The 114852-nt window shown below is 66.5% G+C and carries 100 protein-coding genes (2 of these 100 only partly in view); 53 read left to right on the plus strand and 47 right to left on the minus strand.

Annotation, left to right across the window (positions count from 1 at the left end; translation table 11 throughout):
• Positions 1–24 carry the 3' portion of a glutamine--fructose-6-phosphate transaminase (isomerizing) gene (gene glmS / locus FHR20_RS02575; protein ID WP_167298081.1) on the plus strand. The gene continues 1800 nt to the left of window position 1, outside the view, so the window shows 24 of its 1824 coding nt (coding positions 1801–1824); the start codon falls outside the window, past its left edge; it ends in the stop codon at positions 22–24.
• A 6-nt stretch (positions 25–30) separates the two neighbouring features.
• Here glmS and FHR20_RS02580 read toward each other — a convergent pair whose 3' ends face one another.
• Positions 31–567 carry a GNAT family N-acetyltransferase gene (locus FHR20_RS02580; RefSeq protein WP_167298082.1) on the minus strand — a complete coding sequence of 179 codons (537 nt, stop codon included), beginning with the start codon at positions 565–567 and terminating at the stop codon, positions 31–33.
• A gap of 124 nt (positions 568–691) precedes the next feature.
• Between FHR20_RS02580 and FHR20_RS02585 the strand changes: the two genes are divergently transcribed.
• A complete protein-coding gene (locus FHR20_RS02585) occupies positions 692–982 on the plus strand; it encodes a DUF6916 family protein (protein WP_167298083.1) in 291 nt (96 codons plus the stop codon).
• 92 nt (positions 983–1074) lie between these two features.
• Here FHR20_RS02585 and FHR20_RS02590 read toward each other — a convergent pair whose 3' ends face one another.
• Positions 1075–1704, minus strand: coding sequence for a phage tail protein (locus FHR20_RS02590; RefSeq protein ID WP_167298084.1), 630 nt, complete (start codon positions 1702–1704; stop codon positions 1075–1077).
• Between the two features lie 417 nt (positions 1705–2121).
• On the opposite strand from FHR20_RS02590, the gene FHR20_RS02595 reads away from it, so the two are divergent.
• A complete protein-coding gene (locus FHR20_RS02595; RefSeq protein ID WP_167298085.1) occupies positions 2122–10413 on the plus strand; it encodes an Ig-like domain-containing protein in 8292 nt (2763 codons plus the stop codon).
• A gap of 75 nt (positions 10414–10488) precedes the next feature.
• Here the strand turns inward: FHR20_RS02595 and FHR20_RS02600 are convergent, their stop codons facing one another.
• The 3 genes from FHR20_RS02600 to FHR20_RS02610 form a co-directional block, all read right to left on the minus strand.
• Positions 10489–10845, minus strand: coding sequence for a response regulator (locus FHR20_RS02600; protein ID WP_167298086.1), 357 nt, complete (start codon positions 10843–10845; stop codon positions 10489–10491).
• Positions 10842–12983 (minus strand): PAS domain-containing sensor histidine kinase, encoded by a 2142-nt coding sequence (locus tag FHR20_RS02605; protein WP_167298087.1) that lies wholly within the window; start codon positions 12981–12983, stop codon positions 10842–10844. Before FHR20_RS02605 ends, FHR20_RS02600 begins: the two co-directional genes overlap by 4 nt.
• Before the next feature lie 61 nt (positions 12984–13044).
• Positions 13045–13914 carry an HpcH/HpaI aldolase/citrate lyase family protein gene (locus FHR20_RS02610; RefSeq protein ID WP_167298088.1) on the minus strand — a complete coding sequence of 290 codons (870 nt, stop codon included), beginning with the start codon at positions 13912–13914 and terminating at the stop codon, positions 13045–13047.
• Positions 13915–14081: 167 nt separating this feature from the next.
• Between FHR20_RS02610 and FHR20_RS02615 the strand changes: the two genes are divergently transcribed.
• Positions 14082–15953 carry a putative bifunctional diguanylate cyclase/phosphodiesterase gene (locus FHR20_RS02615; RefSeq protein WP_425057372.1) on the plus strand — a complete coding sequence of 624 codons (1872 nt, stop codon included), beginning with the start codon at positions 14082–14084 and terminating at the stop codon, positions 15951–15953.
• Positions 15953–17803 (plus strand): sensor histidine kinase, encoded by a 1851-nt coding sequence (locus tag FHR20_RS02620; RefSeq protein WP_167298090.1) that lies wholly within the window; start codon positions 15953–15955, stop codon positions 17801–17803. The genes FHR20_RS02615 and FHR20_RS02620 overlap by 1 nt, the downstream gene beginning before the upstream one ends.
• 70 nt (positions 17804–17873) lie before the next feature.
• Here the strand turns inward: FHR20_RS02620 and FHR20_RS02625 are convergent, their stop codons facing one another.
• The 4 genes from FHR20_RS02625 to cysD all read right to left on the minus strand — a co-directional run bounded on the left by FHR20_RS02625 (position 17874) and on the right by cysD (position 22828).
• A complete protein-coding gene (locus FHR20_RS02625; RefSeq protein WP_167298091.1) occupies positions 17874–19025 on the minus strand; it encodes an SET domain-containing protein in 1152 nt (383 codons plus the stop codon).
• Positions 19026–19180: 155 nt separating this feature from the next.
• Positions 19181–19900, minus strand: a complete 720-nt coding sequence (locus FHR20_RS02630) for a 3'(2'),5'-bisphosphate nucleotidase CysQ (RefSeq protein ID WP_167298092.1) — start codon at positions 19898–19900, stop codon at positions 19181–19183.
• A complete protein-coding gene (cysN, locus tag FHR20_RS02635; RefSeq protein ID WP_167298093.1) occupies positions 19897–21810 on the minus strand; it encodes a sulfate adenylyltransferase subunit CysN in 1914 nt (637 codons plus the stop codon). The genes FHR20_RS02630 and cysN overlap by 4 nt, the downstream gene beginning before the upstream one ends.
• A gap of 76 nt (positions 21811–21886) precedes the next feature.
• Positions 21887–22828, minus strand: a complete 942-nt coding sequence (cysD, locus tag FHR20_RS02640) for a sulfate adenylyltransferase subunit CysD (protein ID WP_167298094.1) — start codon at positions 22826–22828, stop codon at positions 21887–21889.
• 171 nt (positions 22829–22999) lie between these two features.
• Between cysD and rfbA the strand changes: the two genes are divergently transcribed.
• Together rfbA and rfbB are read left to right on the plus strand one after the other, a co-directional pair.
• Entirely contained in the window at positions 23000–23899 is a 900-nt protein-coding gene (gene rfbA, locus FHR20_RS02645; RefSeq protein WP_167298095.1) for a glucose-1-phosphate thymidylyltransferase RfbA, read from the plus strand.
• Positions 23896–24981 carry a dTDP-glucose 4,6-dehydratase gene (gene rfbB / locus FHR20_RS02650; RefSeq protein WP_167298096.1) on the plus strand — a complete coding sequence of 362 codons (1086 nt, stop codon included), beginning with the start codon at positions 23896–23898 and terminating at the stop codon, positions 24979–24981. The genes rfbA and rfbB overlap by 4 nt, the downstream gene beginning before the upstream one ends.
• Before the next feature lie 8 nt (positions 24982–24989).
• Here the strand turns inward: rfbB and nagA are convergent, their stop codons facing one another.
• From nagA to FHR20_RS02670, 4 genes are all read right to left on the minus strand, one after another.
• Entirely contained in the window at positions 24990–26117 is a 1128-nt protein-coding gene (gene nagA / locus FHR20_RS02655) for an N-acetylglucosamine-6-phosphate deacetylase (protein WP_286711422.1), read from the minus strand.
• A complete protein-coding gene (locus FHR20_RS02660; RefSeq protein ID WP_167298097.1) occupies positions 26114–26995 on the minus strand; it encodes an N-acetylmuramic acid 6-phosphate etherase in 882 nt (293 codons plus the stop codon). The genes nagA and FHR20_RS02660 overlap by 4 nt, the downstream gene beginning before the upstream one ends.
• Positions 26985–27878, minus strand: a complete 894-nt coding sequence (locus tag FHR20_RS02665) for a glucosamine kinase nucleotide-binding domain-containing protein (RefSeq protein ID WP_167298098.1) — start codon at positions 27876–27878, stop codon at positions 26985–26987. Before FHR20_RS02665 ends, FHR20_RS02660 begins: the two co-directional genes overlap by 11 nt.
• A gap of 84 nt (positions 27879–27962) precedes the next feature.
• Positions 27963–28643: a helix-turn-helix transcriptional regulator gene (locus tag FHR20_RS02670; protein WP_167298099.1), complete on the minus strand. Its 681-nt coding sequence runs from the start codon at positions 28641–28643 to the stop codon at positions 27963–27965.
• A gap of 199 nt (positions 28644–28842) precedes the next feature.
• Here FHR20_RS02670 and FHR20_RS02675 point away from each other — a divergent pair, with 199 nt between their 5' ends.
• A complete protein-coding gene (locus FHR20_RS02675) occupies positions 28843–29082 on the plus strand; it encodes a hypothetical protein (RefSeq protein ID WP_086128815.1) in 240 nt (79 codons plus the stop codon).
• 46 nt (positions 29083–29128) lie between these two features.
• Here FHR20_RS02675 and FHR20_RS02680 read toward each other — a convergent pair whose 3' ends face one another.
• The 3 genes from FHR20_RS02680 to FHR20_RS02690 are packed head-to-tail and all read right to left on the minus strand — an operon-like array spanning position 29129 to position 32665.
• Positions 29129–30502 carry a glutamate--cysteine ligase gene (locus FHR20_RS02680; RefSeq protein ID WP_167298100.1) on the minus strand — a complete coding sequence of 458 codons (1374 nt, stop codon included), beginning with the start codon at positions 30500–30502 and terminating at the stop codon, positions 29129–29131.
• A complete protein-coding gene (locus tag FHR20_RS02685; protein WP_167298101.1) occupies positions 30499–31323 on the minus strand; it encodes a carbon-nitrogen hydrolase family protein in 825 nt (274 codons plus the stop codon). The genes FHR20_RS02680 and FHR20_RS02685 overlap by 4 nt, the downstream gene beginning before the upstream one ends.
• A gap of 25 nt (positions 31324–31348) precedes the next feature.
• On the minus strand, positions 31349–32665 hold the full coding sequence (locus FHR20_RS02690; protein WP_167298102.1) for a UDP-glucose dehydrogenase family protein: 1317 nt from the start codon (positions 32663–32665) through the stop codon (positions 31349–31351).
• Between the two features lie 68 nt (positions 32666–32733).
• Here FHR20_RS02690 and FHR20_RS02695 point away from each other — a divergent pair, with 68 nt between their 5' ends.
• The 4 genes from FHR20_RS02695 to FHR20_RS02710 all read left to right on the plus strand — a co-directional run bounded on the left by FHR20_RS02695 (position 32734) and on the right by FHR20_RS02710 (position 37475).
• Positions 32734–32958: a hypothetical protein gene (locus tag FHR20_RS02695; RefSeq protein ID WP_167298103.1), complete on the plus strand. Its 225-nt coding sequence runs from the start codon at positions 32734–32736 to the stop codon at positions 32956–32958.
• 175 nt (positions 32959–33133) lie between these two features.
• Positions 33134–34552, plus strand: a complete 1419-nt coding sequence (locus FHR20_RS02700; RefSeq protein ID WP_243857102.1) for a putative bifunctional diguanylate cyclase/phosphodiesterase — start codon at positions 33134–33136, stop codon at positions 34550–34552.
• On the plus strand, positions 34552–37011 hold the full coding sequence (locus tag FHR20_RS02705; protein WP_167298104.1) for an ATP-binding protein: 2460 nt from the start codon (positions 34552–34554) through the stop codon (positions 37009–37011). Before FHR20_RS02700 ends, FHR20_RS02705 begins: the two co-directional genes overlap by 1 nt.
• Positions 37012–37085: 74 nt before the next feature.
• The gene (locus tag FHR20_RS02710; protein WP_086128821.1) at positions 37086–37475 is read left to right on the plus strand and encodes a response regulator; all 390 of its coding nucleotides are present in this window, start codon (positions 37086–37088) and stop codon (positions 37473–37475) included.
• A gap of 52 nt (positions 37476–37527) precedes the next feature.
• Here the strand turns inward: FHR20_RS02710 and FHR20_RS02715 are convergent, their stop codons facing one another.
• The 4 genes from FHR20_RS02715 to FHR20_RS02730 all read right to left on the minus strand — a co-directional run bounded on the left by FHR20_RS02715 (position 37528) and on the right by FHR20_RS02730 (position 42001).
• Complete coding sequence (locus FHR20_RS02715) at positions 37528–38439, minus strand: dioxygenase family protein (protein ID WP_167298105.1); 912 nt, start codon at positions 38437–38439, stop codon at positions 37528–37530.
• An 88-nt stretch (positions 38440–38527) separates the two neighbouring features.
• Positions 38528–39790 carry an ATP-binding protein gene (locus FHR20_RS02720; protein ID WP_341786395.1) on the minus strand — a complete coding sequence of 421 codons (1263 nt, stop codon included), beginning with the start codon at positions 39788–39790 and terminating at the stop codon, positions 38528–38530.
• Positions 39791–39794: 4 nt separating this feature from the next.
• On the minus strand, positions 39795–40535 hold the full coding sequence (locus FHR20_RS02725; protein ID WP_167298106.1) for a response regulator: 741 nt from the start codon (positions 40533–40535) through the stop codon (positions 39795–39797).
• A 179-nt stretch (positions 40536–40714) separates the two neighbouring features.
• Positions 40715–42001 carry an MFS transporter gene (locus FHR20_RS02730; protein ID WP_167298107.1) on the minus strand — a complete coding sequence of 429 codons (1287 nt, stop codon included), beginning with the start codon at positions 41999–42001 and terminating at the stop codon, positions 40715–40717.
• An 89-nt stretch (positions 42002–42090) separates the two neighbouring features.
• On the opposite strand from FHR20_RS02730, the gene FHR20_RS02735 reads away from it, so the two are divergent.
• From FHR20_RS02735 to FHR20_RS02770, 8 genes are all read left to right on the plus strand, one after another.
• On the plus strand, positions 42091–42657 hold the full coding sequence (locus tag FHR20_RS02735) for a DUF3617 domain-containing protein (RefSeq protein WP_167298108.1): 567 nt from the start codon (positions 42091–42093) through the stop codon (positions 42655–42657).
• A gap of 146 nt (positions 42658–42803) precedes the next feature.
• Positions 42804–43010 carry a 30S ribosomal protein S21 gene (rpsU, locus tag FHR20_RS02740; RefSeq protein ID WP_010545388.1) on the plus strand — a complete coding sequence of 69 codons (207 nt, stop codon included), beginning with the start codon at positions 42804–42806 and terminating at the stop codon, positions 43008–43010.
• 93 nt (positions 43011–43103) lie between these two features.
• Complete coding sequence (locus FHR20_RS02745) at positions 43104–43709, plus strand: FKBP-type peptidyl-prolyl cis-trans isomerase (protein WP_167298109.1); 606 nt, start codon at positions 43104–43106, stop codon at positions 43707–43709.
• 122 nt (positions 43710–43831) lie between these two features.
• A complete protein-coding gene (locus FHR20_RS02750; protein ID WP_167298110.1) occupies positions 43832–45169 on the plus strand; it encodes a hypothetical protein in 1338 nt (445 codons plus the stop codon).
• A 99-nt stretch (positions 45170–45268) separates the two neighbouring features.
• Positions 45269–46666 (plus strand): O-antigen ligase family protein, encoded by a 1398-nt coding sequence (locus FHR20_RS02755; RefSeq protein ID WP_167298111.1) that lies wholly within the window; start codon positions 45269–45271, stop codon positions 46664–46666.
• Positions 46667–46787: 121 nt separating this feature from the next.
• A complete protein-coding gene (locus tag FHR20_RS02760; RefSeq protein WP_243857103.1) occupies positions 46788–47474 on the plus strand; it encodes a polysaccharide biosynthesis/export family protein in 687 nt (228 codons plus the stop codon).
• A 41-nt stretch (positions 47475–47515) separates the two neighbouring features.
• Positions 47516–49714 (plus strand): GumC family protein, encoded by a 2199-nt coding sequence (locus FHR20_RS02765; RefSeq protein WP_167298113.1) that lies wholly within the window; start codon positions 47516–47518, stop codon positions 49712–49714.
• A gap of 80 nt (positions 49715–49794) precedes the next feature.
• Positions 49795–50946: a hypothetical protein gene (locus tag FHR20_RS02770; RefSeq protein WP_167298114.1), complete on the plus strand. Its 1152-nt coding sequence runs from the start codon at positions 49795–49797 to the stop codon at positions 50944–50946.
• Here the strand turns inward: FHR20_RS02770 and FHR20_RS02775 are convergent, their stop codons facing one another.
• Positions 50947–51981 carry an acyltransferase family protein gene (locus tag FHR20_RS02775; RefSeq protein WP_167298115.1) on the minus strand — a complete coding sequence of 345 codons (1035 nt, stop codon included), beginning with the start codon at positions 51979–51981 and terminating at the stop codon, positions 50947–50949. It abuts the gene before it with no gap.
• Positions 51974–53143, minus strand: a complete 1170-nt coding sequence (locus tag FHR20_RS02780; RefSeq protein ID WP_167298116.1) for a hypothetical protein — start codon at positions 53141–53143, stop codon at positions 51974–51976. Before FHR20_RS02780 ends, FHR20_RS02775 begins: the two co-directional genes overlap by 8 nt.
• 239 nt (positions 53144–53382) lie before the next feature.
• On the opposite strand from FHR20_RS02780, the gene FHR20_RS02785 reads away from it, so the two are divergent.
• The 14 genes from FHR20_RS02785 to pseG all read left to right on the plus strand — a co-directional run bounded on the left by FHR20_RS02785 (position 53383) and on the right by pseG (position 68393).
• Positions 53383–54516 carry an N-acetyl sugar amidotransferase gene (locus FHR20_RS02785; RefSeq protein WP_167299337.1) on the plus strand — a complete coding sequence of 378 codons (1134 nt, stop codon included), beginning with the start codon at positions 53383–53385 and terminating at the stop codon, positions 54514–54516.
• Positions 54513–55124: an imidazole glycerol phosphate synthase subunit HisH gene (gene hisH / locus FHR20_RS02790; protein WP_167298117.1), complete on the plus strand. Its 612-nt coding sequence runs from the start codon at positions 54513–54515 to the stop codon at positions 55122–55124. Before FHR20_RS02785 ends, hisH begins: the two co-directional genes overlap by 4 nt.
• A 3-nt stretch (positions 55125–55127) precedes the next feature.
• Positions 55128–55901 carry an AglZ/HisF2 family acetamidino modification protein gene (locus FHR20_RS02795; protein WP_167298118.1) on the plus strand — a complete coding sequence of 258 codons (774 nt, stop codon included), beginning with the start codon at positions 55128–55130 and terminating at the stop codon, positions 55899–55901.
• Between the two features lie 71 nt (positions 55902–55972).
• On the plus strand, positions 55973–58135 hold the full coding sequence (locus FHR20_RS02800) for a bi-domain-containing oxidoreductase (protein ID WP_167299338.1): 2163 nt from the start codon (positions 55973–55975) through the stop codon (positions 58133–58135).
• 104 nt (positions 58136–58239) lie between these two features.
• Positions 58240–59409, plus strand: coding sequence for a non-hydrolyzing UDP-N-acetylglucosamine 2-epimerase (gene wecB, locus FHR20_RS02805; RefSeq protein ID WP_167298119.1), 1170 nt, complete (start codon positions 58240–58242; stop codon positions 59407–59409).
• Positions 59406–60656 (plus strand): UDP-N-acetyl-D-mannosamine dehydrogenase, encoded by a 1251-nt coding sequence (gene wecC, locus FHR20_RS02810; protein ID WP_167298120.1) that lies wholly within the window; start codon positions 59406–59408, stop codon positions 60654–60656. The genes wecB and wecC overlap by 4 nt, the downstream gene beginning before the upstream one ends.
• Positions 60657–60713: 57 nt before the next feature.
• A complete protein-coding gene (pseB, locus tag FHR20_RS02815; protein WP_243857105.1) occupies positions 60714–61715 on the plus strand; it encodes a UDP-N-acetylglucosamine 4,6-dehydratase (inverting) in 1002 nt (333 codons plus the stop codon).
• Positions 61715–62881, plus strand: coding sequence for a UDP-4-amino-4,6-dideoxy-N-acetyl-beta-L-altrosamine transaminase (gene pseC / locus FHR20_RS02820; protein ID WP_167298121.1), 1167 nt, complete (start codon positions 61715–61717; stop codon positions 62879–62881). The genes pseB and pseC overlap by 1 nt, the downstream gene beginning before the upstream one ends.
• Positions 62878–63735: an aldo/keto reductase gene (locus tag FHR20_RS02825; RefSeq protein WP_167298122.1), complete on the plus strand. Its 858-nt coding sequence runs from the start codon at positions 62878–62880 to the stop codon at positions 63733–63735. The genes pseC and FHR20_RS02825 overlap by 4 nt, the downstream gene beginning before the upstream one ends.
• A 44-nt stretch (positions 63736–63779) precedes the next feature.
• The gene (locus FHR20_RS02830; protein ID WP_167298123.1) at positions 63780–64646 is read left to right on the plus strand and encodes a Gfo/Idh/MocA family oxidoreductase; all 867 of its coding nucleotides are present in this window, start codon (positions 63780–63782) and stop codon (positions 64644–64646) included.
• Between the two features lie 3 nt (positions 64647–64649).
• On the plus strand, positions 64650–65978 hold the full coding sequence (locus FHR20_RS02835; protein ID WP_167298124.1) for a glutamate-1-semialdehyde 2,1-aminomutase: 1329 nt from the start codon (positions 64650–64652) through the stop codon (positions 65976–65978).
• Between the two features lie 24 nt (positions 65979–66002).
• Positions 66003–66719 (plus strand): cytidylyltransferase domain-containing protein, encoded by a 717-nt coding sequence (locus tag FHR20_RS02840; protein ID WP_167298125.1) that lies wholly within the window; start codon positions 66003–66005, stop codon positions 66717–66719.
• A gap of 20 nt (positions 66720–66739) precedes the next feature.
• A complete protein-coding gene (gene pseH, locus FHR20_RS02845; protein WP_208413375.1) occupies positions 66740–67261 on the plus strand; it encodes a UDP-4-amino-4,6-dideoxy-N-acetyl-beta-L-altrosamine N-acetyltransferase in 522 nt (173 codons plus the stop codon).
• On the plus strand, positions 67161–68393 hold the full coding sequence (pseG, locus tag FHR20_RS02850) for a UDP-2,4-diacetamido-2,4,6-trideoxy-beta-L-altropyranose hydrolase (RefSeq protein WP_167299341.1): 1233 nt from the start codon (positions 67161–67163) through the stop codon (positions 68391–68393). Before pseH ends, pseG begins: the two co-directional genes overlap by 101 nt.
• Before the next feature lie 8 nt (positions 68394–68401).
• On the opposite strand, the gene pseI is transcribed toward pseG, so the two are convergent.
• On the minus strand, positions 68402–69448 hold the full coding sequence (pseI, locus tag FHR20_RS02855) for a pseudaminic acid synthase (RefSeq protein ID WP_167298126.1): 1047 nt from the start codon (positions 69446–69448) through the stop codon (positions 68402–68404).
• Positions 69449–69764: 316 nt separating this feature from the next.
• Here pseI and FHR20_RS02860 point away from each other — a divergent pair, with 316 nt between their 5' ends.
• From FHR20_RS02860 to FHR20_RS02875, 4 genes are all read left to right on the plus strand, one after another.
• On the plus strand, positions 69765–71102 hold the full coding sequence (locus FHR20_RS02860; RefSeq protein ID WP_167298127.1) for a lipopolysaccharide biosynthesis protein: 1338 nt from the start codon (positions 69765–69767) through the stop codon (positions 71100–71102).
• 167 nt (positions 71103–71269) lie between these two features.
• Positions 71270–72562, plus strand: a complete 1293-nt coding sequence (locus FHR20_RS02865; protein ID WP_167298128.1) for a sugar transferase — start codon at positions 71270–71272, stop codon at positions 72560–72562.
• A 28-nt stretch (positions 72563–72590) separates the two neighbouring features.
• Positions 72591–74231, plus strand: coding sequence for a heparinase II/III family protein (locus FHR20_RS02870; protein WP_167298129.1), 1641 nt, complete (start codon positions 72591–72593; stop codon positions 74229–74231).
• Positions 74231–75481 (plus strand): glycosyltransferase family 4 protein, encoded by a 1251-nt coding sequence (locus tag FHR20_RS02875; RefSeq protein WP_167298130.1) that lies wholly within the window; start codon positions 74231–74233, stop codon positions 75479–75481. The genes FHR20_RS02870 and FHR20_RS02875 overlap by 1 nt, the downstream gene beginning before the upstream one ends.
• On the opposite strand, the gene FHR20_RS02880 is transcribed toward FHR20_RS02875, so the two are convergent.
• The gene (locus FHR20_RS02880) at positions 75478–76863 is read right to left on the minus strand and encodes a hypothetical protein (protein WP_167298131.1); all 1386 of its coding nucleotides are present in this window, start codon (positions 76861–76863) and stop codon (positions 75478–75480) included. The two genes, FHR20_RS02875 and FHR20_RS02880, sit on opposite strands and share 4 nt — an antisense overlap.
• A 141-nt stretch (positions 76864–77004) precedes the next feature.
• On the opposite strand from FHR20_RS02880, the gene FHR20_RS02885 reads away from it, so the two are divergent.
• Positions 77005–78579 carry a PQQ-dependent sugar dehydrogenase gene (locus FHR20_RS02885; protein ID WP_167298132.1) on the plus strand — a complete coding sequence of 525 codons (1575 nt, stop codon included), beginning with the start codon at positions 77005–77007 and terminating at the stop codon, positions 78577–78579.
• Between the two features lie 22 nt (positions 78580–78601).
• Here FHR20_RS02885 and FHR20_RS02890 read toward each other — a convergent pair whose 3' ends face one another.
• Together FHR20_RS02890 and FHR20_RS02895 are read right to left on the minus strand one after the other, a co-directional pair.
• Entirely contained in the window at positions 78602–79360 is a 759-nt protein-coding gene (locus FHR20_RS02890; protein WP_167299342.1) for a metallophosphoesterase, read from the minus strand.
• Between the two features lie 138 nt (positions 79361–79498).
• The gene (locus FHR20_RS02895; RefSeq protein WP_167298133.1) at positions 79499–79732 is read right to left on the minus strand and encodes a hypothetical protein; all 234 of its coding nucleotides are present in this window, start codon (positions 79730–79732) and stop codon (positions 79499–79501) included.
• 430 nt (positions 79733–80162) lie between these two features.
• Between FHR20_RS02895 and FHR20_RS02900 the strand changes: the two genes are divergently transcribed.
• Both FHR20_RS02900 and galU read left to right on the plus strand, forming a co-directional pair.
• Positions 80163–81209, plus strand: a complete 1047-nt coding sequence (locus FHR20_RS02900; protein WP_167298134.1) for a M48 family metallopeptidase — start codon at positions 80163–80165, stop codon at positions 81207–81209.
• Positions 81210–81294: 85 nt separating this feature from the next.
• Entirely contained in the window at positions 81295–82167 is an 873-nt protein-coding gene (galU, locus tag FHR20_RS02905; protein ID WP_167298135.1) for a UTP--glucose-1-phosphate uridylyltransferase GalU, read from the plus strand.
• An 88-nt stretch (positions 82168–82255) separates the two neighbouring features.
• Here galU and FHR20_RS02910 read toward each other — a convergent pair whose 3' ends face one another.
• The 10 genes from FHR20_RS02910 to FHR20_RS02955 all read right to left on the minus strand — a co-directional run bounded on the left by FHR20_RS02910 (position 82256) and on the right by FHR20_RS02955 (position 91713).
• A complete protein-coding gene (locus FHR20_RS02910; protein ID WP_167298136.1) occupies positions 82256–83602 on the minus strand; it encodes a nucleotide sugar dehydrogenase in 1347 nt (448 codons plus the stop codon).
• Between the two features lie 58 nt (positions 83603–83660).
• Positions 83661–84659 (minus strand): NAD-dependent epimerase/dehydratase family protein, encoded by a 999-nt coding sequence (locus FHR20_RS02915; protein WP_167298137.1) that lies wholly within the window; start codon positions 84657–84659, stop codon positions 83661–83663.
• A gap of 67 nt (positions 84660–84726) precedes the next feature.
• On the minus strand, positions 84727–85482 hold the full coding sequence (locus tag FHR20_RS02920; RefSeq protein WP_167298138.1) for a HesA/MoeB/ThiF family protein: 756 nt from the start codon (positions 85480–85482) through the stop codon (positions 84727–84729).
• Complete coding sequence (locus FHR20_RS02925; protein ID WP_167298139.1) at positions 85479–85844, minus strand: hypothetical protein; 366 nt, start codon at positions 85842–85844, stop codon at positions 85479–85481. The genes FHR20_RS02920 and FHR20_RS02925 overlap by 4 nt, the downstream gene beginning before the upstream one ends.
• Positions 85841–86287, minus strand: coding sequence for a dUTP diphosphatase (gene dut / locus FHR20_RS02930; protein WP_167298140.1), 447 nt, complete (start codon positions 86285–86287; stop codon positions 85841–85843). The genes FHR20_RS02925 and dut overlap by 4 nt, the downstream gene beginning before the upstream one ends.
• Positions 86287–87099: an alpha/beta hydrolase gene (locus FHR20_RS02935; RefSeq protein ID WP_208413377.1), complete on the minus strand. Its 813-nt coding sequence runs from the start codon at positions 87097–87099 to the stop codon at positions 86287–86289. Before FHR20_RS02935 ends, dut begins: the two co-directional genes overlap by 1 nt.
• Positions 87089–88270 (minus strand): bifunctional phosphopantothenoylcysteine decarboxylase/phosphopantothenate--cysteine ligase CoaBC, encoded by a 1182-nt coding sequence (coaBC, locus tag FHR20_RS02940; RefSeq protein WP_167298141.1) that lies wholly within the window; start codon positions 88268–88270, stop codon positions 87089–87091. The genes FHR20_RS02935 and coaBC overlap by 11 nt, the downstream gene beginning before the upstream one ends.
• The gene (locus FHR20_RS02945) at positions 88267–89382 is read right to left on the minus strand and encodes a hypothetical protein (RefSeq protein WP_167298142.1); all 1116 of its coding nucleotides are present in this window, start codon (positions 89380–89382) and stop codon (positions 88267–88269) included. The genes coaBC and FHR20_RS02945 overlap by 4 nt, the downstream gene beginning before the upstream one ends.
• Positions 89379–90914 (minus strand): 2-polyprenylphenol 6-hydroxylase, encoded by a 1536-nt coding sequence (gene ubiB, locus FHR20_RS02950; RefSeq protein WP_167298143.1) that lies wholly within the window; start codon positions 90912–90914, stop codon positions 89379–89381. Before ubiB ends, FHR20_RS02945 begins: the two co-directional genes overlap by 4 nt.
• Positions 90915–90957: 43 nt before the next feature.
• Positions 90958–91713 carry a class I SAM-dependent methyltransferase gene (locus FHR20_RS02955; protein ID WP_167298144.1) on the minus strand — a complete coding sequence of 252 codons (756 nt, stop codon included), beginning with the start codon at positions 91711–91713 and terminating at the stop codon, positions 90958–90960.
• A 90-nt stretch (positions 91714–91803) separates the two neighbouring features.
• Here FHR20_RS02955 and mutM point away from each other — a divergent pair, with 90 nt between their 5' ends.
• The 3 genes from mutM to dnaA all read left to right on the plus strand — a co-directional run bounded on the left by mutM (position 91804) and on the right by dnaA (position 94800).
• Positions 91804–92613, plus strand: a complete 810-nt coding sequence (mutM, locus tag FHR20_RS02960; protein ID WP_167298145.1) for a bifunctional DNA-formamidopyrimidine glycosylase/DNA-(apurinic or apyrimidinic site) lyase — start codon at positions 91804–91806, stop codon at positions 92611–92613.
• Positions 92614–92713: 100 nt separating this feature from the next.
• Positions 92714–92977, plus strand: a complete 264-nt coding sequence (rpsT, locus tag FHR20_RS02965; RefSeq protein ID WP_086128864.1) for a 30S ribosomal protein S20 — start codon at positions 92714–92716, stop codon at positions 92975–92977.
• A 458-nt stretch (positions 92978–93435) separates the two neighbouring features.
• Positions 93436–94800: a chromosomal replication initiator protein DnaA gene (gene dnaA, locus FHR20_RS02970; RefSeq protein WP_208413378.1), complete on the plus strand. Its 1365-nt coding sequence runs from the start codon at positions 93436–93438 to the stop codon at positions 94798–94800.
• Between the two features lie 141 nt (positions 94801–94941).
• Here dnaA and FHR20_RS02975 read toward each other — a convergent pair whose 3' ends face one another.
• The 5 genes from FHR20_RS02975 to secB form a co-directional block, all read right to left on the minus strand.
• A complete protein-coding gene (locus FHR20_RS02975) occupies positions 94942–95202 on the minus strand; it encodes a hypothetical protein (protein ID WP_167298147.1) in 261 nt (86 codons plus the stop codon).
• An 89-nt stretch (positions 95203–95291) separates the two neighbouring features.
• A complete protein-coding gene (locus FHR20_RS02980) occupies positions 95292–96329 on the minus strand; it encodes a CAP domain-containing protein (RefSeq protein ID WP_167298148.1) in 1038 nt (345 codons plus the stop codon).
• A 231-nt stretch (positions 96330–96560) separates the two neighbouring features.
• Positions 96561–97550 carry a tryptophan--tRNA ligase gene (trpS, locus tag FHR20_RS02985; RefSeq protein WP_167298149.1) on the minus strand — a complete coding sequence of 330 codons (990 nt, stop codon included), beginning with the start codon at positions 97548–97550 and terminating at the stop codon, positions 96561–96563.
• Between the two features lie 105 nt (positions 97551–97655).
• Positions 97656–99218, minus strand: a complete 1563-nt coding sequence (gene murJ / locus FHR20_RS02990; RefSeq protein WP_167298150.1) for a murein biosynthesis integral membrane protein MurJ — start codon at positions 99216–99218, stop codon at positions 97656–97658.
• 64 nt (positions 99219–99282) lie between these two features.
• Entirely contained in the window at positions 99283–99795 is a 513-nt protein-coding gene (secB, locus tag FHR20_RS02995) for a protein-export chaperone SecB (RefSeq protein WP_086128871.1), read from the minus strand.
• 174 nt (positions 99796–99969) lie between these two features.
• On the opposite strand from secB, the gene FHR20_RS03000 reads away from it, so the two are divergent.
• From FHR20_RS03000 to FHR20_RS03015, 4 genes are all read left to right on the plus strand, one after another.
• Positions 99970–100614, plus strand: a complete 645-nt coding sequence (locus FHR20_RS03000; RefSeq protein WP_167298151.1) for a Tim44/TimA family putative adaptor protein — start codon at positions 99970–99972, stop codon at positions 100612–100614.
• Positions 100615–100624: 10 nt separating this feature from the next.
• Entirely contained in the window at positions 100625–101959 is a 1335-nt protein-coding gene (mltA, locus tag FHR20_RS03005) for a murein transglycosylase A (protein ID WP_167298152.1), read from the plus strand.
• Positions 101956–102516 carry a Smr/MutS family protein gene (locus FHR20_RS03010; RefSeq protein ID WP_167298153.1) on the plus strand — a complete coding sequence of 187 codons (561 nt, stop codon included), beginning with the start codon at positions 101956–101958 and terminating at the stop codon, positions 102514–102516. The genes mltA and FHR20_RS03010 overlap by 4 nt, the downstream gene beginning before the upstream one ends.
• An 81-nt stretch (positions 102517–102597) precedes the next feature.
• Positions 102598–104274: a putative bifunctional diguanylate cyclase/phosphodiesterase gene (locus tag FHR20_RS03015; protein WP_167298154.1), complete on the plus strand. Its 1677-nt coding sequence runs from the start codon at positions 102598–102600 to the stop codon at positions 104272–104274.
• 93 nt (positions 104275–104367) lie between these two features.
• On the opposite strand, the gene dapE is transcribed toward FHR20_RS03015, so the two are convergent.
• Positions 104368–105513, minus strand: a complete 1146-nt coding sequence (dapE, locus tag FHR20_RS03020; RefSeq protein ID WP_167298155.1) for a succinyl-diaminopimelate desuccinylase — start codon at positions 105511–105513, stop codon at positions 104368–104370.
• Here dapE and FHR20_RS03025 point away from each other — a divergent pair.
• Positions 105513–105962: a cupin domain-containing protein gene (locus FHR20_RS03025; protein WP_167298156.1), complete on the plus strand. Its 450-nt coding sequence runs from the start codon at positions 105513–105515 to the stop codon at positions 105960–105962. The two genes, dapE and FHR20_RS03025, sit on opposite strands and share 1 nt — an antisense overlap.
• 26 nt (positions 105963–105988) lie before the next feature.
• On the opposite strand, the gene FHR20_RS03030 is transcribed toward FHR20_RS03025, so the two are convergent.
• Both FHR20_RS03030 and FHR20_RS03035 read right to left on the minus strand, forming a co-directional pair.
• On the minus strand, positions 105989–106603 hold the full coding sequence (locus FHR20_RS03030) for a glycoside hydrolase family 19 protein (protein WP_167298157.1): 615 nt from the start codon (positions 106601–106603) through the stop codon (positions 105989–105991).
• Between the two features lie 34 nt (positions 106604–106637).
• On the minus strand, positions 106638–107300 hold the full coding sequence (locus FHR20_RS03035; protein WP_167298158.1) for a glutathione S-transferase family protein: 663 nt from the start codon (positions 107298–107300) through the stop codon (positions 106638–106640).
• Between the two features lie 246 nt (positions 107301–107546).
• Here FHR20_RS03035 and FHR20_RS03040 point away from each other — a divergent pair, with 246 nt between their 5' ends.
• From FHR20_RS03040 to FHR20_RS03050, 3 genes are read left to right on the plus strand one after another with little or no spacing between them, the layout of a single operon-like run.
• Positions 107547–109154: a hypothetical protein gene (locus FHR20_RS03040; RefSeq protein WP_167298159.1), complete on the plus strand. Its 1608-nt coding sequence runs from the start codon at positions 107547–107549 to the stop codon at positions 109152–109154.
• 35 nt (positions 109155–109189) lie between these two features.
• Positions 109190–109639, plus strand: a complete 450-nt coding sequence (locus FHR20_RS03045) for a MarR family winged helix-turn-helix transcriptional regulator (protein ID WP_167298160.1) — start codon at positions 109190–109192, stop codon at positions 109637–109639.
• Positions 109636–110916, plus strand: coding sequence for an MFS transporter (locus tag FHR20_RS03050; protein WP_167298161.1), 1281 nt, complete (start codon positions 109636–109638; stop codon positions 110914–110916). Before FHR20_RS03045 ends, FHR20_RS03050 begins: the two co-directional genes overlap by 4 nt.
• On the opposite strand, the gene FHR20_RS03055 is transcribed toward FHR20_RS03050, so the two are convergent.
• Together FHR20_RS03055 and FHR20_RS03060 are read right to left on the minus strand one after the other, a co-directional pair.
• A complete protein-coding gene (locus tag FHR20_RS03055) occupies positions 110913–112505 on the minus strand; it encodes a methyl-accepting chemotaxis protein (protein ID WP_167298162.1) in 1593 nt (530 codons plus the stop codon). The two genes, FHR20_RS03050 and FHR20_RS03055, sit on opposite strands and share 4 nt — an antisense overlap.
• A gap of 36 nt (positions 112506–112541) precedes the next feature.
• On the minus strand, positions 112542–113678 hold the full coding sequence (locus FHR20_RS03060) for an acyltransferase family protein (protein WP_243857107.1): 1137 nt from the start codon (positions 113676–113678) through the stop codon (positions 112542–112544).
• Positions 113679–113790: 112 nt separating this feature from the next.
• On the opposite strand from FHR20_RS03060, the gene FHR20_RS03065 reads away from it, so the two are divergent.
• The gene (locus FHR20_RS03065; protein WP_167298163.1) at positions 113791–114564 is read left to right on the plus strand and encodes a DUF3108 domain-containing protein; all 774 of its coding nucleotides are present in this window, start codon (positions 113791–113793) and stop codon (positions 114562–114564) included.
• 10 nt (positions 114565–114574) lie between these two features.
• On the opposite strand, the gene FHR20_RS03070 is transcribed toward FHR20_RS03065, so the two are convergent.
• On the minus strand, positions 114575–114852 hold the 3' portion of the coding sequence (locus FHR20_RS03070; RefSeq protein ID WP_167298164.1) for a gamma-glutamylcyclotransferase family protein. It continues 61 nt past the right edge of the window; 278 of the gene's 339 nt are visible here — the last part of the coding sequence; the start codon falls outside the window, past its right edge; it ends in the stop codon at positions 114575–114577.

Consider the following 114852-nt stretch of genomic DNA (forward strand, 5'->3'; position numbering starts at 1 on the left):
GCGAAGTCGGTCACCGTCGAATAACCGGCCTCAGGGGCGCCAGAACATGGCGTGGTGAGTCCCTGTCAGGCTCACCCGATCGACGAAGCCGAGCCGGTGGTACAGCGCGCGGGCGCGGGGATTGCCGGTCTCGACGCTGAGCGCGACGCCCTTGGCTCCGGCCTTGCCGGCCTGTGCCTGGATCCAGCGCAGCAGCGCGGTGCCGGTGCCGCTTCCCTGTGCCCCGGAGGCCAGCAGCACGTCGATGATCCGCCATTCGGGCCCGCTCCGATCGAGATAGAGCCGGCCCAGCGCGCCTCGCTTCGCATGGCCGAGCGCCCAGAAGTCCGCCCCGGCAAAGGCGCGGACATAGTGGAGGTGCTGGAGGCGGAACTGCTCCTGCAGGAAGGCTAGCTTCTGCGCCGCGGGCCAGGGCAACGGGGCGATATCCGCTGCCCGCGTTTCCGCATGGATCTGCGCGAAGAAGGGCAGGTCCGCCGGAGACGCGGGGCGCAGCGTCAGCCCGGCGGGCGGCCTAGCCGGCGGCGCGGCGGCAGGGGCGGGGAAGGGCGGCAGCGAATCGAACATGGCGTCATTCAAGCCGGAATGGCTCCGATCGTCGATGGAGGCGCTTCCCCTGGGCCGGCGGGCCGGGCAAGCTGCCAGTCGGCCGCGCCGGCATTCGTTCCGGGCGCGGGAGAGGGAGGATGGCATGCGTCTGGCGACGGCGGAAGATTTCGAACCCTGGGTGGGGCGCAAGGTCCGCCTCAACACCCTGCCCGATCCGGTGGAGATCACGCTGGTCCGTATCGAGCGCCGGCCGGGGCTGATCGGCATCGATACGCGGCCGCCCTTTTCGCTCTTCTTCGAAGCGCCGCGCGACGTCTATCTGATGGATGCGTCGTACGAGATGGATTGCGGCCGGGGCGGTCCCCACGAGATCCTGATCAGCCAGCTCGTCCCCACGGACGCGGCGCGCCACTATCAGGCGGTCTTCTCCTGATCGGCCGGCGGCCGCCGCCGGGGCCATGAAAAAGCCCGGCCGCGCCGCTGCCGGAGCAGCGTGCGCGGCCGGGCGCATTTCCGCGTTCCGGCTCAGTTCCGCGACGGGAAGACGCCTTCCAGCGCGATGTTGGTCTGGATGCCGAGATAGGGCTGCATGACCGGAACCGGCTGGCTGCCGCCGCTATTGGCGACGGTCACCGTGCCGCCGCCGCCGCTGCCGGTGATGTTCAGGCCGCCCAGGTTGATCGGGGTGGTGCCCGACTGGCCGGCCGGCACGTAGAAGGTCGGCGTGACGCTGCCCGAGGAATCATTGGCGACGCCGAGGAATGAGCCGTTGGCCGGGGCCGCAGTCTCCGCGGCGAGCGCGCCGGTCATTGCCTGGAGCGTGCCGGACACCCCGCCGCCGGACGGCGTGAAGGTGGCGAGGTGATTGTGGATCGGCATCTGCAGGATGCTCAGGACCTCGCTGTTCACGCCGCCGATCTGACCGAGGACGATGGGCGTGAGGCCCGGACCAGTGCCCTGGCCGACAAAGACGCGGCCGCGCGAGTCGGGAATACCGAACGTACTCACGCCGTTCCCGCCATAGACGGTGCCGAGCAGCGAGAACAGCGCCTGGTTCTGGTTGATCGACATGATCTGGCCCTGGCAAGGTGCCCAGCCGCGCGGTGCGAAGTTGAAGCCGACCTGCATGATCTGGCCAATATAAGGTTCAGACATTTTGCCCCTCCCGATTTGAAGCGGGGCGGACGGTAACTCAAAAAATGGCGCTCGTCCCACCCCGACTGCCGAATCGGACCAAAATCATTTAAGGAACCGAATTGGTGTAATTTATTGGGTGCGTATTCCTGTCCAATCTAAAGTCGGGACACTGGTGCGCGATTGCATGTCCCTGAATATACATGCATAACATCGGGAAAATTTCCGATGCGGTCGCCTGTATTGTTGTGTGCGTAATCGGAATGTCACGGCGGTTGGGATGCTGCCGTTTCGCCGGGCGAAGCTCCGGCGCGGGGATGTCGGGGGTCGGGGGATATGAAGCAGCTTTTCGCGCCGGTGGCGGCCCTTTCGGGGAGCATTGGGCGTAACCCGCGCATGGTGGCGCGGGCCTCGAGGCAGTCGTCACGGGCCGCGCCGATGACCTGGCTTCCCGATCTCGCTTCGCTGTGGGGCAAGGTCCGGCACAAGGCGCATGCCGTGGTGCTCGCGCTGTCGGCGGCCCTGTTCCTTCTCTCGCCGATCGCCGCCCGGGCCGCCGATGGCGATGGCTGCAACTATCTCCGGAACAATCCCAGCTTCTACGACAATGCCGACTATAGCGTCAGCAGTTCGGGCACGAGCACCATCGCCAATCAGGCGCCGGCCGGGCCGCAGACCGGCATCGTCAATTTCGCCGCCGGAACCATGTTGTACTACGAGTACACGGTTTCCAACTCGGCAGTGAATGCCAGGCTGAATCGCGCGCCGCTCACCGGTATCGCCACCGTCTTCGTCGATACGAACACCAGCGGCAGCGGCTCCCTGGCGTTGCCCGTGGACACGCGCTCCATTGCGGCTTCGGCCTATGTGCCGGCCGCCGGATCCGGCACCGTGACCTGGACGATCTATTGCGGCGTCCGCGCGACCCAGGCCGTCGCCTCGGCCAGCGGCACGGTGGGCTCGCCGATGAGCTTCACGCCGGTCACGGCGTCGTTCGGCCGCGGAAGCTACAGCTATGCGCTGAGCGGCGGCACGCTGCCGACCGGCCTTTCGTTCAATACCAGCACCGGCGCGATCACCGGCACGCCGACGACCGCGCTCGCCGCCACCACCTTCACCGTCACGGTGACGCACCAGGGAACGGGGTCCGCGTCCCAGACCTTCCTGCTCACCGTCAGCGCGCCGGTGCCCACGGTCAGTGCCGTCTCCCCGGTCTCCGGCCCCGTCGGGGGCGGCAACTCCGTGACGATCACGGGTACGGGCTTCTCCACGGCGAGCAATACCGGCGCGGTGCTCTTCGGCGCGACGCCCGCCGGGCCCTATTCGATCGACAGCAATACCCAGATCACCGCGACGGCGCCCGCCGGCACCGCGGGCACGATCGACATCACCGTCACCACGCCCGGCGGCACCAGCACGACCAGCGCGGCCGATCGCTATACCTATGTCGCGGCACCCACGGTGACGGCAGTGTCGCCGATAGCGGGCCCGACGACCGGCGGCACGTCGGTGACGATCACCGGCACCGGCTTCCTGGCGGCCGCATCGACGGGGGCGGTCAAGTTCGGCGCCGGTGTCGCGACCTATTCGATCGTCAACGACACCCAGATCACCGCCACCTCGCCCAGCGGCACCGCGGGCTTGGTCAACGTCACCGTCACCACGCCCGGCGGCACCAGCGCGATCAGCGCGGCGGACCAGTTCACCTATGTCGCGGCACCCACGGTGACGGCAGTGTCGCCGATAGCGGGCCCGACGGCCGGCGGCACGTCGGTGACGATCACCGGCACCGGCTTCCTGGCGGCCGCATCGACGGGGGCGGTCAAGTTCGGCGCCGGTGTCGCGACCTATTCGATCGTCAGCGACACCCAGATCACCGCCACCTCGCCCAGCGGCACCGCGGGCCCGGCCGACGTCACCGTCACCACGCCCGGCGGCACCAGCGCGATCAGCGCGGCGGACCGGTTCACCTATGTCGCGGTGCCCACGGTGACGGGGCTGTCGCCGATAGCGGGCCCGACGGCCGGCGGCACGTCGGTGACGATCACCGGCACTGGCTTCCTGGCGGCCGCATCGACGGGGGCGGTCAAATTCGGCGCGAATGTCGCGACCTATTCGATCGTCAACGATACGCAGATCAACGCTACGTCCCCCAGCGGCGTGGCGGGTCCGTTCGACGTCACCGTCACCACGCCCGGCGGCACCAGCGCGATCAGCGCGGCGGACCAGTTCACCTATGTCGCGGCGCCGACGATCGGCGCGCCTTCGCCGGCGAGCGGCCCGGCGGCGGGCGGCACCGCGGTGACGCTGACCGGCACCAATCTGACCGGCGCGACGCTGACGGTGGACGGCGCATCCGTGACGCCGACCGGCAGCACCGCGACGACGCTGACCTTCACGACGCCGGCGCATGCCGGAGGCGCGGTCAATGTGGTCGTCGCCACCGCGGGCGGCTCGGCCTCGACCAGCTTCACTTATGTCGCGGCACCGGTCGCCAGCAGCTTCACGGCATCCGCGGTCGCGTACAATGCCGCGGGCGTGACCTTCAGCGCCGCCGGCCATGCGACGAACAGCCCCACCAGCTTCGCGGTGGGCTCGGCCACGACGGCCAATGGCGGCACGGTCTCGATCGATTCGGCCGGGCTCGTCACCTATGGCGCGCCCACCGGGTTCCGCGGCAACGACAGCTTCACGTTCACGGCGACCAACCTGGGCGGCACGTCCTCCCCGGCGACGGTCACGGTGCCGGTGAGCAACCCCACGCTCTCGTCGTCGCTCACCGGCAGCGGCACGCGCGGCATCGCGCTCTCGGGCGTGCAGATCAACACCAGCGGCGGCAGGGCAACCTATAGCTGCGCGCCGACGCCGGCCTCGGGTGCGCTGCCCGCGGGCACGCAGATCAACCCCGATTGCTCCGTCAGCGGCACGCCGGCGGCGAGCGGCAACTTCACCTTCGCCGCCACCGTGACGGACAGCTCGTTCGGCACCGGCCCCTTCACCCAGACGACCGGCTCGCTCTCGCTCAGCATCGCCGTGCCGACGATCGGCCTGTCGCCGGCCGCCGGCCCGCTGCCGGGCGGCACCGTCGGCACCGGCTATTCGCAGAGCTTCACGGCGAGCGGCGGCACGTCGGGCTATAGCTATGCGCGCAGCAGCGGCACGCTGCCCCCGGGGCTGACCGTGGCGGGCAACACGCTTTCGGGCACGCCGACCACCGTGGGCACGTTCAATTTCGACATCACCGCGACCGACAGCTCGACCGTGGGCAGCGGCGGACCCTATTCCAAGACCCTGGCCTATAGCATCGTGGTGGGCTCGGGCAGCCAGACGATCAGCTTCGGCGCCCTGTCCAACATCTCGCTGTCCTCGTCTCCGCCGCCGCTCTCGGCCACTGCCAGCTCGGGCCTGACGGTCAGCTTCGCCTCGACCACGCCGAGCGTCTGCACGGTCTCTGGCACCACGGTGACGCTGGTCGACAGGGGCCTTTGTTCGATCACCGCCAGCCAGGCAGGCGACGGCAACTGGAGCGCGGCGAGCAACGTCGTGCAGAGCTTCACGGTGACCCCGGCCACGCTGGTGATAACGCCGGCGGCCGCGACCGGCCTCCAGGTGGGCGTGTCCTATTCCCAGGCCAACACGGCCACGGGCGGCGTCACTCCCTATACCTATTCGCTCAACGCCGGCGCGTTCGTGCCGGGCACGAGCCTCAATTCGATGACGGGCACCGTCTCGGGCACGCCGACGGTGGCGGGCAGCTTCAGCTATATCGTCCAGGTCTCCGACAGCCAGGGACCGGCGGTGACCGCGACAACTCCGGTCACCACGGTCACGATCGCCAAGGGCAACCAGACGATCAGCTTCACCTCGACCGCGCCGGCCGGCGCGACGGTGGGCAGTCCGGCCTATGCCGTGACCGCGAGCGCCAGCTCGCTGCTGGGCGTGAGCCTGAGCTCGACCACGACCGGCGTCTGCACCCTGACGGGCAACACGGTGACCTTCATCGCCACCGGCACGTGCATCATCAACGCCAACCAGGCCGGCGACACCAATTGGAACCCGGCGCCCCAGGTGCAGCAGAGCATCACGGTCGGCGCGGCGCAGACCGTCACGGCCTCGCTCAGCTTCTCGCCGACCTCGCTCGGCGTCGGGGCGAACGGCACGCTGACCATCACCTTCGCCAATCCCAATGCCTCGGCCACACCGGACGTCGCGCCGCTGCTTACCGGTTCCGCGCTGCTGAGCCGCGTGAGCGGCGCGCCGGGCGGCAGCTGCGGGGCCACCGGATCGGATGCGGGGGCGAACTATCAGTTCGGCAACTTCGCCATCCCGTCGAGCGGCTGCACGATCACGCTCACCTATGCCGGCGTGACAGCGGGCTCGTCCTCGGGCCTGGTGCTCGGCGCCTTCACGCCCAGCGGCTATCCGACCACGCCGGCAGCGCCGAGCAATGCCTTTGCAGTGGTACCGACGGTCACGGGGCTCTCGCCCAATTCGGGCCCGGTCAGCCAGGTGGTGACCGTCTCGGGCACCGGCTTCAGCACGACGCCGGGCAACAACATAGTGACCTTCGGGACGGCGGGGACCGGCACGGTCACCGCGGCGAGCGCGACGTCGCTCACCGTCACTGCGCCGGCCGCCGGCACGGGCGCGCAGCCCGTCACGGTCGGCGTCAACGGCCAGACCAGCGCGAGCCCGTACAGCTACACCTTCATCGCGCGGCCGAGCGCGGCGGACGTCAGCGCGACGGTACCCTATAACACCGCTACCCCGATCGACCTGTCGAGCGCAGTCTCCGCGGGCGGCCCGCACACCAGCATCGCGATCGCCGTCAATGTGCAGCACGGCACGACCAGCATCGCCGGCGACACGGTGACCTATACCCCGACGGCGGGCTATATCGGGCCGGACAGCTTCACCTACACCGCAAGCGGTGCGGGCGGCACTTCGGACGTGAAGCAAGTCAGCATCACGGTGGTGGCCCCCGCGGCGCCGGTGGCGAATCCCAAGAGCGGCGTCGCGATCCCGTATAACGGCACCGGCACCCCGATCGACCTGTCGGGCTCGATCACCGGCGTGCATGGCAGCATCGCGGTCGTCACGGTGCCGCAGCATGGCGCCTATGTCGTCACGGGCGACACGGTGACCTACACGCCCAATGCCGGCTATTACGGCGCGGACAGCTTCACCTATACCGCGACCGGCCCGGGCGGGACCTCGGCCCCGGCCAGGGTGGACGTGACGGTGGCCACGCCTCCGGCGCCGACCGTAGCCAACAAGAGCGTGGCGGTGCCCTATGCGAGCACCGGCACGGCGATCGACCTGTCGACCTCGATCACCGGCGTCCATGCGAGCATCGCGGTCACCAGCGGTCCCGCGCACGGCACGGTGACGATCGCGGGCGACGTGGTGACCTATACTCCGGCCGCCACGCACTATGGGGCGGACAGCTTCACCTATACCGCGACCGGCCCGGGCGGCACTTCCGCCGCGGCGACGGTCACGCTGACGGTAGCGAACCCGCCGGCGCCGACCGTGGTGGACAAGCCCGGCGTGGGCGTGCCCTATGCGAGCACCGGCACGGCGATCGACCTGTCGGGCTCGATCACCGGCGTCCATGCGAGCATCGCGATCGGCACCAATCCGGCGCATGGCACGGTCACGATCGCGGGTGATGTGGTGACCTATACCCCGGCGGCGACCTATTATGGCGCGGACAGCTTCACCTATACCGCGACCGGCCCGGGCGGCACTTCGGCGCCCGCGACGGTGAGCCTGACCGTGGCAACCCCCGCGGCGCCGGTAGCGGCCAACAAGCCTGGCGTGGGCGTGCCCTATGCAAGCACCGGTACGGCGATCGACCTGTCGGGCTCGATCACCGGCGTTCATTCGAGCATCGCGATCGGCACCAATCCGGCGCATGGCACGGTCACGATCGCGGGTGATGTGGTGACCTATACCCCGGCGGCGACCTATTATGGCGCGGACAGCTTCACCTATACGGCGACGGGACCCGGCGGCACCTCGGCTCCGGCGACGGTGAGCCTGACGGTGGCGACGCCCGCGGCACCGGTCGCAGCGAACAAGAGTGGCGTGGCGGTGCCCTATGCGAGCACCGGCACGGCGATCGACCTGTCGGGCTCGATCACCGGCGTCCATGCGAGCATCGCGATCGGCACGGCGCCGGCGCACGGCACGGTGACGATCGCGGGCGATGTCGTGACCTACACCCCGGCTGCGACCTATTATGGCGCGGACAGCTTCACCTTCACGGCGACCGGCCCTGGCGGCACCTCGGCCCCGGCGACGGTGAGCCTGACCGTGGCGACGCCGCCGGCGCCGATCGTTGCGGACAAGAGCGGCGTGGCGGTGCCCTATGCGAGCGCCGGTACGGCGATCGACCTGTCGGGATCGATCACCGGCGTGCGCGGCAGCATCGCGATCGGCACGGCGCCGGCGCACGGCACGGTGACGATCGCAGGCGAGGTCGTTACCTATACGCCGGCCGCGACCTATTATGGCGCGGACAGCTTCACCTATACCGCGACCGGCCCGGGCGGCACTTCGGCTCCCGCGACGGTGAGCCTCACCGTGGCGACGCCGGCGGCGCCGACCGCGGCCAACAAGAGCGGCGTGGCCGTCGGCTATAACAGCGGCGGCACGCCCATCGACCTGGCGCCTTCGGTCACCGGGGTGCACAGCACGCTCACGGTCGTCACGGCGCCGGCGCACGGCACCGCCACGGTCAATGGCGATGTGGTCACCTATACCCCCACCAGCGGCTATTTCGGCGCGGACAGCTTCGCCTATACCGTCACCGGCCCGGGCGGCACGTCCGCGGCGGCGACGGTGAGCCTCACCGTGGCGACGCCGCCGCCGCCGAACGCGGCGCCGGGCACCTCCACGGTCGCGGGCAGCACCACGCCGGCAGGGACGAGCGTCCAGATCAACCTCTCGGCACTGGTCACTGGCGTCTATGACTCGATCCAGATCGCCAGCCAGCCCGCGCACGGCACGGTCACGCTGAGCGGCGGCGCCGGGCCGAGCCTGACGCCGGTCGCCGTGGCGCCGGCCTCGCCGACCATCGCGACCTACACGCCGGCCGCCAATTATTCGGGCACCGACAGCTTCACTTATGTGGCGGTCGGTCCGGGCGGCACCTCGGCGCCGGGCACGGTGACGATCACCGTGGTCGGCCAGGTGCCGGTCGCCGCGCCCAAGACGGCGACGGCGGGCGATGGCCAGATGGTCTCCGTGATGCTCACCGACGGGGCGGTGCGCGGGCCGTTCACCGGTGCGAATGTCGTGAGCGTGTCGCCGGCCAGCTCGGCCACGACCGCGATCGTGGCGGCCGGCAACGGCGCCTATCGCCTCGACGTGACGCCGAACAACCGCTTCGGCGGGCAGATCGTGGTCACCTATACGCTGAGCAACGTCTTCGGCGCTTCGGCCCCGTCGACGGTCACGCTCACCGTCCAGGCGCGCCCGGATCCGCGCAACGATCCGGATATCGCCGCGATCAGCGATGCGCAGGCCGAGACGGCCCGCCGCTTCGCCCGGGCACAGGTGTCCAACTTCATGCGGCGCACCGAGCAGCTCCATAACGGCGGCGGCAGCACCGGCCTTGCGATGGGCGTGACGCTGGCCTCGCGCGACGGCTCGGCGCCGATGCAGCGGCCCGACGACAAGAACTGGGGGCTGGCCATCACCGAGCGGATGCGCGTCTCGGGCGAGGATCCGGCGATCGGCCAGTTCGCCAACAATCCGCAATCGCCGCTCTCGCGTGCCGACCAGCTCGGCTATGGCCGGACGGTCGCCGGCACGGGCGCGGCGAGCGGTGCGGCCGGCAGCCCGGGCGCACCGGGCAAGGGCGCGGTGGACGAGGACGGCAATCGCCGGGTCGGCTCGCTGGCCACCTGGGCGGGCGGCGCGATCGATATCGGCACCCGGGACAAGCGGACCGATCGCAGCAAGATCACCGCCACCACAGCGGGCCTCAGCGCCGGTGCCGACATCAAGCTCTCGGAGGGCGTGTTGGTCGGCCTGGGCGGCGGCTATGGCAATGATCTGAGCCGGATCGGCACCGCGGCGCAGGTGCGCGGCACCAGCACGATCTATGCGGCCTATGCGAGCATCCAGCCCGCCAGCGGCACCTTCATCGACGGCATGATCGGTCGCGGGCAGCTCGATTTCACCACCCGGCGCATCGCCCAGGCAGTGAACGCGACGGCGCGCGGCAGCCGTGACGGCAGCTACACCATCGCCGCGATCTCGCTGGGGATCGATCGGGCGGGCGGGCCGCTGCAATGGTCGGTCTATGGCCGCGGCGAGTATATGGACGCGGATCTCGATGCCTATGCGGAGAGCGGCGCCGGGCGCTACAATCTGCGCTTCGACGCCCGCCAGGTGCGCTCGATCACCGGCACGATCGGCGGCCGCCTGCAATATCGGCAGAAGACGGGCTTCGGTTCGATCACGCCGCGCCTGCGCGCCGAGTGGAACCATGAGTTCGCCAATGTCGATGCGCAGTGGCTCGACTATGCCGATATCCCGGGCGCGGCGATCTATGCGCTGGCGGGCAATGGCTGGAAGCGCGAGCAGTTGCAGCTGAGCTTCGGCACGCGCTTCGACATCCTGAGCAGCGGCTGGTCGTTCGACTTCGAGACCGGGTTGCGCGCGGCCCAGGGCGAGAAGGCCGGCACGCTGCAGCTCCGCCTGTCGAAGCGCTGGTAGGGGAAGGGGCCCGGACCGGTTTCGCGGGGCTTTACCGCCGCGGCGGCGGGCACCGGGGTCCGGCCCGGGGCTCGCCTAGGGCCGCAATCGCGCGAGCGCGTCGGCCAGCTGGGCCTCGCGATAGGGTTTCTCGATCATCGGCACGTTCTTGCCGAACCCTTCCGGCGGAGCGCCATAGCCGCTGGCGAAGGCGAAGGGCAGGCCGCGCGCCCGCAACGCCTCCGCGATCGGGGTGCTGCGTTCTCCGCTCAGGTTTATGTCGAGGATCGCCACGTCGAAGCCGCCGCCTTCGGCCAGCGCCAGCCCGTCGGCCAGCCTGCTCGCCGGGCCGATCGTTTCGCAACCCAGCGCTTCGAGCAGGTCCTCGAGATACATGGCGACCACCGGCTCGTCCTCGACGACGAGCACGCGCAAGCCGCGGAGCCCGCTCACGCGGCCCCCTCGGGCAGCGGGGCGTCGACGATGCAGACCAGCCCGTCCGGGCGGAATTCGATGCGCACCGTGCCGCCCAGTTCGGCGGCGAGGCCGCGTTCGATCATGCGCGTGCCGAAGCCGCGCCGCGTCGGCGCCACGACCGGCGGGCCGCCCGCTTCCTCCCAGCGCAGCGCGAGCCTGGCGACGCCGCCGACGTGCGCGCGCCGCCAATGGACCGCGATTCGCCCCTCGGGCCGTGACAGGGCGCCATGCTTCACGGCGTTGGTCGCCAGCTCGTGGATGGCCAGCGCCAGGCTGATTGCGGTCTTGGGCTGGATCGACAGGTCCGGCCCGTCCAGCGCGAAGCGGCTCGGCTCGCCGTGCGGGCGCAGGGCATCCTCGATGATCCGGCGCATCGAGACCAGGCCCCAATGCTCGCGCGTCAGCAGATTGTGCGCCTCGGAGAGCGCGGCCAGCCGGCCTTCGAACGCGGCACGGGCCCGGGGCGGGGGCACATCGTCCTTGAAGCTCTGCCGGGCGATGCCCTGCACGATCGCCAGCGTGTTCTTCACCCGGTGGTTCAGCTCGTCGATCAGCAGGCGGAGATGCGCTTCCGCGCGCTTCGCCTCGGTCATGTCGCGCCCGATGGCGTGCAGCGCCACCGGCCGGCCCTGCGCATCGAGGTTCAGCCGCGAATTGACTTCCCAGATCAACTCGCGGCCATCCTTGGCGCGCAGTTTCAGGGTCAGCCGGGTCGAGCCGCCATGCTGCAGCTTGCGGTTGAACGCATCCATGCCGATCGCGAACTGGTCCTCGTCCATGAAGTCGCGGATCGAGCGGCCGAGGATCTCGTCCTCGCGATAGCCTATCGCCTCCACCACCGCCGGATTCACCGAGGTGACCCGATTGTCGAGCGTCGTGGTGATCAGGAAGTCGTTGGCCTGTTCGAAGATGGTGCGGAAGCGCGCCTCGCTCTCGCGCAGTTCCTGTTCGGCGCGCTTGCGGTCGGTAACGTCGAACGAGACGCCGACGAAGCGGCTCGGCCGGCCGTCGCCATAGTCGATCCGGCTGCCATGGCTCTGCAGCCAGCGCTCGGCACCATCCTCGGCACGCACTATGCGATAGGTGATCGCATAGGGCTCGCCCGCCGTGAAGCAGCGCATCGCCGCCTCCCGCACCATTGCCCGGTCGTCGGGATGCGCGCGCGCGATCCACTCGTCGAAGCTGCCGCGCGGATCGGGCCGGTGCGGCATGCCGAGCAGGTCGAAGCGGTTGGGCGACCAGGCGCCCTCCATCGTGTCGAGGTCCAGCTCCCAGGTGGCCATGCCGGCCGCCTCGGTGGCAAGGCGCAGCGTCTCCTCGCTCTTGCGCAGCGCATCCTCGTCCGCGCGGCGCTGGGTGACGTCCAGCGTCACCGACAGCACGCCGAAGGGTTCGCCGGTGGGCCGGCGGATCACCGCGACCGAATTGTTCACCCAGACCACGCCGCCGTCCTTGCGGACATAGCGTTTCTCATGGGTATAGGGCGTGCCGTCCCGCACCACCTTCTCGAACAGCGGCAAGTTGCGGGCGAGATCGTCCGGATGGGTGATCTGCTGCATCGTCATGCCGCCCATCAGCGCATCGCGGCTCCAGCCGGCTATCTCGCAGAAGCGATCGTTGACCAGCGTGAAGCGGCCCTCGATGTCCACCTGGGCGAAGCCGGCCGTGGTCTGGCTGATGAACGCCGAAAGCTGCGCCTCGCGCTCGCGCAGCGCGAGTTCGGCGGTCTTGGCCTCGGTTACGTCATGGGCGACGCCGATGAAGCCGATATGATGCCCCTGCGCATCCCGGCGCGGCTGCGAGGTGGAGTGGAGCCAGCGCCACTCGCCATGGACGTTGCGATAGCGCCCCTCGAGCTCGAAGGTGCCGAGGCTCGCCTCGCCGGCCACCGATTGCGCAAGGACCTGGGCGGCATCGTCCGGATGGATGATCCGCCGCCAGTCGAAGTCGAGCGCCTCTTGATAGGAGACGCCGAGGAACGCGACATAGGCGCGATTGACGAAGCTGCGCTTGCGATCCAGCCGAGTCACCCAGACGGCGACGGGGGCGCTGTCCGCGATCATGCGGAACTCGTCCTCGCCCACCGGAAGCGGTTCGGCCGGTGCGTCGGTCATCGGGGCCCGATGGAAAGCATCGTCAAGTTCCCAGCCTTGCGCCAAGGTGGATCAATGTTCGTCACCGGCGCATCGCAAGCACTGCCCGTGCGCGTTTCAGGTGCGGCATGTCGAGCATTTCGCCGTCCAGGCCGATCGTGCCGGCACCGGGTGCCGCGGTGAAGGCCGCGACGATCCGCTCGGCGCGATCGATCTCCATGGGAGAGGGCGAGAAGGCGCGGTTGATCACGGGCACCTGATCGGGATGAATGGCGAGCATCCCGCGGAAACCCGCGCGACGCGCCTTGGTTGCAACCTTCTCCAGCCCCTCGAGGTCGCGGAAGTCGCCATGGATCGTCTCGATCGGCGTCACCGCGGCGGCGGCGGCCCCGGCAAGGGCGAGGGCGCGGAAGACCTGATAGGGAAAGTCGTATTCGCCGGTCTCGTCGCGGTTATGGGTGGCGCCCAGCGCGGTGGCGCTGTCCTCCGCCCCCCAGGTGAGCGCGGCGAGGCGCGGGCAGCCCGCATAATCGCCCAGGCCGAAGATGGCCGGCGCGGTTTCCGTCGCCACCACGATCGTGCGGATCCCGCCCTGGGGCAGGCCGTGCGCGGCCTCCAGCGCAGTGAGGTAATGGTGGAGCAGATCGGCCTCGGCCCGGGTCGCCTTGGGCAGCATGATGCCATCGGGCGCCCCGGGCACGATGGCGGCGAGGTCGGGCAGCGCGTGGGGCGTGTCGAGCGGGTTGATCCGCACCCATTGCGGCTGGACGCGCGCGGCGGTCTTCAGGTGCCCGGCGACGAGCGCGCGGGCGGCGGGCTTGTTGGCCTCGGCCACGGCGTCCTCGAGGTCGAGCAGCACCAGGTCGGCTTCGCTCGCGCCTGCCTTGGCGAGCTTGCGCTCGGAATCGCCCGGCGCGAACAACAGCGATCGGGCGGCCAGCGGGTCGGTCATGCATCCTCCTATCGTGGAGGACTTGCTATCGCGCGGGGACCGGCGGGTAAACCGCGTGCCGTTCTTAACCCTGGCCGGTGGTTTTCGCTCTGTGCGGCTGCCGGATTTTACCCCTCCTTAACGCTGTCCGCTTACCTCGTTTGGGAATGAGCGAGGGGATTTCGAACGTGCGCATTCTGATCGTGGACGACGAACCGGCGATGCACGAATCATATCGCCAGGTGTTCGGGGGCCGCAGCGGAGGCAATGCCAGCGCGCTGAACGCGATGGCGGCCGAGCTGTTCGGCGACGACGACGGGGCACCCGAGCCGGCCAATGACGCGATCGATTTCCAGTGCGCGCACTTCAATCAGGGCCTCGACGCGGTCGAGGCGATCAAGGACTCGCTCGAGACCGGTCAACGTTTCTCCGTCGCCTTTATCGACGTGCGCATGCCGCCGGGGATCGACGGCAAGGAGACCGCGCGCCGCATCCGCGCGCTCGATCCCGACATCAACCTCGTCATCGTCACCGGCTATTCGGATTTCTCGCCTCTCGACATCAGCCGCGCCGCCGGCCCGGCCGACAAGATCTTCTACATCGCCAAGCCCTTCCAGGCCGAAGAGGTGATCCAGACCGCCACGGCGCTCGCGCATCGCTGGGAGGCGGATGCCAAGCTGCGCAATGCGATCGCCCTGCTCGAGGAGCAGAAGCTCGAGCTCGCCGCCAATGAATCGCGCGCCGTGCACATGGCGAACCATGATTCGCTTACCGACGCGCCCAACCGGCTCGCCTTCCTCCACATGCTCGGCAAGGCGGTGAAGGGCGAGCAATGCTTCGCCATGGCGATGATGGACCTCGACCGGTTCAAGATCGTCAACGACACGCTGGGCCATCTCGCCGGCGACGAGCTGATCCGCATGGTCTGCGAGATCCTGCGCCAGCAGGTGCCCGACCAGGGTTTCGTCGCGCGCCTGGGCGGCGACGAGTTCGCGATGCTCTATCCGGTAACCGGTGAGGATGAGGCGACGATGATCGCCGAGCGGATGCTCAAGGCCGTATCGATCAGCTTCAAGGTATTCGGGCATTCGGTCCAGGGCGGCGCCTCGGTCGGCCTGATGGTCGTCCAGCCGCGCACGATCCACGATCCGATCGACGTGATGCGCCGTGCCGATCTCGCGCTCAACGAGGCCAAGCACAATGGCCGCGGCATCGTCCGCCTGTTCGACGAAGTGATGGACGAATCGATCCGCTTCCGCCGCCAGATCGAAGGCGGGCTCTCCGAGGCGATCGCCAAGGGCGAACTCAAGCTGGTCTTCCAGCCCATCGTCGGGCGCGACGAGCTGGAGATCACCGGCTTCGAAGCGCTGATCCGCTGGTGCAGCCCGGAATATGGCATGGTCTCGCCGGGCATGTTCATCCCGATCGCCGAGGAATCGAACCTGATCCACGAACTGGGCGACTGGGTGATCGACCAGGCAGTGGAGACGCTCAAGACCTGGCCGGGCCAATATGTCTCGGTCAACTTCTCTCCGCGCCAGTTCCGCCGCCACAATTTCGTCGGCCATGTGATGGAGCGCGTGGCCAATGCCGGCGTCGAGCCGGGCCGCTTCCAGATCGAGATCACCGAGACTGCGATCTTCGACGATGTCGAGCGCGCCGCCGAGACGTTGTTCAAGCTCCGCCAGATGGGCTTCCGCATCGCGCTCGACGATTTCGGCACCGGCTATTCGAGCCTCTACAACATCCGCCGCTTCGCGCTCGACTGCCTGAAGATCGACCGCAGCTTCGTCGACGGCATGGGCCGGGAGCGCGAAAGCGCGGCGATCGTCCATTCGATCATCCATCTCGGCCGGGCGCTGGGCATGGAAGTGGTCGCCGAAGGCGTCGAGACCGAGACGCAGCTCCAGGCGCTCCGCCTCGCCGGCTGCAGCCATCTCCAGGGCTATTATCTTGCGCGCCCGATGGATGCCGAGGACGCGCTGGCGCTCGCACGGAGGGGATATATCGGCGATGCGGAGCCCGCCGAGGTCGAGCTGGGCAACGGGACGCACGGCTGATGCCTCGCGCAAGGCGCCTCAAGGCGCCGGCGTCGCTCGGCGCGAAACTGGTCCTGATCCTCACCGGCGTCGGCGTCATCGGCGCCGCCGCGCTGACGCTGATGCTCGCCACCGTCATCACGCCGAGCTTCAACCAGCTCGAACGCGACGCGGTCGACGCGCATGTCGCGCGGACCCAGGCGGTCGTCCACGACGTCTCGGCCAAGGTCGAGAATGCCGTACGCGACTATGGCGACTGGAATTCGTCCTACGACTATATGGCGCATCCGACCAAGGCGTTCGAGGACGAGAGCTTCTCGACGCTGGCCATGGTCAATCTCGACGTCAACGGCATGGCCTATGTCCGGCCCGATCGCGGGATCGTGATCGCGCGCTGGCTCGATCTCGAGAAACGGGCCGATGTGCCCGCGATGCGCGCGCGCCTCGCCGATGCCATCGCACGGTTCGATTTCGCGCGGATGCTGCACGGGCAGAGCTCGGCCGGCTTCTTCATTCGCCTGGGAGACCGGCTCGCCGCGGTCGGTATCGCGCAGGTCCGCAGGAGCGACGGCAGCGGCGAACCGCGCGGCTATGTGCTGATGGCGCGCGCCGTCACCGCCGCGCAGCTCAGCACCTTGCTCCAGCTCGAGGCGAGCCTGGCGCTCGACCATCCCGTCGCCGCGGTGACCAAGACCCCCGGCGCCACCCGTACCCGCATCGCGGTGCCGATCCCGGGCCCGGACGGCCGCCCCGTCGCCACCGCCACCTATACCGTGCCGCGCGACCTCTCGATGCTCGGCACGCGGATGCTCGTCCTCGCCGTGGTCGGATCGTCGATCCTGTTGGCGATCGTGCTGCTGGTGCTGCGCCGGATGATCGCGCGCCTGGTCCTCGCCCCCTTAAAGCGTGTCGAGCGCCATATGGGCGTGGTCCGTGCCTCGGGCACGCTCGGCCTGCTCACCGACAAGCCGCGCGACGACGAGATCGGCAGCCTTGTCACCAGCTTCAATTCGATGCTCCGGCAGCTCAAGGACCTGCGCGAGCAGCTGGAGGTGCAGAGTTTCACCCTGGGCCGCAGCGAGAGTGCCGTCGCGGTGATGCACAATGTCCGCAATGCGCTGAACTCGATCAGCACCGTGCTGAGCCAGGGGCTGGGCACCGGCGCACCGATGGACCGCATGTTGCTCGACCGCGCGCTCGGCGAGCTGGCGAGCGAGACGATTCCCGCGGTGCGCCGCCAGAAGCTCGCCGCCTTCCTTGCCGCCGCGATCGAGAGCGTCGAACAGGAACGCGCCGACCGCCGCGCGCAGATCGCGATCGGTCGCGAGGCGCTGCACCATGTGCTGGAGATCATCGGCCAGCAGCAGGAAGCCGCCCATGAGCGCCCGCCGCTCGACGCATGCGACATCACCGACATCGTGGCCCAGAACGCCACCATCGCGCGCTATTCGGGCGAGAATTCGATTGCCTTCAGCTTCCCGTCCAAACCGCATTGGGTGATGGCCAACCGGGTGATCCTCAGCCAGGTCGTCGGCAATCTCTTCGCCAACGCGGCCGAGGCGATCGCAGCGACCGGGCGCGGCAGCGGCTCGATTTCGGTGACGATCCGGGACAAGGGCGACAGCACCGAGATCCATATCCGCGATGACGGCGAGGGCTTCGACCCGGCGACGGCGCCGACGCTCTTCCAGCGCGGCTACTCCACCCGGGCGCACAAGTCGGGCGGCCTGGGGCTCCATTGGTGCGCCAATTCGATGCTGACGATGGAGGGCAGGCTCGACCTCGTCAGCGACGGCAAGGGGACGGGCGCGAAGGCGATCCTGACGCTGGGCACCGCCCGGCTCGCGCAGCCGAGCGGAATGGCGGCCTGAGTTTGGGAGGAGGGAGCCTACCCGTCTTCTTCGCCGTTTCGGCCCGGACCGACCTCCAATTCGGACGGGCCTATCCCCGTCCCACGGCCTTCCGCTTGCCCGCCACCTCGTCCTTGCGCCGCAGATAGGGCGCGACCAGGTTCCTCGCCCGGAACCATTCCTGCCGGTCCGGATCGAGGCTGTCGAAATTGCCGATCACCCGGCGGCATTCGGGAGCGCGGCACTGGCAGATCATGTGCCAGTTCGATTCCCTGAGCGTCGTCGAATAGTCCCAGGCGATCTCCTCGCCGGGCTGGATCGCGCGCACCGCGACCAGAAACACGCCCGCATCGGTGAAACGCAGGCCGGCATTGGGCGCGCAGCTGTGATTGACCAGGTCGTCGATCCGGCCGGAGGGGCCCATATAGTGGTCCGGCGTCACCTGCACGAAGCGGTCGCCGCGGCCGCGCATCAGGCTGGGAATCTGGTCGGCGCGGAAACGGCGGCCGGTGAACTCGATCAGCACATCGCCCTCGGCAAAGGCGCCCGTGGCGAACACGGCCTTGCCCAGATGGTTGTCGCCCACCTTGAACAGGTTGTTCGAGGGGCGGTAGCGATCGAACCAGAGCAGCCTGCCGCGGCGGGTGCCGAAGGAACGCAGCGGGTTGATCGTCGCCAGGCCGATCAGGAACCATATGCTGGCATGGCAGAGGAACTCGACGATGACATAGGCGAGCTCGGCCACGCCCGGCTGGGTCGCGCGCACCGCGACCAGCAGCGTGGCGAGGTCGCCGAAGGTCCACAGCCCCCAGGCCGGCGAGCGCTCGCGGCTGCGATCGGTCCATACGCTCGCCCAGGTCGGCCAGAAGCTTATCGGGACGGCGAGCACCACCAGCATATGTGCCCAGAATGCCTCGCGGAAGACGAGCCAGAGCATCAGCGCGCTCAGGCTGGCCGCGATGCAGAAGGTCTCGGTGGGCGAGGGCGGGGCCCAGGAGGAACGCCGCCAGATGCCGATCGTCACCACGATGCAGGCGATCGAGGAGAGGGCGAACACCCAACCCTGCGGCGCGCCGGGGTTCACCGCGGCATAGGTCAGCGCCTCCAGCGACGTCGCCGCGCTCCAGATCAGCCATGACGCGCGGTTCGGCTCCACCAGCTCGCGGCGCAACCCGATCAGGTAGGTCGCATAGCCTGCAAAGCTGAATCCGATCGCCAGCAGGAACCAGATATCGGCGGTCAAAATGCGCTCCCTCCCAAACGGAGCGTTTACCATGTCCGGGATTCGTCGTCTACGCGCGACTCGCGGTGAATCCGCGAGTCGCGGGGAGTCATAGGGAGTCGCTTACGGGGCGAATCTCACATTTCCCGTCCTCCCCGGCGGATGCCGGGACCATGCTATTGGCCGCAATCCTTGACGGCTTCGAGCACGATCGGCGCCCATTCCCGGCGGCAGATCAGCAGGTCGGGGATGCTCGTGCTGGCCCGGTTGTAGACGATCGGCGAGCCGTCGATCCGCGAAGCATGGAGCCCTGCGGCCAGCGCGACTGCCACCGGCGCGCAATTGTCCCACTGATGCTGGCCGCCCGAATGGAGATAGATCTCGGCCTCGCCGCGCACCACCGCCATCGCCTTGGCGCCGGCCGAGCCCATGCCGATATGCACCGCGCCGATCCGTTCGCCCACGCCCGCGCAGAGCTGGCTCGGTCGGCTGCGGCTCACCAGCATGCGTGGCGGCAATTCGCCCTCGGGCAACAGGGGCGGCCGGTCGCTGGAAAGCGTGCAGCCGAGCCGGGGCAGGGCGACCGCGCCCAATGCGGCACGGCCGTCGATGGCCAGGGCGACATGCACCGCCCAGTCCTCGCGCCGCTCGGCGAACTCGCGCGTGCCGTCGAGCGGATCGACGATCCATACCCGCCGCGCCGACAGCCGGGCCGGATCGTCGGCGGATTCCTCCGAGAGGATCGCGTCGTCGGGCCTGGCCGCGCGCAGCCGGTCGAGGATGAGGTCGTTGGCTTCGCGGTCGCCGCGGTCGCCGCCCGCGCATTCGTCCTGAATGCGCAGCAGCAGCGCGCCCGCTTCCTCCGCGATTGCCCGGGCCAGTTGCGCGTCGGTCAAATCACCGGACTCCAGGTGCCCATGATCGCCTCCACGATCCGCTCGGCCGCGGCTTCGGGCGTCTCCCGGGTCGTGTCCACGCGGATCTCCGGATCCTGCGGCGCCTCATAGGGGCTGGAGATGCCGGTGAAGTTGGCGATCTGGCCGGCCCGCGCCTTCTTGTAGAGGCCCTTCACGTCGCGCGCCTCGGCAACCTCCAGCGGCGTATCGACGAAGATCTCGAAGAACTCGCCTTCGGGCAGCAGCTTGCGCACCAGCTCGCGCTCGGCGCGGAAGGGCGAGATGAAGGCGGTGAGCACGATCAACCCCGCATCGGTCATCAGCCGGGCAACTTCGCCCACACGGCGGATATTCTCGATCCGGTCGGCATCGGTGAAGCCCAGATCCCTGTTGAGCCCGTGGCGGATATTGTCGCCGTCGAGCAGGAAGCTGTGCTTGCCGAGCGCATGCAGCCGCTTCTCGACCAGGTTGGCGATGGTCGACTTGCCCGAGCCCGAGAGCCCCGTGAACCAGAGCAGCCGCGGCGCCTGGTGCTTCTGCCGGGCATGCGCCTCGCGGTTGATCTCCACGGCCTGCCAATGGACGTTCTGCGCCCGACGCAGCGCGAAGTTGAGCATGCCGGCGGCAACGGTGGCGTTGGTCGCCTTGTCGATCAGGATGAAGCCGCCCAGGTCCTTGCCGTCGGCATAGGGCTCGAAGACCACGCCGCGATCGGTATAGACTTCGGCCACGCCGATATCGTTGAGCCCGAGCGTCTTCACGCTCAGCTCGGCCATGGTGTTGACGCACACGGCATGGCGCGGCGGCTGCACCGTGGCGCTCACCGTCTGGGTACCGAGCTTGAGCCAATAGGCGCGGCCGGGAAGCATCTCCGCCTGGTCCATCCACACGATCGTCGCCTGGAACTGGTCGGCGACCTGGGGTGGCGCGTCGGCGGCGGCGATCACGTCGCCGCGCGAGCAATCGACTTCGTCGGCCAGCGTGATCGTCACGCTCTCCCCCGCCACTGCTTCGGCCTTGTCGCCGCCGAACGCGACGATACGCGCCACCTCGGTGGTCTGGCCCGAGGGCAGGATGCGCACTTTGTCGCCGGGCCTGATCGTGCCGGCCGCGATCATGCCGGCGAAGCCGCGGAAATCCAGGTTGGGGCGATTCACCCATTGTACCGGAAGGCGGAAGGGGCGGACGGCATCGGCGTCCGCGTCGATCTCGACCGCCTCCAGATGCTCGAGCAGGGCCGGGCCCTCGTACCAGGGCGTGTTTGCGCTCGGCCCGGTGATGTTGTCGCCCCTGAAGCCCGAGATCGGAATCGGAGCGAAGCCCGCGATCCCGATGCTCTCGGCAAAGGCGCGATAATCGGCCACGATCGCGTCATAGGTGGCCCGATCATAGCCGATCAGGTCCATCTTGTTCACTGCCAGCACGATGTGGCGGATGCCGAGCAAGTGGCAGAGATACGAGTGCCGCCGCGTCTGGGTGAGCACGCCCTTGCGCGCGTCGATCAGGATGACGGCGAGATCGGCGGTCGAGGCGCCCGTCGCCATGTTGCGGGTATATTGCTCGTGGCCGGGCGTATCGGCGACGATGAACTTGCGCTTCTCGGTCGCGAAGAAGCGATAGGCGACGTCGATGGTGATGCCCTGCTCGCGCTCGGCGGCGAGGCCGTCTACCAGCAGCGCGAAGTCGATCTCCTGCCCCTGGGTGCCCAGGCGCTTGCTGTCGGACTCGAGGCTGGCGAGCTGGTCCTCGAAGATCATCTTCGAATCATAGAGCAGCCGCCCGATCAGGGTGGACTTGCCGTCGTCCACGCTGCCGCAGGTGATGAAGCGCAGCAGCGACTTGTTCTGGTGCAGTTGGAGATAGGCGGAGATGTCGGACGCGATCAGCGCGTCGGGGCGATAGGAGGTCATGCGCTTGCCCCCACGGCGAACAGGGCGAGGACGCTGGAAGGGGAGGCTGGAACGCCCGGGACGGAGGGGCGGGCCATCAGAAATATCCCTCCTGCTTCTTCTTCTCCATGCTCGCCGCCTGGTCGTGGTCGATCGCGCGGCCCTGGCGTTCGCTGGTGGTGGTGAGCAGCATCTCCTGGATCACCGCCTCCAGCGTATCCGCCCTGCTCTCCACCGCGCCGGTCAGCGGGTAGCAGCCGAGCGTGCGGAAGCGCACCGATCGCTCCACCGGCACTTCGCCCGGATGCAGCCGGAAGCGATCGTCGTCGACCATCAGGATCAGCCCGTCGCGCTCCACGGTCGGGCGCGGCGCGGCGAAATAGAGCGGCACGATCTCGATCGCCTCGGCGAGGATATATTGCCAGATGTCGAGTTCGGTCCAGTTGGAGAGCGGGAACACGCGGATGCTCTCGCCCTTGTGTTTGCGGGCATTGTAGAGGTGCCACAGCTCGGGACGCTGGTTCTTCGGATCCCAGCGATGCGAGGCGGTGCGGAAGGAGAAGACGCGCTCCTTGGCCCGGCTCTTCTCCTCGTCGCGCCGCGCGCCGCCGAACGCCGCGTCGAAGCCATATTGGTCGAGCGCCTGCTTCAGTCCTTCCGTCTTCCACATGTCGGTGTGGCGGCCGCCATGGTCGAACGGGTTGATCCCCAGCGCTTCGGCCTCGGGGTTCTTGTGGACGAGCAACGCCATCCCCGCATCGCGCGCCGCCTTGTCGCGCAGGTCGTACATCGCGCGGAACTTCCAGGTCGTATCGACATGGAGGAGCGGGAAGGGCGGCGGCGCCGGATAGAAGGCCTTGCGCGCCAGGTGCAGCATCACCGCGCTGTCCTTGCCGATCGAATAGAGCATCACCGGCCGTTCGGCCTCGGCGACGACTTCGCGCAGGATATGGATGCTCTCGGCCTCTAGCCGCTGGAGGTGCGTCAGCCGCACGGGCGAAGCCCCCCGGGTCGCGCCGATCGCCTGTGTCTCCGTCATGTTCCCGGAATGCAGCATGGCGGGGGATTTAGGAAGCCGCCCGGGAAGGCGCGATCTAGTTTATGTTTAGCCGCGCATACCCGCCGCGCCCAGGGTTAGCGGTTCTTGAACCAATTGCGGTCCATGAAGGGCCGGGGCGCATCTTGCGCCACAGGGGAGGGCTGCAAACCCATGGGCAAGGCTGGCGCTAAGGGGATCATCCTCGCGGGTGGGGCCGGTACGCGCCTCTATCCCGCGACGTTGTCGATCTCGAAGCAATTGCTGCCGGTGTTCGACAAGCCGATGATCTATTATCCGCTCTCGGTGCTGATGCTTGCCGGCATTCGCGACATCCTCATCATCTCGAGCCCGCGCGACCTGCCGATGTTCCGCCTGTTGCTTGGGGACGGATCGGCCTTCGGAATCAATTTCGAATATGCCGAGCAGCCGAGCCCGGACGGGCTGGCCCAGGCCTTCCTGATCGGTGAGCGGTTCCTCGAAGGCGGTCCGGCCGCGCTGATCCTGGGCGACAACATCTTCCATGGCGACGGCCTTGCCGCCAAGGGCCGCGCGGCTGCCGAAGCGGCGACACAGGGCCAGTCGACGGTCTTCGCCTATCAGGTCGACGATCCCGAGCGCTACGGCGTCGCCACCTTCGATCCCGAGACCGGCAAGGCGACGAGCATCGTCGAGAAGCCGGCCGAGCCCAAGTCCAACTGGGCAGTGACCGGCCTGTACTTCTTCGACGACCGGGTGGCGGACATCGCCCGCACGCTGAAGCCCAGCCCGCGGGGCGAGCTGGAGATCACCGACGTGATCTCCGCCTATCTCCACCGCGGCGAACTCAACGTGAATCGGCTCGGCCGTGGCTATGCCTGGCTGGACACCGGCACGCATGACAGCCTGCACGATGCGGCGAGCTTCGTGCGCACGATCGAGAACCGCCAGGGCATCAAGATCGCCTGCCCCGAGGAGATCGCCTTCGATCTCGGCTATCTCGACGCGGATACGGTGCTTGCCCGCGCGGCGACGCTCGGCAAGACCGACTATGCAGCCTATCTCCGCCGCTGCGTCGAGGCGGCGGCCGCATGAGCTTCCTCGAGCCGATCGGCACGCCGACGCCGCGGATCCGCCGCGTCCTCGTCACCGGCGGGGCCGGGTTCATCGGCTCGGCGGTATGTCGTTTGCTGGTGGCGAAGCGCTATCATGTCGTCTGTGTCGACAAGCTGACCTATGCCGGCAATCTGGCCTCCCTGCACGGCATGCTGGACAAGCCCAATTTCCGGTTCGTTGCCGCGGATATCGGTGATGCGGCACACCTCCATCGCCTGATGCGGGACGAGCGGATCGATGGCGTGATGCACCTCGCCGCCGAGACGCATGTCGATCGCTCGATCGACAGCCCGGCCGCCTTTGTCGAAACCAATGTCCTGGGCACCGTCCGCCTGCTCGATGCCACGCTCGAGCATTGGCGCGGGTTGCCGGAAGCGCGGCGGCGGGATTTCCGCTTCCACCACATCTCCACCGACGAGGTGTTCGGCGACCTGCCGTTCGACAGCGGCGTGTTCACCGAGGAGACGCCCTATGCGCCGTCCTCGCCCTATTCGGCGAGCAAGGCGGCGTCGGACCATTTCGTGCGCGCCTGGCACGAAACCTATGGCCTGCCGGTGGTGCTCTCCAACTGCTCGAACAATTACGGGCCGCATCACTTCCCCGAGAAGCTGATCCCGCTGGTCATCCTCAATGCGCTCGAAGGCAGGGAGCTGCCGGTCTATGGCAAGGGCGCGAACGTGCGCGACTGGCTCCATGTCGACGATCATGCCGAGGCGCTGGAACGGGTGCTGACCCGCGGCAAGGCCGGCGAAACCTATCTGATCGGGGGGCGGCAGGAGCGGACCAACCTGCAGGTGGTCGAGGCGATCTGCGATCTGCTCGATGCGCGCGTCGGGCAGCGGCGTCATCGCGATCTGATCCGTTTCGTCGCCGATCGGCCCGGGCACGACCGCCGCTATGCGATCGATCCGTCGAAGATCGAAGCCGAGCTGGGCTGGGAACCGCGCGAGACGTTCGAGACCGGTCTGGCGAAGACGGTGGACTGGTATCTCGCCAATCGGGACTGGTGGGAGCCGATCCGCTCGGGCGCCTATCGTGGCGAGCGGCTGGGGGTTCTTTAGCCTCGCGGCTATTCGGAAACGCCGCCGATCCAGCTGCGCAGCACTTCCAGCCCGTCGTCCACCAGCACCAGGTCCGCCCGGAACCCCGGCGCAATCCGCCCAAGCTGCCCGCCCAGTCCCAGAAACGCCGCCGGCGTCGCCGAGGCCATGCGGGCGGCGACATCGAGGCCGACCCGGCCCTGGACCATCATGCCCTTCACCGCGCCCGCCATGGTGAGCGTCGAGCCCGCCAGCGTGTTGTCGGCACCGAGCAGCCGGTCGCCGTCGCGGTGAATCTCGCGGCCGTGGATCAGGAACACGGTCTCGTCGCTCCCCACGCTCGGCATCGCGTCGGTCACCAGCATCAGCCGCTCGGGCCCCTTTGCCCGCAGCGCCACGCGGAGCGTCGCCGGATGGAGGTGATGGCCATCGGCGATGATCCCGGCATAGACGTCCGGATCCTCGAGCGCCGCGCCCACCATGCCCGGCGCGCGGTTGAGCAGGGGGGACATGGCGTTGAAGACATGGGTGAAGCCGGTCAGCCCGTTGTCGATCGCGTCGCGCACGGTCTCGTAGCGCGCATCGGAATGCCCGGCCGAGACGATCACGCCCGCCGCGACCAGCCGGGCGACCTGCTCGGGCGTCGCCGCCTCGGGCGCCAGCGTCACCAGCGTCCTGCCGTGCCTGCCCGATTCCAGCAGCCCCAGGAATTCGTCCCGCAGCGGCTGGATCTTGCTCTCGCTGTGGATGCCCCGCCGTACGGGATTGAGGAACGGCCCCTCGATATGGATGCCGAGCACGCCGGGGACGCCCGCCGCGATCGCGGCATCCACTGCGCGGATGCCTGCCTCGACCACCGACAGATCGTCGCTGATCAAGGTCGGCAGCAGCCCGGTGGTGCCGTAGCGCCGGTGCGTCTCCGCAATCACGCGGATCGTCTCCACGCTCGGATCGTCGTTGAACAGCCGGCCGCCGCCGCCATTCACTTGCACGTCGATGAAGCCGGGGAGCAGGGCTTGCCCGGCGAGGTCGATCGTCTCGGCGCCGGTCGGCGGTTGGGGGAGGACCGCCGCGATCCGGTCGCCTTCGATCACCACACAGGCATCGTCGCGCCAGCCTTCGGCCAGCAGCATGCGCCCGTTGACCAGCGCTCTCACGACTGCATGTCCAGCGCCGCGGCCAGGCTGCCCCCCGCCGCGGCCAGCCGCGCCTCGGCCTCGGCCGGGGCCAGGCCATGCGCGATCAGCACCGCGCGCTTGATGTCGCGCCCGCCCGCATCGAGCGCCGCCTCCGCCGCGTCGCGGCCCACGCGCGCCAGCGTGCCGACCATGCGGATCGCACGGGCGCGCAGCTTGGCGTTCGAGACCTGCATGTTGACCATCAGCCCCTCATGAACGAGCCCGAGCCGCAACATGATCCCGGTGGAGAGAAGATTGAGCGTGACCTTCTGCGCGGTGCCGGCCTTCATCCGGGTGGAGCCTGCCACCACCTCGCTGCCGGTATCGGCAAGGATCGCATGCTCCGCCGCGGCCAGCACCGGCGTGCCGGCATTGTTGGCAAGGGCGATCGTCAGCGCGCCCGCGCCGCGCGCCGCCTCGAGCGCGGCGATCACATAGGGGGTGCGCCCGCTCGCCGCGACGCCGATCAGCACGTCGTCCGCGCCGATCTCCTCGGCGGCCACGGCCGCCAGCGCGGCCTCGCGGCTGTCCTCCGCGCCTTCCTGCGTCCGGGTGAGCGCCGCCGGCCCGCCCGCGATCAGGAAGGCCAGCCGCTCGACCGGCCAGTTGAAGGTTGGGGTGAGCTCCACTCCGTCCTGCACGCCGATCCGGCCCGAAGTGCCCGCGCCGGCATAGGCGATGCGCCCGCCGCGCTGCAGCCGCTCCGCCGCCGCGTCGATCGCCGCCGCCATCGCGCCGGTCTGGCTCTTCAGCGCCGCGATCGCCGCGAGCTGGGCTTCGAGCATCGCTTCCACTGCCACTTCGGTGGGCCAGCGGTCGATCGCGCGGTAGCGGGGGTCTGCGGCTTCAGTCGGCATCGGGCTTCCGGGTCGGGAGGGCAGTGGCCGGCAGGCCGGCGAGCAGCAACGCCCCGTCGAGCGGATCGGAGACCGCATCGACGAGCCGTGCGACGGTGCGCGCGCGCAGCCAGGGCCTTATCCGCATGGCCAGGCCCCCGGCGAGCGCGCAGCGAACGGCGCCGCGCGCGAAGATCGTCTCGATGAACCGCTCGATGTGCTGCGCCGCATCCTCCACGATCGAGCGGGCGATCGCATCGTTGTTCTCGGCATAGTCCATCACCAGCGGCGCGAAGGCGGCATAGTCCTTGGGGGTCGCGGCATCCATCCAGGCGACCGCGCGGGCCGTGTCGTGCCCGAAGCCGGCGGTGACGGCGTGGCTGAGCGGCGTCACTTCGCTGCGCCCGTCGAGCGCGCGGAGCGCATGGCGCATCGCGCTGAGGCCCAGCGCCGCGCCGCTGCCTTCGTCCGAGATCGGAAAGCCATAGCCGCCGATCGTGAAGCTGTTGGTGCCCACCCGCACCTCGGCCACGCTGCCGGTGCCGATGATCAGGGTCGCACCCTCGACGCCCGCATGCGCGCCGAGATTGGCGATCGCCGCGTCGGTCACGAATTCGATCGCGGCGAAGGGGAAGGGGAGCGCGGCGAGCTGTTCGCGCATCCCGGGGCGCGATATGCCCGCGATGCCCATGCCGGCCCGGATCGTCGCCACCTCCGCGTCGTCGAGCCCCGCGGCCGAGACCGCCTGGCCGGCGACGTCGCGCAACACGGCGTGAAGCCGCTCGATGCCGATCCGCGTATTGGCCGGGCCGCTCTCCCCGGTGCCGAGGATCGTTCCGCGCTCGTCCGTCAGCCGGCTGCGGCAATGGCTGCCGCCCGCATCTATACCGAGGAAATAGGCCATGCTCGCTCCCTACAGCAGCCGGCGCGCATTTTGCCATGCCGAACCGCCCGGAGGGCCATAATCCCCGGATATGGCCGTTGTCGGTCAGATCAGGCCCTTGCGCACCGCGATCACCGCCGCATGGATCTTGTTCGATGCGGAGAGCTTGCGCGTGGCATTGACCAGGTGGAACTCCACCGTCCGCTGGCTGCGGCCCATGATCGTCGCGGTTTCCCAGGCGGTCTTGCCCAGGCTCACCCAGCGCAGGCATTCGATCTCGCGCTCGCTCAGCGCCGATCCCGCCGCCCCGATCGTCGCGGCGGGATCGGGAATGTCCGGGTCGCTGCGCGTCGCAGGGCGGGTAAAGGCGCGTGCGGCGGCGATCAGCGCGAAATCGGTATTGTCGGTGATGCATCCCACCGCCTTGTGGTGGCCCGATCCGGCATCGAGCAGCAGGCAGGCGACCGAGCGGATCCAGCGCGTCTGCCCGTCGGGTCGGATCAATCGGAAATCGACATGATAGCGCAGGTCGCGTGCGATCAGCTCCACCACCATGGCCAGATCTATCGTCGTGGCCAGTTCTTCGTCTTCGGGATGAATGAAGGGCCGGAAATCGGCAAGGCTGCGCACCATGTTGGGCTGCAGCCCGGTGATCTGATACCAGCGCGCGTCGCAGACGAGCAGGTCGGCATCGATGTCATAGTCCCATAGCCCTACCTCAAGGGCCCTCAGGCGCAGTTCAAAGTCTTCGTCGGGGCGGGGCTCGGCGCTTTCCCCAGATGTCATAACCCTCCAACCACAATCTTGTCGTGTTCCGCCAGAGAACGTTTCCCAGACGTCACGGTTCCTGTGTGGCCCTCGGTTAACCCGGGGGCAAGGGTGATGGGAGCCCCTCCGGGGCTCGCCGGAAACACGTAAATTTACGAGTTTTCCCCCCTGCTCGCGGGGCGCAGGCTTCGCCCGAGACCAGTGAGACGAAACGACCATGCCAGCGAATGCGAAGCGCAAGGACCCCGATCTCGAACAGGATGCCGTTCCGGGCGGGCGCGTGGCGCTCCGGGACGTGGCGATGTTTTCCGGCGAGGAACTGGTCCTGCGCTTCGGCGCCTCCGCGGCGCAACAGCTGGTCGACCTGATCGTCGCCGCGATCCGCAAGGGCGACGACGACGAAGTGGCCGCGATCGACGGACGACTCCAGGAAGTGGAGCGGGCGTTGCGGGGATAGGCGGGGGCGCTGGCCTTCCCGGTGGCGCTCCCCCGGGCCGGGAAGGCTAGAAGCGCGCTTCCTCATAGACGCGGCGGATGTCGCCCTGCCAATCGCCGTTGAAGCGGTCGAGCAGCACCTGCGCCGGCACCTTGCCGGTGCGCACCACTTCGCGCAGCGGATCGAGGAAGCCGGACTCATTGTCGCCCGAGGCATTGAGCTGCGCCCGTGCATTGAGCCCCGCTGCGGCGATGTCGAGCACTTCGCCGGCAATGTCCTTGAGCTTGCCGCCGCCCGGCAGCGGCGCGTCGAGGGCGAGCTTCGGCACCGAGCTGCGCAGTGCCTCGCGCCCTTCCATCGACCAGCCCTTCACCAGGTCCCAGGCGGCATCGAGCGCGCCCTGGTCGTAGAGCAGGCCCACCCACAGCGCCGGCAGCGCGCAGATCCGCCCCCAGCGCCCGCCATCGGCGCCGCGCATCTCGAGGAAGGTCTTGAGCCGCACTTCGGGGAAGGCGGTGGAGAGATGATCCGCCCAGTCGTCCATCGTCGGCTTGTGGCCGGGATAGGCGGGCAACTCGCCCTTCAGGAAATCGCGGAAGCTCTGCCCCGCCGCGTCGATATATTTGCCGTCGCGATAGACGAAGTACATCGGCACATCGAGCGCATATTCGGCGTAGCGCTCATAGCCGAAACCTTCCTCGAACACGAAGGGCAGCATGCCCGTCCGCGCCGGATCGGTGTCCGACCAGATATGGCTGCGGTAGCTCAGATAGCCATTGGGCCTGCCCTCGGTGAAGGGCGAGTTGGCGAACAGCGCCGTCGCCAGCGGCTGCAGCGCCAGGCCGACGCGGAACTTCTGCGCCATGTCGGCTTCGGAGGCATAGTCGAGGTTCACCTGGATCGTGCAGGTGCGCAGCATCATGTCGAGACCGAGATTGCCCACGCGCGGCATGTGCCGGAGCATGATCCCGTAGCGGCCCTTGGGCATGATCGGCAGCTCGGCGCGGGTCTTGTCGGGCCACATGCCCAGGCCGAGGAAATTCAGGCCGAGCTTGTCGCCGACCTGCTTCACCTGCTCCAGGTGCCGCCCGGTCTCGCCGCAGGTCTCGTGGAGATTCTCCAGCGGCGCGCCCGACAGCTCCAGCTGGCCCGCCGGCTCGAGGCTCACCGTACCGTCGGGGCCCGAGAGCGCGATGACGTTGCCGCCTTCCAGCACCGGTTTCCAGCCGAACTGGGTCAGCTCGCCCAGCAGGTCGCGGATGCCGCCCTGCTCGTCATAGGCGGGAGCGTGAAAATCCCTGGTCGCGAACACGAACTTCTCGTGCTCGGTGCCGATGCGCCAGCGATCCTTCGGCTTCTCGCCCTTGGCGAAATACTCGATAAGCTGGGCCCGGTCCTCGATCGGGGCCGACACCTTGTTGCTTTCGGTCTTGGTGCTCATGCGAAGGTCTCGACGGGAGGGATGGGGCGGCGGTGGCGCAGCACCGGCACGCGGGAACGGATATCCTCGACACGCGCCTGGTCGATCTCCGCGGAACCGAGACCGGCTTCCTCGCCCATGTCGAGCAGCACTTCGCCCCAGGGATCGACCACCAGCGAGTGGCCATAGGTGGCGCGTCCGTCCGCGTGCAGCCCGGTCTGCGCCGCGGCTATGACATAGGCGCCGGCCTCGATCGCGCGGGCGCGCAGCAGGACGTGCCAATGCGCCTGGCCGGTGGGACGGGTAAAGGCGGCGGGGACGGCAAGGGCGGTGGCGCCGGCATCGCTGAGCGCGCGGAACAGGTCCGGGAAGCGCATGTCGTAGCAGATGGCAAGGCCGAGCTTGCCGATGGGCGTATCGACCAGGATCGCGCGCTCGCCTCGGCAATAGGTGTTTGATTCGCGCCAGCTCTCGCCGGTGGCCAGATCGACGTCGAACAGATGCAGCTTGTCGTAATGCGCCCGGATCGCACCGGTGCCGTCGATCACGAAGCCGCGGTTCAGGAACTTCTCGCCTTCGCCCTGGAGCGCCAGCGAGCCCAGATGCACCCAGACGCCATGCTTCGCCGCGGCCTCGCGCGTCGCGGCGAGGACGGGATCCTCCGCCTCCGCCACCACGTGGCGGCGCGCGCGTGCGCGATCGCCGTCGAGCAGGCCGGACATCTCGGGCGTGAACAGCATCGCGCTGCCCGCCGCCGCCGCCCGCGCGATACCGTCGGTGACGGTGCGGGCATTGGCGGCCGGATCGATCCCGCTCGTCATTTGCAGCAGGCTGGCCTTCATCGCTTCCTCCCCCTCAGAGCCGGGATCAGCCGTGCTTCGGCTTGCCGACACCGACCAGCTTCAGGCCGGCGCGCTCCGCCTCGGCCGGCGGATAGATGTTGCGCAGGTCGACCAGCAGCGGTGTCTTGAGCATCGCCTTGATCCGGCCGAGATCGAGCGCGCGGAACGCGTCCCACTCCGTCACGATCACCAGCGCGTCGGCCCCGTCCGCCGCGGCATAGGCGCTCTCGCTGAACTCGACGTTCGGCAGCAACGGGCGCGCCTGCTCGAAACCCTCCGGATCATAGGCCTTCACCGTGGCGCCGGCATCCTCCAGCGCCGCGACGATCGAAAGACTGGGCGCGTCGCGCATGTCATCGGTATTCGGCTTGAAGGTAAGGCCCAGGATGCCGATGGTCTTGCCGCGGACATCGCCGCCCATCGCCTTGATCACCTTGCGGCCCATGGCGCGCTTGCGGGCGTCGTTCACCTGCACGGTGGCCTCGACGATGCGCAGCGGCGTCTCGTTGTCGCCCGCCGTCTTGAGCAGCGCCAGCGTGTCCTTGGGGAAGCAGGAGCCGCCATAGCCGGGGCCGGCATGGAGGAACTTGCTGCCGATCCGATTGTCGAGCCCGATGCCGCGCGCCACTTCCTGCACGTCGGCACCCACTTCCTCGCACAGGTCGGCGATCTCGTTGATGAAGGTGATCTTCACCGCCAGGAATGCGTTGGCGGCATATTTGATCAGCTCGCTGGTGCGGCGGCCGGTGAACAGGATCGGTGCGCTCTGGTTGAGCGAGAGCGGGCGATAGATCGCGCGCATCACGTCGCGCGCTTCCTCGTCATCGGTGCCGACGACCACGCGGTCTGGCCGCTTGAAATCCTCGATCGCTGCGCCTTCGCGCAGGAATTCGGGGTTGGAGACGACCTTGGCGCCGGCGCCGGAGGCGACTTCGCGCATGATCCGCTCCACTTCGTCGCCGGTGCCGACGGGCACGGTCGACTTGGTGACGATCACTGCCGGCCCGGTCAGGTTCTCGGCGATCTCGCGCGCGGCGGCGAAGACATAGCTGAGATCGGCATGGCCGTCGCCGCGGCGGCTGGGCGTGCCGACCGCAATGAACACCGCGTCGGCACCCTTCACGCCTTCGGCTAGGTCGGTGGTGAAGGAAAGCCGGCCGGCCTTCACGTTCGAGGCGACCAGCGCTTCGAGCCCCGGCTCGTAGATCGGCATCACGCCCTGGTGAAGCAGCTCGATCTTGCGCGCATCCTTGTCGACGCAGACCACTTCATGGCCGAAGTCCGAGAAACAGGCACCGGAAACCAGGCCGACATAGCCCGTGCCGATCATCGCTATGCGCAACGTGGATCCCCTTGGGAAGAAAGTCTGTTGCGCAGATAGCGACGCCAGCGCGCGGGGCAAGGGGCGGCATGACGACGCTCTCCGGCGCGGTCGGCAAGAAAAGCGCCGACAGGGAAACGGGCAATAAAAAAGGCGGCTCGCGGCCGCCTTTAGCAGTTGTCGTCCGGGCCGGTCAGCACGGCCTCACTCGAGGTCGCTCCACCGCCGGCCCGGATGAACGTTCCTCAGAACGGGCGGATTTCGTTACCGCCGCCGTCACGGAACATCAGGCTGAAAAACGCGAACATTCATAGTCTCCCATCGGTGCGCACTTGTGCGCGATTCAGATGGTTAAAGGCTTCTTAACAATGAATCAATCCGGATTTCTGCGGAGTTGGCTTCGCAAAAAGCGCTTCGAACGCGTGATTTAACCGTTCCTTCAAGGGTCGGGGACTAGGCCTAGGGGGCATGTCGGCACGCAGAGAGCCCTTGGCGACCTTGGTCGGTGCTTCCACGAGCGCCGTCGCGATCACCGCGGAACACGCGGGAATCGCGAGGGAATTCGTGCAGGTGCACAGCGCGCGGGCGGGCGGCGCGGACGCCGGCGTCCGCGGACGTGGCGGCAAGCGAGAACTGCACCGGGCAAGTAACGATCGCCATGTCGAGGGGCGCCTGTGGAGCGTCCTGGGCCTGTGCGAGATCGCGAATTTCGCGTCGCTGCGCCGGCATCTGGGCCGGGCCCGCGCCGATTCGCTGGTGCTGGACGTGGCGCGGCGAATCTCCGGCCTGGTGCCCGACATCCGCATCGCCGCAGCCGGCCGGTCGCTGATCGAGATCTGCTTCGAGCGGGAAACGCCCGAAGCCGCCGCCGACGATATCGACCGGATCCGCAAGAGCTTCCAGCGCACGCTCGATCTCGACGGCGAGCCGTATCATCTCCAGATGCATTTCGGCGTCGCCGCCGCGCCATCGGTCGAGGATGACGAGGTATTGCTCGCCGAAGCCGCCGAATCCGCGCTCGAGCAGGCGCGGGCCGACGGACGGGTGGTGATGCTCGATCTGTCGCGCGCGGATCTGGCCTTCGACAAGCTCACCTTGATGCGCGAACTGCCCCGCGCGATCGCCAATGGCGAGATGTTCCTGCAATATCAGCCCAAGGTCCATGTCCGCCGGCAGGAGATCGCCAGCGCCGAGGCACTGGTCCGCTGGCAGCATCCCACCCGCGGCCTGATCCTGCCGGGCGATTTCATCTCGGTCGCCGAGCAGGCGGGCGAGATTTCGACGCTCACGCTCTGGACGCTGCGCCAGGTGATCGAGGACCAGCGCAAGCTGCGCGCCGACGGCTTCGACATGCTGCTCTTCGTCAACATCTCGGGCCAACTCCTCGCCGACCCGGCCTTCGTCAACGAAGTGTGCGAGATGCTGGCGAACACCGACGCGAAGCTCGGCTTCGAGATCACCGAGACTGCGGTGATCCGCGATCCGGAGAGCGCGATCCGCCACCTCCAGTTCTTCGCCGACAGCGGCGTGACGCTCGCGATCGACGACTATGGCGCCGGGCTCTCCTCGCTCGCCTATCTGAAGAAGCTGCCCGCGCGCGAGCTCAAGATCGACAAGATGTTCGTGATGCAGCTCACCAGCAGCAATCGCGATCCGCTGATCGTGCGCTCGACGATCGATCTTGCCCATGCGCTCGAGATGGAAGTCACGGCCGAGGGCGTGGAGACGCCGTCCGCGCTCGCCCTGCTCAGCGTGATGGGCTGCGACATGGTGCAGGGCTTCCTGATCTCGCGCCCGCTCGGGCTCGATGCGTTCCGCAAGTTCCTGGCGGACGATGGCCATCTCGACAATGCGAACGGCCATCCGGCATCGTTCGTCCGTCCCGAGAGCTTCTGGAAGCGCGCCTGATGCGCGCGCTGCTGGGCTCTCTCCTTGCCGTTGCCGCGCTGTTCGCCGGCGCGCCCGCATTCGCCCAGGCGCAGCAGCGTTCCGATTTCCCGCCGGCGATCGAAGCCGAGATCCGGGGCGCCAAGGAAAGCATGATGTCCGATCAGGCGGAGGCGCTTCGCCACGCCGCCGCGATCGACGGGCTGGCGCTCGGCCTGCGGGACGCGCGGCGCCGGGCGCTGGCGCTGGCCACCGCGCGCTGGCTGGCCGCCGAGGCGCATATCCGCAACGAGGAACCCGCCAAGGCCGCGCCGCTGCTCACCGACGGCCTGAACCTGATCCGTTCGATCCCGGAGCCGATCAAGCTGCGCGGCGACCTGCTGATGTCGCAGGGCGCCTTCTTCATGGCGCGCGACCAGGCCGTGCAGGCGCTGGAGAGCTACCAGAACGCCTTCCGCATCTTCGGCGAGGTGAAGGAGCCGCGCAGCCAGGCGATCGCGCTGCAGAATATCGGCGGGCTCTACAGCGTCGCCAACGACGATGCGCGCGCCGAGGAATATTTCCACCAGGCCGCCGTGCTGTTCACCGACGACCCGGTGCTTTCGCTTTCGCTCCACAACAGCCGCGGCAATGTGCTCGCCAAGCTTGGCCGGGATGCGGAGGCGGGCAAGGAATATGAGACGGCGATCGTCATCGCGCGCGGCATGAACAAGCCGCTGCTCGAAGCGCGCCTGCTCAGCAACCTCGCGCGCAGCCAGGTGGCGCTGAAGCGCTATGACGATGCCAACCGGACGATCGCCCGCGGGTTCGAGCTCATCCGCGGCGCCGACGCCGATGTGCTGCGGCGGCACCTCCTCGCAACTGCGGCCGCCCTGGCCTCCGAGCGGGGGAATATCGGGGAGGCGTTGCGGTTCATCCACGGCACTTTCGACGGCATGGACCTGGCAAAGACCACGGTCGAATTCCGCAGCGACCATTTCTACGCCTACCAGATATTCAACAAGGCGGAGAACACGCGGGAGGCGCTGAAGCACATTCAGGCGATGAAGCGCCTCGACGATGAATCCACCAAGGTGGCCGCAACCGCCGGCGCGGCGCTGATGGCGGCGAAGTTCGACTGGGCGAAGCAGCAGAACCAGATCCTGCTGCTCCAGACGCAGGAAGCCGAGCGCCGGGTCCGCTACCAGCAGACCCTGTTCCTGCTCATCGGCGCGGCGACGGTGATCGTCATGGCCGCGCTCGGCTGGGGCCTCATCACCGTTCGCCGCAGCCGCAACAAGGTGCGCGCCGCGAACGTCGTGCTGGGCGAGACCAATGTGGCGCTGGAAAAGGCGCTCAAGGCCAAGACCGAGTTCCTCGCGACCACCAGCCACGAGATCCGCACGCCGCTGAACGGCATCCTGGGCATGACCCAGGTCATGCTCTCGGATCAGAAGCTCGAGGCGCAGACGCGCGAGCGGATCGGCATCGTCCACGGCGCCGGCGTCACCATGCGCGCGCTGGTCGACGACATTCTCGACGTCGCCAAGATGGAGACGGGCAATCTGAGCGTCGAGGCCGCGCCGATGGACCTGTGCGCCATGCTGAAGGACGTCACGCGCCTCTGGGAGGAGCAGGCGCGCGACAAGGGCCTCGCCTTCCGGCGCGAGCTCGGCGATGCGCCGCACTGGATCGTCAGCGATGCCGCCCGCCTGCGCCAGCTGGTGTTCAACCTGCTCTCCAACGCGATCAAGTTCACCGAGAAGGGCGGCGTCACGCTGCGCGCGGCGGCCAAGGGCGAGGGCGACGCCCGCCGGCTCAGGCTGGCCATCGAGGATACCGGTATCGGCATCCCCCGCGAGAAGTTCGAGGAAATCTTCGAGAGCTTCCGCCAGGTCGACACCAGCACCACGCGCCGCTTCGGCGGCACCGGCCTCGGCCTGGCCATCTGCCGCAACCTGGCGCGCGCGCTGGGTGGCGACATCATGGTGGAAAGCGAGGACGGCAGGGGCTCGCGCTTCATCGTCGATCTGCCGCTCGTCCTTGCCGAGGCCCCCCAGGCCGTCGTGGCGGACGAAAGCGCGGCGGGGCTCGACCTGGTCGTGCTCGACAGGAATCCGATCGCCCGCTCGATGCTGCGCACGTTGCTGGAGCCGCGCGTCGCCCGGCTGCGCTTCGCCGGTTCCGTCGCGGAAGCCCTGCCGATGCTCGAGGCCGGCGGTGTCAGCCATCTCCTTGCCGACGAAGCGACACTCAAGGTCGAGGCGGAGGGCCCCGCCCGGGCGCTTGCCGGTTTGCGCGCGGCGGCGGAGGGCGTGGCACTTGCCGTCCTCTGGCTCAAGCCCGATGCGGAGACCGCTGCTGAGCTGATCGCGGCAAGTGACTGCAAGATAATCGAAAAACCTATTACCGGCGTCGGCCTGATCGATGCTATCATTCCGTCAGCGGAAGAAAATTCCGGCAAGAGGGAGGGGGACCCGCTTGTATCTCGGGCGGCTTAGGACGATAGCACACCGGACATGAAAAAAACGGTCGCGCGCATCTCGGGGAAACCGGTCGCCACGGGCGGACGGGCATGAATATCCTCTTCATCGAGGACGATCCGATGAACCGTCGGGTCGTGAAGGACATGCTCGACGTCGCGGGAGCCACGATGGCGGAGGCGAGCTGGGCCGAAGAGGGTCTGGCGATGCTCGACGCGGAATCGTTCGACGTCGTGCTGGTCGATCTGCGCATGCCCGGCATGGACGGGTTCGAGACGATCCGCCGCATTCGCGCGCGCGGCGACGCGAAGGGGGAATTGCCGATCATCGTCGTCACCGCCGATACTGCGGTGGACCTGCGCGAGCGCTGCCTCGCGATCGGTGCCGATGACGTGCTGTTCAAGCCGGTGGCGATGGACGCGCTGTTCGATTCGATCGGCCGGGTCCTCGCGATCCGCGGCGGCGGGGGCATGATCCTCTGATTCCGGGCGGGGCGGCGGGAGCGGGTTGGTCCGTTCCCGCCGCCCGCGGGCCTCAGCGCGCGATGCCGATCATCGCGGTCGCGGTGTATCCGTCGGCGACGCTTCCGCGCATCGCCGGTGTCTGCTGGGCGATCTGGGCGCTGCTATTGTCGCCGAACACATTGTCCCCGCTCAGGCTCACGCCCGCGAAATTGCGGATGCTCGCCGCATAGCCGCTCGCGCCGTCATAGACCGTGCTGCACGCCGCGCTCGGCATCGCCAGCTGCGAGACGAGGGTCGCATAGCGGCCGCTCGTGGCGTTCGCCAGGCTCGAGAAGACTTCGAAATGGATGTGCGGCCAGCGCCCGGCATAGCAGCCGGGGAAGATGGTGGTGAACGTCGCCATGCCATTGGCATCGGTCACGCCGACGCCGCGCAGATAACTCTCGGCCGGCAGGTCGTAGAGCGAATATTTCCCGTCGCGGTCGCAATGCCAGAGGTAGATGGCATAGCCGGCGAGCGGCGCGCATGCGGCGTTCACGTCGACCAAGGTGAGCGTCAGCGCTACCTGCACCCCGGCCGCCACGGCAGTCGAGCTGCCGAGGAAGCTCGGGCGGATGTCGCTGCGCACCACGTTCGCGGCGGTGAGCACATTCGACGTGATCCCGCTCGAGACGTTGGTGCCGTCGGCCGGATAGGGGCCGTTGGTCTCGGCAGGGTCGGTGACGCAACTGGCGCCGGTGCCGGTCGCGCCGGGAGTCGGCGTGGCGGTGGCCGATGGCGAAGGGGTTGCCGTCGCGCCGCTCGATCCGGTGTTGCCGGTGCTCGCCGGCATGGCCGTCGACGAGCCGCCGTCGCAGGCCGCGAGCATCGCGGCCCCGCTCGCCCCTGCGAACCAGCCGAGCGCCCGCCGACGGCTGGCGAGCTGCGTCATTGTCTTCAGGTCATGGGCGAGGCCCAGGTCGTGCGCGTCTCGATGGTCCATTGTGCCTCCTTGGTTGGAAGGCTCTGGTCACATGCCGGACACATGGCGGAATTTCGCGCGGTCGCCGAACATTTCACTGCGTTGCGGCTCAGGCCGGCAGTCGTACGCGCACCCGCCCGCCGCCGCCCGGCCGATTCTCCAGCGTCACGGTGCCGCCATGCGCCTCGGCGATCGAGCGGACGATCGCCAGGCCCAGCCCGGTCCCACCGGTTTCCCGGCTCCGGGAAGCCTCGCCGCGTACGAAGGGCGCGAACAGCGCTTCGGCGCGCGCCAGGTCGAAACCGCGTCCGTCGTCTTCCACCAGCACGTCCACGGTGTTTTCGCCCAGGTTCCAGCGGAGCCGGGCGCGCTCGCCATAGCGCACCGCATTCTCGATGAGGTTGGCGAACAGCCGCCGCAGCGCCGCGGAATCGCCGCGCACCACCGCGCGCGGGCCCGGCTCGACGGCAACCGGTTTGCCCGCGGCCGCGAGATCGTCGACGAGGCTCTCGATCAGGCTGCCCAGGTCGAGCCTCTGATGGGGTGCCCCGTCCCGGCCGTCGCGCGTGAAGCTTAGCGCGGCCTTGATCATTCCCCGCATCTCCTCGATGTCCGCCTCGGCGCGCAGGCGGGCATCGTCGGGCAGCCGCTCCACCCAGAAGGCGATGCGCGAGAGCGGCGTGCCGAGGTCGTGCGCGATCGCACCGAGCATTGCGCTGCGGTTCTCGGCTTCGAGCAGGATGCGCTCCTGCATGCTGTCGAGCGCGCGGGCGAGTTCGTGCACCTCGCGCGGGCCGTTTTGCGGGATCGGCTGAGGTGCCCCCAGGCGCACGCGCGTCGCCGCCCGGGCCAGTTCGCGGATCGGCCGCGAGATCCGCCGCGCCACGCCCCAGGCGAGCAACGAGAGCACGAGCAGCGTGCCGAGCATCCCCAGCAGCCTGGCCAGGTGCCAGGGCGTGAACGCCGGCTTCGGCAGGCTGGAAGCGACGATCCAGCCATTCTGCTGCTCCAGCGCCACGGTGAAGCTGCCGCGCATGTCCTGTTCGGGGTCGCGTGCGGGAATCTGATACAGCCCGTGCACACGCTCGGCGGGCACGTCCATCAGCCGGGCGATCGCGGCATCGCGTTCGGGAGAAGGATGCTCGTCCTGGCGGCCGAACTTGTCCTCGTTGGTGCGGGTCACGGTCATCCGCCGCTGCGCGGTGGGCGGGACGATGCCCGTGCGCAGCGCCTCGGCGACGCGTGCCAGCGGCAGCGGCCCCGGTCCGGGCGGCGGGCCGTTGAACATGATAGTGAACTGCGTCGTCGTCGCGATCAGCACGGCGGCGATGACGAGCAGCACGATGGGAACGGTGATCGAACGCCGAGTCACGGGATCACTTGGCCGCGACTTCGGCGACGAACATATAGCCTTCGTTGCGGATGGTGCGGATCAGGTCCTCGGAGCCGGGCCGGGCTAGCTTCTTGCGCAGGCGGCTCATCTGCACGTCGATGGCCCGGTCGAAATGCTCGGCATTGGGGCCGCGCGAGAAGTCGAGCAGCATGTCGCGGGTCAGCACCCGGCGCGGCCGCTCGACCAGGGAGAGCAGCAGCCGGAATTCGCCGTCGGACAGATTGATGATCACGTCGTCCGGATCCCAGAGCTGGCGGGCCACCGGATCGAGCCGCCAGCCGGCGAAGCGCAGGAAGGCACGGGCGGGTGCCGCCGCCGGCGCGGCCCGGTCGCCCTGGCTGCGGCGCAGCACGGAACGGATCCGTGCCAGCAGCTCGCGCGGGTTGGCGGGCTTGGGCACATAGTCGTCCGCGCCCATCTCCAGACCGACGATCCGATCGATATCCTCGCCGATCACGGAATGGAGGATCACCGCGGGACCGGTCTCGCGGTCCATCGAGCGCAGGATGGCGAGCCCGTCCTCGCCCGGCATCATCACGTCGAGGACGATCAGCGCATAATCGTGGCGCGCCGCGAGCGTGCGCATCTCGGTCGCGCCTGCAGCCGTGTCGACCACATAGCCGTGCTGCGACAGGAAAGCCGCGGTCAGTTCGCGGATACCGGGATCGTCGTCGACGATAAGCAGGCGGGTTTCGAGGTCCAAGGCCAATGCGTCTTGCAGCATCCACTGGTGATCGGGCGCGAGCCTAACGCTGGTATTGCAGGGCTGCAATGCACCGAAACATATGGACGGAGCGGGATGGGGAAAGCCGTAATCCCCCTTGTCGCATCCAGCGGGTCGCCCCCGCCTCGCGCCGGGGCCCGCCATGCCGCCCGATAGGTGCTAATGATTAGCGATAACCCTCAATCCTCGAGGATCCGCGAGTGTTTCGCGGTGTCGCGCATGCGCAGATACGTCACCAGCGATACGCCGATCATTGCGGTGACGTACCAGTAGAAGCCACTTTCCCAGCCCGCGTCCTTGAACCACAGCGCGACATATTCCGCCGTCCCGCCGAACAGCGCATTGGCGACGGCATAGGGCAGGGCGACGCCCAGGGTGCGGATGTGCGCCGGGAAGAGCTCCGCCTTCACCACGGCGTTGATCGAGGTGTAGCCGGTCACGATCACGAGCGCGCCCAGCATGATCAGAAAGGCGAGCATGGGGCTGCGCACGCTCTCCAGCGCGGTGAAGATCGGCCAGGTGAGCAACACGCCGAGCACGCCGAAGCCGATCATCAGCGGCTTGCGCCCGATCCGGTCGGAAAGCGCGCCGGCCAGCGGCTGGATCAGCATGAAGCCGAACAGGGCGGCGGCATTGATCTCGGAGGCGGTGGCCCGGTCGAAGCCGGAAGTGTTGACCAGGAACTTCTGCAGGTAGATCGAATAGGCATAGAAGGCGAGCGTGCCGCCCGCGGTGAGCAGCATCACCAGCGCAGCCTCCCGCGGATGGTGCCGGAACAGCGCGAAGATGCTCGACTGGCCGCCGCCGCGCTTCTCGAAGCTTTCCGTCTCGGCCAGCCGACGCCGCAGCCAGAACACGATCACCGCCAGCACGCCGCCGATCAGGAAGGGGATGCGCCAGCCCCAGGCGTCGAGATCGGCTTCGCTCAGCGCGGATTGCAGCACCAGCAGCACGAGCAGCGCCACCAGCTGGCCGGAGATCAGGGTGACGTACTGAAAGCTCGACCAGAAGCCGCGATGCCGCTTGCCGGCCATTTCGGAGAGATAGGTGGCGCTCGCGCCATATTCGCCGCCCACCGAAATGCCCTGCATCAGCCGGGCGAGCACCAGCAGCGCCGGTGCGGCGACGCCGATCGTCGCATAGCCGGGAGTGACCGCGATCAGCAGCGATCCGGCGCACATCAGCGTCACCGACAGCGTCAGCCCGGCCTTGCGGCCATAGCGGTCGCCATAGATGCCCATCAGCCAGCCGCCCACCGGCCGCATCAGGAAGCCCACGGCGAACACCGCCGCGGCATTGAGCAGCTGCGCGGTCTGGTCGCCCTTGGGGAAGAAGTGCGGCGCGAAATAGAGCGTGAAGGCCGAATAGGCGTACCAGTCGTACCATTCGACCAGATTGCCGGCCGACCCTCCCAGGATCGAGCGCAGGCGGTGTCGAGGCGGCGTGGCGGTATCGGCTGCTGTCATCGCGCCACTATGCCGTCAGGAATCGCGCTTGTCTTTGGCTGCGATATCGGCTGTGTGGCGCCACGAATTTGGAGAGGGACTTCCGGAATATGCGTGCCATCCTGCTCGTCGGCGCCCTTGCGCTCGCCGGTTGCCAGTCCGCCGCGGAGCGGGAAGCCGCCGCCACGGGCGAGTTCGAGGTGCACAATGCCTCGATGAAGGAAGTCGCGGGACTGTCCAAGGCGGCGCATTCCAAGATGCTGATGCAGCCGGGCACCTGGGATTCGGGCATGCAGGTCGTTTCCGCCGAGTTCGCCGATGGGCCGGACAAGGCGGAGCAGCTGGCGGCGGTGAGGAAGCAGGAGCGCCATGCCGTGAAGTGCCAGACGGCGAGCGACCTCAAGCCGCTCGACATCGAGAATCTCGAAAAGGTCGCCGGCACCTGCACGTTCCCGCGCTTCGTGCAGAAGGGAGGCAGGCTCGATGTCGAGATCCAGTGCACCCAGGCGAACGGCGCGAAGACCACGCTTCTCTATGCCGGCACCATGGGCAAGCAGGCCTATGACGTGACGGTCGATCAGAAGAGCGGCGTGAAGGGCCAGCCCGGCTATGCCGCGATCCGGCTGCGGGTCTATGGCAGGCGGCTCGGGCTCTGCCAGGGTCAGCCGGCCGCCTGATCGGCTCGCCGCATCATTGCGGGGTCGGGACCTGTTCGCGCTTGAAAAATCGGAATTGCGCTGTTAGGTGGCCGCCACGACGCCGCAACTCCGCGTTCCGGCGAACCCTTTTCTATTGAATTGAAGATCGGAGCACTGACGGGTTTATGCAGATCATCGTTCGCGACAACAACGTCGACCAGGCGCTGCGCGCGCTCAAGAAGAAGCTGCAGCGTGAGGGCGTCTATCGCGAGATGAAGCTTCGCCGTCACTACGAGAAGCCCAGCGAGAAGCGTGCCCGCGAGCGTGCCGCCGCGGTCCGCCGCGCGCGCAAGCTCGAGCGCAAGCGTATGGAGCGCGACAGCGCCCGTTGATTTCGCGACCCGGCATTGCGCGCCCCGCGCGCGATGCCGTCGTGACTTTTCTGACTTTCGGGTAGCTGGCTGCCCGCGCCTGGAGCTCATCGCATGTCCGTGACCGCCGTTCCGCTCCAGCCCGTCAAGCGCAGCTACAAGGTCTGGCTCTGGGCCGGGCTGGTGCTGGCGATCGCCATTGCGGTGGCGCTGGCCTGGACCGGCACGCGCGCGCCCGTCGCCGCCAAGGGCAACGATGCGCAGTTCCTTGCCTGGAACAAGGGCCAGCTTGGCGTGCGGACCACGGACTCGGGGCTCCAGTATCAGGTCATCAAGGAGGGCACGGGCCCCAAGGCGCAGGAGGGCGACGGGGTTTCGGTATGGACCGTCGGCACGCTGCGCGACGGCACCGTCTTCCAGCCGGCCGGCGAGATCCGCCTGCCGGTCGGCGGCGCGATCCCCGGCTTCGACGAAGCGCTCAAGATGATGAGCAAGGATTCGAAGCTGCGCATCTGGATCCCGGCCAACATCGCCTATGAGAAGGCCGGCCCGCAGCATCCGCTCTACGGCAAGCTTCTGCAGTTCGATCTCGAGATCAAGCAGATCATTCCGGCCGCCGAGTTGCGCCAGATGATGCTCCAGCAGCAGATGATGCAGCAGCAGGGTGGTGCTCCGGGTGGTCCGGGCGGTCCTCCGCAGGGCGGCCCCGAGGGGCGTTGATCTCCGACGCTAGCGGCCGGGTGGGCTCGGGTCTGTCTTGATCTGTATGCGTACCGGAGACCCCGATGCCAATATCACGCCGAACTTTCTTCAGCGCCGGCGCCGGTCTGGGCGGGGCCTCGATGTTGTCGCTGTCGCCGGCGACCTTTGGCGCGCTGGGTGACGGCAGGACCATCGACACGGATGCGCTTGCCGAGGCGTTGAGTGCCGCGAGAGGGGCGAGCGGCGCGGTCCTGCTCGATGCGGGCAAGGTCTACAAGACCGGTGACCTGAAGATACCGCGCGGCACAGTACTGATCTTTTCCCCTGGTGCGCGGCTCGCGCCGGCGCGGCCTGGCGCCAGGCTGACGATCGACGGCCGAATCGAAAGCATCGGGTTCGATCGTATTTTCGAGGATGGCTGGACCTTCTACAAGAGCGAACCTGACATCCTGGACGGATTTCCGGACGTTCCGCTGGAATGGTTCGGCGGGCTTGCCTCCTGGACGGAGCGTCGCGACGCACTTCCTGCGTTTCGTTATGCGCTTGCCTTTTGCAAGGCGATGCGTTGTCGCGCCATCCTGCTCGGAAATGGCAGCTATTTCGTGTCGGATACGATCCGGATCGACGGCACCGTGGGAATCAAGGGTGCCGGGATGGAATCGACCTTCCTGATCCGCCGGGGCGGCGCGCCGAACGCCGCGACGATCCAGCTTGTCGGCGTGCGGGACGATGCCGTTGGCAATCTGGAGTATAGCGGGTTTTCCCTCCTGCCGCTGGAGCGGGAAGGGGTGGGAACAGGCATCGCGGCCGACTGGTTCGCCCATGTCCGCCTTTCCGAAGTTGAGTTCCGCAATCTTGCCACCGGGTTGGATCTCGTCGACGGGGCCTACTCGTGGCAGATCCTCGGCTGTCGGTTTCTGAACAATCGAACCCATGTTGCACTGGGCCCCAACGCCAACAATCTGATTGTCGCGCACTGCCAGCTGATGCACGGGGAGACCGGGATCGATTGCAAGGGCGCGAGCAACAGCATTTCCATCGGCGCCGAGACCAATTTCGAGGCGCTCACCGGGCAGCCGATCCGGTGGCGTGGAAATGGGACGACATTGTTCCGGTTCTCGATCACCGGCTGCCGTTTCGAGAAATGCGTCGGCGCGATCGGATATGGCGGCGGCAATGCGCGTGCGCTTGCCTTCTCGTTCGATCAGGGCTTCGTCGAGAACGTGAACGGCACGACCTCGCATTTCTTCGATCTGACCAATTGCGAAAGCGCCGTCGTCTCCCGGTCCTATTTCCAGCGCTGCAATGCCGCATTGGTCAACGCGCCGCGTTCTGCGAGCCAGGTGGTCATCTGCGACAATGTTCTGCGCGACATTCCGCAGATCAACTCGGCCTCCAAGTCCGGCGGTTTCGGGGAGGAAGAAGGTTTTTCGCGATGTCGCGCCTATAATTGCGGCGGAGTGAAAGGGTCTGCCTGAAAGCGCGCGCATGCTACGTTGACTCAACTCCGATCTCTCTGCACGTCTCTCCCGCACGGGCGCCTCGCTCGATTTCCCAACCCATTGCGGAATGGTTCCTTGACGCGATTTCCTCCCGACAGACTGTTGCGCTCGGTGCATCTCTGGGTCCTGCTGGGCTTTCTGGTGCTGCTCGCCCTGACTGGCGGCGGCTCGCGCGCCGATATTCCGGCGCTGGTCGTGCTGCGGCCCGCGGCGGCGCTTGCGTTGGGATTCGGGCTTTGGTTCCTGACGCCCGAAGGGGCGCGTCGCTATCGCTTCCTGCTGGCCTATGTCTCCGCGGTCGCGCTGGTGGTGGCGATCCAACTCGTACCGCTCCCGCCGGCGATCTGGCAGATGTTTCCCGGGCGCGCCATCGCAGTGGAAGTCGATCGGGCGGCGGGGCTAACGGGGCTCTGGCGGCCGCTGAGCCTGGTGCCCAATCAGACTTGGAATGCCTTGTTCTCGTTGCTGGTGCCTGCGAGTGTGCTGCTGCTGTGCATCGGCGTACAACGCGAGCAGCGCTTCCTGGTGTTGCCGCTTCTGATTGGCGTTGGCGTGATCAGTGGCGTGCTGGGCCTGATGCAGGTGATTGGCCCGCCCGACGGGCCGCTCTATTTCTATCGTATCACGAACAACGGCTTCGCAGTGGGCCTGTTCGCCAATCGGAATCACCAGGCGATCTATATCGCGTGCCTGTTCCCTATGTTGGCGATCTACGCCGCGTCGGCGTCGGAGCGCGCGACGCTCGCGCAGCAGCGCACGCGCTTCTGGCTGTGCGTCGGTGCAGGGCTGCTCCTTCTGCCTTTGCTTCTCGTGGCTGGTTCGCGGCTTGGCCTGATCGTGGGCGTGATCGGTCTCGTCTCGATTCCCATGCTCTACACGCCGCCGTCCGGTCGGTCCTCGTCGCTTTCTTCGCGGCGGCGGTGGTGGTACGCGGCCGGTAGCCTGGTCGTGGTCGCGCTTGGCGCGCTTACCGTCTTCTTGTCGCGCGGTATCGCGATACAGCGGCTGCTTTCCGGCAATGTCGGCGACGATGCTCGGGTGCCTCTCTGGCAGGCGTCTATGACGATGCTGGGTACGTATTTTCCGTTTGGTTCGGGCTTCGGATCCTTTGCCGAGGTGTATGGGATCTACGAGTCTGACGGCGCGTTGCAGCCAACCTATGGCAACCATGCCCATAACGAACTGCTTGAGGTGGCGTTGACGGGCGGCGTTCTCGGCATCGTGCTGATGCTCGTGGGCGTTGTGGCTTGGGCGCTCGCGAGCTGGCGGGTCTTCCGCCGGCCGCTACGTGAAGGGCGGGATGTGGCCTTCGGCCGGCTCGCGTCGGTGGTGATGCTGATCCTCGGGGTCTCCAGCGTCACCGACTATCCGTTGCGGACGCCGTTCCTCGCTGGCGTGTTGGCAATCGCGGCAATCTGGCTATGCGCAGGGGCCTTCCCTTCTTCATCGCGCACCTCGAAGCGCAGCGTGTAGCGAGCGCCGAACGCGGCGAGGCCTGCGCTTCCCAAAAAACAATGGCGCCACTGAGCGGTCTCCGCTAGCAGGCGCAAAATACGGCAAAGGGTGCTTAATGTTGTCGAGAGCTGCAATTTGTTTGGCTGCACTGCTGCTCGCGTCCTGCGCGGGGCGTGCGCAACTGAGCGGGGGGGCGGACGTTCACGTGATGCCCGGCGATGGACTGCCTGCGCCCACCAAGACCGATCTCTTCGAGCAGAACCGCCCCTATCTGATCGGCCCTTTTGACAAGCTGACCATCGACGTCTTCGGTATCGCCGATCTCAGCCAGAAGGAAGTGCAGATCGATGCGAGCGGGCGCTTGTCGTTTCCTCTGGTCGGCACAATCGAGGCATCGGGCAAGACTCCTGGCGAACTGGCGGAGGTCATCGAAGCGCGCCTGCGCGCGGGTTTCGTGAAGAACCCGCAGGTTACGGTGAACCTAAAGGAAACCGTGAGTCAGGTGATCACCGTCGATGGCGAGGTACGTGAGCCTGGCCTGTATCCGGTTGTCGGCCGTATGACGCTGATGCGCGCGATCGCCACGGCGAAGGGCCTCGGCGAATATGCGCGGATGGATGACGTTGTGGTGTTCCGCACCGTGAATGGCCAGAAGATGGCGGCGCTGTACAATTTGCGCGCGATACGCCGCGGCAGCTACTCTGACCCCGAACTCTATGCCAACGATATCATCGTCGTCGGTGATTCGCAGGCGCGTCGGATCTTCAAGGACCTCCTCGCCGCCGGTACCATCCTGAGCTATGTTGCTGTCGCGGTGCTGAAATAGGCCATGACGACGACACCGCATTTTCGAAAATCGAGATAGTGATGCTAGAGACTTCGAGCTCCTCCTTACAGGGCCAGCTGAACGACGCGCGGGATGAGTCCGTTTCGCGCGGCCTAGCGATTCCATCGCTGCTTCAGGTTTGGCACATCGTGCTGCGCTGGAAGTTCGTGATCGCGACCATCCTCATTCTGTCACTGGTTGCCGGCCTGGTCGTTACGCTGCTCACTACGCCGCAATATACGGCTTCGGTGCGGCTCGAGATCAGCCGCGAGCAGAAGAACGTAACCAACGTCCAGGGCGTGGATTCGGAGCAGATCGGCCGCGACCAAGAATTCTATCAGACGCAATACGAACTGCTCGGTGCCCGCTCGCTCGCGGAGCGGGTGGTCAAAACGCTGAAGCTGGACGAGCGTCGCGACTTTTTCGATCTCCACGGCGTCAAGGTGAACCCTGTGTTGTTCCCCGCCGCACGGCAGAGTCTGACCGACGCCCAGCGGCGGTCGCGCTTTGATCTTGCGGTGCGCGTCCTGCGCGACCATGTCTCTATCCGTCCGATTCTGCGATCAAGCCTAGTCGACATCACCTATACCTCGGCTTCGTCCGACCTGGCTGCGTTGATCGCCAACACTTGGGCGGCGCAGTTTATCGCGGCGAGTATCGATCGGCGCTATGCTTCGACTGCGGATGCGCGATCCTTTCTCGAGCAGCGCCTTTCCGCGCTTCGCGCCCGGCTGGAACAATCCGAACGGGACCTTGTCAGCTATGCGGGCGACAAGGAAATCGTGACCTTTGGCGCGACGACTGACGAACGGGGGCGGACCCAGCCGGGCCGCACACTGATCGAGGCCGATCTGGATGCGCTCAATCGTGCCCTGGCCGATGCGACCGCGGCGCGCATTGCCGCACAGAGCCGGGTCGGCATTCCCGCCAATGGTGCCAGTTCGGAATCTGTCGGCAACATAACGATTGCCGGACTACGCCAGCGTCGTGCTGAGGTCGCCGCGGAATATGCCAAGATGCTCGTGCAGTTCGAGCCGAGCTATCCGCAGGCGCAGGCGCTGCACGGCCAGCTGGGTGAGCTCGACCGCGCCATCGCGCGCGAGGAGGGGCGTGTCCGTGGGGCGGTCTCCGACGAGTACAGCAATGCGCTGAAGCGCGAGCAGACGCTTCGCGCGCAGGTGGAGCAGATCAAGCGGCAGTTCGAGCAACAGCGCGGCAACAGCATCCAGTACAATATCTACCAGCGCGAAGCGGATACCAATCGGCAGCTCTATGATGCGCTGTTGCAGCGCTACAAGGAGATCGGTGTCGCCGGCGTGTCGGCGAACAATGTCTCGGTAGTGGATGCGGCGAAGGCACCTAATGTGCCGTCCGCGCCGAAGCTGCCGATGAACCTCGCGCTCGCGCTGTTCGTTGGCATTATCCTCGCCGGTGCGGCCACGTTCGCGCTCGAGCAGATCGACGAGGGCGTCCGTGAACCTTCGCAGGTCAACCGGATTCTGCAGGTTCCGCTGCTCGGTAGCGTGCCGGACGCGGGCGACGAGAACATGCTCGCCAAGCTTGCAGATGCAAAATCCGACGTTTCGGAAGCCTATCTCTCGATCCGTTCGAGCCTGGCCTTTTCGACCGATCATGGGATGCCGCGATCGATCATGGTTACGAGCACTCGCCCGGGTGAAGGCAAGAGCATCACGAGCTTCGCGCTGGCGACCGTGCTCGGCCGTACCGGCAAGCGCGTCGTGCTGGTTGACGCTGACATGCGCTCGCCTTCGCTCAACGGTTTCCTCGATCTGGGTGGCGGCAAGGGACTCAGCAACTTCCTGTCGGGTGAGAACAACGCCAGTGACCTGCTTCAGCCCACCCCGGTGAAGAATGTCACGCTTATGGCCGCGGGCCCGATGCCGCCGAGCGCGGCTGAGCTTTTGAGCACCGATCGCATGCTCACGCTGGTGCCCAAGCTGCTCGAGGAGTTCGATCATGTAGTGATCGATGCTCCGCCGATCCTGGGTCTGGCCGACGCGCCGCTGCTGTCGCGCGCGGTGGAAGGCACTGTCTTCGTGATCGAGGCCGAAGGTGTCGCCGTGCGCGGCGTGAAGGCCTCGTTGGGTCGCGTTCAGGCAGTGCACGCCCACATTTTCGGCGCAGTCCTCACCAAGCTGAAGCGTCGTCAGGCAGGCTATGGCTATGGCTATGGCTATGGCTATGGCTATGGTGGTCAGGACGACGGCAAGGCAGCGTAAGCGAGATGCCATCTCCTCCGAGCGCTGCTTCTCCTGGGCCTTCGCGGACACTGCTTCGCCTCTATCGTGGAAGCGTGGCCGTGGCGGCTCTCGCGCTCGCGATCGGCAGCGCTGCCTCGGCGGTGACGGGAGCTTTTCGCTCGACCAATGCGCTGGCGGCGCTGCGGGTGTCGCCCGGCGATCCGGTCGCCCTGATCCGGGAAGTCGACAACTCGCTCGTGATGGACGGCGAGGCTACGCTCAAGTCGGGTAGAATCCTGCCCGCGGCGCGTCAGTCGATCGCCGGGACCGCGCTCAATCCGGGAGCGGTAAGGCTGCTGGCCATCGATGCCGGGATGCACAACGATGCTGGCCGCTCCGCCCTGCTGCTCCGCCTGGCAGAGCGCCTTTCCCGGCGCGACCTGGGGACGCAGCTGCTTCTGATCGAGGAGCGGGTAGCGGCCAATGACGTGCCCGGCACGCTTGCGCATTACGACAAGATATTGCGCGTGAGCCCGCCGTCGAGGGCCTGGCTCTTCTCTACCCTGAACGAGGCTGCATCCGATCCGACGACGGCGGAGGAGATCGCGCGGATGCTGCGGCGCGACCCGCCCTGGTTCGGCGATTTCATCGACTGGGCCATTTTCGAAGCACCTAAGATCGACAATCTGGGTACTCTCTTCGCCGCTGTGCCACCGACGTCGTCGTTGACCTGGACCGATGATCGCAAGCGTGCCCTGATCGGTAAGTTTGCCCGGTCGCAGCCCGCCGCGGCTTTTCGCCTCTACAACCTTTATGCGGGCGGCACGGGGGGGCTGATCCGCGATGGCGATTTCCAGCAGCCTTCCCTCTATCCGCCGATCAGCTGGGAGACGGGCGGAGGCTCGGATGTGGATGCGTCCCTGGGGCATTTGAATGCGGAATTCGGCGCCGGCAACGGAGGGGCGGGCAGGGCCCTCTCGCAGATGCTTGCGCTCGTTCCCGGCAAATATGTTCTGACGGTAAGGATGCGGCACGACGTGGCCGATGCAGCGGTCGTGCCGCAATGGTCCCTTACCTGTGTCGGCACGGATGCGCCGATTGCGAAGCTCGCGGCGGGGCCGGCATCCGACAAGCCCGCGGGGAGCCGGCTGCAGTTCGAGGTTCCAGCCGGATGCGGCTTTCAGTGGCTGGGGCTCGATTTGCGTTCGGTCGAGAGCGGATCGGGGCAGCACGGGATCGTCGAGCAGGTCCGGATCGAGCCTGCGCGTTGATCAGTGCTTGCGCTTCAATGCGGGGCGCTCAACTAGGTACCAGGACAAGAGCGCGCAGAGGATCGCGCAGCCGGCTGCGGTCAGAATGCCGGTCACCGGCGCCATGCCCAGAAATAGCGTCAAATTGATCAGCGGCATGTGATACAAATAGATACCGTAGGAGAAGTCATTGCGCCCGATGAATGTCTGGGCTCGCCTGGCGAACGGGATCGGAAGATAGGCAAGCTTGAAGATCAGGACCGCCAGAATCAGGAATGAGACCGGGTTTATCGAGTTCTGGGCGTTGTGCTCATATCCCCCCAACGCGAAGATGGAGGCGAGATAGGCGATCGGCAGCGCCCAGAGCCAGGTTGGCTTGATTAGCTTCCTTGCGAGGCCCGGTCGCAAGGCGACCAGCATGCCGATCATGAACATATAGACCCAGGGGACGAACGAGACCGCCAGCAGCTTGTCGAACAGGGATCGCCCGCCGCCGACCCATCCCAGGTAAAGATTGGCGGCCAGCGAAATGGCGAACAGGGCCGCGGCGATCCTGGGCTTGCGTGAAATCAGCCACATGAGGGGCGGCGTGAGAAGGTAGAATTGGAGTTCGACCGTGATCGTCCAGAGGGCGCCGTTGAGCACGCCGACGCCAAAGCCTCGCATGAAGTCTGGATTGTAGAACTGGAGGAATGACATCTGGCCCAGCACCCAGCCGACAAAGCGCGCCGGTGAGATGGATTGGGTGGCCAGATAGCCGGTTGCGGCCACCATTGCCGTGGCGAACAGCACGCAGACGATCAGGGCGGGATAGATGCGAAGAATGCGATTGCGAAAGAACTCGCCCAGGCCCCTCTCGCGAGTCCGCAAGTAGGAAGCGGATATCAGAAAGCCGCTGATGAAGAAGAACACCGGCACGCCGGGGATCGCCTTGAAGACGTCCGCTCCCCAACCGGTGATCTCGTGATGATTGAGGCCGTGCACGATCAGGACCTGCGCGGCGGCGCACAGGCGGATCAGGTTGAAGTTGTTCGAATGGACGGCAAGCCTAGGCATAGGCGGGTTTCGGTGACGGCAGCGAGGCCGGTCTTCTCGCCAGGCTCGCTTGGGACGGGCGGCCGAACAGCAGGAACATCGAGAAGTACATCACATCGAACGGCGTCGGGAAGAGGATCGGCTCGGTCGATGCGCGCAGCAACAGCGTTCCCAGCATCGCGATATGGAAGGCCTTCTCGGTGATCGAGATGCGCGAGAATAGCGGCCGCAATACCATCAGCCCCATCAGCAAAATGTAGAACAGGCCAAGGAAATGGTGACCGCGAATGTAGGAATTATGCGGGTTCCCGTTGAAGAAGCGGTCGATCAGGGTATTGTCGAAACTCGCGCCGAAAAGGATATTGAAGCCGCTAAGGCGGTTCCAATATTCCTCGATCATTGCAGCGCGGGGCTCGTCGTAGAGGCCGTTGCCGAGCTTGGTGTTGTTCGCTGCATAGTCGTAGATGAGCTGATAGTTCTCAGCGATCAGGAAGGCCGAACCCAGAGCCAGCACCGCCGTTGTGGCGATCGCATAAATGCGCGGCAACGGCCGGAATGCGAAGAGCAGGGAGATCAGCATGATCGCGGTGCCCGCGAGGATCGAACCGCGGCCATAGCCAACGACGCAGATGAGGAAGGTGATCGCGCTGGTCAGCGGCGCCGCCCTGCCGCGCGCGTGCAGATTGGCGACGCAGTAGTTGATCTGGAGACAGACAATATAGGAAGTGATCCCGTTGCTGCTCGTGCCTTCGATCATGTCCTCAAGCGGGAAATTGTCGAGGCCGGATTTGCGAAGGAACCAGAGCACGACGCCCTGTGCGAATAGCAGTGCGACGAGGCTGGCGGCCGCATAGACTCGCGGCGACTTCGCGGCCACCAAAGCTCCCCCGAGCGTGGCGAGCACCATGGCGAAATGCAGCGCCGAAGTGGGCGTGCGGAAGACGTTGATCGGTAGAATCGCCGCCGTGGCGACCAAGGCGAATACCAGGTAGTTCTTATCGCTGGCGGCGAGATAGTCGATCCCTCTATTGTAGAGAACGAACAGGCCGAGACAATACAGGATGAAAACCGCCTGCAACGCGACGAACTGCAGCGCAACCGATGTGACCATGAGGATCAACAGCGCCGCGAGGAGCAGGGTCTTCAGTTGAAGGTAGTCGGAGAGATCGATTCTGAGACGCATACGTTTATGCCTGTCGGCAAGGCAGGGGTGCTGCCGCCAAATCTGCCCTTGAGAAGCCCTAGCCCGGGTCGTCGTTAGAGGAAATGTAGCGGCCTGTCACCAGCGCGATTGGGCATGCTGCAGCACAAAAAACCGCGCCGGAATCTGCCAAGGCAACTGGCAAAACGTATCGCTAGCGTCTAGAGCCCGCGCACCTTAGGAGGAACCGTCCGATCGGCGGGTGGATGAACGGGAATATCATGCGGGAATACCAAATCTGCAGCAACTGCGTGATGGATACCACGGACACGCAGATCGAATTCGACGAGAATGGCGTTTGCGATCACTGCCGCGGCTTCAAGGAGCACGTGCTTCCCAAATGGCATCCCGACGATACCGGCAGGGAGATGTTGCGCCGCACCGTCGAACAGATACGCGAGCACGGCAAGGGCCGGGAGTTCGATTGCATCATCGGAATGAGCGGCGGTCTGGACAGCTCCTACATGTTGCATCTGGTCGTCACCGAATTCGGCTTGCGTCCGCTGGTGTTCCATGTCGATGGAGGCTGGAACACCGATATTGCAGTCAATAACATCCAAGTCCTCGTTGAGAAGCTGGGTCTCGACCTGTATACCGAGGTGATCAACTGGCAGGAGATGCGCGACTTCCAGCTTGCATTCTTCAAGTCGGGCGTCCCGCATCTCGATATCCCGCAGGACCATGCATTCATTGCGACCTTGTACAAGTTCGCGAACAAGAATGGTATCAAGTATATCCTGAATGGCGGTAACATCTCGACCGAGTGCGTCCGTAATCCGCTCGAATGGTTGTATCATGGCACCGACATGGCGCAAATCAACGACATTCGGCGTTGTTTCTCCACCGTTGAGATGAAGACCTATCCGTTCAGCAATATTTTCTTCCATAAATTCTATCTTCGCTATTTGCGTGGCCTGCGCGTCGTGAAGCCGCTCGACTGGCTGCAATATACGAAGGCGCTCGCCCAGCGGACGCTGGCCGACACTTATGGCTGGAAGGCCTATCCGCAGAAGCACTTCGAATCCCGCTTCACGCGTTTCTTCGAAGGCTATTGGCTGCCGGAGCGCTTCGGTTACGATACGCGCAAGGTGCAATATTCGAGCTTGATCCTCACGGGGCAAATGACGCGCGAGGATGCCATGGAGCAACTCAAGCATCCAGCCTACGACCCCGAGACAATCCAGCACGAGTTCGATTTCATCGCGCGTAAGCTTGAGATCTCCAGCGAGGAGCTTCGCGGCTATTTCGTGATGCCGAAGAAGACGTTCCGTGACTACAAGAACCAGGAATGGATTTTCCAGACCGGTTCGCGGCTGCTGCAGATGATCGGAGCGGAAAAGGCAGTCAAGCGGTGATCGCGATCCTGAGCTACGGATTTGGCAATGTCCGGGCCTTTGCCAATATTTATCGCGAACTCAACGTGCCGCATGCGATCGCGGACAGCGTGGAAGCTCTCGAAGGGGCCGACAAGATCATCCTTCCCGGTGTGGGCGCCTTCGACCACGCCATGCAGCGGCTGCGTGCTTCGGGGTTTGCCGAGCCGCTCCAGGAGCAGGTAATCGGCAGGGGCAAGCCGGTCCTTGGCGTGTGCGTCGGCATGCAGATGCTCGCCGATGCGAGCGAGGAAGGCCAAGAAGCGGGGCTGGGCTGGGTTTCTGGGATGGTGGAGCGGATACGGTTCCCTGAAGGGGAGAAGACCGGTCGGCTACCCCATATGGGGTGGAATACGATCCGTGCGGCGGGCAACCCCATCCTTGCCGGCATGGACGAGGCCTTCGGTTTCTATTTTCTACATTCCTATCGCTTCCGCTGTGCCGATGCCTCCGATTCCATCGCCACTGCGGAATATGCCGGCGACTTCACCTGCGCGGTGAACCGTGGGAACGTGTTCGGCGTTCAGTTCCATCCCGAGAAGAGCCACCACAATGGTGTCCGGCTCCTCAAGAATTTCGCGGAGCTCTGAGTTATGCTGCGTGCCCGCGTCGTTCCCTGCCTGCTCGTCCGCAATGGGGGGCTCGTTAAGACCCGTCGATTCGGCGAAGACAAATATGTCGGCGACCCGATCAATGCGGTGCGGATCTTCAACGAGAAGGAAGTCGACGAACTGATCGTCGCGGACATCGATGCGACGGTGAAGGGTGCCGAGCCCAACTACACGATGATCGAGAGCCTTGCCGCTGAGTGCCGGATGCCGCTTTGCTATGGCGGCGGCGTGACCAGCGCCGAGCAGGCCAAGCGGATCATGGGCCTGGGCGTGGAGAAGGTCTCGATCAGCGCGGCAGCGGTCGAGCGTCCCGAACTCATCAGCGAAATGGCCGAACAGGTCGGCAGCCAGAGCGTCGTCGTGGTGCTGGACGTCAAGAAGAAGACGCTCGGCGGCCATCAGCTTCGCACCCATAACGGCAGTCGTGCGGTCAAGCTCGACCCGATCGAGTTCGCCCGGCGCGCCGAAGCCCTGGGGGCTGGAGAAGTCGTCATCAACTCGATCGATCGCGATGGAATGATGGACGGCTATGACCTCGCCCTGGCGAAGCAGGTGCGTGCGGCAGTCGAGGTTCCGATGACGATCCTGGGCGGTGCGGGGTCGATCGCTAACATGGAGGCGGCGGTGCGTGCCTTGGGCACGGTGGGCGTCGCCGCCGGTAGCTTTTTCGTCTTCAAGGGCACCTATCGGGCCGTGCTCATCAGCTACCTCTCGCGGGAGCAGAGGCTGGCGTTGCAGGAGCAGGTGGCCGCCTAGAAGGCCCATGGATCAAGAAGGGGGGCTTGCGGAGCAGCTGCGGGCCGGCCCATGGCTTTGCCGAGGATCAGATGAAGCAAATCGTCCAGTACTTCAACACCGGGGAAACGAAGATCGTCGAGGCGCCAGCACCGACCGCAGGGGCGCAGCAGGTGCTCATCCGGACCACCAATACGCTGATCTCGGCCGGGACCGAGCGCATGCTGGTCGGTTTCGGCAAGGCGTCGATGATCCAGAAGGCGCGGCAGCAGCCCGAGCGCGTGAAGGAAGTGCTCGCCAAGGTGAAGACCGACGGGCTGATGACGACGATCGACGCGGTGCGCTCGAAGCTCGATCAGCCGATCCCGCTCGGATATTGCAATGTCGGCGAAGTGATCGCGGTAGGGCGTGGCGTCGCCGACATCTCGATCGGCGACCGGGTTGTTTCCAACGGCCCCCATGCCGATGTCGTGGCGGTGGGCCGCACGCTCTGCGCGAAGATCCCTGACAGTGTCGATGACGAGACTGCGGCCTTCACCGTGGTCGCGAGTATCGGACTGCAGGGCATTCGCCTAGCTCGGCCAACTCTGGGTGAGACGGTGGTCGTCACGGGGGTCGGCCTGGTCGGCCTGCTCACCGTCCAGCTGCTGCGCGCGCAAGGTTGCCGTGTGCTGGCGATCGACTTCGATTCGGCCAAGCTCGAACTGGCGCGCGGCTTCGGCGCTGAGACCTGCAATCCCGGCAATGGAGAAGATCCCGTTGAGGCCGCAATGGCCTTCAGCCGCGGGCAGGGCGTGGACGCGGTGATCATCACCGCCTCGACCAGCTCCAACGATCCAGTTACCCAGGCGGCGCACATGTCGCGCAAACGCGGGCGCATCGTGCTGGTCGGCGTCACCGGCCTCGAGTTGAACCGCGCCGACTTCTACGAGAAGGAGCTGACCTTCCAGGTTTCCTGCTCCTATGGGCCCGGCCGCTACGACCCCGCCTATGAGAAGGACGGGCATGACTATCCGCTTCCCTTCGTCCGATGGACCGAGGGGCGCAATTTCGAGGCGGTGCTAGACATGATGGCGAGCCGTCAGCTCGTCACCGAGGCGCTGGTCACGCGCCGCTATCCGTTCGAACAGGCGGGCGATGCCTATGAGGCGCTGACTACCGACAAGTCCGGTCTGGGCCTGCTCCTGCAATATGCGGCGCCCGTGGAAGAGCGCCTGATCCGCTCCGTCGTGCTGGACGGGCCGAACGCCTTCGTCCGCGGCGGATCCTCGCTGGCCGTGATCGGCGCCGGCAACTATGCTTCGCGCGTGCTGATCCCGGCCTTTCGCAAGGCGGGCGGGCAGTTGCACACCATCGTCAGTGCCGGGGGGCTCTCGAGCGCAATTACCGGCCGCAAGTTCGGCTTCGCCGAAGCATCGAGCGACACCGACGCGGCGATAGCGAACCCGGCTGTGGACATCGTGACGATTGCCACCCGGCATGACAGTCACGCGCGCCTCACCGCCCAGGCGTTGGCCGCGGGCAAGCACGTCTTTGTCGAGAAGCCGCTCGGACTCACCGAGGCAGACATCGACCTGGTCGAGCAGGCGTATCGCGAGGCGCATGCCGCGGGTGCGGGCCCCCAGCTGATGGTCGGCTTCAACCGTCGGTTTGCGCCGCAGATCGTGAAGATGAAGGCGCTCCTCGCGGGTACCCGCGAGCCCAAGTCGTTCGCGATGCTGATGAACGCCGGCGCGATCCCCGGAGATCACTGGACTCAGGACCTGGAGCGCGGGGGGGGGCGGATCATCGGCGAGGCCTGCCATTTCATCGATCTGATGCGCTTCCTGGCCGGAAGTCCGATCGTAGCCATTGGCGGGCGGCGGATGGGCCGGCCCGGCGGCGACGGGCTGGTGGAGGACAAGGCGTCGATCACGATCGGTTTCGCCGACGGATCTTTCGGGACGCTCATGTATTTCGCGAACGGCGCAAAGAGCTTCCCCAAGGAAAGGATCGAAGTGTTCGCAGCCGGGCGCACACTGCAGATCGACAATTTCCGTCGGATGAGCGGCTTCTCCTGGCCCCGTTTCTCAAAGCTTAACCTGCGTCGCCAGGACAAGGGGCAGCAGGATTGCTGCGCGGCCTTCCTGGCCGCGGTCGCCGGCGGTCCTCCGGCGATTCCGGCCGATGAAATCTTCGAAGTCGCACGCGCGACGATCGACGTAGCACGGCAGCTCCGCGAGCAGCGGGACGACGCATCGGCGGGCGGGATTTAAGGGGTGGCAATCACTTGTCGACTATGGCAAGGGCCGCTCCGCACTTGCAGGGAAGGCGGGGCGAGGGCCCGGACACACCGGTTTCCTCGGCTGCAGGGGTTTGGATGAGTCTCAGGATACTCACTGTAATCGGGACGCGTCCCGAGGCGATCAAGATGGCGCCGTTGTGCGTCGCGCTTGCCCAGGATCCTCGCTTCGAGGCGCGGTTGTGCGTTACCGCGCAGCATCGCGAGATGCTCGACCAGGTGCTCGATCTCTTCGCACTCCGGCCCGATTTCGATCTCGATATCATGCGCCCGCGGCAGGACCTCACCGACGTGACCTGCGCGATCCTGCAGGGGTTGCGCGAAGTGCTGGGGCAATGGCGGCCCGACATCGTGCTGGTGCACGGCGATACCGCGACCACGATGGCGACCAGCATCGCCGCTTATTATCAGCAGGTCGCCGTTGGCCATGTCGAAGCCGGGCTGCGCACCGGCAACCTCTATTCGCCCTGGCCGGAAGAGGCGAACCGAAAGCTTGCGGGGGCCCTTGCCGATCTTCATTTCGCACCCACTCAGGCATCGGCGGACAATCTGCTGCGCGAAGGCGTCTCGCCCGAAGTCATCGCAATCACCGGCAACACGGTGATCGATGCGCTGCTTTCGGTCGTCGAGCGATTGGAGGGTGACGCGGCGCAACGGGCCGAGTTCGACGCGCAGTTCAGCATGCTTCGCGAAGGGGCGCGCCTGTTGCTGGTGACGGGGCATCGGCGTGAGAGCTTCGGGCAGGGGTTCGAGCGTATCTGCGAAGCGCTGGCCCGGACCGCCGTTGAATTCCCCGATCTCGATATCGTCTATCCCTTGCATCTTAACCCGAACGTGCGCGAACCGGTGACGCGCCTCCTCTCGGCCGTACCCAATGTCCATCTGATCGAGCCGCTCAACTATCTTCCGTTCATCTATCTGATGAACCGCTGCGACCTGATACTCACGGATTCGGGCGGTGTGCAGGAAGAGGCGCCATCTCTCGGCAAGCCCGTGCTGGTGATGCGGGACACTAGCGAGCGACTGGAGGCGGTGAGCGCAGGCACGGTTCGACTGGTTGGAACCGATGTCGAGCGCATCATGGGCAACTTGCGCGAGTTGCTGAATGATCGTGACGCTTACGCGAAGATGAGCGGCGCATATAATCCCTATGGCGACGGGAAGGCCTGCAGCCGGATCGTTGAGCGGCTCGCGGCATATGGGCAGGATTTGCGGCAACGGGATTCCCTGCGTTTGGAGCGAGTATGAGTTTCGAGACTATCTGCGTTGTTGGCCTGGGGTATATCGGCCTTCCCACGGCCGCGATCATCGCATCGCGGCGGCGCAAGGTGATCGGCCTGGACGTCAACCTGGCCGTGGTCGAGAGCATCAATCGCGGCGAGACGCACATCGTCGAGCCGGATCTCGACGCCGTCGTGCGCATGGCGGTGGCGGACGGGTATCTGCGCGCCACTACCCTGGCCGAGCCGGCCGATGTCTTCGTCGTCGCGGTGCCGACGCCGTTCCGCGATGGGCACATCCCCGACCTGAGCTATATCGAAGCGGCCAGTCGAACAATCGCGCCGGTGCTGCGGCCGGGCAATCTCGTCATACTCGAATCGACTTCTCCCGTTGGCGCTACCGAGGCGATGGCCGAATGGCTTGCGGCGGCTCGTCCCGATCTCACCTTCCCGGCAAGTCGCGGCGCTGACAGCGATATCCGCATTGCCCATTGCCCCGAGCGCGTGCTGCCGGGGAACGTCCTTCGCGAACTGGTGCAGAACGACCGAGTGATCGGTGGCCTCACCGCGCGTTGCTCGGAAGCGGCGGTGGCGCTTTACCGCATCTTCGTCGAGGGCGAATGCATGGTCACCGATGCACGCACTGCCGAGATGTGCAAGCTCACGGAGAACAGTTTTCGTGATGTCAACATTGCATTCGCCAACGAGCTTTCGCTGATTTGCGACGGAATCGGCGTCGATGTGTGGGAGCTAATCCGCCTCGCCAACCGCCATCCGCGAGTCAATATCCTGCAGCCTGGCCCCGGCGTCGGGGGGCATTGCATCGCAGTGGATCCCTGGTTCATCGTGCACAGCTCGCCCGGCACCGCTCGCCTGATCCGCAGTGCCCGCGAGGTGAACGACGGCAAGCCGCATTGGGTGGTCGAGAGGGTTCGCACGCTCGTCGCCGAGCAGGCTGGTCGGGTGAAGGTCGCCTGCATGGGCCTGGCCTTCAAGCCGAACATCGACGATCTGCGCGAGAGTCCGGCGTTGGACATCTGCCTCGCGCTCGCTTCGACCGGTGATTGCGAGGTGCTTGCCGTCGAACCACATATCGAGGAATTGCCGGGCCAATTAGAGGGCAAGGCGCCGCTCGTTTCCGCCGAGCAGGCGGTCCGCGAGGCGGATATCGTCGTCTTCCTGGTCAACCATTCGGCCTTCCGCGCGCTGCCCCGGGACGGGTTTGGTGACAAGGTGTTGTTTGACGCCTGCGGCTTCTTGCGGAACGGCGCCTAGGCGCCTTGTCGATCCTATCATCGCCGGATCGCGTCGGCGAACAAGTCTGGAAAGATCATGATGTTGGAAAACAAGTCAATTCTGGTTACTGGCGGAACCGGTTCCTTCGGCAATGCCTTTGTGCCGATGACTCTGGCCAAGTATAATCCGCGCAGGATCATCATCTATTCACGCGACGAGATGAAGCAATGGGACATGGCCAAGAAGTTCGCGGACGACGATCGCGTTCGCTTCTTCATTGGCGACGTGCGTGACCGCGAGAGGCTCTATCGGGCGCTCGACGGCGTCGATTATGTCGTCCACGCGGCTGCGACCAAGATCGTGCCGACTGCCGAGTACAACCCCTTCGAGTGCGTAAAGACCAACGTTATCGGGGCCATGAACCTGATCGATGCCTGCATCGACAAGAAGGTGAAGCGGGTGGTCGCCCTGTCGACGGACAAGGCAAGCAGCCCGATCAATCTGTACGGCGCAACCAAGCTGGCCTCGGACAAGCTGTTCGTTTCGGGCAACTCCTATGCTGGCGGACAGGATACCCGCTTCTCGGTGGTCCGTTATGGTAACGTGATGGGTTCGCGAGGATCGGTCATCCCCTTCTTCCTGTCGATACAAGAGAAGGGGGTGCTGCCGATCACCGATCCGCGAATGACCCGCTTCATGATCTCGCTCGAGCAGGGCGTGGAACTGGTCTGGCACGCCTTCGAGGACATGCAGGGCGGTGAAATCTACGTGAAGAAGATTCCTTCGATGAAGGTCACCGATGTCGCCAGCGTGATCGGCCCCGATGCGCGGCAGGAAGTCATCGGGATTCGCCCAGGCGAGAAGCTGCACGAGCAGATGATCAGCGCCGAGGATGCGCTCTACACCTACGAATATCCCGAGCATTTCAAGATTTTGCCTGCGATCCACAACTGGAGTGCGGATCCCTATCGGATCAAGGACGGTAGGAAGGTCGCCGAGGATTTCGTCTATTCGAGCGACAATAATCCTGAATGGATGGCGACTGAGGAACTCAAGGCTTGGATCGAGCGCAACCGCGAGAAGATCGGGGCGATCTAATGGATTTCATTCCCTACGGCCGGCAGCACATCACTGACGAGGATATTGCCGCAGTCACGGCCGTGCTGAAATCCGACTTTCTGACTCAAGGGCCGTGCGTCCCAGCCTTCGAGCAAGCGCTCGCCGCATATTGCGGCGCGGCGCGCGCGGTGGCGGTGAACAGTGCGACCTCGGCGCTTCACATCGCCTGCCTTGCGCTGGGGCTGGGCGAGGGTGACTGGCTGTGGACCACGCCGATCACCTTCGTCGCCTCGTCCAACTGCGCGCTCTATTGCGGGGCGCGGGTGGACTTCGTCGATATCGACCCGACGACGTGCAACATCAGCGTCGAGGCGCTTGCCGCGAAGCTGGAACGGGCCGAGCGCCAGGGCAGGCTTCCAAAGATCGTGGTGCCGGTGCACCTCAGCGGCCAGTCTTGCGACATGGCGGCGATCCGGGCGCTTGCCGACCGCTATGGCTTCAAGCTGATAGAGGACGCCTCGCATGCGGTCGGCGGCCGCTATCGGGGCAAGCCGGTCGGCAGCTGCGAATTCAGCGACATCACCATCTTCAGCTTCCATCCCGTCAAGATCGTCACGACTGCCGAAGGCGGCGCGGCGCTGACCAACGATCCCGTCCTGGCGCGCCGGATGGAATTGCTGCGCAGCCACGGCATCACTCGCGAAGCAGCGGAGATGACGCACGCGTCCGATGGTCCCTGGTACTATCAGCAGATCGATCTGGGCTTCAATTATCGCCTGACCGAGCTCCAGGCCGCGTTGGGGCTGAGTCAGCTCGCGCGCATCGACGAGTATGTCGCGGGCCGCCACCGCATCGCCGCGCGCTACGATGCGCTGCTCGCGGAATTTCCGGTCATCGTGCCGCACAATATCCCCGAATCCTATTCGGGGCTGCACCTCTATGTCGTGCAGATCGACACCGATCGCACCAACCGCGACCATCGTACCGTGTTCGAGGCGCTCCGTAACGACGGGATCGGGGTGAACCTCCACTATATCCCGGTGCATCTGCAGCCCTATTACCGGGCATTTGGTTTCCAGCCCGGCGATTTCCCCGCGGCCGAGCGCTATTACTCGCGTGCCATCAGTATTCCGATGTACCCGCAGCTCGACGACGAGGCGGTCGAGCGGGTCGTGGCGAGCCTGGGTAGAGCGCTGCGCGGATGAAACTCGCGTTGGGAACCGTCCAGTTCGGGCTCGACTACGGGATCACGGGCAACGGGCAGGTTTCTCCGGCGGAAGTGCGCCGGATTCTCGCACAGGCGCGCGCTAGCGGGATCCACGCGCTCGATACCGCCATCGCCTATGGCACCAGTGAAGCTGTGCTCGGCGATGCGGGCGTCGACGGATGGAGCATCATCACCAAGCTGCCGCCCGGGTTGGCGGGGAGCGAGAATCCGGACGCATGGGTCGCGCGCGAGCTCGAGGGCGCTCTGGCGCGCCTCCGCGTGGAGCACGTCGCGGGACTGCTGCTCCATCGCCCGGAGCAGCTGCTCGATGCCAACGGCCCGGCGCTCGCTGCGGCGATGCGCAAGGTCAAAGCAAGCGGGCGGGTCGGGCGGATCGGCATTTCCATCTATTCGCCGGAGGAACTCGATCGAATCTGGCCGGTGCTGCGCCCCGATATCGTGCAATGTCCGTACAGCCTGCTCGATCGGCGTATCGAGACGAGCGGCTGGCTGGCGCGCCTTGCCGGCGCCGGCATCGAAGTGCATGCGCGTTCGCTGTTCCTGCAGGGCCTGCTGCTCGCCGACGCTGAGGCGTTGCCGCCATATTTCGCCAAGTGGAAGCCGCTCTTCACGCGGCTCGGGCAATGGACGGCGCAGCAGCGCACGAGCCAGCTTGCTGCCTGCCTGCGGTTCGTGCTGGGCAACCCGGCGATCGCGTGCGGCGTGGTCGGAGTGGAGACGGCTTCGCAGCTCCACGAGATCGTCGATGCGGCCGAGGGCGAATTGCCGCCCCTTCCGGCCGACCTTGCAACAGACGATCCGGATCTTCTCCTTCCAGGGCGGTGGGCGTGAGCATGTCGAGCGTGGCGGAACCGCTCCGGCTCGGCATAGTTGGCATGAGCAAGGGCAATGGTCACCCCTTTTCCTGGGCGGCGATCATCAATGGTTACAATGCCGCTGCGATGGCGAGCTGTCCCTTCTCGGCTATTCCCGAATATCTGGGCGAGCGCGCCTATCCGGAAGATTTCATCCAGGGCGCGCGCGTGACGCATGTCTGGACCCAGAATCCGGTGCTTTCGCGCCATGTCGCCGAAGCCAGCCTGATCGAGACCGTCGTCGAGCGCCCGGAGGATATGATGGGCGCAGTCGATGCCGTGCTTCTCGCGCGCGACGATGCGGAGAATCATCGCCGGTTCGCCGAGCCGTTCCTGCGCGCGGGCATCCCGATCTATGTCGACAAGCCGCTGGCTCTGTCGCGCGGCGAAGCGGAGGCGCTGTTCGCCATGGCGGCAAGCGAGCGGCATCTCTTCTCTTGCACGGCGCTGCGCTATGCGGCCGAACTGGTGCCGGGCGCCGAGCAACTCGCACGCATCGGTCGGGTGCGGATGGTCGACGCCTGGGTTCCGAAGTATTGGGACACCTACGCGGTGCATGCGATCGAACCCGTACTGCAGATATTCCCCGATCTTTCAAAGGTTCGGAGCCATAACCTCGCAATAGTTGGCGGGACCCACCAGCTGAATGTCGTCGCCGAGAACGGGATGGTCGGCAGGTTCACCAGCACCGGCGATGCCATGTCGCCGATCGGTTACAGGATTCTGGGCGATTCCGGGTATCTGGACCTCGTCTTTCGCGATTCCTTCTCCGCCTTCAAGGCCGCCTTGATCCGCTTCCTTGCGGTGGTAAGAGGGCAGGCGACGAATATCGATCGCCGGGAAACGTTAGATGTGGTCGAATTCATTCAGTTGGGAAGGCGATCGTAGACAATGAGCAAGAACTCCTACAGTTTCGAGAGGTCGCAGCAGCTCATTTCGCGATTGCATGAACTTGTTCCCGGCGGTGGCCATACTTATAGCAAAGGTCTGGATCAGTTTCCTTATAACTCGCCGCAGCTGATAAAATCGGCGAAGGGAGCTTATTGTCTCGATGTCGATGGTAATCGGTTTCTGGATTGGGCGATGGGCAACCGCGTCTTCATTCTTGGCCATGGCGACGAGGATGTGAATGACGCGGTGAAGGCCGCGATCGACCAAGGGGTGAACTACACGCGTCCCGGACTGCTGGAGCTGGAGGTCGCCGAATATCTGCTCGGTCTCCACCCCTGGGCAGGGATGGTGAAGTTCGGTAAGAATGGTTCCGATGTCACGACCGCGGCAATCAAGCTCGCCCGCGCCGCGACGGGTCGCAAGCTGGTTGCGGTTTGCGGGGATCATCCGTTCTTTTCGACGCACGACTGGTTCATCGGGGCGACTCAGATGGACGCGGGTGTCCCGGCCGAGGAAAGCGGGTGGACGGTCAAGTTCCGCTACAACGACATCGCTTCGGTGGAGGAGCTGTTCGCGCGCTATCCGGGGCAGATCGCTGCGCTGATCCTTGAGCCGGTCAAGAACGACGAGCCGGTCGACGATTTTCTCCAGCGGCTGCGCGATATCACCAAGCGCGAGGGCACGGTGCTCGTGTTCGACGAGATGATCGCGGCGATGCGTTTCCATCCGCTCGGCGCGCATCACCTCTACGGGGTGCAGCCTGATCTCGCGACTTATGGCAAGGCAGTCTCCAACGGTTTCAGCTTCTCGTTCCTGATCGGCGACAAGGAATTGATGAAGCTGGGCGGGCTGCAACACGACAAGCCACGAGTCTTCCTGCTTTCGCAGACCCATGCCTCGGAAACCGTGGGCCTGGCGGCTTGCATGGCGACGATGCGGAAATGCATCGCGGAGGATGTATCGGCGTATGTCTGGCGTCTCGGCAGGCAGATGAAGGAGGGCTTCCAAGCACTCGCAGGCTCGGTCGGCGTCGCGGACCATGTGCGGATCATCGGTTTCGACTGCAATCCCCAGATCCTTTGCACCAGGGCGGACGGTACCTATTGGCCGGAGCTGCACACCAGCTTCCATGAAGAGGTCGTCGCCGCGGGCGTACTGATCCCCTGGATCTCGATCACTTCAGCGCACGGGCACACCGAGCTGGAACGGACCTTCGACGCGCTGCGTGCCGGCATGGAGAAGGTGAATCGCGTCCTCAATAGCGACATGGACGTCGTCTCGACCTATCAGGGCGAGGCGGTGAAGCCGGTTTTTCGCAAGTACAACTGATTCCTGGACTTGTCGGAGATTGCGATGAGGTGCTTCGTTCAGGCGCGCATGGGCTCGACTCGCTTGCCTGGCAAGGTGTTGATGGAAGCTGCGGGCAAGCCGCTGCTTACTCATTTGTTCGGGCGGCTGCGGCGCGCGGAGCTGCTCGACGGGTTCTGTGTCATCACCAGCACACTGGCGCAGGACGATCCGATCGCAGAATGGGCCGATGCCAATGGGATCGACAGCTATCGCGGAAGCGAGGACGACGTGCTCGACCGCTATTATCAGGCCGCGAAGCAGTTCGGCGTAGACCATGTCGTGCGGGTCACCGCCGACTGCCCGATCATCGATCCGGCGATCGTGGACGAGGCGGTCCGGCTCGCGCGCCAGGAAGCGGGCAGCTTTGATCTGTTGACCAACCGCTATCCGATTACCTTCCCCGACGGGATGGACGTCGATGTGATACCCTTCGCATCGCTGGAACAGGCTTGGCGCGAGGCCGGGACGCGCTTTCAGCGGGAGCATGTGATCCCCTTCTTCTGGGAGGAAGGACGGCGCGTGCGCAATTTCGAATCCGCGACCAACTATTTCCACACGCATCGCTGGACGCTCGACTATCCGGAGGATTATCAGCTCCTCAAGGCGATGATCGAAATGTTTCCCGGCCGGGAAGACAGCTTCACGCTGCAGGACGCGCTTGACCTGATCGCAGCGGATCCCGGGCTTGCGGCGATCAACGCGATGCATCTGCCCGGCTGAGCGAGGACGGAAGCGTCGCCATGGGCGAAGATGATGCGATGACCGCGACGGTGCGCCCTATGCGCGAGAGGGACCTTGCGTCCGTGCTTCTGTGGCGCAATGCGCTCGAGGTTCGGCGCTACATGTACAACCAGGACGAGATCGGCCTCGATCAGCATCGTCACTGGTTCGCGGGCGTCGAGGCGGATTCGAAGCGCCATGCACTGATCGCGGAGACAGCCGATGGACCGATCGGTTTCGTCAACATTGCCGAGCTTCACCAGGGAGTGGCCAGCTGGGGCTTCTATGCCGTGCCGGGTTCGCCGCGGGGCGCGGGAGTCGCGCTGGGCGCCGCCGCGCTGCACCATGCCTTTGACATACTGAGGCTGCACAAGCTTTGCGGCGAAGCTCTTGCCGACAATCTGCGCTCGGTGCGCTTCCACGAGCGCTTGGGGTTTCACGATGAAGGAACCTTGCGCTCGCACCGCCTGGTTGCCGGTGTCTATAGAGACGTTCGCTGCTTCGGCCTTCTCGCCGAAGAGTGGCGTGCCGCAAGCCGGTGAGGTGTTCGTGGTGCCGAGGGTCCTGATCCGCGTCGATGCATCGATCTTGATCGGAACGGGGCATGTCATGCGTTGCCTCACGCTCGCCAGGGCTTTGGCGGAGGAGGGGGCGGAGGTTTGTTTCGTCTCGCGGGACCATCCGGGCAATCTCAACGCGTATATCGAGGCGAGCGGGTTCCCGGTTCTGGAAATTAGCGGCGACGGGGTGGGGGGAGGCGCCTTCCCCGGCGATTCTCCGCACGCCCATTGGCTTGGCGGAAGCTGGGAAGCAGATGCCCGGCAGACTGCGCGCCATGCTGCAGCCCGCCGCGCGGACCTGCTGATCGTCGATCACTATGCGCTCGATGCGCGCTGGGAAGCCGAAGTCGGCGTGCTTCCGGAGCGGATCGTGGTGATCGACGACCTGGCCGACCGGCCTCATGGTTGCGCGCTGCTCGTCGATGCCAATCTGGGGCGCCGGGCTCGGGACTATGCCGGGCTGGTGCCGTCCGGAGCCATCGTGCTGGCAGGCGCGGAATATGCCCTCCTTCGCGCCGAATTCGCCGCCGCCCGCGAGAAGAGCCTCGCCCGTCGTCGCGATCCGGCGTTGCGCCGCATATTGGTTGCAATGGGAGGGGTGGACATGCCCAACGCGACGGGGCGCGTGCTCGACGCGTTCGATGCCTCCGTACTGCCTGATGCGTGCCAGATCACGATCGTCCTGGGCTCGCGGGCGCCCTGGCTCGATGAGGTGCGGTCCGCGGCAGTGAAGCAGCGCCGGCCGACCGAGGTGCTGATCGACGTTACCGACATGGCTGAGCTGATGGCGGACAGCGATCTGGCGGTCGGCGGCGCGGGCGTGACGGCGTGGGAACGCGGCTGCCTTGGGTTGCCAACGCTCATCGTAACGATCGCGGACAATCAGCTGGCCGGGGCCAAGGCATTGGCCGATACCGGCGCAGCTCGATGGGTAGGCGGCGTCGAGGATGTCGCGACGCGTCTGGCGGGCCTGATCGAGGAAGTTGCCGAGCCGCGGACGCTGGCGGCGATGAGCCAAGCGGCCAGCGCGATCACCGATGGCGAAGGCATCCGTCGCGTAGTCGCGCATATCGGGCGCCTGTGCCAGGCGGTTGATCGCCCGGCGACAGGCTAGTCTTCGCCTCAGTCCGCGAACAGATCCCAGCTCGTGGGCGTGCCGCGGGTCACCTTCACCTTGAGTTGCTTACCGACTATGGCGTCGAACTGCGAGGGGGGCAGCCCCATGCCGGGGCGGATGCGGCGCAGATCCTCATGCCTCACCGTCGCGCCTGCCTCTAGGTCGTTGATGAAATAGACGGAACGGCGGAAGATGCGGTTCGCCTCCTCCACCTTCTGCCGCTTGAACTCGCCGGTGCCGAGCCCCGAGAAGGCGTCCCGCGTATCGGCGCATAGCCGCGCGAGTTCGTCCGGCTCGAGCGAGAACTCGCTGTCGGGACCCTTGTCGTTGCGGTCGAGCGTGAAATGCTTCTCGATCGCGCAAGCGCCGAGTGCCGTCGCCGCCACCGCCGCAGTGGTGCCCATGGTGTGGTCCGACAGGCCCACATGCGTGCCGAAACGCTCCCGCAGCACGTTGATCTGCCGCAGATTGGCCTGGTCCATCGGCGCGGGATAGCTGCTGATGCAGTGGAGGAGAACCAGATCCTTCGCGCCGGCGCCATGGGCGGCGTCGACCGCGTCCTGAATCTCCTGCTCATTGGCCATGCCGGTCGACATGATCATCGGCTTGCCGGTCGAGGCGACATAGCGGATCAGCGGGAGGTCGGTGAGCTCGAAGGAAGCGATCTTGTAGGCCGGCGTTCCCAGCTTCTCGAGCAGGTCGACGGCTGTCTCATCGAACGGAGTGGAGAATACGGTGATGCCGAGTGCGCGGCCGTGATCGAACATAGCCTGGTGCCACTCATAGGGAGTCTGTGCCCAGTTGTAGAGATCGTACAGCTTGTAGCCGTCCCACAGACCGCCCTTGATCAGGAATTCGGGCCGATCGCTGTCGATCGTCATGGTATCGGCGGTGTACGTCTGGAGCTTGACCGCATCGGCGCCGGAACGCTTCGCGACCTCCATCGATTCCAGGGCGCGTTCGAGCTTGCCGTTGTGGTTCGCCGAGAGCTCCGCGATGATATAGGGGGGGTGGTTCGGCCCGATTTCGCGCCCGTCGATTGCAAAGCTCATTGATTCGATCCTTTTGGACTCCGCGTCGCGCTGGTGTCCCTGCGTATAAACCGCGGCTTAGTCCACACTTTTGTCGGGTCGGGCGGCGTGGTGCGCGGCATCGGGGACATTGCGGGGAACCGCGCGACCCCAGGGCAACGAAAGCGGAATTTGCGGCTCCCAATAATCGGCGCCTGCGCATATTGCGAGTCGCATGCGGAACGGGCGAAGCGGGTGGTGACCATAGACATGCTGGAGAAGACGGGTCGTCATGGCCGGCGCGTACGGCATAGCCAGATGCAATGCCTTGGGCGCGCCTCGCATGCTTGAACGAAGCATGGCGTTCATCAATGCGCAGGCGGCGCGGTTCGCGGTGGCGCGTAGCAACGTGCTCGCGCTCGCCTTCGCCTATGCCGGAAGCGCCGTGCTGCAAAAGGGAGTGGGATTCATTCTCTTCCTCTGGCTGGCGCACCAATTGCCGGTCAGCGACTATGCCCGTTTTGGCCTGCTCTACGCGCTGCAGAGCGGCGTATCGGCGCTGGCAATGGCGGGGATCGTTGAGACCGCGATCGGGAGGCTGAAAGTTGCCCGCGATCCCGAGCGGCAGCGACAGCTACTGGCCGGCGCGAACCTTGTCTTCCTTGGCACCGCGATGATGAGCCTGCTCCTGGCGATAGTCGGATTCTCATGGACGAACCTCTTCGACACCGGAGCACTGCTGGTTGCCGCGGCGAGCGGCGCACTGATCGGCTTCTACACGATACAGTCGCAGCTCTCGCGTATCGTCGAACGTCACCGAGCGGCATTGCTGGTGGGCCTGGTCGCGCCGCTGATAGGCCTGTCGGGCGGCTTGGCCGGATATCTCCTGTTCGGTAGCTCGGTCGGCTTCTTCATCGGTTCGGCAGCTGGGCTCGTATTGGCGCTCCCCTTGACCCTGCTGACGGCGATCGGTTTCTCCCGATCGATACGGGACGCCGATGTGCGCTACATGGCGATGCATCTCGCGCCATATCTGCTCGTCGCGCTGATCGATTGGTTCGCCGGATATGGCAACACCTATCTGGTGAAGATCTTCTTCTCCACCGATGTCGTCGCCCGTTTCGTGTTCGCCTATACGCTCTCCTCTATCATGCACCTGGTGGCGACTTCGCTTAATCAGGCCTGGAATCCGCGCGTCTTTCGCCTGATCCACGATGCGCCGCAACAGAAGGTCGAAGTGGAGAACCGTCGCTTCTATCTGTTGCAGGGCTTGATCCTCGGCGTCGCGGCGGGCGGCATCCTTGCCTTTCTTCCCCTGGCGCTGCGGATCGGGGGCGCAAGCTTCGCGCATTATCAGGGAATCGAGCGCGAGACGGCGATCCTGTTTGTGGCCTATGTCCTCAATATTCCCTGGTACCACGTCCAGAACTACTATTACGCGCACGCGAAGGGAGCGCTGCTGATGAAGATCAGCATCGGCACCAGCATTGCGGGCCTTCTGCTCTGGATCGGTGCGGCGCTCACGCTTGGCGAGTGGGGCCCCTATGTCGGCTTCATGCTGATGATGATTGCCAAGATGGGGGGCGGAGTCTTCTGGGCGCGGCGCGAGTGGAAGGTGCGTCTGCTGTGGCACGGGCCGGCAGCGGGGCTGGCTCTGCTCGTGCTGGGCGAGCTCGGCGGCCTTCTCCTCGCCTGACGCGAGGCGAACGTCCAAATGAGAGGGCGGCGCCAATGTGGCTGGACATAATATTGTCCCAACGATAGCAGCTGCCCGAACCAGGGGCCTTAGAGAACAGGGCCCTTAGAGAATACGCAGGCGGAAGTGCCCGGAAAATCGGATGCTCTAACTATGCTGGCACTGCAATGCTCATGACTCGCGGTTTGATCCGGCCTCGCGCGCGCAGCGTCGCAAACTCGTTGGTGCTGCAGCTCATCGGGTTGCTGTTCACTGGCTCGGCGCTGCCTGTCGCGATTTCCTATCTGTCGGGAAAAACCCCCGATATTGGCAGCGAGCAGGCGCTGGTCACCGTCGCCGCATCCTGCACCGCGGCCATCGTCGCGCTGTTGGCGATCCGCAAGGTTACGTCCTTTCCCGGTACGCGGCACTTTTCCTATATCATCCCGACATTCTCCGTGACTTTCGGGTCGGCGATCGGCGTGCTGCTCGTCCTCCGCGTCGACTATGCGAGCGTCATGCTGATGTCCGCGTTCCTATTCGGCACCTTGTTCATCTTCATGATGATGCATCTCGGCGCAAAGGCCGGCCAGTCCTTCTATGTCGTTCCCTTCGGCAAGGCGCTCAAGCTGGTCGAGAGCGAGGATGCAAGCTGGATCCTGCTGAAGGATCCGACCTTGCCCGAGAATGACGGCCATACGCCGATCGTGGCCGATCTGCGATACGACTTCGAGCCTGAATGGGAACGAATGCTGGCCGCGGCCGCGATTTCGGGACGAGCGGTCTATCACAGCAAGCAGGTGCGTGAATCCCTGACCGGAAAGGTCGAGATCGAGCATCTGTCAGAGAACAGCTTCGGGTCGCTGGTGCCCAACAGCGCGTATCGGCATACCAAGCGCATCGTCGATATCGTCGTATCGCTGGTCGCGATCCCCGTGCTCCTCGTGCCGATGTTGCTGCTCGGCGTCGTCATCAGGCTGGAATCGCCGGGGCCGATTCTCTTCAGGCAGCGCCGGATGGGCTATCGCGGCCAGGATTTCGAGGTACTGAAGTTTCGTACGATGCGCGCGCGGGCGCCTGCGACGTGCGTCGAGACGGCGATCCAGGACGCGATTACGCAATCGGATGATGATCGTATCACCAAGATCGGGCGCGTCCTGCGCCGTAGCCGTATCGACGAGCTTCCCCAGATCTGGAATGTCCTGATGGGGGATATGAGCATCATAGGTCCGCGCCCGGAGGCCATTCCGCTTTCGGAATGGTACGAGCGCGAGCTGCCCTTTTACAGCTATCGGCATATTGTTCGCCCGGGGATCACGGGTTGGGCTCAGGTCAGCCAGGGGCATGTTGCCGATTTGGATAGCGTCCACACCAAACTTTACTATGACTTCTACTACATCAAGAACTTCTCGGCGTGGCTCGACTTGTTGATCACGATCCGGACGGTTCACACGATCCTTTCCGGTTTCGGATCCAAGTGAAACCTGCTCTTCTTCCGTGGGGCTGAAAATGCATTCCACCGGTGAGGTGCTCCGCTATTGGAACACGCTACGCCATCTAAAGCCGATCCAGATCCTGGGCAGAGCGCGCTTTCGTTTCAAGCCGTCGATCGGTGAGATGGCACGGGCTCCGGCCCGACGCGTGTCCATGGGCGCGTGGCAGGCGCCGATCGAGCGGCCGATCTCGTTGCTCGGAGAGCGTCATTTCCTGCTGCTCGGCGTCGAGTATCGCCTTCCCGACAGTGGAGGGTGGGACGACGAAGCCGTCGACAAGCTCAGGCGCTACAATCTCCATTATTTCGATGACTTGGCCGCGCCGCCGGCGCGCAATGGGGCGGCCTGGCACGGCGCGTGGATAGCCCGCTGGATCGCCGAGAATCCACCACGTACGGGAACGGGTTGGGAACCCTATCCGACCTCGCTGCGGATCGTGAACTGGATCAAATGGGCGCTGGCAGGCAACGCCGTGCCGGAGTGTTTCGATCACAGCCTGGCGCTACAGGCGCGCTGGCTCTCGCGGCGCCTCGAATGGCACCTGCTCGGTAATCATCTGTTCGCCAACGCCAAGGCTCTGCTGCTGGCGGGGCTCTTCTTCATCGGTGATGAAGCAGACGAATGGCGTCGAACCGCGCTTCGAATTCTTGGGCGCGAGTTTCCGGAGCAGCTGCTTTCCGATGGCGGGCATTTCGAGCTCAGCCCCATGTATCATGCAATCTTCGTTGAAGACGTGCTCGACATGGTAAACGCCGCCGAGCACTGGAAAGGCGCCCTCACCGCCGAGGTCGTGAAGCCATGGCGGGAAGCGTTGCCTGCCATGCTGAACTTCCTCCGCGGGATGACGCATCCGGACGGTGAGATCGGCTTCTTCAACGATGCCGCCATCGGCATTGCGCCGAGCTATTCCATGATTGCCGCCTATGCGGCGCGGCTGGGCATCGCGGCACCGCCGCCATCCAGGGAGGGGGTGCAGTCATTCTCCGCGAGTGGCTACGCGCGTGTCTCGGCTGGCCCTGCCACTGCCTTGCTCGACTTGGCGCGCGTGGGGCCTGACTATCTGCCGGGACATGCGCACGCCGACACCTTGTCGTTCGAGCTCTCGCTGGGCGGCCGGCGTCTCATCGTCAACGGGGGCACCTCCGAATATGGTGCCGGCCCGGTGCGGCACTTCGAGCGCAGCACCGCAGCGCACAACACGGTTGCAGTCGACGGCGAGGATTCCTCGGAGGTGTGGAGCGGCTTCCGGGTTGCGCGGCGCGCCTATCCGGTCGACCTCCAGATCGCGTCGGGTCCGCTGCTCGAAGTCCGCTGTGCGCATGACGGCTATCGGCGCCTTCCAGGCAAGGTGATGCATTATCGTTGCTGGACCTTCACGCCAGCCGGGCTGACCGTCGAGGACCGTGTCTCGGGGAAGCATGGAAACGCGGTGGCGCGCTTCCTGCTCGTGCCGGATGCCGAAATAGCTGCAATCGGGTCGGACGGATTCGAAATCAGACTCGACGGTGAGCGCGTGGTCACGGTTCATGTCGCGCGCGGAAGGTCATCGATCGCCGAGGGTTGGTATTCGCCGCGCTTCGGCGAGCGTTTGCCCACGCGCTGCATCGAAATCATGCTTGATAGCGGAAGCTCGCGTGTCGAGTTCGAATGGCACTGATGCACATCTTATTCCTCTCCGACAATTTCCCGCCCGAGGTGAACGCGCCTGCGAGCCGTACCTTTGAGCATTGTCGTCAATGGGTCGAAGCGGGGCACAAGGTTACGGTGGTCACCTGCGCGCCAAACTTCCCTACCGGCAAGCTGATGAATGGATATCGCAACCGGTTGTGGCAACAGGAGGAGATTGCGGGAATTCGCGTGATCCGCGTCTGGAGCTACATCACCGCGAATGAGGGTTTCACGAAGCGCACCCTGGACTATCTCAGCTACATGGTGGCCGGCACGATAGGCGCCTTGTTCGTGCGGAAGCCCGATGTGATTGTCGGCACCTCGCCGCAGTTCTTCACCGCCGTCGCTGCCTGGATGGTGGCGTTCTGCAAGCGGCGCCCCTGGGTTTTCGAACTGCGGGATATCTGGCCCGAATCGATCAAGACCGTCGGCGCCGTCAAGGAGGGGATCGCCATTCGGCTGCTCGAGCGGCTCGAGGTGTTCCTCTATCGCGCCTCGGATCGGATCGTCGCGGTGACGCATTCCTTCCGCGACGCGCTCGCACGTCGCGGGATCGACCCTGCCAAGATCGCCGTGGTGACCAACGGCGTCGACCTCAGCAGTTTCGCGCCGCGGCCCAAGGATGGCGTCCTCGTTCCCGAACTGGGCCTAACCGGGAAGTTTGTTGCGGGCTATATCGGGACGCACGGCATGGCACATGCGCTTGAAACCCTGCTCGACGCGGCGGATCGCCTGGCGCGGGATCCGAGGGGGCGCGATATCGTCATCCTGATGCTCGGCGATGGAGCCCGCAAGGCAGCGCTCAAGGCCGAGGCGGTGTCGCGAGGCCTGGACAATCTGCTGTTCCTCGATCCGGTGCCGAAGGATCAGGTCAGTCGTTACTGGTCGCTGCTCGACGTCTCGATCATCCATCTGCGTACCTCGGAACTGTTCGAGACGGTGATACCGTCGAAGATGTTCGAGGCGCTTGCCATGGGGATACCTATCCTGCTCGGCGTGCGGGGTGAAGCTGCGGATATCCTGAACCGTTCCGGCGGCGGCGAGACTTTCACGCCCGAGAGCGGCGAGGAACTCGCTGCTCGGCTTGTCGCGTTGCGCGAGGATTCTGCGTTGCACCGCAAATATGCGGAGGCGGGCATCGCCGCGGCGCCACAATATGAGCGCAAGGCTCTGGCGGCGCGCCTGGCTGATATCCTCGCTGATGTCGCCTCCAGGAGGCGGGGCGAGCGCGGAGGCTAGCCCCGCACCATCCGAGCCAGGTCGGCGATCGGATCCTTCAACCCAGAGAGATCGAGCTCGGCGTCTCCGATCTCGAGCGCCGACAACTGCGCGAGCGCTCCCTCGTCGCGAGGCTCGTCGGCATCGATCGCGATCTTGGGATAGCTGATCAGCGGCTCGTAATAGGGTAGGTCGATCTTGATGCGCCGCGTCGTCCAGATCGCGATCGGCTTGCGGAGTAGTACCGCCGAGTAGAGCAGTGACGACGAGGTTCCGATGACCAGATTGGCTTCGACCAGCCTGGTGAAGCTGCGGTTCGTATCGATCTCGGCGCCGGAGGCTCGGCTTATTTCCGCGGTGAACTCCGCGGGCTCTCCGGGGTGGGGGCGATAGATGAGGTTGTCGAATCCCGCTTCGCGAACCAATGCGGCCAGCCGCGCCAATATTTCCGCACAGGCCCTGCGACTATCCCGATCGGAGAAATATTCGGGGTAGGGACTCGAAATGAAATAGGCTTGGCCCTTGCCTTGGCGCGTGCGGCGTGTGTGTGGAGTATCATGCAACTGGCGGAGCAGGCGGGTGACGTCGAGCGTACCCGATTCCACCACCGTTGCGCCCGAGGTGATCGCGCCGAAATTGGCCTCGAAATAATCTGCGATGCTGGCATCGTACAGTATCAGCGTATCGATCGATGCCCTGTAATATTGCTGCACGGCTTCGTTCGGATGCCATTGCCAGGAGAAATAATCAGCGATTAGAGTCCGGTAAACTTGGAGGGCACGCCTGAAGTCATTCTTACGCGAGCCGCTGCGTACCATTTGGAAGTGGAACTTCCAAAAGAATCGCGTGTAGTAGGCGACGCGTGGGAGCTTGGAGAAAAGCGTTGCTAACTTTCCAGGAATTCCCTTTTTCTTAATGCCTTCGGCAGGTGGTGGGGAGTCTCGCAACAGGAAGATGCCGTGCGGGATGAAATAGGTCGGGACGTTCCGGCTCTTGGCGAAGCGGAGCGCGGTACGGTCCTCGATATGGTGGAGCGACGTTACGAGCAGCGCATCGGGCCGGATTTGCTCGAAGAGGCGCTTGAAGTCGTAATCGAACTCGGAAAAGTCATGGACCCAGGAAGGTGCGTCATATTGCTTCCGGAAGGAACGGTATTCCTTGGCCGGCTCCCCGGTTTGCATGGAAGAAGTGTGAACGAAGACCAGGGATATGCCGGGTTCATTGGCCAGCTCGGCGACATAGGTAAACCCGGGAAGCCAGCAATCGAAGACCAGGATCGTCTTCGTAAGGGCCTTCTCATGCCCCGTCTCCGCTGAAAACACTATGTCCCCCTTGTCGCGCGGCGATGATGTTCCGGCATCTGTTTTGCGCCGGGCTGCCATGCGCCCGTAGCAGCGTTCCACTGCAACCCAAAGCCTTTGATGGTTTCGCCGTCGTATCGCGGTGCTCGGCCCGGACAACCGTCATATTTCCGAGCGATATCGGCCGGATATCGCTGGAAGGCCAAATGCGAGCAGGATATGCTGTGGGCGAGAGGAGCTTCAATGACCTGTGTGACGCGTAGCGGGTTGGCGTGGGGTGCGCTGGTTCTCGGGCTCCTCGTCGGCTCGGCCTGTAGTGACGGCGGCGGCGGCGCGCCCACGCCTAGTCCCACGCCTACGCCCGTGGTGAATACCAAGCCGCACTTCACATCGGCGAACGCGGTGAGCGTTCCGGAGAACAGCACCGCCGTCTTCTACACGGCAACGGGCGCAGATCCCGAGGGCGATCCGGTCAGCTTCCGGGTCACCGGCGGCGACGATGCCGCCTTCTTCCAGATCACGCCGTCGGGCCAGCTCTCGTTCAAGAATCCGGTCGATTTCGAAGTGCCTTCCGATAAGGACAAGGACAACAAGTACATCGTCGAACTGACGATCAATGACCCGGCGGGATTGGGCGAGGGGCTGATTCTCACGGTGACGGTGACGGATGTGACCACCGGTCCCTATCACGTTCGTCGCGTCGCTACTGGTCTGACGCAGCCGGTCTATGCGACGGGCGTGACGGACGGTAGCGGGCGGATGCTCGTGGTGCAGAAGACGGGACAGATTCGTGTCGTCGATCCCGCGTCTGGCGCGATCGCAGCCACGCCGTTTCTCGATGTTTCGAGCCAGGTTACGACGGACGGCCAGCGCGGCCTGCTTGGTCTTGCCCTGGCCCCCGACTTCGCGACGAGCGGCCTAGCCTATGTGTTCCTGACAAATATGTCCGGCGACATCGAGATTCGCCGCTACGCCACGCCTGCGGCCGATCGCTCCCGGCTCGATCCCAGCACTGCCATGCTGGTTCTGCGGATCCCGCATTCCGGCTCCAATCGCAACTATGGCGGCTGGATCGGCTTTAGTCCGAACGATGGCTATCTCTACATCGCCACCGGCGATGCCGACGACTGCGGAACCGGAGTCACGACGCTGAGCGTCGCGAGGCGCTGCAATGCCCAGGGGGGAAGCCCGTTGTTGGGCAAGGTGCTGCGCCTCGATCCGACAAAGGACGATTTCCCTGCCGATCCCGACCAGAATTATGGCCTGACGCCCACAAATCGGACTCTCGCGATCCTCAGCGGCTTCCGCAATCCCTATCGCGCGAGCTTTGATCGCGCCTACCCACGGAACTTCTGGGTAAGCGACATCGGCCAAAGCCTGCAGGAAGAAGTAAACTTCGTGCAGATCAAGAATACCTATGTAGGGAATACCTACCATCAGGATGAGCAGTTCGACTGGCCGTATCTTGAAGGTGACATTGTCCATGTGAACGATACTTCGTACATGCGCGGCGCCGGATACAATCGATTTACATGGAATCACGGCACCGGAGACTACAATGCTAATGCGATTGTTGGCGGCTATGTTTATCGAGGGCCAGCCGAATCGCTCCAGGGTATCTACATCGCTGGTGACTATTCGAGCGGGAGGGTCTTCGGGATCAAGAATGACGGCGTCAGTCCCGGGTTACGTCTGACTCAAGCGTTCAGGCCTGACATCGGCACCATCGACCACATCTCGAGCTTCGGGGAAGATCAGAAGGGGAATCTCTACATCGTCGACTATGATGGCGAATTGTTCGTCGTCGTGGCCGATTGAAGCGCGGAGTGCCGGATCGGGCCTAGGTCTGCAATAGCCAGCGCTCGCCGTCCTGCAGGCCCAGGGCGGTCAGGCGGTTCGACGCATAGGCGCCGGTATCGATGCCGATTCGATTGAGGCCCCAGTCGACGTCCCTGCTGATCGTGTGCCCATAGACTATGAGGCGCTCAAGGGGGGCGGTGTGTTCCAGGAAGTCGCTGCGGATCCAGCGCAGGTCCTTGGCCTTTTGCGACGCGAGTGGAACCCCGGGCCGGATGCCGGCATGGACGAAGGCATAGTCGCCGACGCAGATCATATCCTCGAAGGCGCTCAGGAAGGCGATATGCTCCGGCGGGACTGCCGCCTGGAGCGCATCCATGAGTTCGGGGTAGTCGAAGGCGTCATAGGCCTCGGGCGCGATCCCATAGCTGAGTATCGTTTCCTTGCCGCCGATCCGAGTAAAGAAGCGTAGCGCCTCGATGTCGCCCGCCACTGCCGACAGGAAGACTTCTTCATGGTTGCCCAGCAGAAAGCGGGCAGGGCGGCTCCTTGACAGTGCTAGCAGTCGCTCGACCACCTGGGCGGACTGTGGGCCGCGATCGATCAGGTCCCCGAGGAAAAAGATCTCCTCCCTGGCCTGTGAGCGTGCCTCGCGATCGGCGTCGATCTGGAGAAGCAGCGCGTCGAGCAGATCGAGGCGCCCATGGATATCGCCGACGGCATAGATGCGGTGTCCAGCTGGAATCGCGGCTGCGGGCGTCCTGGCGAGTGTTCTGCTGGATTTGAAGAGCTTGCGAAACATCGATTTGATGTGCGTAGGTTCGTTGGCGATTACAATCGCCAAGTTGCCGACGGTCGCTGAGATAGCGCGCGGCGAAAGAACATAAAAGAGTGGCGGCCGTTAAGCCGCCACTCCTAAACTCGGTAATCTCGATAGAGACTACGGGCTGTTGGGCTTGTCGTCGCTGTCGGCGAGGATAACCGCGCCGCCGATGATCGCCACGGTCGCGAGAACGCCGATCAGGACCGCCGGGGCCAGATCGCTCTTCTTCTTGCTGACGGTCGCGGTGCGAACACCCGACAGCGACAGCTTCGACGCGCTCGTCGGGGCAGCCAGGACAGGAGCGGTCGCCATCGACGCGATAGCGGCAGCCGTAAGAAGCTTAGTGAACACTCTATTTTCTCCCTCTTTCGAGCTCTGGTGCTCTCGTCAGGCAGACCTATGGCACAGGACCTGCTCAGTCGCAACACCTCTAAACTTTGGCCGCGACGAGATGCCTCCCGACGTGGCCCATTAGCAACACAGGCCCGGTTGCTCCAGGCTTCTTTTCACACTCAGGCGACCCGCTTCGAGTGGTTACGGGAGCGTCCTTAACGCAGTGCGTCAATATCGCCAAGGGGGTTAATGAAGTCTCTTCGGCGATTTGCGCTTCTTTTGTGATGGTTAGATAGGATATTTTGTGTCAATTTTGTTGCGTCGATGCCGGTAGCGCGCAGGTGCACCGCAAAAGAAGTATGGAATTTGTGCGGGTTCGCTGGCGAAGCGAGGCGATACGGCAAGGGGGTTTTGCGCCTGCACGATGAAGTCTTAGAAGGGGCACATGATGTCTCGTTTTCTTGACTGCGCTACCCGTGCCACCGGCCTTCTGCTGGCTGTTGCCTGCGCCTTTCCCGGCGCGTCTGGAGCTTTGGCTCGCGCCGACGACACTGCCTTGTTCGAGGCGGTCCGCGCCGCCGACCTACGGGTCGCGGCCATTGGCTGGAGGCTTGCGACGGCGAATGCTGCGCTCTGCGACCGGACGGAGGCGGGCATCGGCCTGCAGCTCCATACGCTCGATCAGTTCGATTCGGGCAGGCGCGAGGCGGCGCGCGCATATTTCGGCTTTGCGACCCCGGTTGCGGTGGAGGGCGTGCTCGTTGGCGGCCCGGCGGAGAGGGCGGGACTGCGGGCGGACGATTCGCTAGTGCGAATCGGCTCGGTCCGAATTGCGGAACTCCCCGGTAGGCCCGGCACAACCGATCGGCTTGTCGCGGCGCAATTGGGGATCGGCGCCTTGCCGCCCGAAGCGCGGATCGAAGTGGATGCAATTCGGGCCGGAACACCGATCCATCTCACGCTGCAGCCGATGCGCGTCTGCAAGTCGCGCTTCGAACTGGATCTCGACGGAGGCTTTGACGCGTCGGCGGATGGGGCGATGGTTCAGATCGGGTCCGGCTTCCTCGACGACTATCCGGACAGCCAGCTTGCCGCCGTGATAGCGCACGAGTTCGCGCACAACATTCTCCACCATCGTGACCGACTGGAGGCACGGGGCGTCGATTACGGGCTGCTCGCCGGCTTCGGCGCCAATGTGAAGTATTTCCGGCAAACCGAAGTGCAGGCCGATCTCCTCTCGGTCTATCTGCTGGCCAATGCCAACTATCCAGCCCGCGCCGGCGTGGCGTTCTGGGAGCGTTTCGGGCCGAGCAAGGCGGGCGGCATCCTGCGCAGCCGCTCGCATCCCGCCTGGCGCGACCGCGTGGCAACGCTCGAGGCGGAAGCCGCGAAGGTCGAGACGCTCTCGTCCCGGCCTCTGGTGCCGGCGGTGATCACCGAGCGCGGCCGGCCGCTCGATGGCGATTGGCAGTCGATCCTGATCCGTCACCGTTGATCGGGCTTGCCTCGTTCGGGCCTAATTGCGAAACGGCTTACCCACCGTTATGGGCGCCCGATTGACCCAAAGAGGCGTTTCTCGAATGACCATCAAGCCGTTGCGCAAGGCCGTGTTTCCCGTCGGCGGCCTGGGGACGCGTTTCCTGCCCGCCACCAAGGCGATGCCCAAGGAGATGCTGCCCGTGGTCGATCGCCCGCTGATCCAATATGCAGTCGACGAGGCGCTGGAAGCCGGCATCGAGCAGATGATCTTCGTCACCGGCCGCGGCAAGAGCGCGATCGAGGACCATTTCGATATCGCCTATGAGCTGGAGACGACGATGTCGGCGCGCGGCAAGTCGCTCGAGATTCTCGACGCGACCCGGCTGAAGCCCGGCGCCGTCGCCTATGTGCGCCAGCAGGAGCCGATGGGCCTGGGCCATGCCGTCTGGTGCGCGCGCGACATCGTGGGGGACGAGCCGTTCGCGGTGTTGCTGGCCGACGATTTCATGCTCGGCAATCCGGGCTGCCTGAAGCAGATGGTCGATGCATACAACCAGGTGGGCGGCAACCTGATCTGCGCCGAGATCGTGCCCGACGACCAGACACACCGCTACGGCATCATCACGCCGGGCGCGCAGAAGGGGGCGCTGACCGAAGTGAAGGGCCTGGTCGAGAAGCCGGCACCGGGCACGGCGCCGTCGAACCTTTCGGTGATCGGCCGCTACATCCTGCAGCCTGAAGTGATGCGGGTGCTCGAGAAGCAGGGCAAGGGCGCCGGCGGCGAGATCCAGCTGACCGACGCGATGGCCCAGATGATCGGTGGCCAACGCTTCCACGGCGTTACCTTCGACGGGACGCGCTATGATTGCGGCGACAAGGCCGGCTTCATCCAGGCGAACATCGCCGTGGCGCTGGAGCGGGACGACATCGCCCCGGCGATCCGCGAATTCATGGCCAGCCGCTGCCCCGGTTGAGCCGCGGCGCGCGCGGCACGGAAGACACGAAGCGCGATCCTTCAGAACATGGTGCCGTGGGGCCATGGTGCGAAGCCGCCGCCTGGCATCATGCCCGGACCACCTTGTCCGATACAATGCCGGCCTTGCCGCAGGCGTTGCGCGTGTCGATGATCAGCTTCGCGGCCCCGGCCAGGCCGGCATAGTCGACCGCGTCGTGATCGGTGGCGATCAGCACCGCGTCATAGCTCGCGATCTCCGCCTCGTCCCATGCCACCCCGTGGCGGAAGTTGAGCGTCGGATGCTCGCGGGTGTTGTCGATCTGGGCGACATGCGGATCGTGGAAATCGGCAGTGGCGCCCCGTGCCTCGATCATCTCCATCAGGCGGAGCGAGGGGCTCTCGCGGATATCCTCGACATTCTTCTTGTAGGCCACGCCCAATACCAGGATGCGCGCGCCGCGCAGGCCCCGGCCGAACCGCGCATCCATCGTGTCGGCAAGGACGCGGACGACGTGCTGCGGCATGTCGGCGTTGATCTGGCCGGCCAGCTCGATGAACTTGGTATGCTGGTTGTACTCGCGTGCCTTCCAGGTGAGGTAGAAGGGGTCGATCGGGATGCAGTGCCCGCCCAGGCCCGGGCCGGGATAGAAGGGCATGAAGCCGAACGGCTTGGATTTCGCCGCGTCGATCACTTCCCACACGTCGATGTCCATCGCGGTGAAGATGAGCTTGAGCTCGTTGACCAGCGCGATGTTGACGGCGCGGAACACATTCTCGGTGATCTTCACCGCTTCCGCCGTCGCGGCGGACGAGACCTGGATCGCCTGGGGGACGATGTGGCGATAGACCGAAAGCGCGAGGGTGGCGGAGACGCCGTCGTCGGCGCCGACCACCTTCGGGATCTTGGTGGTGGAATAGGTGGGATTGCCGGGGTCCTCGCGCTCGGGCGAATAGGCGAGGAAGAAATCCTTGCCGGCGACGAGGCCGGCTTCCTCCAGGATCGGCTGCATCACTTCGGCGGTGGTGCCGGGATAGGTGGTGGATTCGAGGATGACGAGCTGGCCGCGGCGCAGCGTCTTCGCGATCGCGCGGGTCGTGCTCTCGACATATTTCAGGTCGGGTTCGAGATGGCGGGTGAGCGGGGTGGGAACGCAGATCAGCACCACGTCCGCCTCGCCCAGCCGGGCGAGATCGGCGGTGGCCCTGAGCTTCTCGGTCTTCACCAGCGGCGCGATGCGCGCGGCGTCGATATGCTTGATATAGCTTTCGCCGGCTTCGAGCGCGTCGATCTTGGCCTGGTCGACGTCGAAGGCGAGGACGGGGCAACCGGCTTCACCGAATGCCACGGCGAGAGGCAGGCCGACATAGCCCATGCCGATCACGCCGATGATCGCCGTGCCGCCTTCGATCCGCGCCTGAAGCTTGAGCCCGTGCGCGGGCCATTCGATGCTCATCGGGAAACCCCATAACGGTGGAAGTACGCTTTCGCGCCTTCATGCCGGAACAGGGGTTTCAGTTTCGATAATGCGCCAGATACCAATCGATGAAGGCGGGCACGCCCGCGCTCGGGGGGGTAGCGGGCGCATAGCCGGTAAGCGCCTTGAGCAGGGCCGAGCTGGCCTCCGTCGCCGGCACGTCGCCCTGCTGCATCGGCATGAAGTTCTTGATGGCTTGCTTGCCCAGCGCGCGCTCGATCTCGCCGATATAGTCCATCAGCTGGGTCTGCCGGCCCGCGCCGATGTTGACGGTGCGGAAGGGCGCGACGGGGGACAGGCTGTCGCCCTCGACGGGCACGGTGCCGGGAACTGCCTCGGTGAGCTTGACGATCGATTCGGCCAGGTCGTCGACATAGGTGAAGTCGCGGACCATCTGGCCATTATTGTAGATGTCGATCGGTTCGCCGGCCAGGATGCCCCGGGTGAACTTGAACAATGCCATGTCCGGCCGCCCCCATGGGCCATAGACCGTGAAGAAGCGGAAGAAGGTCGTCGGGACCTTGTAGAGATGCGCGTAGCTGTGCCCCATCAGCTCGGTCGCGCCCTTGGTGGCGGCATAGAAGCTCAGGGGCGTGGCCGTCCGCTGCGTCTCGGTGAACGGCATGTCGGTGTTCGCGCCATAGACCGAGCTGGTGGAAGCGGCGAGCAGGTGCTTCGTGGCATGGCGGCGCGCCAGCTCGAGCACGTTGAACGTGCCGATCAGGTTGGCGGCGACATAGCTTTCGGGCGCGTCGATCGAGTAGCGCACGCCGGCCTGCGCGGCGAGGTGGATCACCACGTCCGGCTGGAACTCGGCCCAGGCGGCGCCGAATGCTTCCATGTCGTCGATCGAGACCCGGGCGACCTTGAAGTTGGGATGGTTCGACAGAATGTCGTTGCGCGCTTCCTTGAGCGCTGGGTCGTAATAGTCGCTGAAATTGTCGACGCCGAGCACGGTCGCACCGCGCTGGAGCAGCTTGCTGGCCGTGTGGAAGCCGATGAAGCCGGCCGAGCCGGTGACGAGGACGCGGGTCATGGGGCGGCAGGTGCCTCAAGGCCGCCGTGAAGTCCAGTTTCTCTCTCTTGCGGTTTCTCCCGGATCGTCATCCGCAAACCGGGCAACCGGGATCCTTGGGCAAGGTCAGCGCTCGGAACCGGAAGGCGAGCGCATCGACCAGCAGCAGCTTGCCGGCAGGATCCTCGCCAAAGGGGGCGACGGCGCGGATCGCCTCCAGTGCGGCAAGGCTGCCCATCACGCCGGTGAGCGCGCCGAGTACGCCCTGTTCGGCACAGCTGATGCCCGGCCGCTCGGGATCATGGCCGACGAAGCAGCGATAGCAGGGCTTGTCCGCTTCCCAGCCGCGGAAGACGCCGAGCTGCCCCTCGAACTCCGATACCGCGGCCGAGACGAGCGGGACGCGGTGGCGAAGGCACGCATCGGCAACGGCGAGGCGAGTGGCGAAATTGTCGCAGCCATCGAGGACGACGTCCGGATGGAACGCGGCGATCAGCGCGTCGGCATTGCGCGCGTCGATCCGTTGCCGGAAGCCGGTGAACGTCACTTCCGGGTTCAGCGCGGCGACCCGGGCGCGCGCGGCCTCCACCTTGGGGCGGTCCAGGTCCGTGGTGGCGTAGAGCGTCTGGCGCTGGAGGTTGGAGAGGGAGACCTGGTCGTCGTCGATCGCGCCGAGCGTGCCGATGCCGGCAGCCGCCAGATATTCGATCGCCGGCGAGCCGATCCCGCCTGCGCCGATCACCAGCACCCGCGCCGCCTTCAGGCGCACCTGTCCGCCGCCGCCGATCTCGCGCAGCACGATGTGGCGGGCATAGCGTTCCAGCTCCGCGTCGGAGAGGTTCATTGCGGCAGGGTGAAGGTGAGGGTCGTGCTGTACCATTGCTCGCTCGCGCCGGGGCGCGGGAGCAGGTTGCCCCGGGCGAAGCCCGCCGCGAGGGCCGCGGCATATTGCTCGACCGAGGGGCAGGCGATCGCGCGCGGCACGGTGGTGCGGATCGCGCCATTCTCATCGACCAGCACCGCGACCGAGACTTCGAGCGTGCCCGGCTTGGCCGTGGTGCATTTGCGCAGCTTCACTTCGCGCTGGACGAAGCCCTGCATGTCCGGCGTGAGGACCGGAGGCGTGCGCCAGGGCAGGGGCGGCAGCGCGTCCCAATCGATCGGCGCCGCCTGGAGCGCCGCTGCGAGAATAACCGATCCGATCACGTGCCCGTCGATCCGAAGCCCCCGATGCCGCGCGCCGTTTCGTCGAGCGTCCTCACCTCCTCGAGCTCCGCATGCTGGACCGGTGCGGGCACGAGCTGTGCAATACGGTCTCCGCGCGCGACGGTGAACGGCGCGTCACCGAGATTGGCGAGGATCACCTTAACCTCGCCGCGATAGTCGCTGTCGATCGTGCCAGGCGTGTTCAGGCAGGTGATGCCGTGCTTGAGCGCGAGGCCGGAGCGCGGCCGGACCTGGACTTCATAGCCCGGCGGGATCGCCATGGCGAAGCCGGTCGCTACCGCATGGCGCGCGCCGGGAGCCAGCACCACGTCCTCGGCCGCGACCACGTCCATCCCGGCTGCGCCCGCCGTGGCATAGGTGGGGTGCGGCAGGTCCGTTCCGTGCGGCAGGCGTTGGAGAGCGATACGGATCGGAGCGAGCATCAAGACTTTCCTGGAAGGGCGGCGGCGAGGCGCTGGAGCGCGGAAATCACTTCGGGATCGCCGAGCAGCTCATGGCCCTTGCCGGGGATGATGCGGAAATCGGTGGCGATCCCGCGCAGCGACAGCGCTTCGGCATAGAGGCGCGAGAAGCGGAGCGGCGTGGTCTTGTCGTCGCCGCCCACCAGCACCGCGGCGCGCAGGCTGGGCGGCATGCCGCCCACGAGCTTCACCGGATCGAGGCTGTCGACCGGCGCATCCCAGAGCGGCGTCGGCGCCACGGTCTTCATGTGCTTGCGCCATTCCGGAAGGGCGCAGGGGCAGGAGACGAGGACGATGCCGTCGACCAGGTGCGGCCAGGTGGCGGCGAGGTCGGCCGCGATCGCCGCGCCGCCGGAATGGCCGACCAGCACGGTGCGGGCCTGCCCGTAGCGATGCTGGAGATGGCGGATCGTCTCGGCCACGGCGGCGATGCGATCGGGCGTGTAGTTGTCGCCGGTGGTCTGGCCGCGCTCGCCCGGGGAGCGATGGCCCTGCGGATCCTCATAGCCGGGGCGGAGCAGGGCGACCGCGATGCTGTTCGGCACCGCGTCGGCGGCGGCGCGGGCAAAGGCATAGTGATAGTCGGGCTTGGTGGCGGGGGCGTCGCCGTGCAGGACGACGATCAATGTGCGCACCTGGCGCGCCGGGGTGTTGCCGAAGCTCTGGGTGTAGAGGCCCGTGCCCGGCGGGCCGGCGGGTGCATCCGGGCGCGTGGCCGGCATGCTGCAGGCGGCAAGGCCCGCACAGAGCAGCAGCGCGAGGCTAGAGCGCATCGGCGATACGCTGCGCGAGCCGGCGGGCGACTTCGTCCTTGGGCAGTCTTTCCCAATGTTCGACACCGTCGGCGGTGACGAGATGGATGGCATTGGCTTCACCGCCCATCACATCGCCCGAAACATCGTTGGCGACAATCCAGTCCGCGCCCTTGCGAGCCCGTTTCGCGGTGGCATGTTCGACGACACGCTCCGTTTCCGCGGCGAATCCCACGACCAGCGCCGGCCGGCGCGGGCTGGCGGCGAGCATGGCGAGGATGTCGGGGTTCTCGGAAAGCTGGAGGCTGGGCGGGGCGCCGCCTTCCTTCTTGATCTTCTGGCCGGCGGCATCGGTGCGCCAGTCGCCCACCGCCGCGACCATCACCGCGGCATCAGCGGGCAATGCCCGGGCGACGGCATTGGCCATGTCCTGCGCGGTCTCGACATCGATGCGGGAGACGCCCGGCGGCGTGGCAAGGGCGACGGGGCCCGAGACGAGCGTGACTCGCGCGCCCAGGGCGGCGAGCGCCCCGGCAATGGCATAGCCCTGCTTCCCCGAGGAGCGATTGGCGATGTAGCGCACCGGATCGATCGGCTCATGGGTGGGGCCGGCGGTGACAAGGATGTGCTTGCCGGCGAGCCTGCCGCCGGTGCCGCCGCCGAAATGGCGCTGGATCGCGGCGAGGATCGCCGCGGGCTCGGGCAGGCGGCCGGGGCCGTACTCGCCGCAGGCCATCGGCCCTTCGTCGGGCTCGAGCACCGTCACGCCATCGCCGCGCAGGGTGGCGACGTTGCGGCGGGTGGCGGCGTGCTGCCACATCCGCACGTTCATCGCCGGCGCGGCGAGCACCGGCTTGTCGGTGGCGAGCAGCAAGGTGGTGGCGAGATCGTCGGCGATGCCGGCGGCCATCTTCGCCATCAGGTCGGCGGTGGCAGGCGCGACCACGACCAGGTCCGCTTCGCGGCTCAGCTGGATATGGCCCATCTCGGCCTCGTCCTTGAGGTCCCAGAGCGTGGTGTAGACCTGGTTTTCGCTAAGCGCCGCCAGCGTCATCGGCGTGACGAAATGCTGCCCGCCGGCGGTTAGCACGCATTTCACCGCGATCCCGGCCTTGCGGCACAGGCGGATCAGCTCGCACGCCTTGTAGGCCGCGATGCCGCCACCGACGATGAGGAGGATGCGCTGAGTCATCGAACCACCTTTGTCACGGTGATGCGGCGCCTGTCGAGCGCCTGGCGGAACAGGTCGCGCAGGCCGTCGGGCGCGAAGGCGAGTCCGACCAGCGAGAGCGGCGCTATCATCAAGGCCCAATAGAAAGTGTCCGGCCGCGCGAACAGGGCGATCGCCAGCCCGAAGGCGGCGAGCGTGCCGGCGACGCGCGCCGCAACCGGGTCCTTCCAGCCGATCCAGCCGAACAGCGCCAGCGTGAAGAGCAGCGCTCCCAGCGCCATCGGGAGGAGCCGGAGCGCCGTGGAGAGCACCACCGACTTGGCGAAGAAGCCATAGCCATGCAGCCCCGCCCAGCCCGGCGAGGCAGGATCGGTGGCGGTGGTGACCTGGCCGACCGCCCAGGCATGGAAGCCGAGCGCGAGGGCGAGGCAGGCGAGCGCCACGCCCCAGCCGATCGCCTCTCGCTTCTGGCCCTCGAACCAGGCGGCAGCGAGCATGACCAGCGCGAACAGCGCGGCGGTCTCGCGGATCAGCATGGCGAGCAATGCGATCGCCACTGCCTCGATCCAGCGGTTCGGCCGGTAGATGCCGAGCGAAAGGGCGACGAGCAGCCCCGCCCAGATCTCGTGGAACGCCCAGAGATCGGGCTGGACGAACGCCATCAGCCCGGCGGCGAGCAGGGCGAGGCCGATCGCCACCGGTGGCCAGCGCGTCATCCCGCTGCGTAGCTTCATGCCCCAGACGGTGAAGACCGACGCGACCAGCAGATAGAGCAGGCCCATCGTCGCCAGGCGGGGAAGATGCGCCTGGACCATCGCCAGGCCCGGCAGGCGGAAGGTGACGAAGGGACGCAGCGGATAATTGCCGGCGCGAAGCGCGTCGGCGGCGACTTCGTAATAGCCGCCGCCATGGCGCACGCCCGCGACGATGCTCTCATAGAGAACCACGTCGCTCTGGTCGTCGGCGCGCTTCGCAGGGTCGCCGCTCACCGGGGGCGGGCCGACGGTGACCAGGGCGGTCAGCGAGAGCAGCAGGAACAGGCCGAGCACGCCCAGCGCGATCCGGGCGCGGGAACGGCCGAGCGCGGCGAAGCGCGTCGGCTCGGCCAGCCAGCGGATCGCGGGCAGCTTCACGAGAGCAGGTACATCATGATTGCCGCGCCCACCGCGCCGGAGAGCACGGCCACCGCGGCATAGCGCCAGCCGCCGACCACGCGGATGCGCTCGATCTCGCGGAGCGGCGGCGCTGGCGGCGCGCCGCCGGGTGCCGGGAAGCGCCGCTCGATGTTGCGGATCAGGTCGGGCAGGCGGGCGAGGGTGCGGATATCCTCGACCAGCCGGTCGGCGATCTTGGCCTCCGGGCCCAGCTCGGTGCGGATCCATTCGCGCACGAACGGTGCCGATACGTCCCACAGGTTGATGTCGGGATCGAGCGTCCGCGCCACGCCCTCGACCATCACCATCGTCTTCTGGAGCAGCAGGAGGTGGGGCTGGGTCTGCATGTCGAAGTCGCGGGTGATCGAGAACAGGCCGTCGAGCATCGCGCCCATCGACATGTCCTTGACCGGCAGGCCGCGCATCGGCTCGCCGACCGCGCGCAGCGCCGTGGCGAACTCGGCGACATTGTGGTGCGGGGGCACATAGCCCGCCTCGAAATGGATCTCGGCGACGCGCTTGTAGTTGCCGGTGATCAGTCCGTAGAGGATCTCGGCGAGCCAGACCCGGGCGCGCCGGTCGATCCGGCCCATGATGCCGAAGTCGATCGCGGCGATGCGGCCGTCGGGGAGCGCGAAGAGGTTCCCCTGATGCATGTCGGCATGGAAGAAGCCCTCGGCGATCGCCTGGCGCAGGAAGGCGCGGATCAGCCGGCCGGCGAGGACGCTCGGATCATGCCCCGCAGCGACGATCCGGTCGCGATGCGAGAGCTTGATGCCGTCGATCCATTCGAGCGTCAGCACCTTGCCGGTGGTGCGCTGCCAGTCGATCTGCGGGACCATGAAATCGGGCTCGGCCTGCATGCCCTCGGCCAGCTCCGAGGCGGAGGCGGCTTCGCGGCGCAGATCGAGCTCGCGCGCGGTCCAGCGCTTGAAGGTCTCGATGACGAGGCGGGGGCGCAGGCGCGACGCCTCGCCGCCCATGCTCTCGACCTGGGCGGCAGCCCATTCATAGGTGTCGATCGCCTTGGCGAACTCGGCCTCGATCCCCGGGCGCAGCACCTTCACCGCGACCTGGCGGCCATCGGCGGTGACCGCGCGGTGGACCTGTGCGATCGAGGCGGCCCCGATCGGCGTCTCGTCGAACGCGGCGAAGAAGGTCTCGAGCGGACGGCCGAAGCTGCCCTCGATCCGCTGGCGGATCACCGGGAACGGCAGGGGCGGCAGCGCGTCCTGCAGGCGGAGCAGGTCGTGGGCGGCCTCGTCGCCGACCAGGTCGGGGCGAGTGGCGAGCGTCTGGCCGAGCTTGATCGCCGCCGGGCCGATCGCCTGGAAGGCATCGGCATAGCGCGGCACCTGGGGCACGCGCGCGCCGAAGCGGGCGATCCGGGCGATCCGGCGGACCGGCCTGGGCGTGTTGGGATCGCGCTCGATCCCGCGCAGCGCGCCGTGGCGCGCAAGGATGCGACCCCATTTGAGCAGGCGCCAGAGATGGACGGCGGGTGCGGTCATCCGGAATTGCCGGGATGACGGAAATCGGGGAAAGGCACTGGCTTCAAATCTTCCAGCCCGAATGGATCGCGACCAGGCCGCCGAGCAGCGGCTCGACCTTGGTCTGGGTGAAGCCGGCCTCGCGGATCATCCGCTCGAACTCGGGCATGGGCGGGAAGCGGCGGATCGATTCGACCAGATAGCGATAGCTGTCCGCATCGCCCGCGAGCAACTGGCCCAGCCTGGGGACGAGATGGTGCGAATAGGCGTCGTACGCTTCGGCGAAGCCCGGCCACTGGGTGGTGGAGAATTCCAGCACGAACAGCCGGCCGCCGCGCTTCAGCACGCGGTGCGCCTCGCGGAGCGCCCTGGGGATGTCGGTCACGTTCCGGATGCCGAAGGCGATGGTATAGGCATCGAAGAACCGGTCGGGCCATTGCAGCTGCTCGGCATTGGCCTCGCTCCATACCAGGCTGCCGGCGTCGGGCTCGCGCCCGCTGGCGATCCCGCGTTCGGCGGCGCGCTCAATGCCGACGGCGAGCATCTCGGGATTGATGTCCGCCACCGTGATCGAGGCGCCGGAGCGCGCCATGCGGAAGGCGATGTCGCCGGTGCCGCCGGCCATGTCGAGGATGTGTTCGCCCGCGCGCGGCTTCACGCGGCGGACGAACTTGTCCTTCCACAGGCGATGGAGGCCGCCCGACATGGCGTCGTTCATCAGGTCGTATTTCGAAGCGACGCTGGAGAAGACTTCGCCGACGCGGCGGGTCTTTTCCTCGGGGGCCACGTCCTCGTAGCCGAAGGAGACGGTGTCGGTCATGCCAGGGGCTCTAGCGAGGTGCATGGCCGGGTTAAAGCCCTAGCGTCATCGCGGCTTTCGCCGGAATGACGGGGACGATACGATGGGGCCATGCCGGAACTGCCCGAAGTAGAGACTACCGTCCGCGGCCTGGAGCCCGTGCTCAAGGGCGAGACGATCACCCGCCTCACGCTGCACCGCGGCGATCTGCGCCGGCCGTTTCCCGAGGGGCTCGGCCAGCGGCTGACCGGGGCGACCGTCACCGGGCTGGGGCGGCGCGCCAAATATGGGCTGATCGAGACGAATCGCGGCGACACGCTGATCTTCCATCTCGGCATGTCCGGGCGCTGGCGAATCGACCCCGGGGAGATCGGCAAGCATGATCACCTGGTGCTGGAGACGCAGCATCATCGCCTGGCGCTGAACGATCCGCGGCGTTTCGGCTCGGTCGACCTGGTGCCGACGGCGGAAGTGCCGGCCTGGGCTCCCTTCGCGGCACTGGGGCCGGAGCCGTTGGGGCCGGACTTCGATGCCGGGCACCTGGCGCGCCTGTTCAAGGACCGCGTCGCTCCGGTGAAGGCCCTGCTGCTCGACCAGCGCACGGTGGCGGGGCTGGGCAACATCTATGTGTGCGAAGCGCTCTACATCGCCGGCATCGCGCCCATGCGCGAGGGCGGTTCGATCCCGAAGGCGCGGCTGGAGAAGCTGGCCGCCGCGATTCGCGCGGTGCTGGAAGGCGCGATCAGCGCCGGCGGCTCCACGATCCGCGACTATGCCAGGCCTGATGGCGAACTGGGCTATTTCGCCAAGCAATGGCAAGTCTATGGCCGGGAAGGAGAGGCGTGTGCGTGCGGAGGGCCGGTCGAGCGGCGCGTGGATTCGGGGCGTTCCACCTTCTGGTGCCCGAAATGCCAGTCGTAACGGTTGACCCGAATCGCCGGTGGCGCTAAGGGGCCCGTCTTTCCGGGCGTGGAGGCATGTTCCCCGCGCCCTAAACATTTCGAGCTAGGAACGAGACGGCATGGCGAATACGCCGCAAGCGAAGAAGCGTATCCGGCGCAATGCGCGCCGCGCGGAGATCAACGGCACCCGCGTGAGCCGTATCCGCACCTTCGTGAAGAAGGTCGAGTCGGCCCTCGAGGCCGGCGACAAGGCGGCGGCCGCTGCCGCGCTCGCCGCTGCGCAGCCGGAAATGGCGCGCGGCGTCGCCAAGGGCGTGCTTCACAAGAACACCGCCTCGCGCAAGTTCGCGCGTCTCAACAAGCGCGTCGAAGCGCTGGCGTAATCGTAATTTTTTCGTAATAAAACCCCGCGGGACCCCGGTTCCGCGGGGTTTTTGTCGTGTCTGACAAAGGTTTGCGGAACGAATCAAGGCTGGCCCATGGAACCCTGAGATTCGCGCGAGTCGCAGTGTCTTTGGTTTGCAATAATTCGCAGAAGCCAAGCTTTTCAGTAGTTTGTAAGGTTGCCCCCACGGTTTTCCGCGGGTTACGGCGAGTCAACAAAACTATTTCAGTATCTTTACACCCGACCCCCTTGATCGACTCAGAAAGGGGTTCCTAAAACAGACCTCCCAGGCGAGTTCTCGCCGGGGCATTTAGCGAAGCCCGTCGCACAGGGACCGGGGATGTCCGGTGTCGAAGGGCCTCATGTCGGAGCGAATTAGCGCACGGGAAGCGGCTGCTTCCCGCGAAGGAGGGGTGCGTCAGGGTGACTCAGGTGCAGGCCTTGGAACGGGACGGAATGGAAGCTGCGGTTGCCAAGGCTTGGTCGCATGTGCGCGCGAACCTGCGTCGCTCTGCGGGCCAGCGCCTGTTCGACCAGTGGCTCAAGCCGGTCGTCCTGATCGAAGGCAGCAATGCCGAGGTGGTGCGTCTGGGCCTGCCCTCGGCGTTCATGACCCAGTGGGTGAAGAATCACTATGCGGAGCGGCTGCTGCTCGAGTTCCGCGGCCAGATTCCGGCGGTGCGCAACGTATCGATCGAAACGCTGGCGGAGGAGCCGAAGCGCGTTCTGAGCACGGCGTCCGCGCCCGTGGCGGCCGATTCGGCCCCCGTCGCGGCTGCCACTGCCTCGCCGGCCGAGCGCCCGCAGTTCGACGTGCGCTTCACTTTCGATCGCTTCGTGATCGACGCGACGAATCGCGTGGCGTGCAACGCGGCCAAGGCGATGGCCGAGCCGGGGGCGCCGCGCTTCAGCCCGCTCTATCTCCATGCCGGCACGGGCCAGGGCAAGACGCACCTGATGCACGCGATCGGCCATGCGTTCCTCGAGGCGAATCCGGAAGCGACCGCGATCTACGTGACCGCCGAGCGCTTCATGTTCGAGTTCGTCCAGGCCCTGCGCAACAAGGACACGCATGCCTTCAAGGCGCGGCTGCGCTCGGTCGACCTGCTGATGATCGACGATCTGCAGTTCATCGGCGGCAAGGACGCGACGCAGCAGGAGTTCTTCCACACCGTCAACGAGTTCATGTCCTCGGGCAAGCGGCTGGTGATTGCGGCCGATCGCGCGCCGCAGGCCCTGGAGGGCTTCGAGCCGCGGCTGGCCGGCAGGCTGGCCTCGGGCCTGGTGGCGGACATCAAGCCGGCCGAGCTGGAGCTGCGCCGGGCGATCGTAGGCCGCAAGCTTCAGGACATGCCGGCGGTGACGATGCCGCATGAGGTCATGGACCTGCTCGCCGCGCGGATCACCACCAATGTCCGCGAGCTCGAGGGCGCGCTCAATCGCCTGGTCGCCTATGCCCAGCTGAACGGCGAAGTGATCACGATCGACTTCGCGACCAACGTGCTCGGCGAAGTGCTGCGCTCGGCCCAGCGCCGCATCACGATCGACGAGATCCAGCGCGCGGTCTCGGCGCATTTCGAAGTGAAGCAGATCGACCTGATCTCCGAGCGCCGCGCCGTGGCGATCGCCCGGCCGCGCCAGATCGCGATGTACCTGGCCAAGCGCCTGACCACGCGCTCGCTGCCCGAGATCGGCCGCAAGTTCGGCAATCGCGACCATTCGACGGTGATCCATGCCGTGAAGCGCATCGAGGAACTGCGCGGCAAGGATGTGGAGATCGACACTGCGGTGCGCACGCTGATGCGCACGCTGGAGGGCTAGGGAGCTATATTCCCGCCTCTTTCAGGGGCGGGCGGGGTGGAGGAGCTGAGAGCGGGGCAACGCGAATCGGTCACGCCTCCACCCTGATCAACAGAAAGGCCGGGCCCAGGCGGGTCCGGCCTTTTTGTCTAGACATAACGGTTACCAGCAGATGGTCTGGCCGATCCGCGGATCATAGACGCAGCCGCCATTGCCGCTCTCGAGCAAGGGGCAATAGTCGCTGTAGTATGTCACGCAGTCGCCATGGCTGGAGAAACCCCGGGCCTGATAGTTGGAGCAGGTGACCGATGGCGGATTGTCGCATTCGCCGAAGCCCGGCCGGGCCTGGAGCGGCTGGGCCAGGACGGCCTGGAAACCGGCCGCGGCGGCGAGCGAGAGCGGGAAACCGATCTTCTTGCGCATGGATGCCTCCCTGTCTTGGAAAGCACAGGCTAGGCCGCGATGCCGCCATGGCCCAGCGGAGCTGCGACGGATATGGTGCTTTGCCCCGCTCAGGGCACCAGCCGGAAATAATAGCTGTAGTTTCGGGCGGCGCCACCGACGGTGACGTTGCTGATGGTCACGTCATAGACGGTGTTGGCGGCCAGCCCGGCGACTTTCCATTGCAGGCTGTTGGGCAGGCCGTAGCCGTCATTGTCCCATGACACGCTCGACACCGTGAGCGCCGCCCCGCCCCGCGCGCGCACGGCGATCGTGGCGTTGGCGTAGCTTACTGCGGCGTTCGCCCCGAAATTGGAGGTCTTGTTGGCAATCACTCCAAAGGAGAGCAGCGCTGCGGTGTCGAAATAGCGCGCCGGATATTCCTCGAACGGATAGGCGACATAATCGGGCAGCGGGCCGGCAGTGTTCTGGGTGGTGTTGATCACCTTGATCGAGGCGCCGTCCGCGCGGTTGCTGCCCTGCCAGACGCCGGCGACCCGGCCATAGGCAATGGTCGAGAGGAACGGATAGAGCAGCCAGCGGCGATGGCCGATATTGTTCGCCACCACATTGTTGGTATCGGTGAGCCAGCCGATCAGCAGGTCGGCATCCTGCGAATAGCGCAGCCCGCCCGTGCCCAGATAGATGTTGCTCTGCCCGGCAGCGGTGGCGCCGGCCGTGGTGTAGCAGTTCCAGCTCGCCGGCGGGTTGTGGCTGAGCTGGCCGTTGGCGGCCATCATCAGCGCCGATTGCTGGGAGGCGGGCTCGTCGGCCGGCGCATAGGTGACCGCGGGCAGATTATGGTGCGCGCGGATGTCGTTGAGCGTCGCGAGCACCCGCGCGCCGACCTCGGGCTTGAGCGTTCCGGCCTGGCAGGCGGCGATGTTGGGCGCAGCGCTGTAGAGCAGCGCGACCGAGCTCAGGAAATCCGAGCCGGTGGCGGGCTCGGTGCTCGTCGGGCTGGGCGAGGGCGCCGGGGTGGTGGGCGTGGGCGTCGATGGCGGGGGCGTCGGGGTGGGCGTGACGACCGTTCCGCCTTCTCCGCCCGAACCGCCGCTGCATGCGGCCAGGGCGCCGCCGAGCAGCAATAGGGCAACCAGCTTACGCATCCGCATGCACTCCCGCTTGGCAGAACCCGAAGGGCGTGGCGCGGTTCCAGCCCTTCCCTGGAGCATAGCGCCCGGGGAAGGGCTGTCAGCAGTTATCGGCAGACGGGTCGGCCGGCGGGGCGATGCGAGTGCGAAGCGAAGCCCGCAGTGCATCGCGCGGCGTCCGAAGGCGGACGGTCCGGACGATGCCGCCATGGCACCCGCGGCGGCGCGGGTGCCATGGATCCGGTATCAGATCTGCAGCCCGACTGCCTTCTGCGCCGCCTTGAGCGTGGGTTCGGCGAGGGCACTGGCGCGCTCGGCGCCTCTGGCGAGCTGCTGGCCCACTGCCTCGCGGTCCGCCAGCAGCTGGTTCAGCCGCTCGCGTACGGGCCCGAGCACCGCAATGGCGAGATCCGCCAGCGCCGGCTTGAACGCGCCGAAGCCCTGGCCGGCGAACTCCGTCACCACCGACTGGGGGTCGCGGTCCGACAGGGCGGCGAAGATGGTCACCAGGTTCTTCGCCTCGGGCCGCTCGGCAAGGGCATCGAACGAATCGGGCAGGGGCTCGGGATCGGTCTTCGCCTTGCGGAGCTTCTGCGCGATCATGTCGTCATCGTCCGACAGGTTGATGCGCGACAGGTCCGAAGGGTCGGACTTGGACATCTTCGCGCTGCCGTCGCGCAGGCTCATGATCCGCGGGGCGGCCTTGGAGATGAACGGCTCGGGCAGCGGGAACAGCTCGACTTCGAAATCGGTGTTGAACTTGGCCGCGATGTCGCGGGCGAGCTCGAGATGCTGCTTCTGGTCCTCGCCGACGGGCACATGCGTCGCCTTGTAGACGAGGACATCGGCCGCCTGGAGCACAGGATAGGTGAACAGGCCGACGCTGGCGCCTTCGCGGTTCTTGCCCGCCTTGTCCTTCCACTGGGTCATGCGGTTGAGCCAGCCCATCCGCGCGGTACCGTTGAGGATCCAGCACAGCTCGGCATGCGCGGGCACGCGCGCCTGGTTGAACAGGATCGCGCGATCGTCGATGCCCGAGGCGAGCAGGGTCGCCGCCATCTCGATCGTGCTATTAGCGAGTTCCCGCGGCGAGATATTGCCCGTCAGCGCATGGAGATCGGCGAGGAAGAACAGGCATTCCCCCTGGTCCTGCATCGCCACCCATTGCTTGATCGCCCCGAGATAGTTGCCGAGGTGGAGATTGCCGGTGGTCTGGATGCCGGAAACGACGCGCATGATTGTTCACTCCGCGCCCGGGCTGACCGTTCGGCCTTTGGACGGGCCGCGGGTCCGAGACGGCGGGGACGCGGCCGCACGATGATGTCAGGGACGCGGAGGCCTCTAGCGCGCGGAACGGCGGCGGACCAGCGCCTTGATGTCCGAGATCAGGAAGGCGCGCGTGGCGAAGCAGGCGATGCCGTAGACCAGGCAGCCCGCGCCGACGAGCACCATCAGCGCGCCGTAGCGCTCGATCATATGGCCGTTGAGCCAGGGGTCGAGCAGGTGATCGAAGGCGAACAGCGCCCCGCCCATGATTGCAGCGGCGATCGCCAGGCGGGGCAGGCGGCGCTTGAGCTGCGCGTCGGCGGTGAAATGGCCGCGCCGGTGCAGCGTGCGATAGAGCATGAAGGTGTTGACGCTCGACGAAATCGCGGTGGCGAGCGGCGGCCCGCTGGCGCCGATCAGCGGGATAAGCGCGAGATTCAGCGCAATGTTCACTCCAACCGAGACGATGGCGTAGCGCACCGGCGTCTTCATGTCGTGGCGGGCATAATAGCCGGGCGTGAGCACCTTCACGAGGACATAGGCGGGCAGGCCGACCGAGAAGCCCGCGAGCGCCAGCGCGCAGGCGCGCGTCGCCTCCGGGCCGAAATGGCCATATTGGAACAGGCCGCGCACGATCGGCTCGGCCGCGACGATCAGCGCGACCATCGCGGGCAGGGTGAGGAACAGCGCGAGCTCGATCCCGCGATTCTGCGTCTCCATCGCCTCCTCGTCCCGTCCGGCGCCGAGCAGGCGCGAGATGGTGGGGAGCAGGATGGTGCCCAGGCCGATGCCGATCATGCCGAGCGGCAGCTGGTTCAGCCGATCGGCATAATAGATGTAGGATAGCGAGCCAGCGGCCAGCAGTCCGCCGGCAAGCGCGCTCGAGATCAGCAGGTTGATCTGCGAGGCGCCGGCGCCTGCGGCGGCGGGCAGGATCAGCTTCATCAGCCGCTTCACCTCGGGATCGAGGCGGGGCAGGCGGGGCTTGAGCGACACGCCCGAACGGCGACAGGCCAATGCCAGCCAGCCGAGCTGCAGCACGCCGCCGATCGGCACGGCGATCGCCTGGGCCCGCGCCGTCTCGAACGGATCGCCGTTGAACACGGCGAGCGCGACCACCATCGCGATGTTGAGCAGGATCGGCGCCGCGGCGTTGACCCAGAATTTGTCGAGCGAATTCAGGATGCCGCCCAGCAGCGAGGCCAGGCTGATCAGCATGAGATAGGGAATGGTGATCCGGCTCAGCTCGACCGCGAAGGCGAAGCGATCGGGCGCCACGTCGTTGAAACCGCCGGAGAGCAGCCAGGTGAGCGGCCAGGCGGCGGCCAGCATCACGCCGGTCATCACCGCGAGCGCGAGGAACAGCACCGAGAGTGCGCGCTCGGCGAAATCGAGGCCCTGCGAGAGCTCGCCGGTCTCGCCTACCTTTCGATTGAACATCGGGATGAAGGCGGCGTTGAACGCGCCCTCGGCGAACAACGCGCGGAACATGTTGGGGAGGCGGAAGGCGATGGTGAACGCATCCGACGCGAAGCTCGCGCCGACATAGCGGGCCTGCAGCGAATCGCGGACCAGCGCGAGAATGCGGCTGGCCAGCGTGAGCCCACCCACCGAGCCGAGGCTGCGAGCGAGCTTCACCGCGTGAATCCTCCCCGAGGCGAGCCCGGGGAGGATCTGGGAACCGTCACCCCCGGATACTCCTTCAGGCTTCGCCCGCGACTTCGCCGGTAAGGCCCGATTCGTTCATCGCACGCTGCTGGATGTAGATGCCGCCGAAATCGATCGGCTCGAGCATCAGCGGCGGGAAGCCGCCGTCGCGCACCGCATCGGCCAGCACGCGGCGGGCGAACGGGAAGAGCAGGCGCGGCGCCTCGCCGAGCAGGAAGCCGTCGAGCGCTTCGCCTTCGGGCACGTTGCGGATGCCGAACAGGCCGGCATAGGACAGGTCGACGATGAAGGCGGCCTGGCTCTCGGCGGTGGCGCGCACTTCGATCTTGAGGACGACCTCATAGACTTCGTCGGCGACCTTGGCCGAGCCGATGTTGAACTGCACGTCGATGGCCGGCGCGGTCGGGTTCTGGAAGATGGCCGGCGCGTTCGGATTCTCGAACGAGAGGTCCTTCACATATTGCGACAGCAGACCGGCGGCCGGGGCGGTATCGGCGCCATTGGCAGCGGGCTCGCCGAATTCGGCGATCGTGTCGTTCTCGGCCATTTCGATGTCCTCTTTATTTCCGGAAAGATTGGCGCCGTTTGCGCGTTGGATCGATTGCGCGCCTAGCAGGCGGGCGCACGCGTTTCAATTGCCCCCGGATTCGACGCGCGGAACCGGATATTTGAAACCAGCGTCGCTTAGGCCTATGTTAGCGGCGAAGCGTTTGGAGGCGTAGTGTACACGATAATTCTGTTCGCAATGGTGGCCGGTTTCCTGGCGCTCCGACTCTATGCCGTGCTCGGCAAGCGCACCGGCCATGAGCAGGCGTTGCCGAAGCCGAGCGAGGAGCGCGTGGCGGTGTCGCCGGCGGCCCGCACCATCGATCAGACGCCCGAGACGCGCGAGATCGGCGCGCGGGTGATCGGGACGGGCGCGGAATCGGGCCTGAAGGCCGTGATCGCCGCCGATGCGAGCTTCGACGTCGCTCAGTTCCTCGATGGTGCCAAGAGTGCGTACAAGATGATCCTCGAGGCCTTCTGGAAGGGCGATGAAGAGACGCTGACCTGGCTGGTGGAGGACGATGTCCGCGCCGGCTTTGCCCAGGCGATCGCCGATCGCAAGGCCGCCGGCCATGTGCTGGAGAATCGCCTGGTCGCGATCGAGCGCGCGCTGATCTCGGACGTGGTGGTGGAGGGCAAGGCCGCCCGCATCACCGTGCGCTTCGACGCCGATATCGCGGCGGTGACGCGCGATGCCGATGGCAATGTGATCGCCGGCTCGCTGAGCGATGCGGTGGAGACGCACGACATCTGGACCTTCGCGCGGAGCCTCCGCAGCGACGATCCCAACTGGAAGCTCGTCGAAACCGACGAAGCCTGAGGGGCCGACTATGCGGATCTGGGGGGGAGTCGCGCTTGCGGCGCTGCTGGGCGCTTGCTCGGGCGGCGTGGTGCCGCATTCGGTGGAGCCGGGCTATACGCCGCCACGCGAAGCGCCGAGGGAACGTCCGCGAGAGATGCCGCGGGAGTCGGGGCGCGTCTCGGAACCGCACGGCAACCCCGCCGCCCGCCAGCCCATCCCCGCGACGCCGCTCGCCGCCATTCCGGCACCCGCTGCCCCCGCCGGCACGCTCGTCGCCGCCTCGGCCGGGCTGCTTGCCGGACCCGCGCTGGATTCGCTGCCGTTGGGCGATGCGGCTGCCGCGCGTGCGCTGGTCGCCTATCGGTTGAGCTGTCCGTCGCTGGTGCGCCGCACCGATGCGAGCGGGCTCACCCAGGGGCGGGACTGGCAGCCTTCCTGCGATGCTGCGAAGGCCTGGGACGAGCGTGACGCGCGCGGCTTCTTCGCGCGCTGGTTCGAGACGGTGCAGGTCGCCGACGGCAAGGCGCAGGCGACCGGCTATTACGAGCCGGAGATCGCCGGATCGCGGCATCGCCGCCCGGGCTATGAAGTGCCCGTCTACGCCAAGCCGGACGACATCATCGAAGTCGATCTCGGCCAGTTCTCGGCCGACATGAAGGGCAAGCGGATCCGCGGCCGCGTCGCCGGCAAGGCCTTCATTCCCTATTACGACCGCAAGGAGATCGACCAGGGCGCGCTGGAGGGGCGCGGGCTGGAGATCGCCTGGGCGGCCGATCCGATCGAGCTGTTCTTCCTCCAGATCCAGGGATCGGGGCGACTGCGCGGGCCGGACGGCCAGCTGATGCGCATCGGCTTTGCCGGCCAGAATGGCCGCGAATATGTCGGCATCGGCGCGTTGATGCGCGACCGCGGGCTGCTCAAGCCCGGCGGCGCCTCGATGCAGGGCATCATCGCCTATCTGCGCGAGCACCCCGAGGAGGGGCGGGGCATCATGTGGGAGAACAAGAGCTATGTGTTCTTCCAGGAACTGAAGGGCGCCGGGCCGAACGGCTCGCTCGGATTGCCCGTTACCGGGCAGGTGAGCGCCGCGGTCGATCCCAAGTTCATCCCGCTCGGCGCGCCGGTGTTCCTGTCGATGGACCGCGCCGAGGCGAATGGCCTGTGGATCGCGCAGGATACCGGCGGGGCGATCAAGGGCCCCAACCGGGTCGATACCTTCTGGGGCGCGGGCGACGATGCGCGTGCGATCGCAGGCGGCATGAATGCGCGCGGCACCGCCTGGCTGCTGCTGCCGGCCGGAACGCTCAGCCGACTGGGCGGCGGGCCGATCGCCACGGTGCCGACGCCGCAACGCCAGCGGTGAGGCGCCTCGCGCCCGAGGAAGCGGCGCTGTGGAAACGCGTGATCGCCAGCGTGACTCCGCTCGAGAAGCGGGCTGCGCGCGCGGTGGCGCCGCCCGAGGCGCCGGCGGCCGTCGCGCCGCAACCCCTGCCGGCCAAGCCCCGGGGGCGGGTGCCGCCGCCGCCTGCCGCGGCATCGCCGTCTGCGCCGCTGCGCGGGCAAGCCGTCAACACGCTCGATGCGTCCTGGGACCGGCGCCTGTCGCGCGGGCTGGTTGCGCCTGAGTCGACCGTCGACCTGCACGGCCATAGCCTTGCCTCGGCCTATGACCGGCTCGATTTCGGGCTGGAGGGCGCGATCGGGCGGGGCGACCGCGTGCTGCTGCTCGTCACCGGCAAGCCGCCGCGGCCGGAATCCGAGCGTCCGCATGCCCGCGGCGCGATCCGCGCGGCCGTGGGCGACTGGCTCGCTTCGTCGCGCCATTCCGATCGTATCGCTGCCGTAAGGACCGCGCATTCCCGCCACGGAGGAGCCGGTGCGCTCTATATCGTGCTCAGGCGGCCCCGAGAAAAATCTTAACTTCTCTCTGCGATGTGTCCGGGGATCGAGGCGGGCATTTGCCCGTCCGACGACGGGTTGCTGGGGGGAAGAGCGAGCGCAGTGGAAGGATTTTCGCTCAAGAGCCGTGCGATAGCCTTTGCGATGTGCGCCGGTGCCGTGGCGTTCATCCTGGCGCTGGCCGCGGCCTCCACTCCCGGCATGATCACCGTCGAGACGGCGGGCCGCGCGCTGATCGCGGCCATCGTCTGCGGCGTGATGTGCTGGGCTTCGGCCGAGCGCAGCATCGCCTCCACCGCCGAAGCCATCGACGCGGCGATCGCCCGCCTCCAGGGCGCCGCCAACGGCGACCTGCAGAGCGGCATCCCGCCCCAGGTGCATGTATCGGTGCCGACGTTGGCGCGGGCGATGGACGGACTGTTCCGCCAGCTTCATGCCAATCTGGAGAGCGTCCAGCGGCTGGCGATGTTCGATCCGGTGACGTCGCTGCCCAACCGCACCAATTTCCGCCGTACCGCCGAGCGCATGCTCGCGGATTTGCCGCCGGGCAATGTCGCGGTGCTCTATTTCATCGATCTCGATCGCTTCAAGCACGTAAACGACACGCTGGGCCATGCCACCGGCGACGCGCTGCTCGGCATGGTCGCCAATCGCCTGCGCGCCGTCGCCGACCGCTTCGCCGCCGAGGCCGATGCGCGGCCGCCGCTGATCGGGCGGCTGGCGGGCGACGAGTTCACCATGTTCTTCCCGGCGCTGCGCCATGTGCGTGAAGCCGAGCGGATCGGGCGCGGCATCCTCTACGCCCTTTCCGAGCCGTTCGACCTGGCCGACCAGGAAGTGTCGATCGGGGCCTCGATCGGCATCGCGCTGCGCCCCGAGCACGGCACCACGCTGCACGACCTGATGCGCGCGGCCGACGCCGCCATGTACCACGCCAAGGCGATGGGCCGCGGCCGCGCCGAGCATTTCACCGAAATCCTCGCCGCCGAGATCGCCGAGCGGGCCCGGCTGGAAAGCGACCTGCGCGAAGCGGTGGACAAGGACCAGTTCACCCTCGTCTACCAGCCCCAAGTCTCCGCCGCCGACGGCCGCATCGTCGCCGCCGAGGCGCTGCTGCGCTGGCGCCATCCGGACGGCCTCAAGATGCCCGGGACCTTCATCCAGCGTGCCGAGGAAACCGGCCTGATCGTCGAGATCGGCGAATGGGTGGTGGAGAGCGTCGCCGAGACGATTTCGCGCTGGGGCCGGCTGGGCATCCAGCAGCGGCTCGCGGTCAATATCAGCCCGCGCCAGCTCGACCATGCCAGCTTCTTCCGCAAGCTGCGCGAGGCGATGCTGGCGGCCAGCGCCCCGGCCAACCTGCTCGAGCTCGAGATCACCGAGACGCTGGCGATGCACTGCTCGGGCGAAGTGCTCGACGCGATCGCCACGCTGCGGACCGACGGCGCCACCATCGCCATCGACGATTTCGGCACCGGCTATTCGAACATCGCCCGCCTTCGCAAGCTGCCGATCGACCGCATCAAGCTGGACCGCAGCCTGATCGAGCAAGTCGCCGAGAGCGCCGAGGCACGTACCATCGCCCAGGCGGTGATCGGGCTGATCCATGGCCTGGGCTGCGAAGCCGTGGCCGAGGGGATCGAGAGCGAGGACCAGGCCACGGTGCTGCGCGTCATCGGCTGCGATGTGCTCCAGGGCTATGCCGTGGCGACGCCGATGGAGGAGAGCGCCTTCCTCGAATGGGCGCGCGGCATCGCGCCGCGGCGGATCGCGGGCTAGGGTTCCCTTCGCATTCCCGAACCGGCCCGGTCGACCGCTTCCAGGGCCGTTTCCTTCCCTCGTCGTCCCGGCCCTGTGTCGGCAAGGACCTGATCAGGCGAAGGCCCGCTTCAGAACCTCTTCATAGACGTCCGTCAGCGCGGCCAGATCGGCCAGCGCCACTGCCTCGTCGAGCTTGTGCATCGTGGCGTTCAGCAGGCCGAACTCCACCACCGGGCACAGCTTCGAGAGGAAGCGCGCGTCCGAGGTGCCGCCCGTGGTCGAAAGCGCCGGCGCCAGCCCCAGCCTCGCCTGGATCGCTCCGGCGACCAGCGCCGAAAGCGCGCCGGGTTCGGTGAGGAACGCCTCGCCATAGACGCGGCCCTTGACGATCCCCGCCGGGGCATGACGCCGCACGATCTCCTCGATCCGGGCGATCAGGTCCGGCCCGCGCTGCTGGTCGTTGAAGCGGATGCTGATCCGTGCGCCGGCATGGCCGGGGATCACGTTCGTCGCCGGGTTGCCGACGGCCATGTCGATGATCTCGATGTTCGAGGATTGGAACCAGGCATTGCCCTGGTCCAGCTCGATGGCGTCGATCTCCGCCAGGGCGCGGACGAGCCGGGGGACCGGATTGTCGGCGAGGTGCGGATAGGCGACATGGCCCTGCTTGCCGGGGACCGCGATGTCGATCACCGTCGAGCCGCGCCGGCCGATCTTGATCATGTCGCCCAGGCGGTGCTGCGACGTGGGCTCGCCGACCAGGCACATGTCCGGCGTCAGGCCGCGCTCGGCCATCCGCTCGATAAGGCGGGGCGTGCCATAGGTAGCGGGACCTTCCTCATCGCCGGTGACGATCAGGCTGACCGTCCCCTCGGGGACGCGCGCCGCTGCGGCGACGAAGGCGGCGATAGCGCCCTTCATGTCGACGGCTCCGCGGCCGTACAGGAGGTCGCCCCGGACCTCGGGCGTGAAGGCGTCGCTCGTCCAGCCCTGGCCCGGCGGCACCACGTCGAGATGGCCGGCAAAGGCGAAGTGGCGGCCGGCGCCGCCCCGCACCGCGAGCAGATTCTCGACCGGTCCTTCGGGCGCCTCGCCCTCGACGAAGCGCTCGACCCTGAAACCGAGCGGCAGCAGCGCCGCTTCCAGCACGTCGAACACGGCGCCGCGCGCCGGGGTGATGCTCTCGGCGGCGATCAGCGCCTTGGTGAGTTCTACGGGATCGGGCAAGATGGTCTCCGGCTTTGATGGAGGTGGCATTGCCCAAGCTCGATCTCGATACAATCCCGCAGACCAACGCGACTGGCTATCCGCCCGAATTCGCCGGGCCGGTGCAGGGGCGCTGGTATCGCCGGCTCGCCCCGGCGAGCGGGGTTGCCGATTTCGGCTTCAGCCATGTGACGCTGGAGCCCGGGGCCTGGTCCTCCCAGCGGCACTGGCATGCCGGCGAGGACGAGTTCGTGGTGATGCTGGCGGGCGAAGCGGTGCTGGTCGATGACGGTGGCGAGACGCCGATGCGCCCGGGCGACATCGCCGTCTTTCCCAAGGGCGACGGCAACGGGCACGTCCTCCAGAACCGCGGCGACGCGCCCTGCGTCTACATCGCAGTGGGCAAGCCCGCCGCGAGCGACTGCCACTATCCCGACATCGACATGCACCTGCCGGCGGGGCAGGGCTTCCGCCGGAAGGATGGAAGCGGGTTCGCCTGACTGACGATCCGGGAGGAGGGCGTTCCTCACAATATCAACGCCTTCATCGCGGCATGGCGCGCCCGGCGATCGGCCCATCCGTTCGGCTCCTTCGCCGAGAGCGGGTCGCCGCGGTTGATGCCGTTGGAGACGACCCTGAGATCGTCCCGGTCCGCCCAGGCATTGAGGCCGCACGCGTCCCAATAGGCGCAGAAGGCAAGCAGCCCCAGCGACCAGGCCTCGAGCAGTTCGGGATGGCGCTCCAGGTCGATGCCGAGCTTGCGGCCGTAGAGCCGGTAGTTGGCGCGGCCGGTGAGCTGGCCGGGGCCGCGGCCGAGATAGCGCTTCCCGTCGCCCGGCCGGTCGTTGCCGAGCTTGGCGCTGCCCTCATAGGCGCGCTGGGCGGCGGTGGGACCCCAGACCTCCCTGGCGTGCCGGAATCCGCCGCTCTCGTGCGCGCACTGCGCCAGGAAATGCGCGAGGCGCAGGCCGTTGGCCAGGATGCGGTAGCTGCGAAAATGGACGTTGGCGGCTAGGCCGAGCTCGGCTGCCACCGGCGGCGCCGCGCCCGAGGCAGCGAACAGCGCGGCAAACGTGCCCGGGCCGAGCGCGCCGTCCACCTCCACGCCCAGCCGCTGCTGAAGCTTCCTCACATCCAGCATCGCGCGCCCCTCCGCCGGGCCGCGCGCGGCGGCCTCAGGCCTGATCCATCTCGAACTGCTGGATCACCCAATCCTCTTCCTGCGCCGCGGCGATCCAGTCCTGCATGAAGGGGTGCTGGAGCACGGCGTTCATATAGGCGGGCGCGAAGCGTGCCACCGGCAGCGAATAGGTGACGAAGCGCGTCACGACGGGGGCGAACATGATGTCCGCCGCGCCGAACGCGCCGAACAGGAACTGGCCCTCGCCGCCGAACCGGGCCCGAGCCTGGACCCAGAGCTCCATGATCCGGCCGATTTCCTGCAGCACATCGGTGTCCGGCGCCTTGGGCGGATAGACCTGCCGCACGTTCATGGTGTGCTTGCGGCGCAGATTGGCGAAGCCCGAATGCATCTCGGCCGCCATCGAGCGGGCCATGGCGCGTGCCGCCGGATCCGTGGGCCAGAACCGGGTGTTGCCGGTCCTGTCGTTGAGATACTCGATGATCGCCAGGCTGTCCCACACCACGGCATCGCCGTCCCACAGGATCGGCACCTTGCCCGAGGAGGGAGCGAACTCGTCGCCCTCGCGCCGCTTCTCCCATGCCTCGTCGTACAGCGGCACGACCACCTCCTCGAAGGGAAGGCCGGCTTGCTTGCAGGCGAGCCAGCCGCGCAGCGACCAGGAGGAATAGGCTTTGTTGCCGATATAGAGCTTCATGAACCCAGCGATAGCGGCGGGGCAGGGGGGCTGGCAACCGCCACGAAATGTCGACTCCCTTGACGCTCCTTGCGGGCGCGCGTTGGGGCGAAATGAAGGGGAATTGGAACATAAAGAGAACATATGAGATGTCGACATGTGTAGGAAAGCGCTGAAATATTGCTGTTTAACAACGACTTGATTGGCGGTGGCGGCAGGGTTGCCAATGCGGAACGGCAGGCTAAGCTGGTCGAAAGGGGGGTGTTCATGCTGAAATCGGGTTGGATCGCGCTTGCGGTGATGGCGGCTGTCGTGCCGGCGCATGCCCAGACGGTGCCGCAGGCGCTGGATGCCGAAGCGCTGGACCAGGTCGGGATCGGGCGCTTTGCCGAGCCTTCGGAGCGCGCGTTGCTGCCGGTCCTGGCGACGGCGTTGATGGAGAGGGAATCCAAGGAAAGGCTGGCCGCCCTCGACGCGCTGCTCGCCAAGCTCGATCGGCCGACCCGGTTGCGGGGCATCGTCCAGTCGCTGCGCGGCACAATGCTGCTCGACGAATATCGCCATCCCGAAGCCCTCGCAGCGGTGGAGGAAGCGATCCGGCTCGCGCCCGGCGTGCCGCCGGTCAGGCTCTATGCCGTCCATGTGATGATCTTCGCCGGCGCGCCGCAGCGCGCCGCGGACCTGTGGCTTGCCATGAGCCGCGAATATCCCGCGATCGCGGCCGGGCTTGGCGGCTATGAACTGGATACGCTGCGCGACCGGCTGCGGGATATCGGCGACAACAAGCGGGCCGACGCGCTCTCCGCGCGGATCGTGGAGGTGGGGGTGGTCACCCATTCCGGGCCGCGAGCCTCGGACGGCGCGCTGGCGCAGATCCGGCTCCGGATGGTCGAGGGGAAGATCGCGGAAGCGGCGGCGCTCGTCCCGGCCGTGCTGGTGACGCGCGACCTTGCGCAGCTCTATCTCGATCGCCGCTACGAGAAGCTGTGGCCGGCGATTGCCCGCTGGGGCGGCCAGGACCTCGGGCTTAGCCAGAAGCTCTATCTCGAGGCGCTGCGCCGCGATTGGCATGCGAGCAACACGCTGGAGGGCGCGACCGACTATGCCCGGGCGCTGAACGGAATGCGCGCCTATGCGGCGGTGACCCAGCTCTTCCTGCCGCTGCTGGCGCCCGAGGCGCTGAAACTCGACAATGACGGGGCGGAATATCTCGCGCCGCCCGTGGCGCGGGCGATGCTGGGGCAGGGCAAGGCCGAACCGGCCATCGCCCTGCTCAAGCGCGTCGATGCGACCTTCACGGAAGATACTGCGCAGAAGCTGAACCTGAGCGGCAACCTGGCGGAGACCTATCTCGCGATCGGCCGCTATGCCGAGGCGAGCGCCACCGCGAGCGAATGGCTGGTGATCGCGCAGCGCATGGGCGCGGAGATCAACAAGGCGGCGTTGATCGGCGTGCAGGCGATACGCGCCTGCGCGCTGATCCGCGGCGGCAAGGCGGATCAGGCCGGAGGCGATGTGGCCGATGTGCTGATATCGCGCACAGGGCTGCCCGATCCGGCGATGGACATCTATGCGTGCCGCGACGATTTCGCCGGCGGCAAGGCGCTGATGATCGAGAGCCTGAACGACGAACACCGGCGCGGCTGGGCGTTGCGCTGGCTCCAGCCGAGCGGGGTCAATCTCCCGTTCGAGGAATCGCGCCGTTCGGACCGTTTCCAGAAGCGGATCGCCGCCGATCCCGATGTGCGCGCCGCGGCGGAGAAGGTCGGCCGGATTCTGCCCATGACGGTGATCGAGCGCCTGCCCGACGGTTTCGACCCCATGGCGCCCGCCGATCTCCACGCACCGGATCAGGAGGCGCCCCCGGTGAGTTGAGGCTTGATCATGCATATGCATCATGCATACACATGATGCATATGCATGATGATTCGCTCCCTTCCGTCTGCGCCTGCACGATGCTGCGCAAGGCCGCGCGCATTACCGGCCGCCTCTATGATTCCGCGCTGGCCGCGCACGGGATGACGACTGCGCAATTCGCGATCCTGCGGCACGTCGCTCGGGGCGAGCCGCTGGCGCTGAGCCGCCTGGCGGAGCAGCTCGAGATGGATCGCAGCTCGCTCTACCGCGCGCTTGCGCCGATCGAGAAGCGCGGCTGGGTGGGCGTGACTGCCGGGGCCGGCCGCAGCAAATGCGCATCGCTGAGTGCGGCAGGCAGAAAGGCGCTGCACGCTGCCGAGCCCGATTGGGCAGCGATGCAGCGGCGGGTGGAGGCGGAGGCGGGCCCGGCGCTATGGCGGGAGCTCAAGGCTGGAATCAAGGGCTTCACGCAAAGCCTCGAGCGCGCGGGAGGCCGGGCATGATCGCGCTGCTTTCCCGCCTGCCGGTGGGCGCGCGCGGCTATGCCGGCATCGTCGCCGCGATCACGTTCGTCGCACTGCTCGTCTCGGCCGGCCTGCGCTCCGCGCCGGGCGTGATGATGCTGCCGCTGGAGCAGCATTTCGGCTGGGACCGCGCGACCATCTCGGCCGCCGCGGCGATCGGCATCTTCCTCTACGGGCTGGTCGGCCCGTTCGCCGCCGCGCTGATGCTGACGATGGGGATCAGGCGGACGATGCTGGGCGGGCTGGTGCTGATGTCGGTGGCCACCTTCTCGAGCCTGTGGATGTCCGAGCCCTGGCAATATGTGCTGAGCTGGGGCGTGTTCTCGGGCGTGGGCAGCGGTGCGGTCGCCTCGGTGCTCGGCGCGGCGGTGGTCAATCGCTGGTTCGCGACGCGCCAGGGGCTGGTGATGGGCATGCTGACCGCGAGCACCGCGACCGGTGCGCTCGTCTTCCTGCCGTTGCTCGCCTGGCTGGCCGAGGGCGGGGCGTGGCGGCCGGTGGCGCTGGCGGTTTCGATCGCCAGCGCGGCGGTGATCCCGCTGGTGCTGCTGTTCGTGCCCGAGCATCCGCAGCAGCTGGGCGTGCGCCGCTTCGGCGAGACCGAGGCGAGCATGCCGCCGCCCCCGCTCAAACAGGCGGCGACGCCGGCACTGGCCTTCACCGCGCTGTTCCGCGCTTCGAAGAGCATGACCTTCTGGCTGTTGTTCGGAACCTTTTTCGTCTGCGGGCTTACCACCAACGGGCTGGTGGGCACCCATCTGATCGCCTTTTGCGGCGATCACGGCATCGCGCCGGTGCAGGCCGCCGGGCTGCTCAGCCTGATGGGGCTGTTCGACCTGATCGGCACTACCGCATCGGGCTGGCTGACCGATCGCTATGATCCGCGCAAGCTGCTGTTCGTCTATTACGGGTTGCGCGGCCTTTCGTTGCTGGCGCTGCCGTTCCTAGATTTCAGCGCCTCCAGTCTGCTCCTGTTCGCGATCTTCTACGGGCTCGACTGGATCGCCACCGTGCCGCCCACGGTGAAGCTCGCCAATGTCCATTTCGGCGAGCGCGATGCGCCGATCGTGTTCGGCTGGGTGATGGTGGGGCACCAGATCGGCGCGGCGACCGCGGCGTTCGGTGCGGGGGCGGTGCGCGCCTGGACGGGAACCTACACGCCGGCTTTCCTGGTGGCGGGCGCCTTCGGACTGGTCGCGGCGGTGGCGATCCTGGCGGCGCGGGCGGAGAAGGCGCCGCGGCCGGCGCTGGCCTAGGCTGCCCGCAGCGTCTCTAGGAAGCTGCGCATCTCGCCGAGCAGGCGGCGGGCCTGGTTGACCAGCTCGTCGGTGGCGGCGTCCATCTCGGCGGCGGTGCGCGCGGCTTCGTCCGTGGCGCTCTCGGCGCCCGCCGCGCCGGCCTGGAGATCGGCGGTGAGTGTCGCGGCAGTGCCCGCATAGGCCTGGATCGAGCGGATCACCTCGCCCTGATGCCGTACCGCATGGCCCACCGCTCCACCGACTTCGCCGATCCGGTCGAAGCTGTCGCGCATATCGCCGACGATGGCGGTAGTGGCATGGACCGCGCCGGTCATCCGGGCGAGCTGGGCGCGGATGTCGTCGGTGGCGTGCGCCGTCTGGGCGGCGAGGCTCTTCACTTCCTGCGCGACGATCGCGAAGCCGCGGCCGGCCTCGCCGGCGCGTGCCGCCTCGATGCTGGCGTTGAGCGCGAGCAGATTGGTGCGTGCCGCGATCTCGGCGATCATGTCGGCGATGGTGCCGACGCTGGCACTGTGCTCGACCAGCGTGGCGAAGCGGGTATCGGCCGAGCGGGAAAGGCCATAGAGGTGCGCGGTGGTCTCGCTCTGGACGTCGAGGCTGGCTTCGACCGCGGCGAGCGAGCGTCCGAGATTGGCCGATTCCTCGAGCAATGTCGCGGCGCCGGTGTCCGCGCGGGCGGCGCGATCGGCGACGCCGCGAATCTCGTCGCGCGTGGCGGCGGCAGTGCCGACCAGGCCGCCGGCGGAGGTGCGGGTCTGTTCGGCCGCGGCAGCGAGTTCGCTGATCGCCGCGACGAACTGGCGCTCGAACCGGTCGGCGATGCGGGCGATCTCGGCGCGGCGGTCGCGCTCGGCATCGAGCTGGGCGCGGTGGCGCGCTTCGGCGGCCTGAGCGACCTGTTGCAGCTCGTCGCGCTGGGCCGCGGCGCGCAGCAGGTCGCGCTCGCCGGCGGCGCGGGCGAGCGCCTCGCCCTGCGCGAACTGCTCGCCGACCAGCGCCGCCTGGCCCATCACCGTGCGGGCGAGCAGGGCGACGAAGACGGCGAGGAAGAGGAACACGCCCGCCGGGATGTTGGCGAAGATGGCATAGAGCGCGCAGATCACCACGGCGATGCCGAGCCAGGCAAGGCTGGCGGGCGGCAGCGGGGCATAGCGCAGCGCGCCGATCGCGACGACGCCGGCAATGGCAGTGGTGGTGACGATCAGCTCCTGGTCGGTCGCGCCCAGGCCGATCGTGGCGAGAAACAGGAACCAGCCGAACGCGGAAGCAGCGGCCTCGATCACTGCGGCACGCAGAGTTGCGGCGGGATCGTCGACGCGCCAGTCGCGGCGCTTGCCGTCACGCCAGCGGACAAGGACCGCGGTGCCGATCGCGAGGTGCAGCGCCAGGGCGGCGATGTGCCAGGACCAGAAGCCCTCGGCGTGGATCGTCAGCGCCAGCGCGATGCTGACGAAGACGCTGGCGGCATAGGAGACGGGATAGCCGCGCTGGATGGCGACGGCATGGGCGCGCATCAGCAGCGGCGGGAGCGCCGCCCATCTGTCCCAGATCGCCCGCCGCAGGGCGTGTGCGCTCGCCTCTCCCATTCGGCACCGATTAGCTCAGCATGGTTACCATGGCGTTTACAGTCGCAGGTGGATGCCGCGGCGGTGGAGCGGGATCAGCAGCGCCAGCACGAGCAGCAACGCCGCCAGCGCGAAGAGGAACGAGGCGAGGAGGAGATTGCCGGGGAGGAGCGCGGCGAGCGCATTCCACGCCCAGGCCTGGAATCCCGTGCGCATCGCGGCGAGCGAAAGCAGCAGCGAGAGCAGATAGCCGAGGATAGCGTTCATCCCCAGTACGTCGAGCGGCCACAAGACCTTGCGGACCGCTGCGCTGCGCGCGGCGAGGATGCAGCCGGTGAACAGGATCGCCGACAGGCCCGAGGTGAGCAGCGCGAAGCTGCTGGTCCACAGCTTCTTGTTGAGGGGAAGCCAGGGTGCGAGCAGGAGACCGAGCGCGGCGAGGGCGATGCCGGCGAGCAGGATGCGCATCGTCGCGCGTTCGGGCGCCGCCTTCCAGAGCAGGGCGGCGAGCGCGCCGAGCAGGACGTTGACCAGCGCGGGGAGGGTGGAGAGCAGCCCCTCGGGATCATAGACGATATTGCCCGCCGCGTCGGTGCCGAGGCGGTACATATGGTGCGTGGTCACTGCGATCCGGTCGACATAGCCGGCGAGGTTGCCGGCCGGGCTCAGATCCCCCGCGCCGTGCCCGGGCACGGGCACGAAGGCCAGCAGCGCCCAATAGCCGAGCAGCAGCACGACGCTGGCGATGCCGAGCGCGGGGGCGCTGAGATGCACGCGCCCGTCCGCGTCGCGCCGGGCAGTGAGGATCGCCAGCGCGGCGGCGAGGCCGTAGCAGAGGCCCAGGCGGGGCAGGACGCCGAAGACGCGGAAATCCGCCAGGCCGGGGCGGGCAAGCATCTGCCACGCCCAGCCGATCAGGATCAGCAGCAGCGCGCGCCGGACGACGCGGCCCCAGAGCCGGGCATCGGCCCTGCGGGGGAAGGACAGGCCCAGCGCCACGCCCATCGCGCAGAGAAAGGCGGGGAAGACGAGGTCCGTGGGCGTGAATCCGTGCCACTCGGCATGGTCGAGCGGCCACCAGACATGCGCCCAGCTGCCCGGCGTATTGACGAGGATCATGAAAGCTACCGTCAGCCCACGGAACAGGTCGAGCCCGCCGAGCCGTGCGCCTGCCTGCATCCTGCCTTCGGTCATCGCGTCCCTCCCGGCCGCACCATGGATCGGTTGGGTCGCCCGGTCAAAGCGCCGCGCTTGCGGCGGAAACGGGGTGTGTTAGTGATCTAGCACGATAATGTGGGAGACGGGCATGGGCGGAGTGAGGATCGGCCGGCGGGGCGTGCTCGCGGCAGCGGTGGCGGCGCCGGTTGCGGCGATGGCCAAGGCGGCGCCGGCCAGGCTCATTGTCGGCGACCGGCTGGCGCGCTTCGACCTGCTTCGCCCCGGCGCGCGCAGCTATCTCCGTTCGTCCGAGAAGGACGGCGCACATGTCGCGCGCGACATCTGGCGGCGGGAAGTGCGGTTCGAGACGATCGACGGCGTGCGGAAGCTGCGCATCGTGCAGCGCTGGGACGGGACGGGGGCGAAGCCCTCGCTGGTCACCCGCGATTCGGTGTTCGAACCGGGGACCTGGCGGCCGTCCAGCCATCTGCGCGTCACGACGGTGGACGACAGGAAGACGGTGGAGGGTTTCCGGTTCGCGCCCGACAGGATCACCGGCCTGCCGGGCGTGGCGGACAACAGCCGCGCCGATTTCAATGTCGCTTTCCCGGAACCCATGTTCAACTTCGAGACCGACATGGAGATGCTCGGCACGTTGCCGCTGGCGCCGGGCTATCAGGTGTCGATCCCCTTCTACCATCCGGCCGGCGGCCCGCCGGCGCGCTACCTGTGGACGGTGACCGGCGACGAGAAGCTGGCCGGGCCCGACGGGCGGCCGATCGACTGCTGGATCGTCGAATGCGACTATAACAGCGGCAAGGACCCGTCGCGCTTCTGGTACGCCAAGCGCACGCAGCAGTTCATCAAGCTGGAGGCGAAGGCGCCGGACGGATCGCTGTTCCGCAAGACGCTGTTGTTCTGAACGGAGGCGTCTACGCCTTCACATACACCCAGGCCGTCGCGCCGCTCGCGAGCGGCGCCTCGACCCGGACATAGTTCTCGCTCTCATACACGTCCGCCGCGGCCAGTTCCTCGAGCGTCAGGCGGAAGACCTTGCCGGGAATGGGCGGGGCATCGGCGTCGGGAACCAGGGCCAGATGCACCGCGATGCCGCTGGCTTCCAGCACGTCCGGGTCGCGGATGGTGATCTCGATCTGCCCATAGCCGTGGAGAACATCGTCCTCCCCTTCGAGCAGGCGGCCGAACTGGC

This window comes from Sphingomonas leidyi (assembly GCF_011761945.1).
GTDB lineage: Bacteria > Pseudomonadota > Alphaproteobacteria > Sphingomonadales > Sphingomonadaceae > Sphingomonas > Sphingomonas leidyi.

Excerpts from the sequence above, each read along its gene's own strand:
- FHR20_RS02580 (WP_167298082.1), bottom strand. The coding sequence starts at position 567 with ATGTTCGATTCGCTGCCGCCCTTCCCCGCCCCTGCCGCCGCGCCGCCG.
- FHR20_RS02585 (WP_167298083.1), top strand. The coding sequence starts at position 692 with ATGCGTCTGGCGACGGCGGAAGATTTCGAACCCTGGGTGGGGCGCAAG.
- FHR20_RS02590 (WP_167298084.1), bottom strand. The coding sequence starts at position 1,704 with ATGTCTGAACCTTATATTGGCCAGATCATGCAGGTCGGCTTCAACTTC.
- FHR20_RS02595 (WP_167298085.1), top strand. The coding sequence starts at position 2,122 with ATGACCTGGCTTCCCGATCTCGCTTCGCTGTGGGGCAAGGTCCGGCAC.
- FHR20_RS02605 (WP_167298087.1), bottom strand. The coding sequence starts at position 12,983 with ATGACCGACGCACCGGCCGAACCGCTTCCGGTGGGCGAGGACGAGTTC.
- FHR20_RS02610 (WP_167298088.1), bottom strand. The coding sequence starts at position 13,914 with ATGACCGACCCGCTGGCCGCCCGATCGCTGTTGTTCGCGCCGGGCGAT.
- FHR20_RS02620 (WP_167298090.1), top strand. The coding sequence starts at position 15,953 with ATGCCTCGCGCAAGGCGCCTCAAGGCGCCGGCGTCGCTCGGCGCGAAA.
- cysN (WP_167298093.1), bottom strand. The coding sequence starts at position 21,810 with ATGACCTCCTATCGCCCCGACGCGCTGATCGCGTCCGACATCTCCGCC.
- cysD (WP_167298094.1), bottom strand. The coding sequence starts at position 22,828 with ATGACGGAGACACAGGCGATCGGCGCGACCCGGGGGGCTTCGCCCGTG.
- rfbA (WP_167298095.1), top strand. The coding sequence starts at position 23,000 with ATGGGCAAGGCTGGCGCTAAGGGGATCATCCTCGCGGGTGGGGCCGGT.
- rfbB (WP_167298096.1), top strand. The coding sequence starts at position 23,896 with ATGAGCTTCCTCGAGCCGATCGGCACGCCGACGCCGCGGATCCGCCGC.
- FHR20_RS02660 (WP_167298097.1), bottom strand. The coding sequence starts at position 26,995 with ATGCCGACTGAAGCCGCAGACCCCCGCTACCGCGCGATCGACCGCTGG.
- FHR20_RS02665 (WP_167298098.1), bottom strand. The coding sequence starts at position 27,878 with ATGGCCTATTTCCTCGGTATAGATGCGGGCGGCAGCCATTGCCGCAGC.
- FHR20_RS02670 (WP_167298099.1), bottom strand. The coding sequence starts at position 28,643 with ATGACATCTGGGGAAAGCGCCGAGCCCCGCCCCGACGAAGACTTTGAA.
- FHR20_RS02675 (WP_086128815.1), top strand. The coding sequence starts at position 28,843 with ATGCCAGCGAATGCGAAGCGCAAGGACCCCGATCTCGAACAGGATGCC.
- FHR20_RS02680 (WP_167298100.1), bottom strand. The coding sequence starts at position 30,502 with ATGAGCACCAAGACCGAAAGCAACAAGGTGTCGGCCCCGATCGAGGAC.
- FHR20_RS02685 (WP_167298101.1), bottom strand. The coding sequence starts at position 31,323 with ATGAAGGCCAGCCTGCTGCAAATGACGAGCGGGATCGATCCGGCCGCC.
- FHR20_RS02695 (WP_167298103.1), top strand. The coding sequence starts at position 32,734 with ATGACGACGCTCTCCGGCGCGGTCGGCAAGAAAAGCGCCGACAGGGAA.
- FHR20_RS02705 (WP_167298104.1), top strand. The coding sequence starts at position 34,552 with ATGCGCGCGCTGCTGGGCTCTCTCCTTGCCGTTGCCGCGCTGTTCGCC.
- FHR20_RS02710 (WP_086128821.1), top strand. The coding sequence starts at position 37,086 with ATGAATATCCTCTTCATCGAGGACGATCCGATGAACCGTCGGGTCGTG.
- FHR20_RS02715 (WP_167298105.1), bottom strand. The coding sequence starts at position 38,439 with ATGGACCATCGAGACGCGCACGACCTGGGCCTCGCCCATGACCTGAAG.
- FHR20_RS02725 (WP_167298106.1), bottom strand. The coding sequence starts at position 40,535 with ATGCTGCAAGACGCATTGGCCTTGGACCTCGAAACCCGCCTGCTTATC.
- FHR20_RS02730 (WP_167298107.1), bottom strand. The coding sequence starts at position 42,001 with ATGACAGCAGCCGATACCGCCACGCCGCCTCGACACCGCCTGCGCTCG.
- FHR20_RS02735 (WP_167298108.1), top strand. The coding sequence starts at position 42,091 with ATGCGTGCCATCCTGCTCGTCGGCGCCCTTGCGCTCGCCGGTTGCCAG.
- rpsU (WP_010545388.1), top strand. The coding sequence starts at position 42,804 with ATGCAGATCATCGTTCGCGACAACAACGTCGACCAGGCGCTGCGCGCG.
- FHR20_RS02745 (WP_167298109.1), top strand. The coding sequence starts at position 43,104 with ATGTCCGTGACCGCCGTTCCGCTCCAGCCCGTCAAGCGCAGCTACAAG.
- FHR20_RS02750 (WP_167298110.1), top strand. The coding sequence starts at position 43,832 with ATGTTGTCGCTGTCGCCGGCGACCTTTGGCGCGCTGGGTGACGGCAGG.
- FHR20_RS02765 (WP_167298113.1), top strand. The coding sequence starts at position 47,516 with ATGCTAGAGACTTCGAGCTCCTCCTTACAGGGCCAGCTGAACGACGCG.
- FHR20_RS02775 (WP_167298115.1), bottom strand. The coding sequence starts at position 51,981 with ATGCCTAGGCTTGCCGTCCATTCGAACAACTTCAACCTGATCCGCCTG.
- FHR20_RS02780 (WP_167298116.1), bottom strand. The coding sequence starts at position 53,143 with ATGCGTCTCAGAATCGATCTCTCCGACTACCTTCAACTGAAGACCCTG.
- FHR20_RS02785 (WP_167299337.1), top strand. The coding sequence starts at position 53,383 with ATGCGGGAATACCAAATCTGCAGCAACTGCGTGATGGATACCACGGAC.
- FHR20_RS02795 (WP_167298118.1), top strand. The coding sequence starts at position 55,128 with ATGCTGCGTGCCCGCGTCGTTCCCTGCCTGCTCGTCCGCAATGGGGGG.
- FHR20_RS02800 (WP_167299338.1), top strand. The coding sequence starts at position 55,973 with ATGAAGCAAATCGTCCAGTACTTCAACACCGGGGAAACGAAGATCGTC.
- wecB (WP_167298119.1), top strand. The coding sequence starts at position 58,240 with ATGAGTCTCAGGATACTCACTGTAATCGGGACGCGTCCCGAGGCGATC.
- wecC (WP_167298120.1), top strand. The coding sequence starts at position 59,406 with ATGAGTTTCGAGACTATCTGCGTTGTTGGCCTGGGGTATATCGGCCTT.
- pseB (WP_243857105.1), top strand. The coding sequence starts at position 60,714 with ATGATGTTGGAAAACAAGTCAATTCTGGTTACTGGCGGAACCGGTTCC.
- pseC (WP_167298121.1), top strand. The coding sequence starts at position 61,715 with ATGGATTTCATTCCCTACGGCCGGCAGCACATCACTGACGAGGATATT.
- FHR20_RS02825 (WP_167298122.1), top strand. The coding sequence starts at position 62,878 with ATGAAACTCGCGTTGGGAACCGTCCAGTTCGGGCTCGACTACGGGATC.
- FHR20_RS02830 (WP_167298123.1), top strand. The coding sequence starts at position 63,780 with ATGAGCAAGGGCAATGGTCACCCCTTTTCCTGGGCGGCGATCATCAAT.
- FHR20_RS02835 (WP_167298124.1), top strand. The coding sequence starts at position 64,650 with ATGAGCAAGAACTCCTACAGTTTCGAGAGGTCGCAGCAGCTCATTTCG.
- FHR20_RS02840 (WP_167298125.1), top strand. The coding sequence starts at position 66,003 with ATGAGGTGCTTCGTTCAGGCGCGCATGGGCTCGACTCGCTTGCCTGGC.
- pseH (WP_208413375.1), top strand. The coding sequence starts at position 66,740 with ATGGGCGAAGATGATGCGATGACCGCGACGGTGCGCCCTATGCGCGAG.
- pseG (WP_167299341.1), top strand. The coding sequence starts at position 67,161 with ATGAAGGAACCTTGCGCTCGCACCGCCTGGTTGCCGGTGTCTATAGAG.
- pseI (WP_167298126.1), bottom strand. The coding sequence starts at position 69,448 with ATGAGCTTTGCAATCGACGGGCGCGAAATCGGGCCGAACCACCCCCCC.
- FHR20_RS02860 (WP_167298127.1), top strand. The coding sequence starts at position 69,765 with ATGGCGTTCATCAATGCGCAGGCGGCGCGGTTCGCGGTGGCGCGTAGC.
- FHR20_RS02865 (WP_167298128.1), top strand. The coding sequence starts at position 71,270 with ATGCTCATGACTCGCGGTTTGATCCGGCCTCGCGCGCGCAGCGTCGCA.
- FHR20_RS02870 (WP_167298129.1), top strand. The coding sequence starts at position 72,591 with ATGCATTCCACCGGTGAGGTGCTCCGCTATTGGAACACGCTACGCCAT.
- FHR20_RS02875 (WP_167298130.1), top strand. The coding sequence starts at position 74,231 with ATGCACATCTTATTCCTCTCCGACAATTTCCCGCCCGAGGTGAACGCG.
- FHR20_RS02885 (WP_167298132.1), top strand. The coding sequence starts at position 77,005 with ATGACCTGTGTGACGCGTAGCGGGTTGGCGTGGGGTGCGCTGGTTCTC.
- FHR20_RS02890 (WP_167299342.1), bottom strand. The coding sequence starts at position 79,360 with ATGTTTCGCAAGCTCTTCAAATCCAGCAGAACACTCGCCAGGACGCCC.
- FHR20_RS02900 (WP_167298134.1), top strand. The coding sequence starts at position 80,163 with ATGTCTCGTTTTCTTGACTGCGCTACCCGTGCCACCGGCCTTCTGCTG.
- galU (WP_167298135.1), top strand. The coding sequence starts at position 81,295 with ATGACCATCAAGCCGTTGCGCAAGGCCGTGTTTCCCGTCGGCGGCCTG.
- FHR20_RS02910 (WP_167298136.1), bottom strand. The coding sequence starts at position 83,602 with ATGAGCATCGAATGGCCCGCGCACGGGCTCAAGCTTCAGGCGCGGATC.
- FHR20_RS02915 (WP_167298137.1), bottom strand. The coding sequence starts at position 84,659 with ATGACCCGCGTCCTCGTCACCGGCTCGGCCGGCTTCATCGGCTTCCAC.
- FHR20_RS02920 (WP_167298138.1), bottom strand. The coding sequence starts at position 85,482 with ATGAACCTCTCCGACGCGGAGCTGGAACGCTATGCCCGCCACATCGTG.
- dut (WP_167298140.1), bottom strand. The coding sequence starts at position 86,287 with ATGCTCGCTCCGATCCGTATCGCTCTCCAACGCCTGCCGCACGGAACG.
- FHR20_RS02935 (WP_208413377.1), bottom strand. The coding sequence starts at position 87,099 with ATGCGCTCTAGCCTCGCGCTGCTGCTCTGTGCGGGCCTTGCCGCCTGC.
- coaBC (WP_167298141.1), bottom strand. The coding sequence starts at position 88,270 with ATGACTCAGCGCATCCTCCTCATCGTCGGTGGCGGCATCGCGGCCTAC.
- ubiB (WP_167298143.1), bottom strand. The coding sequence starts at position 90,914 with ATGACCGCACCCGCCGTCCATCTCTGGCGCCTGCTCAAATGGGGTCGC.
- FHR20_RS02955 (WP_167298144.1), bottom strand. The coding sequence starts at position 91,713 with ATGACCGACACCGTCTCCTTCGGCTACGAGGACGTGGCCCCCGAGGAA.
- mutM (WP_167298145.1), top strand. The coding sequence starts at position 91,804 with ATGCCGGAACTGCCCGAAGTAGAGACTACCGTCCGCGGCCTGGAGCCC.
- rpsT (WP_086128864.1), top strand. The coding sequence starts at position 92,714 with ATGGCGAATACGCCGCAAGCGAAGAAGCGTATCCGGCGCAATGCGCGC.
- dnaA (WP_208413378.1), top strand. The coding sequence starts at position 93,436 with ATGGAAGCTGCGGTTGCCAAGGCTTGGTCGCATGTGCGCGCGAACCTG.
- FHR20_RS02975 (WP_167298147.1), bottom strand. The coding sequence starts at position 95,202 with ATGCGCAAGAAGATCGGTTTCCCGCTCTCGCTCGCCGCCGCGGCCGGT.
- FHR20_RS02980 (WP_167298148.1), bottom strand. The coding sequence starts at position 96,329 with ATGCGTAAGCTGGTTGCCCTATTGCTGCTCGGCGGCGCCCTGGCCGCA.
- trpS (WP_167298149.1), bottom strand. The coding sequence starts at position 97,550 with ATGCGCGTCGTTTCCGGCATCCAGACCACCGGCAATCTCCACCTCGGC.
- secB (WP_086128871.1), bottom strand. The coding sequence starts at position 99,795 with ATGGCCGAGAACGACACGATCGCCGAATTCGGCGAGCCCGCTGCCAAT.
- mltA (WP_167298152.1), top strand. The coding sequence starts at position 100,625 with ATGCGGATCTGGGGGGGAGTCGCGCTTGCGGCGCTGCTGGGCGCTTGC.
- dapE (WP_167298155.1), bottom strand. The coding sequence starts at position 105,513 with ATGCCACCTCCATCAAAGCCGGAGACCATCTTGCCCGATCCCGTAGAA.
- FHR20_RS03030 (WP_167298157.1), bottom strand. The coding sequence starts at position 106,603 with ATGCTGGATGTGAGGAAGCTTCAGCAGCGGCTGGGCGTGGAGGTGGAC.
- FHR20_RS03035 (WP_167298158.1), bottom strand. The coding sequence starts at position 107,300 with ATGAAGCTCTATATCGGCAACAAAGCCTATTCCTCCTGGTCGCTGCGC.
- FHR20_RS03040 (WP_167298159.1), top strand. The coding sequence starts at position 107,547 with ATGCTGAAATCGGGTTGGATCGCGCTTGCGGTGATGGCGGCTGTCGTG.
- FHR20_RS03045 (WP_167298160.1), top strand. The coding sequence starts at position 109,190 with ATGCATATGCATGATGATTCGCTCCCTTCCGTCTGCGCCTGCACGATG.
- FHR20_RS03050 (WP_167298161.1), top strand. The coding sequence starts at position 109,636 with ATGATCGCGCTGCTTTCCCGCCTGCCGGTGGGCGCGCGCGGCTATGCC.
- FHR20_RS03055 (WP_167298162.1), bottom strand. The coding sequence starts at position 112,505 with ATGGGAGAGGCGAGCGCACACGCCCTGCGGCGGGCGATCTGGGACAGA.
- FHR20_RS03060 (WP_243857107.1), bottom strand. The coding sequence starts at position 113,678 with ATGACCGAAGGCAGGATGCAGGCAGGCGCACGGCTCGGCGGGCTCGAC.
- FHR20_RS03065 (WP_167298163.1), top strand. The coding sequence starts at position 113,791 with ATGGGCGGAGTGAGGATCGGCCGGCGGGGCGTGCTCGCGGCAGCGGTG.